At 41.3% G+C, this 115,343-nt stretch carries 114 protein-coding genes, 2 tRNA genes, 1 other RNA gene, 3 pseudogenes and 3 other annotated features (2 of these 123 cut by a window edge); of the genes and pseudogenes, 15 read left to right on the top strand and 105 right to left on the bottom strand.

Going from position 1 to position 115,343, the window contains the following annotated elements:
* The 15 genes from udk to cymR form a co-directional block, all read right to left on the bottom strand.
* On the bottom strand, window positions 1-80 hold the 5' portion of the coding sequence (gene udk / locus MUN89_RS10530; RefSeq protein WP_244713399.1) for a uridine kinase. Its footprint begins 565 nt before the window's first position; the window shows 80 of its 645 coding nt (coding positions 1-80); the start codon lies at window positions 78-80; the stop codon falls past the left edge of the window.
* 38 nt (window positions 81-118) lie between these two features.
* A complete protein-coding gene (locus MUN89_RS10525; RefSeq protein WP_244713398.1) occupies window positions 119-757 on the bottom strand; it encodes an O-methyltransferase in 639 nt (212 codons plus the stop codon).
* Between the two features lie 97 nt (window positions 758-854).
* Window positions 855-1,976 carry an endolytic transglycosylase MltG gene (mltG, locus tag MUN89_RS10520; RefSeq protein ID WP_244713397.1) on the bottom strand — a complete coding sequence of 374 codons (1,122 nt, stop codon included), beginning with the start codon at window positions 1,974-1,976 and terminating at the stop codon, window positions 855-857.
* 200 nt (window positions 1,977-2,176) lie between these two features.
* On the bottom strand, window positions 2,177-2,461 hold the full coding sequence (locus MUN89_RS10515; RefSeq protein ID WP_244713396.1) for a DUF1292 domain-containing protein: 285 nt from the start codon (window positions 2,459-2,461) through the stop codon (window positions 2,177-2,179).
* Between the two features lie 13 nt (window positions 2,462-2,474).
* Window positions 2,475-2,891, bottom strand: a complete 417-nt coding sequence (gene ruvX, locus MUN89_RS10510; protein ID WP_244713395.1) for a Holliday junction resolvase RuvX — start codon at window positions 2,889-2,891, stop codon at window positions 2,475-2,477.
* On the bottom strand, window positions 2,888-3,160 hold the full coding sequence (locus tag MUN89_RS10505) for an IreB family regulatory phosphoprotein (RefSeq protein ID WP_244713394.1): 273 nt from the start codon (window positions 3,158-3,160) through the stop codon (window positions 2,888-2,890). The genes ruvX and MUN89_RS10505 overlap by 4 nt, the downstream gene beginning before the upstream one ends.
* A gap of 63 nt (window positions 3,161-3,223) precedes the next feature.
* Window positions 3,224-5,860 (bottom strand): alanine--tRNA ligase, encoded by a 2,637-nt coding sequence (gene alaS, locus MUN89_RS10500; protein WP_244713393.1) that lies wholly within the window; start codon window positions 5,858-5,860, stop codon window positions 3,224-3,226.
* A 325-nt stretch (window positions 5,861-6,185) separates the two neighbouring features.
* Entirely contained in the window at window positions 6,186-7,247 is a 1,062-nt protein-coding gene (locus MUN89_RS10495) for an AI-2E family transporter (protein WP_244713392.1), read from the bottom strand.
* A gap of 6 nt (window positions 7,248-7,253) precedes the next feature.
* Entirely contained in the window at window positions 7,254-7,430 is a 177-nt protein-coding gene (locus tag MUN89_RS10490; RefSeq protein ID WP_244713391.1) for a hypothetical protein, read from the bottom strand.
* Between the two features lie 55 nt (window positions 7,431-7,485).
* The gene (locus MUN89_RS10485) at window positions 7,486-8,301 is read right to left on the bottom strand and encodes a TIM barrel protein (RefSeq protein WP_244713390.1); all 816 of its coding nucleotides are present in this window, start codon (window positions 8,299-8,301) and stop codon (window positions 7,486-7,488) included.
* Window positions 8,302-8,318: 17 nt separating this feature from the next.
* Window positions 8,319-10,643, bottom strand: a complete 2,325-nt coding sequence (gene recD2 / locus MUN89_RS10480; RefSeq protein WP_244713389.1) for an SF1B family DNA helicase RecD2 — start codon at window positions 10,641-10,643, stop codon at window positions 8,319-8,321.
* Window positions 10,644-10,663: 20 nt separating this feature from the next.
* Window positions 10,664-11,326 (bottom strand): tetratricopeptide repeat protein, encoded by a 663-nt coding sequence (locus MUN89_RS10475; RefSeq protein ID WP_244713388.1) that lies wholly within the window; start codon window positions 11,324-11,326, stop codon window positions 10,664-10,666.
* A gap of 60 nt (window positions 11,327-11,386) precedes the next feature.
* The gene (gene mnmA, locus MUN89_RS10470; protein ID WP_244713387.1) at window positions 11,387-12,499 is read right to left on the bottom strand and encodes a tRNA 2-thiouridine(34) synthase MnmA; all 1,113 of its coding nucleotides are present in this window, start codon (window positions 12,497-12,499) and stop codon (window positions 11,387-11,389) included.
* Window positions 12,500-12,517: 18 nt separating this feature from the next.
* Window positions 12,518-13,660 carry a cysteine desulfurase family protein gene (locus MUN89_RS10465; RefSeq protein ID WP_244713386.1) on the bottom strand — a complete coding sequence of 381 codons (1,143 nt, stop codon included), beginning with the start codon at window positions 13,658-13,660 and terminating at the stop codon, window positions 12,518-12,520.
* Between the two features lie 18 nt (window positions 13,661-13,678).
* On the bottom strand, window positions 13,679-14,098 hold the full coding sequence (gene cymR / locus MUN89_RS10460) for a cysteine metabolism transcriptional regulator CymR (RefSeq protein ID WP_244713384.1): 420 nt from the start codon (window positions 14,096-14,098) through the stop codon (window positions 13,679-13,681).
* 244 nt (window positions 14,099-14,342) lie between these two features.
* Here cymR and MUN89_RS10455 point away from each other — a divergent pair, with 244 nt between their 5' ends.
* Window positions 14,343-15,620 carry a replication-associated recombination protein A gene (locus MUN89_RS10455; RefSeq protein ID WP_244713383.1) on the top strand — a complete coding sequence of 426 codons (1,278 nt, stop codon included), beginning with the start codon at window positions 14,343-14,345 and terminating at the stop codon, window positions 15,618-15,620.
* An 86-nt stretch (window positions 15,621-15,706) separates the two neighbouring features.
* Complete coding sequence (locus tag MUN89_RS10450; protein WP_244713382.1) at window positions 15,707-16,357, top strand: RsfA family transcriptional regulator; 651 nt, start codon at window positions 15,707-15,709, stop codon at window positions 16,355-16,357.
* Between the two features lie 61 nt (window positions 16,358-16,418).
* On the opposite strand, the gene ssrS is transcribed toward MUN89_RS10450, so the two are convergent.
* The 3 genes and pseudogenes from ssrS to hisS form a co-directional block, all read right to left on the bottom strand.
* Window positions 16,419-16,611: non-coding RNA, 6S RNA (gene ssrS, locus MUN89_RS10445), on the bottom strand.
* 76 nt (window positions 16,612-16,687) lie between these two features.
* Window positions 16,688-18,457, bottom strand: coding sequence for an aspartate--tRNA ligase (gene aspS, locus MUN89_RS10440; RefSeq protein ID WP_244713381.1), 1,770 nt, complete (start codon window positions 18,455-18,457; stop codon window positions 16,688-16,690).
* Window position 18,458: 1 nt separating this feature from the next.
* Window positions 18,459-19,738: pseudogene (gene hisS / locus MUN89_RS10435) on the bottom strand (histidine--tRNA ligase).
* 77 nt (window positions 19,739-19,815) lie between these two features.
* Window positions 19,816-20,039, bottom strand: a binding site (T-box leader).
* A 159-nt stretch (window positions 20,040-20,198) separates the two neighbouring features.
* Between hisS and MUN89_RS10430 the strand changes: the two are divergent.
* Window positions 20,199-21,665: an N-acetylmuramoyl-L-alanine amidase family protein gene (locus MUN89_RS10430; protein ID WP_244713380.1), complete on the top strand. Its 1,467-nt coding sequence runs from the start codon at window positions 20,199-20,201 to the stop codon at window positions 21,663-21,665.
* A gap of 42 nt (window positions 21,666-21,707) precedes the next feature.
* On the opposite strand, the gene dtd is transcribed toward MUN89_RS10430, so the two are convergent.
* From dtd to MUN89_RS10395, 7 genes are all read right to left on the bottom strand, one after another.
* Window positions 21,708-22,154 carry a D-aminoacyl-tRNA deacylase gene (gene dtd, locus MUN89_RS10425; protein ID WP_244713379.1) on the bottom strand — a complete coding sequence of 149 codons (447 nt, stop codon included), beginning with the start codon at window positions 22,152-22,154 and terminating at the stop codon, window positions 21,708-21,710.
* 21 nt (window positions 22,155-22,175) lie between these two features.
* Entirely contained in the window at window positions 22,176-24,377 is a 2,202-nt protein-coding gene (locus MUN89_RS10420; RefSeq protein WP_244713378.1) for a RelA/SpoT family protein, read from the bottom strand.
* A 150-nt stretch (window positions 24,378-24,527) separates the two neighbouring features.
* Window positions 24,528-25,040, bottom strand: coding sequence for an adenine phosphoribosyltransferase (locus MUN89_RS10415; RefSeq protein WP_244713377.1), 513 nt, complete (start codon window positions 25,038-25,040; stop codon window positions 24,528-24,530).
* A complete protein-coding gene (recJ, locus tag MUN89_RS10410) occupies window positions 25,030-27,342 on the bottom strand; it encodes a single-stranded-DNA-specific exonuclease RecJ (protein ID WP_244713376.1) in 2,313 nt (770 codons plus the stop codon). Before recJ ends, MUN89_RS10415 begins: the two co-directional genes overlap by 11 nt.
* 57 nt (window positions 27,343-27,399) lie before the next feature.
* Complete coding sequence (locus tag MUN89_RS10405) at window positions 27,400-27,735, bottom strand: LapA family protein (protein WP_244713374.1); 336 nt, start codon at window positions 27,733-27,735, stop codon at window positions 27,400-27,402.
* Window positions 27,736-27,860: 125 nt separating this feature from the next.
* On the bottom strand, window positions 27,861-30,137 hold the full coding sequence (gene secDF, locus MUN89_RS10400; protein WP_244713373.1) for a protein translocase subunit SecDF: 2,277 nt from the start codon (window positions 30,135-30,137) through the stop codon (window positions 27,861-27,863).
* Between the two features lie 166 nt (window positions 30,138-30,303).
* On the bottom strand, window positions 30,304-30,597 hold the full coding sequence (locus tag MUN89_RS10395; protein ID WP_244713372.1) for a post-transcriptional regulator: 294 nt from the start codon (window positions 30,595-30,597) through the stop codon (window positions 30,304-30,306).
* A gap of 124 nt (window positions 30,598-30,721) precedes the next feature.
* Here MUN89_RS10395 and spoVB point away from each other — a divergent pair, with 124 nt between their 5' ends.
* Window positions 30,722-32,278, top strand: coding sequence for a stage V sporulation protein B (gene spoVB / locus MUN89_RS10390; RefSeq protein ID WP_244713371.1), 1,557 nt, complete (start codon window positions 30,722-30,724; stop codon window positions 32,276-32,278).
* Between the two features lie 24 nt (window positions 32,279-32,302).
* Here the strand turns inward: spoVB and MUN89_RS10385 are convergent, their stop codons facing one another.
* Both MUN89_RS10385 and MUN89_RS10380 read right to left on the bottom strand, forming a co-directional pair.
* Window positions 32,303-32,953, bottom strand: coding sequence for a DUF421 domain-containing protein (locus tag MUN89_RS10385; RefSeq protein ID WP_244713370.1), 651 nt, complete (start codon window positions 32,951-32,953; stop codon window positions 32,303-32,305).
* A 61-nt stretch (window positions 32,954-33,014) separates the two neighbouring features.
* A pseudogene (locus MUN89_RS10380) lies at window positions 33,015-34,303 on the bottom strand (ArsB/NhaD family transporter).
* Between the two features lie 127 nt (window positions 34,304-34,430).
* Here MUN89_RS10380 and MUN89_RS10375 point away from each other — a divergent pair.
* Window positions 34,431-34,814 carry a TIGR04086 family membrane protein gene (locus MUN89_RS10375; protein WP_244713369.1) on the top strand — a complete coding sequence of 128 codons (384 nt, stop codon included), beginning with the start codon at window positions 34,431-34,433 and terminating at the stop codon, window positions 34,812-34,814.
* Between the two features lie 48 nt (window positions 34,815-34,862).
* On the opposite strand, the gene yajC is transcribed toward MUN89_RS10375, so the two are convergent.
* The 31 genes from yajC to MUN89_RS10220 all read right to left on the bottom strand — a co-directional run bounded on the left by yajC (window position 34,863) and on the right by MUN89_RS10220 (window position 59,486).
* Window positions 34,863-35,126 carry a preprotein translocase subunit YajC gene (yajC, locus tag MUN89_RS10370; protein WP_244713368.1) on the bottom strand — a complete coding sequence of 88 codons (264 nt, stop codon included), beginning with the start codon at window positions 35,124-35,126 and terminating at the stop codon, window positions 34,863-34,865.
* A gap of 15 nt (window positions 35,127-35,141) precedes the next feature.
* Window positions 35,142-36,278 carry a tRNA guanosine(34) transglycosylase Tgt gene (gene tgt, locus MUN89_RS10365; protein WP_244713367.1) on the bottom strand — a complete coding sequence of 379 codons (1,137 nt, stop codon included), beginning with the start codon at window positions 36,276-36,278 and terminating at the stop codon, window positions 35,142-35,144.
* 30 nt (window positions 36,279-36,308) lie between these two features.
* Window positions 36,309-37,334 carry a tRNA preQ1(34) S-adenosylmethionine ribosyltransferase-isomerase QueA gene (queA, locus tag MUN89_RS10360; protein WP_244713365.1) on the bottom strand — a complete coding sequence of 342 codons (1,026 nt, stop codon included), beginning with the start codon at window positions 37,332-37,334 and terminating at the stop codon, window positions 36,309-36,311.
* A gap of 20 nt (window positions 37,335-37,354) precedes the next feature.
* On the bottom strand, window positions 37,355-37,555 hold the full coding sequence (locus tag MUN89_RS10355; protein ID WP_244713363.1) for a DUF2905 domain-containing protein: 201 nt from the start codon (window positions 37,553-37,555) through the stop codon (window positions 37,355-37,357).
* Window positions 37,552-38,553, bottom strand: a complete 1,002-nt coding sequence (gene ruvB, locus MUN89_RS10350; RefSeq protein WP_244713362.1) for a Holliday junction branch migration DNA helicase RuvB — start codon at window positions 38,551-38,553, stop codon at window positions 37,552-37,554. The genes MUN89_RS10355 and ruvB overlap by 4 nt, the downstream gene beginning before the upstream one ends.
* Before the next feature lie 18 nt (window positions 38,554-38,571).
* Complete coding sequence (gene ruvA / locus MUN89_RS10345; RefSeq protein ID WP_244713361.1) at window positions 38,572-39,189, bottom strand: Holliday junction branch migration protein RuvA; 618 nt, start codon at window positions 39,187-39,189, stop codon at window positions 38,572-38,574.
* Between the two features lie 130 nt (window positions 39,190-39,319).
* Window positions 39,320-39,883, bottom strand: a complete 564-nt coding sequence (locus MUN89_RS10340) for a BofC C-terminal domain-containing protein (protein WP_244713360.1) — start codon at window positions 39,881-39,883, stop codon at window positions 39,320-39,322.
* A 77-nt stretch (window positions 39,884-39,960) separates the two neighbouring features.
* Window positions 39,961-40,713 carry a YebC/PmpR family DNA-binding transcriptional regulator gene (locus tag MUN89_RS10335; protein WP_244713358.1) on the bottom strand — a complete coding sequence of 251 codons (753 nt, stop codon included), beginning with the start codon at window positions 40,711-40,713 and terminating at the stop codon, window positions 39,961-39,963.
* A 73-nt stretch (window positions 40,714-40,786) separates the two neighbouring features.
* Window positions 40,787-41,353 carry a YhcN/YlaJ family sporulation lipoprotein gene (locus tag MUN89_RS10330; RefSeq protein ID WP_244713356.1) on the bottom strand — a complete coding sequence of 189 codons (567 nt, stop codon included), beginning with the start codon at window positions 41,351-41,353 and terminating at the stop codon, window positions 40,787-40,789.
* 70 nt (window positions 41,354-41,423) lie between these two features.
* On the bottom strand, window positions 41,424-42,161 hold the full coding sequence (gene nadE, locus MUN89_RS10325) for an NAD(+) synthase (protein WP_244713722.1): 738 nt from the start codon (window positions 42,159-42,161) through the stop codon (window positions 41,424-41,426).
* Window positions 42,162-42,192: 31 nt separating this feature from the next.
* The gene (locus tag MUN89_RS10320; protein WP_244713354.1) at window positions 42,193-43,155 is read right to left on the bottom strand and encodes an aminoglycoside phosphotransferase family protein; all 963 of its coding nucleotides are present in this window, start codon (window positions 43,153-43,155) and stop codon (window positions 42,193-42,195) included.
* Window positions 43,145-44,146 carry a SafA/ExsA family spore coat assembly protein gene (gene safA, locus MUN89_RS10315; protein WP_244713353.1) on the bottom strand — a complete coding sequence of 334 codons (1,002 nt, stop codon included), beginning with the start codon at window positions 44,144-44,146 and terminating at the stop codon, window positions 43,145-43,147. The genes MUN89_RS10320 and safA overlap by 11 nt, the downstream gene beginning before the upstream one ends.
* Window positions 44,147-44,315: 169 nt before the next feature.
* The gene (pheA, locus tag MUN89_RS10310) at window positions 44,316-45,188 is read right to left on the bottom strand and encodes a prephenate dehydratase (protein ID WP_244713351.1); all 873 of its coding nucleotides are present in this window, start codon (window positions 45,186-45,188) and stop codon (window positions 44,316-44,318) included.
* A 19-nt stretch (window positions 45,189-45,207) separates the two neighbouring features.
* Window positions 45,208-45,657, bottom strand: a complete 450-nt coding sequence (locus MUN89_RS10305; RefSeq protein WP_244713349.1) for an ACT domain-containing protein — start codon at window positions 45,655-45,657, stop codon at window positions 45,208-45,210.
* A 12-nt stretch (window positions 45,658-45,669) separates the two neighbouring features.
* Window positions 45,670-46,950 carry a GTPase ObgE gene (obgE, locus tag MUN89_RS10300; RefSeq protein WP_244713719.1) on the bottom strand — a complete coding sequence of 427 codons (1,281 nt, stop codon included), beginning with the start codon at window positions 46,948-46,950 and terminating at the stop codon, window positions 45,670-45,672.
* A gap of 13 nt (window positions 46,951-46,963) precedes the next feature.
* Window positions 46,964-47,482 (bottom strand): Spo0B domain-containing protein, encoded by a 519-nt coding sequence (locus MUN89_RS10295; RefSeq protein ID WP_244713348.1) that lies wholly within the window; start codon window positions 47,480-47,482, stop codon window positions 46,964-46,966.
* A 137-nt stretch (window positions 47,483-47,619) separates the two neighbouring features.
* Window positions 47,620-47,910 (bottom strand): 50S ribosomal protein L27, encoded by a 291-nt coding sequence (gene rpmA, locus MUN89_RS10290; RefSeq protein ID WP_244713347.1) that lies wholly within the window; start codon window positions 47,908-47,910, stop codon window positions 47,620-47,622.
* Between the two features lie 14 nt (window positions 47,911-47,924).
* On the bottom strand, window positions 47,925-48,254 hold the full coding sequence (locus MUN89_RS10285) for a ribosomal-processing cysteine protease Prp (protein ID WP_244713346.1): 330 nt from the start codon (window positions 48,252-48,254) through the stop codon (window positions 47,925-47,927).
* 12 nt (window positions 48,255-48,266) lie between these two features.
* A complete protein-coding gene (gene rplU, locus MUN89_RS10280; RefSeq protein WP_244713345.1) occupies window positions 48,267-48,575 on the bottom strand; it encodes a 50S ribosomal protein L21 in 309 nt (102 codons plus the stop codon).
* Window positions 48,576-48,588: 13 nt separating this feature from the next.
* Window positions 48,589-48,658 (bottom strand) — a sequence feature (ribosomal protein L21 leader region).
* A 36-nt stretch (window positions 48,659-48,694) separates the two neighbouring features.
* A complete protein-coding gene (locus MUN89_RS10275) occupies window positions 48,695-50,113 on the bottom strand; it encodes a ribonuclease E/G (RefSeq protein WP_244713344.1) in 1,419 nt (472 codons plus the stop codon).
* 20 nt (window positions 50,114-50,133) lie between these two features.
* Window positions 50,134-50,982 (bottom strand): site-2 protease family protein, encoded by an 849-nt coding sequence (locus tag MUN89_RS10270; RefSeq protein WP_244713343.1) that lies wholly within the window; start codon window positions 50,980-50,982, stop codon window positions 50,134-50,136.
* Window positions 50,969-51,733, bottom strand: a complete 765-nt coding sequence (locus MUN89_RS10265) for a M23 family metallopeptidase (protein WP_244713342.1) — start codon at window positions 51,731-51,733, stop codon at window positions 50,969-50,971. Before MUN89_RS10265 ends, MUN89_RS10270 begins: the two co-directional genes overlap by 14 nt.
* A 121-nt stretch (window positions 51,734-51,854) precedes the next feature.
* Window positions 51,855-52,652: a septum site-determining protein MinD gene (minD, locus tag MUN89_RS10260; RefSeq protein WP_244713340.1), complete on the bottom strand. Its 798-nt coding sequence runs from the start codon at window positions 52,650-52,652 to the stop codon at window positions 51,855-51,857.
* Window positions 52,645-53,328 (bottom strand): septum site-determining protein MinC, encoded by a 684-nt coding sequence (gene minC / locus MUN89_RS10255; RefSeq protein WP_244713338.1) that lies wholly within the window; start codon window positions 53,326-53,328, stop codon window positions 52,645-52,647. The genes minD and minC overlap by 8 nt, the downstream gene beginning before the upstream one ends.
* A 35-nt stretch (window positions 53,329-53,363) precedes the next feature.
* On the bottom strand, window positions 53,364-53,891 hold the full coding sequence (gene mreD, locus MUN89_RS10250; protein ID WP_244713337.1) for a rod shape-determining protein MreD: 528 nt from the start codon (window positions 53,889-53,891) through the stop codon (window positions 53,364-53,366).
* On the bottom strand, window positions 53,888-54,760 hold the full coding sequence (gene mreC, locus MUN89_RS10245; protein WP_244713336.1) for a rod shape-determining protein MreC: 873 nt from the start codon (window positions 54,758-54,760) through the stop codon (window positions 53,888-53,890). The genes mreD and mreC overlap by 4 nt, the downstream gene beginning before the upstream one ends.
* A 12-nt stretch (window positions 54,761-54,772) precedes the next feature.
* Window positions 54,773-55,813 carry a rod shape-determining protein gene (locus MUN89_RS10240; RefSeq protein WP_244713335.1) on the bottom strand — a complete coding sequence of 347 codons (1,041 nt, stop codon included), beginning with the start codon at window positions 55,811-55,813 and terminating at the stop codon, window positions 54,773-54,775.
* Between the two features lie 156 nt (window positions 55,814-55,969).
* Window positions 55,970-56,641 carry a RadC family protein gene (gene radC, locus MUN89_RS10235; RefSeq protein WP_244713716.1) on the bottom strand — a complete coding sequence of 224 codons (672 nt, stop codon included), beginning with the start codon at window positions 56,639-56,641 and terminating at the stop codon, window positions 55,970-55,972.
* Window positions 56,642-56,696: 55 nt separating this feature from the next.
* Complete coding sequence (locus MUN89_RS10230) at window positions 56,697-57,257, bottom strand: Maf family protein (protein ID WP_244713334.1); 561 nt, start codon at window positions 57,255-57,257, stop codon at window positions 56,697-56,699.
* Between the two features lie 166 nt (window positions 57,258-57,423).
* Entirely contained in the window at window positions 57,424-58,260 is an 837-nt protein-coding gene (locus tag MUN89_RS10225) for an SPOR domain-containing protein (RefSeq protein WP_244713332.1), read from the bottom strand.
* Between the two features lie 470 nt (window positions 58,261-58,730).
* Window positions 58,731-59,486 (bottom strand): prepilin peptidase, encoded by a 756-nt coding sequence (locus tag MUN89_RS10220; protein ID WP_256464024.1) that lies wholly within the window; start codon window positions 59,484-59,486, stop codon window positions 58,731-58,733.
* A 96-nt stretch (window positions 59,487-59,582) separates the two neighbouring features.
* Between MUN89_RS10220 and MUN89_RS10210 the strand changes: the two genes are divergently transcribed.
* Complete coding sequence (locus tag MUN89_RS10210; protein WP_244713331.1) at window positions 59,583-59,768, top strand: hypothetical protein; 186 nt, start codon at window positions 59,583-59,585, stop codon at window positions 59,766-59,768.
* 422 nt (window positions 59,769-60,190) lie between these two features.
* On the opposite strand, the gene MUN89_RS10205 is transcribed toward MUN89_RS10210, so the two are convergent.
* Window positions 60,191-61,477: a bifunctional folylpolyglutamate synthase/dihydrofolate synthase gene (locus tag MUN89_RS10205; protein WP_244713329.1), complete on the bottom strand. Its 1,287-nt coding sequence runs from the start codon at window positions 61,475-61,477 to the stop codon at window positions 60,191-60,193.
* Window positions 61,478-61,537: 60 nt separating this feature from the next.
* Complete coding sequence (locus tag MUN89_RS10200; RefSeq protein ID WP_244713327.1) at window positions 61,538-64,180, bottom strand: valine--tRNA ligase; 2,643 nt, start codon at window positions 64,178-64,180, stop codon at window positions 61,538-61,540.
* 48 nt (window positions 64,181-64,228) lie between these two features.
* Window positions 64,229-64,457, bottom strand: a binding site (T-box leader).
* A 98-nt stretch (window positions 64,458-64,555) separates the two neighbouring features.
* On the opposite strand from MUN89_RS10200, the gene MUN89_RS10195 reads away from it, so the two are divergent.
* Complete coding sequence (locus MUN89_RS10195) at window positions 64,556-64,744, top strand: hypothetical protein (protein WP_244713326.1); 189 nt, start codon at window positions 64,556-64,558, stop codon at window positions 64,742-64,744.
* Here MUN89_RS10195 and spoVID read toward each other — a convergent pair.
* The 7 genes from spoVID to hemA form a co-directional block, all read right to left on the bottom strand.
* Entirely contained in the window at window positions 64,741-65,733 is a 993-nt protein-coding gene (spoVID, locus tag MUN89_RS10190; RefSeq protein ID WP_244713325.1) for a stage VI sporulation protein D, read from the bottom strand. The genes MUN89_RS10195 and spoVID overlap by 4 nt on opposite strands.
* A 268-nt stretch (window positions 65,734-66,001) precedes the next feature.
* Window positions 66,002-67,294, bottom strand: coding sequence for a glutamate-1-semialdehyde 2,1-aminomutase (gene hemL / locus MUN89_RS10185; RefSeq protein ID WP_244713324.1), 1,293 nt, complete (start codon window positions 67,292-67,294; stop codon window positions 66,002-66,004).
* Window positions 67,295-67,334: 40 nt separating this feature from the next.
* A complete protein-coding gene (gene hemB / locus MUN89_RS10180) occupies window positions 67,335-68,312 on the bottom strand; it encodes a porphobilinogen synthase (RefSeq protein WP_244713323.1) in 978 nt (325 codons plus the stop codon).
* A gap of 1 nt (window position 68,313) precedes the next feature.
* The gene (locus tag MUN89_RS10175) at window positions 68,314-69,087 is read right to left on the bottom strand and encodes a uroporphyrinogen-III synthase (RefSeq protein ID WP_244713321.1); all 774 of its coding nucleotides are present in this window, start codon (window positions 69,085-69,087) and stop codon (window positions 68,314-68,316) included.
* Window positions 69,087-70,016: a hydroxymethylbilane synthase gene (gene hemC / locus MUN89_RS10170; protein WP_244713320.1), complete on the bottom strand. Its 930-nt coding sequence runs from the start codon at window positions 70,014-70,016 to the stop codon at window positions 69,087-69,089. The genes MUN89_RS10175 and hemC overlap by 1 nt, the downstream gene beginning before the upstream one ends.
* A 19-nt stretch (window positions 70,017-70,035) precedes the next feature.
* Window positions 70,036-70,854 (bottom strand): cytochrome c biogenesis protein, encoded by an 819-nt coding sequence (locus MUN89_RS10165; RefSeq protein ID WP_244713319.1) that lies wholly within the window; start codon window positions 70,852-70,854, stop codon window positions 70,036-70,038.
* Between the two features lie 15 nt (window positions 70,855-70,869).
* Complete coding sequence (gene hemA / locus MUN89_RS10160) at window positions 70,870-72,249, bottom strand: glutamyl-tRNA reductase (RefSeq protein WP_244713318.1); 1,380 nt, start codon at window positions 72,247-72,249, stop codon at window positions 70,870-70,872.
* Window positions 72,250-72,498: 249 nt separating this feature from the next.
* Here hemA and MUN89_RS10155 point away from each other — a divergent pair, with 249 nt between their 5' ends.
* The gene (locus MUN89_RS10155; RefSeq protein ID WP_244713317.1) at window positions 72,499-72,975 is read left to right on the top strand and encodes a LiaF transmembrane domain-containing protein; all 477 of its coding nucleotides are present in this window, start codon (window positions 72,499-72,501) and stop codon (window positions 72,973-72,975) included.
* 24 nt (window positions 72,976-72,999) lie between these two features.
* Here the strand turns inward: MUN89_RS10155 and MUN89_RS10150 are convergent, their stop codons facing one another.
* From MUN89_RS10150 to MUN89_RS10115, 8 genes are all read right to left on the bottom strand, one after another.
* On the bottom strand, window positions 73,000-73,722 hold the full coding sequence (locus tag MUN89_RS10150) for an amino acid ABC transporter ATP-binding protein (protein ID WP_244713711.1): 723 nt from the start codon (window positions 73,720-73,722) through the stop codon (window positions 73,000-73,002).
* A gap of 36 nt (window positions 73,723-73,758) precedes the next feature.
* Complete coding sequence (locus MUN89_RS10145; RefSeq protein ID WP_396266087.1) at window positions 73,759-74,439, bottom strand: amino acid ABC transporter permease; 681 nt, start codon at window positions 74,437-74,439, stop codon at window positions 73,759-73,761.
* Between the two features lie 54 nt (window positions 74,440-74,493).
* On the bottom strand, window positions 74,494-75,327 hold the full coding sequence (locus MUN89_RS10140) for a transporter substrate-binding domain-containing protein (RefSeq protein WP_244713316.1): 834 nt from the start codon (window positions 75,325-75,327) through the stop codon (window positions 74,494-74,496).
* 330 nt (window positions 75,328-75,657) lie between these two features.
* Window positions 75,658-76,242: a ribosome biogenesis GTP-binding protein YihA/YsxC gene (yihA, locus tag MUN89_RS10135; protein ID WP_244713315.1), complete on the bottom strand. Its 585-nt coding sequence runs from the start codon at window positions 76,240-76,242 to the stop codon at window positions 75,658-75,660.
* Entirely contained in the window at window positions 76,232-78,562 is a 2,331-nt protein-coding gene (gene lon / locus MUN89_RS10130) for an endopeptidase La (RefSeq protein ID WP_244713314.1), read from the bottom strand. The genes yihA and lon overlap by 11 nt, the downstream gene beginning before the upstream one ends.
* A 239-nt stretch (window positions 78,563-78,801) precedes the next feature.
* Window positions 78,802-80,079: an ATP-dependent protease ATP-binding subunit ClpX gene (clpX, locus tag MUN89_RS10125; RefSeq protein ID WP_244713313.1), complete on the bottom strand. Its 1,278-nt coding sequence runs from the start codon at window positions 80,077-80,079 to the stop codon at window positions 78,802-78,804.
* Between the two features lie 302 nt (window positions 80,080-80,381).
* Window positions 80,382-81,668: a trigger factor gene (gene tig / locus MUN89_RS10120; RefSeq protein WP_244713312.1), complete on the bottom strand. Its 1,287-nt coding sequence runs from the start codon at window positions 81,666-81,668 to the stop codon at window positions 80,382-80,384.
* 167 nt (window positions 81,669-81,835) lie between these two features.
* Window positions 81,836-82,816 (bottom strand): tetratricopeptide repeat protein, encoded by a 981-nt coding sequence (locus MUN89_RS10115; RefSeq protein WP_244713311.1) that lies wholly within the window; start codon window positions 82,814-82,816, stop codon window positions 81,836-81,838.
* Between the two features lie 430 nt (window positions 82,817-83,246).
* Between MUN89_RS10115 and sda the strand changes: the two genes are divergently transcribed.
* Both sda and MUN89_RS10105 read left to right on the top strand, forming a co-directional pair.
* Complete coding sequence (gene sda, locus MUN89_RS10110) at window positions 83,247-83,369, top strand: sporulation histidine kinase inhibitor Sda (RefSeq protein ID WP_244713310.1); 123 nt, start codon at window positions 83,247-83,249, stop codon at window positions 83,367-83,369.
* A 403-nt stretch (window positions 83,370-83,772) separates the two neighbouring features.
* Window positions 83,773-83,919, top strand: a complete 147-nt coding sequence (locus tag MUN89_RS10105) for a hypothetical protein (protein WP_244713309.1) — start codon at window positions 83,773-83,775, stop codon at window positions 83,917-83,919.
* Window positions 83,920-83,976: 57 nt separating this feature from the next.
* On the opposite strand, the gene MUN89_RS10100 is transcribed toward MUN89_RS10105, so the two are convergent.
* From MUN89_RS10100 to MUN89_RS10090, 3 genes are all read right to left on the bottom strand, one after another.
* Complete coding sequence (locus tag MUN89_RS10100; RefSeq protein WP_244713308.1) at window positions 83,977-84,471, bottom strand: DNA-deoxyinosine glycosylase; 495 nt, start codon at window positions 84,469-84,471, stop codon at window positions 83,977-83,979.
* A 26-nt stretch (window positions 84,472-84,497) separates the two neighbouring features.
* Window positions 84,498-84,689: a hypothetical protein gene (locus MUN89_RS10095; protein ID WP_244713307.1), complete on the bottom strand. Its 192-nt coding sequence runs from the start codon at window positions 84,687-84,689 to the stop codon at window positions 84,498-84,500.
* Between the two features lie 614 nt (window positions 84,690-85,303).
* Window positions 85,304-86,065, bottom strand: coding sequence for an SDR family oxidoreductase (locus tag MUN89_RS10090; protein ID WP_244713305.1), 762 nt, complete (start codon window positions 86,063-86,065; stop codon window positions 85,304-85,306).
* A 610-nt stretch (window positions 86,066-86,675) separates the two neighbouring features.
* On the opposite strand from MUN89_RS10090, the gene MUN89_RS10085 reads away from it, so the two are divergent.
* From MUN89_RS10085 to MUN89_RS10075, 3 genes are all read left to right on the top strand, one after another.
* Window positions 86,676-86,759, top strand: coding sequence for a YjcZ family sporulation protein (locus MUN89_RS10085; RefSeq protein ID WP_244713705.1), 84 nt, complete (start codon window positions 86,676-86,678; stop codon window positions 86,757-86,759).
* A 156-nt stretch (window positions 86,760-86,915) separates the two neighbouring features.
* Window positions 86,916-87,023 (top strand): YjcZ family sporulation protein, encoded by a 108-nt coding sequence (locus MUN89_RS10080; RefSeq protein ID WP_244713702.1) that lies wholly within the window; start codon window positions 86,916-86,918, stop codon window positions 87,021-87,023.
* A gap of 204 nt (window positions 87,024-87,227) precedes the next feature.
* Window positions 87,228-87,425, top strand: a complete 198-nt coding sequence (locus MUN89_RS10075; RefSeq protein WP_244713304.1) for a hypothetical protein — start codon at window positions 87,228-87,230, stop codon at window positions 87,423-87,425.
* A 194-nt stretch (window positions 87,426-87,619) separates the two neighbouring features.
* Here the strand turns inward: MUN89_RS10075 and MUN89_RS10070 are convergent, their stop codons facing one another.
* The 15 genes from MUN89_RS10070 to MUN89_RS10000 form a co-directional block, all read right to left on the bottom strand.
* A complete protein-coding gene (locus MUN89_RS10070) occupies window positions 87,620-88,498 on the bottom strand; it encodes an HD-GYP domain-containing protein (protein WP_244713303.1) in 879 nt (292 codons plus the stop codon).
* Window positions 88,499-88,835: 337 nt separating this feature from the next.
* A tRNA-Arg gene (locus MUN89_RS10065) sits at window positions 88,836-88,909 on the bottom strand.
* Between the two features lie 19 nt (window positions 88,910-88,928).
* A tRNA-Gly gene (locus MUN89_RS10060) sits at window positions 88,929-89,002 on the bottom strand.
* A gap of 80 nt (window positions 89,003-89,082) precedes the next feature.
* Entirely contained in the window at window positions 89,083-89,610 is a 528-nt protein-coding gene (locus MUN89_RS10055) for a metallophosphoesterase (RefSeq protein ID WP_244713301.1), read from the bottom strand.
* Window positions 89,611-89,625: 15 nt separating this feature from the next.
* Window positions 89,626-90,222 (bottom strand): XTP/dITP diphosphatase, encoded by a 597-nt coding sequence (locus MUN89_RS10050; RefSeq protein ID WP_244713699.1) that lies wholly within the window; start codon window positions 90,220-90,222, stop codon window positions 89,626-89,628.
* A complete protein-coding gene (gene rph / locus MUN89_RS10045) occupies window positions 90,222-90,986 on the bottom strand; it encodes a ribonuclease PH (protein ID WP_244713299.1) in 765 nt (254 codons plus the stop codon). The genes MUN89_RS10050 and rph overlap by 1 nt, the downstream gene beginning before the upstream one ends.
* A gap of 160 nt (window positions 90,987-91,146) precedes the next feature.
* On the bottom strand, window positions 91,147-92,214 hold the full coding sequence (locus tag MUN89_RS10040; RefSeq protein ID WP_244713297.1) for a GerMN domain-containing protein: 1,068 nt from the start codon (window positions 92,212-92,214) through the stop codon (window positions 91,147-91,149).
* 181 nt (window positions 92,215-92,395) lie between these two features.
* Window positions 92,396-93,217 carry a glutamate racemase gene (racE, locus tag MUN89_RS10035; RefSeq protein ID WP_256464023.1) on the bottom strand — a complete coding sequence of 274 codons (822 nt, stop codon included), beginning with the start codon at window positions 93,215-93,217 and terminating at the stop codon, window positions 92,396-92,398.
* 18 nt (window positions 93,218-93,235) lie between these two features.
* Window positions 93,236-93,679 (bottom strand): MarR family winged helix-turn-helix transcriptional regulator, encoded by a 444-nt coding sequence (locus MUN89_RS10030; RefSeq protein WP_244713296.1) that lies wholly within the window; start codon window positions 93,677-93,679, stop codon window positions 93,236-93,238.
* A 176-nt stretch (window positions 93,680-93,855) separates the two neighbouring features.
* The gene (locus MUN89_RS10025; protein ID WP_008635211.1) at window positions 93,856-94,080 is read right to left on the bottom strand and encodes a helix-turn-helix domain-containing protein; all 225 of its coding nucleotides are present in this window, start codon (window positions 94,078-94,080) and stop codon (window positions 93,856-93,858) included.
* A 93-nt stretch (window positions 94,081-94,173) separates the two neighbouring features.
* Window positions 94,174-94,824 (bottom strand): response regulator transcription factor, encoded by a 651-nt coding sequence (locus tag MUN89_RS10020; protein ID WP_244713295.1) that lies wholly within the window; start codon window positions 94,822-94,824, stop codon window positions 94,174-94,176.
* Window positions 94,824-97,148 carry a sensor histidine kinase gene (locus MUN89_RS10015; protein WP_244713294.1) on the bottom strand — a complete coding sequence of 775 codons (2,325 nt, stop codon included), beginning with the start codon at window positions 97,146-97,148 and terminating at the stop codon, window positions 94,824-94,826. The genes MUN89_RS10020 and MUN89_RS10015 overlap by 1 nt, the downstream gene beginning before the upstream one ends.
* Window positions 97,149-97,280: 132 nt before the next feature.
* Complete coding sequence (gene sdhB, locus MUN89_RS10010; RefSeq protein WP_244713293.1) at window positions 97,281-98,045, bottom strand: succinate dehydrogenase iron-sulfur subunit; 765 nt, start codon at window positions 98,043-98,045, stop codon at window positions 97,281-97,283.
* Window positions 98,046-98,059: 14 nt separating this feature from the next.
* A complete protein-coding gene (sdhA, locus tag MUN89_RS10005; RefSeq protein ID WP_244713291.1) occupies window positions 98,060-99,811 on the bottom strand; it encodes a succinate dehydrogenase flavoprotein subunit in 1,752 nt (583 codons plus the stop codon).
* Window positions 99,812-99,861: 50 nt separating this feature from the next.
* Window positions 99,862-100,482: a succinate dehydrogenase cytochrome b558 subunit gene (locus MUN89_RS10000; protein WP_244713289.1), complete on the bottom strand. Its 621-nt coding sequence runs from the start codon at window positions 100,480-100,482 to the stop codon at window positions 99,862-99,864.
* Window positions 100,483-100,771: 289 nt separating this feature from the next.
* On the opposite strand from MUN89_RS10000, the gene MUN89_RS09995 reads away from it, so the two are divergent.
* Complete coding sequence (locus MUN89_RS09995; protein ID WP_244713287.1) at window positions 100,772-101,215, top strand: YslB family protein; 444 nt, start codon at window positions 100,772-100,774, stop codon at window positions 101,213-101,215.
* Window positions 101,216-101,233: 18 nt separating this feature from the next.
* On the opposite strand, the gene uvrC is transcribed toward MUN89_RS09995, so the two are convergent.
* The 12 genes and pseudogenes from uvrC to zapA all read right to left on the bottom strand — a co-directional run bounded on the left by uvrC (window position 101,234) and on the right by zapA (window position 114,583).
* Window positions 101,234-103,030: an excinuclease ABC subunit UvrC gene (uvrC, locus tag MUN89_RS09990; protein ID WP_244713285.1), complete on the bottom strand. Its 1,797-nt coding sequence runs from the start codon at window positions 103,028-103,030 to the stop codon at window positions 101,234-101,236.
* Window positions 103,031-103,149: 119 nt separating this feature from the next.
* A complete protein-coding gene (gene trxA, locus MUN89_RS09985) occupies window positions 103,150-103,464 on the bottom strand; it encodes a thioredoxin (protein WP_244713284.1) in 315 nt (104 codons plus the stop codon).
* Between the two features lie 160 nt (window positions 103,465-103,624).
* Window positions 103,625-104,605: an electron transfer flavoprotein subunit alpha/FixB family protein gene (locus tag MUN89_RS09980; protein WP_244713283.1), complete on the bottom strand. Its 981-nt coding sequence runs from the start codon at window positions 104,603-104,605 to the stop codon at window positions 103,625-103,627.
* Between the two features lie 25 nt (window positions 104,606-104,630).
* Window positions 104,631-105,403 (bottom strand): annotated as a pseudogene (locus tag MUN89_RS09975) (electron transfer flavoprotein subunit beta/FixA family protein).
* A gap of 16 nt (window positions 105,404-105,419) precedes the next feature.
* Window positions 105,420-106,193 (bottom strand): enoyl-CoA hydratase, encoded by a 774-nt coding sequence (locus tag MUN89_RS09970; RefSeq protein WP_396266106.1) that lies wholly within the window; start codon window positions 106,191-106,193, stop codon window positions 105,420-105,422.
* A 22-nt stretch (window positions 106,194-106,215) separates the two neighbouring features.
* The gene (locus tag MUN89_RS09965) at window positions 106,216-106,797 is read right to left on the bottom strand and encodes a fatty acid metabolism transcriptional regulator FadR (RefSeq protein WP_244713281.1); all 582 of its coding nucleotides are present in this window, start codon (window positions 106,795-106,797) and stop codon (window positions 106,216-106,218) included.
* Window positions 106,798-106,906: 109 nt separating this feature from the next.
* Window positions 106,907-108,610 carry an AMP-binding protein gene (locus MUN89_RS09960; RefSeq protein ID WP_244713279.1) on the bottom strand — a complete coding sequence of 568 codons (1,704 nt, stop codon included), beginning with the start codon at window positions 108,608-108,610 and terminating at the stop codon, window positions 106,907-106,909.
* 516 nt (window positions 108,611-109,126) lie between these two features.
* On the bottom strand, window positions 109,127-109,534 hold the full coding sequence (locus MUN89_RS09955) for a DUF350 domain-containing protein (RefSeq protein WP_244713277.1): 408 nt from the start codon (window positions 109,532-109,534) through the stop codon (window positions 109,127-109,129).
* 18 nt (window positions 109,535-109,552) lie between these two features.
* A complete protein-coding gene (locus tag MUN89_RS09950) occupies window positions 109,553-111,904 on the bottom strand; it encodes an endonuclease MutS2 (RefSeq protein ID WP_244713275.1) in 2,352 nt (783 codons plus the stop codon).
* A gap of 16 nt (window positions 111,905-111,920) precedes the next feature.
* Complete coding sequence (polX, locus tag MUN89_RS09945) at window positions 111,921-113,639, bottom strand: DNA polymerase/3'-5' exonuclease PolX (protein WP_244713273.1); 1,719 nt, start codon at window positions 113,637-113,639, stop codon at window positions 111,921-111,923.
* 108 nt (window positions 113,640-113,747) lie between these two features.
* Window positions 113,748-114,296 carry a CvpA family protein gene (locus MUN89_RS09940; RefSeq protein ID WP_244713271.1) on the bottom strand — a complete coding sequence of 183 codons (549 nt, stop codon included), beginning with the start codon at window positions 114,294-114,296 and terminating at the stop codon, window positions 113,748-113,750.
* Between the two features lie 2 nt (window positions 114,297-114,298).
* Window positions 114,299-114,583 carry a cell division protein ZapA gene (gene zapA / locus MUN89_RS09935; RefSeq protein WP_244713270.1) on the bottom strand — a complete coding sequence of 95 codons (285 nt, stop codon included), beginning with the start codon at window positions 114,581-114,583 and terminating at the stop codon, window positions 114,299-114,301.
* A gap of 147 nt (window positions 114,584-114,730) precedes the next feature.
* Here zapA and rnhC point away from each other — a divergent pair, with 147 nt between their 5' ends.
* Window positions 114,731-115,343: the 5' portion of a ribonuclease HIII gene (rnhC, locus tag MUN89_RS09930; RefSeq protein WP_244713269.1), read on the top strand. It continues 317 nt past the right edge of the window; only the first 613 of its 930 coding nucleotides appear in the window; the start codon lies at window positions 114,731-114,733; its stop codon lies beyond the right edge, outside the window.

The following is a 115,343-nucleotide window of genomic DNA, read 5'->3' as shown; positions in this document are numbered from 1 at the left end:
TGGATAATAGAACGGGTAACACTTGTTTTACCGGAGCCAGTACCTCCAGCTACTCCTATTACTACGGGTTTATCAGTCATGCTATGGACTGCTCCTTTCATCCTTAGAGGTTCTCTCTTTATGATTTCTTATTTTTTATCGTTACGGCAACTCCGTCTCCGACAGGAACAATCGTCGTATTATAATCAGGATGGCGGATTAGCCGCTGATTAAATTCATCAATCTTAGCTGCTATTTTTCCTAATCGCTCCGGCGCTTGTTCACGGTTTGCGACATATCCTTTAAATAGTACATTGTCAGATAGGATCATCCCATCATCTGATACAAACGGGGCATATAAATGAAAGAATTCTTCATACTTTCCTTTGGCTGCATCAATAAAGAGCAGATCAAAAGGGCCCTTTTCTTCTACTTCAGGAACTACATCCAGTGCGTCTCCTTGAATTAGATGAATGTTAGGTTCAGCTCCAAGCTTAGCTATGTTAGCTTGAGCTTCTTTAAACCTGACTGAATCTCTTTCTACACTTACGATTTGGCTCTTTGGATACGCTTCGAGCATACGCAAAGCTGAATAGCCAATCGCCGTACCAATTTCAAGTATTCTTTCCGGCTGTTTCAACCGCACCATCTGCATCAGGAAATCAATACCTAGAGGTTCCATAATAGGAATACGGTTCTCCTCAGCATATTCTTCCATTCGTTTTACTTCTATTGAAGGTTCTGAGATCATTGCCTGTAAGTAAGCAGTATTGTCCATCAATAAATCGACCTTTCCCACATCGATAGTTACAACCATAATATTTTAACATATAAAAAAGCAGGAATGCGAGAATTCTCGCATTCCTAATTGAAAATTATTTAATATACTTCTTCTTAAATTCATTATGTTTTTTTAAAGTCTTGGCATAATGGACATTTCCATCACTGTCAGCAAGAAAGTAAAGAAAATCGTTATCGTCAGGATTAGCCACAGCTTCTAAAGAATTCGTGTGGAAATTCGAAATCGGGCCGGCCGGGAGTCCCTTAATTTGATAGGTATTATAAGGAGAATCTACTTTTAAATCCTTAGACAATACTTTTTCTTTCCATTTCCCCATTGCATAGAGAACTGTTGGATCTGTTTGAAGACGCATGTCTTCATCCATTCGGTTATAAAATACTTCAGCAATCTTCTTACGTTCTTTGGCTGTGGTAGCTTCATTTTCTACTAAAGAAGCCATCGTCACCCCTTCGTGAATGGAAAGGTCTTGCTTAGCAAACCCTTTCTTATAAGGAAGAATAACAGTTTCGCTTTTCTTCAGCATGGATTCAATGATTTGATCGATGCTCGGATCACTCACATAGAAAGGATAAGTAGCGGCAAACAGATACCCTTCCAACGGCACTTTAATGTTCTTATTTAATATTTTGTCACTTAACAATTCGGGATGGGCTTTTATCAATTGCTGGACGTATTTTTTGTCTGTCACTTTATCCATGAATTGTTTTTTTGTAATGTTATTAAACTCGTCTGCATAAATTTCAGCGATCTGTTCCACAGTTTTCCCTTCAGGAATGGTTACTTTAGCAACAGCCTTCTTCATAAGCTGTCCCTCCTGCAGGGAGGAAATGATTTCATCCAGGGTCATGGAAGATGTAAATTGGTAATCCCCTGCCTGGAACCCTGATTCATTATTAAATTTAGTATAAAACCTAAATATAAGGTCATTTTTAATAATTTCATTTTTCTCCAGAATGCTGGCAATTTGGGACGTTGAAGAACCTAACGGGATTTTCACATGTTTTTGGCTGTTATCATCCGAGTCTACTGGTTTCAGAGCGGATTTAACATATAAAAAGCCTGAAAGACCTCCGACAACGATGATTACTATGAGCGTAGTCAATACGATCGCGACAATCTTTCTAACCGTATTGGCTTCAGATGAACGCTTTCGGACACGCTCTTTATACTTCTTCTTAAAATTCGAATCAGACAACAAACTTCCTCCTTCCATCCGGTTTATTATACTATAAAAAGTTCACTGCTTTCTACGGATTTCAACAATTTCCTACATAACTTTCCTTATTTTTACACACCTTAGAAATTATCAAAGAATCTCCTCTAACAATGTGTGCGGGACGATCAGAAAAAAAACCTGCAGCTGTAGCTGCAGGTTTTTTGTTCCATGGAATTTAATTAGGCTAAATCCTCATCCGTTAATGTATTGAGCATTTCTTCCACCATATCCCACTCTTCTTCAGATTCAATTTGAAAGAGTGCCAGATCGTCTTCTTCGTTCCCTTTTTCCTCATAACGAAAAGCAAACACTTCTACTTCATCGCCTTCCTTTTGTTCTGCGGGAACGACTGCGATGTAAGACTGGCCAGTCTGATCTACATCAAAAGTGAACAGCACTTCAAATAAATGTTCTTCCCCATTTTCATCAGGTATAACAATGCGTTCCTCTTTTTCTAAAGCCATTGATAAGCCTCCTTTATTTGTTTGCATCTAAATAACTTTGCAGGATCATGACAGCCGCCATTTTATCAATGACTTTCTTTCTTTTTTTACGGCTGACATCTGCGTCGATTAATACGCGTTCTGCAGCCATTGTGGTCAGCCGCTCGTCCCATAATTGGACCGGCATGTTAAATTCTTTTTCAAGCCATGCAGCGAAATCCTGACTCGCCTCTCCCCTTGGGCCAATCGTGCCGTTCATATTCTTAGGAAAACCAACTACAGCTTCCGTGACCTCATTTGCCTGAATAATTTCCCGCAATGGCTGCTCCGCAGTACCATAATCAGGTTCTTCCCAATAGAGAGTCTTTATCCCTTGGGCAGTCCATCCAAGGGCATCAGATATGGCGATGCCGATTGTCTTTTCGCCTACATCCAGGCCTATCTTTTTCATTCAACGCCCTCTTTATTCTCTTCTAGATAAAATTTCACTAATTCCTCAATCAATTCGTCCCGTTCCAGCTTGCGAATTAAATTCCTGGCATCTTGATGACGTGGAATATAAGCAGGATCTCCGGAAAGCAAGTAACCGACAATCTGGTTAATAGGATTGTATCCTTTTTCTTGCAGAGCGCTGTGTACAGACAATAGCACAGAGCGGACGTCTTGTTCAAAAGGTTCGTCTGAGAAGTTAAATCTCATTGTTTTGTCCATTGAGCTCATTACAGTCACCTCGCATCTCTTAGTCTTTACTTCATTATATACCTAATTGGGCCTGAGGAAAAACTAGGAGTTTTCGCTGACGTATTCTTTTGCATAATTTAATGCCTCCGGTATCTTTGCAGCATCCTTTCCTCCAGCCTGGGCCATGTCCGGACGGCCGCCTCCTCCGCCTCCACAGCGGGTAGCAGCTTCTTTAATCAGATTTCCAGCATGGTAACCCTTTTCTACTAAATCCTTGGAAACACCTGCAATAAGCTGGACTTTTTCCCCTGATGGGGCAGCTAGCAGGATAATCCCTGAACCGATGCTCTGTTTTAAATCATCAATCATTGTTCTTAAGGCCTGTTTATCTTTCACATCGACTTGTTTGGCAAGAACTTTAACACCATTGACCGTTTCTACTTCATCTAGAATGGAAGAAGCCTCCAGATTGGAAAGCTTTGCTGTTAATGATTCTTTTTCGCGCTGCAAATCTTTTAATTCTTTATACAAGCCTTCTATGCGTTCAGGGACCCGGTCCGGTCTCGTTTTCAACAGGTGTCCTGCCTGTTTCAGCAGTCCTTCTTTGTTGTTCATATACGTATATGCAGATTTAGCTGTTACAGCTTCTATTCTTCTTGTGCCGGCCCCAATTCCTGTCTCTGAAGTGATTTTCAAAAGTCCGATTTCTGCTGTATTCACTACGTGGCAGCCTCCACAAAGTTCTAAACTGTAATCACCAACTTCGACGACCCGGACGACATCCCCATATTTTTCTCCAAATAAAGCCATTGCCCCTCGTTTTTTTGCTTCTTCAATCGAGTTATATTCAATGACCACTGGTATGGACTTCCAAACTTTTTCATTAACTATGCGCTCGATCCGTTCCATTTCTTCTTCACTCACAGCTCCGAAATGTGAAAAGTCAAACCGAAGGCGGTCCGCCGTTACAAGGGAGCCAGCCTGGTTGACATGCTCACCTAAAACGTCTTTCAAAGCTTGATGAAGCAAATGCGTAGCTGTATGGTTTTTAACAATAAAGGAGCGAGAACCATGATCCACTTTCGCCTTTGCTTTGGAGCCTTTAAAAATTTCACCGCTTTGCACAATTCCTTCATGCATGTGCTGTCCATTAGGTGCTTTTTGTACATTTGTCACTTCTATGGTGCCTTGAGCCGTTTCGATTAAGCCTTTGTCTGCTATTTGTCCTCCGCTCTCTGCATAAAAAGGCGTCTTGTCTAAAAAGAAATAAACATGTTCTCCTTCCTGAGCTTGATCTGTAACTTCTTTATTTTTAATAAGCTCCACAATTTCTGACTCAGTTTGAAGCTGATCATATCCGATAAATTCGCTCTCTACATGTACTTCGCCAAGAACGCCTTCCTGGATCTGCATGGAATCTGTTTTCTGTCTTGCCTGGCGGGCTCTCTCCCTCTGTTTCTCCATTTCCCGCTGAAATCCTTCTTCATCAATTGTAAATCCGGCCTCCGAAACATATTCATCCGTTAATTCTTTAGGGAATCCATAAGTATCATACAGTCTGAAAACTTCCGAGCCAGGGAAAACATTACTCCCCTTTTCTGTTTCCTGCTTCATAATCGTCGATAAAATCGCAAGTCCTTCATTTAATGTCTCGTGAAAGCGTTCTTCTTCTGTTTTAATAACATTTTGAATAAAGGATTCTTTCTCACTCACTTCACTGTAGAACGCATCCATAATTTTTGAAACTTCCGGCACAAGCTTATGCATAAACGGTTCCTCGATACCGATTTGTTTCGCATATCTTACCGCACGTCTCAGCAGGCGGCGCAGCACGTATCCTCGACCTTCATTAGATGGAAGAGCTCCATCTCCTACGGCAAAGGTAACGGTTCTCATATGGTCTGCAATTACTTTAAAAGCCACATCTTTCTTGTCATCGTCCATATATTGAACATTTGCCATTCTTTCTGTCGCTTTAATAATAGGCATAAACAAATCTGTTTCAAAATTTGTTCTTTTTTCCTGTATAACACTTACAATCCTTTCAAGTCCCATACCTGTATCAATATTTTTTTTCGGAAGCGGAGTGTAAGTATCATCAGGATTATGGTTGAACTGTGAAAAAACGAGGTTCCAAATTTCTAAATAACGCTCGTTTTCTCCGCCTGGGTAAAGTTCAGGATCAGACGGATCATTCCCGAAGCTTTCTCCGCGGTCATAAAAGATTTCGGTATTCGGACCACTCGGCCCCTCGCCAATATCCCAGAAATTTTCCTCCAGGCGGATAATTCGTTCTTCTGGAATACCAACCGTATCTCTCCACAGTGTGTAAGCTTCATCGTCTTCCGGGTGGACGGTGACAGACAATTTCTCAGAGTCAAATCCAATCCATTTGCTGCTGGTTAGAAACTCCCAGCCCCATTCAATTGCTTCTTTTTTAAAATAATCTCCGATGGAAAAATTGCCGAGCATTTCGAAAAAAGTGTGGTGTCTCGCAGTAAATCCAACGTTTTCTATATCATTTGTCCGAATAGACTTTTGGACATTTACGAGCCTTGGATTATCGGGAATGACTCTTCCATCAAAGTATTTTTTCAATGTAGCAACACCGCTGTTAATCCATAATAATGAAGGATCTTCATGAGGAACAAGAGATGCACTCGGCTCTACACGGTGCCCCTTTTCTTTGAAAAAGTCTAAAAACATTTGTCGTACATCCGCAGACGTTAATTCTTTCATTTTCCAAACCTCCTTAAATAATAGCTATATAAACGTAGAAAAGCCCCCATTCCTGCCAACGGCAGGGACGGGAGCTTAATCCGCGGTACCACCCTGATTACAGACGTAAACGTCCATCACCTCATAACGCCGGTAACGTGGCGCCACTCCGGCGGGGGTTAACCGCACTCAGGACCAGCTTTCAACAGGTGAACTCATAGGGTTTCTTTCAGCCTGATGAAAACCCCTCTCTATACAAGCCTGCCTGCTTACTTTTTCCTTCTTCGTGTTTAATCGTTCATACAGTTCATGATATGGGTAATTATAGAGAATTGCCAGTACGATGTCAATGTTCCAGCTGGCCCCGTCTAACTTCAAGAATAATCGCCTTTAAACAAGTCAGCGCGGGAACAGCTAAGATCATTCCAGGAATCCCGGCAAGCTCCCCACCTGCTATCAGTGCAAATATAATTAATAAAGGGTGGATATGAATGCTCTTTCCCATGATATAGGGAGACAAGAGATTCCCTTCTAATACCTGGATGACAGTAATAGCGATCAGCGCAAAGAAAAACGTTTTCACAGAAACTGTCAGAGCAACGATAGAGGCTGGTACAGCACCGAGCAAAGGGCCGAAATAAGGAATAATATTTGTGATACCAGCTACTATGCCTAATACCAGCGGATAAGGCACTCCAGCCAGCCAAAAACCAATGGAAGCAAGAACTCCCACAAATAAACTTATTAAAAGCTGGCCGCGTATATACCCTCCCAGCGAATGACTTAGTTCACCACCCAGCCTGTGTGCTTCATCATGCCATTTCTTTGGCAGAATCTGAATACACGCTCGAAAAATAACTTTATCATCCTTTAAGAAATAGAAGGTCATCACCGGAATGACCGCTACCAACAGAATAAAATCAAAAATTCCGCTCATTCCAGTAACTACAGACATAACCCGGGCGCTCAGCCAGCCTTCAAACTTTGTAAAACTGCCATCCAGCCGGTGATGGATACCATCAGGAAAACGCTCCGTTTGTTCATAAAATTCCTGTGTCCACCCTTGATAAGCCTGCATTAATTGCGGGAGCTGCTCGCTCAGCAATTTCAGCTGTTCGATTAACTTCGGGTATCCGCGATAAATCCCAAAGCCAGCGAGTGTGAAAAACACAGCAAACAGTAACAGGATCGCAAAGCTGCGCTTCATCCCTGCATCTTCAAGCAAGCGAACCAACGGATGGAGCAATAATGAAAGTACAATGGCAATCAGAAAAGGCAGTAATATTTTACAGATCATGACCAGGATATGATCATAGTACGGAAACAGCCAGGCAAGCAGTAAAAGAAACAGCAGTACGATAAAGGAAATGGTCAGCCTTTTCGTCCAGAGGTTTTTTTGGTGTTCCATACTAATCTAGGATCCTTGCTGATAAAAAATATCATTTAAAGAACTTAAGCTGCCATCCTCTTCAATCTGGTGAATATTCATTTTGCCATTTTCTATTGAAAGTTCCAGGCAGCAATTCCAGCAATAATAATGATCATTACCAATTTTGCCAAGATTTTTATTGTTGCAATTCGGGCATCGCATCGAACATACTCCTTTTTTATTATCAAGTATGTTCGAATATCTAGCGATTCATACATTATTCGATCAGCTTCCGTACCCACTCGACTCCTTCAGTAACGAGAGATTTACTAGGATTGGAATGAGGGGTGTGTTCCAAAACAAAATATTTTGGGTTTCCTTCTCCAAGTATTTCTATCATCGGTTCCATTTCGAAATGGCTGTTTTTATTTTCAAACTGAGGATGAACAGGAATCCATATATACCCATCCTCTATGTAACTGACATTATGTAAATGAACGACTTTCACAAACGGAAGAAGCGGTTCAACATAGGCTTTCCATTTATCCCCTGCAGCCATTCGATAATCTCCGAGATCTATGCAAATGGATAAATGATAGTGGTTCCAGATTTCCATATCAAAAGCTGCCAGGTCCTCGATGCCGGCTGGAGACTGATTCTGTCCTAGTTTAGGCTCGCATACGATAGGCAGTCCATATTTCATTTGAAGACTGTTCAAATACTGAAGCCCCTCATTAATCAACGTTTCATGACCTAAAGGGTCTGCAGTTTTGAAATAAGGAAAATGAACGAGAAGGTATTCCGCACCATGTTCTGAAAGGTATACGACCTCCTCTTCGAAGTGCTTTCGCGCTTGTACGATGTCCATCGAAACGGATTCCACCAAGTCATATTTGCTATTCCCTCTAATAAGCGGAGAGTGAACCCCAAATGTCACGTTGTGAGCTTTTGCTAGTGCTAAAAATTCTTGAAACGCATTTAAATCAGGAAATTCTCCAATCTCAATATGGCTTACCCCATATGCAAATAATTCATCAAACTGGTCCGGATTGGACATAATGGTACTGCCGGACACGGCTAGTGTATTCTTCAATACATACTACCTCCTCGCTACATGAAATCATACGGAGAAAGCTCCTCATCTTCTTCCTCTGTTTCTTCCGGTACTTCTTCATTTTGCAGTTTCTCTGTCAACTGCGTGTAACGCAAATTAGTTTCTGTCGTTTGGATTCCCTCCAGGAAAGCATGAGGATCCCCACATAAAATCAAGGAGTCTTTAGCACGGGTAATGGCCGTGTACAGTAAGTTTTTCCTTAACATTCTTCTGTAGCTTCTAACTACCGGCAGGATAACGATGGAAAATTCACTTCCCTGCGATTTATGAATTGAAGTACAATAGGCGAGCATAAGATTGGATACATCCTTTTTTGGATAAACGACTTCTTTATTATCAAACTCCACTACAACCTGCTCTACTCCATCGATATTTTCTTCTTCTCTAAAAATGGCAGCCACTTCACCGATATCTCCATTATAAACACCGTCTTCAGGCTGGTTGACAAGCTGAATGACTTTGTCCCCTTTACGAAATGTGTTGTCTTTAAAGGTAAGATCACGTTTTTGTTTTTTACTTGGGTTCACAACTTTCTGGATCTCCTTATTCAGTTGATGTATACCTACATCAGTTCGATACATCGGGGCAAGCACTTGAACTTCTCGTAATTCTATGCCTTTATCTAAAGCTTTTTTCATAATTTGAATAACCAAATCAATCAGCTGCTGTTCTCCAGCCTGGATAAAATTAAAATCATCACCTTTAAGCAGGGATTGGAGTGTACATTGATCATTCTTAATTTCATGGGCAAGCTGTATAATTTTTGAGCCTTCCTTCTGTCTATACACTTCTGTAAGATTTACAGCTGGAAGTTGTCTTGAAGCAAGTAAATCGGCGAGTACCTGGCCGGGACCCACTGAAGGAAGCTGATCTTCATCCCCTACCAGCAGAATTTGCATTTCCGAAGGCACAGCTCTGAATAGCTGATTGGCCAGCCATACGTCAACCATGGAAAATTCATCAACAATTAAAAATTTTCCTTCTAACTGGTTATTTTGATTTTTTTCGAAGCTGGTATGACCATCCCACCCTAGCAGCCTGTGAATGGTACTTGCCGGAAGACCTGTCGATTCTGTAATTCTTTTCGCGGCTCTCCCGGTAGGAGCGGCTAATACAAAAGGGAATGGATCACCCTGCCCGTAATCCTCGGGATGTATAGAATGCTGGTTTAATTTTGAAAAGGCATGAATTATCCCTTTAATGACCGTTGTCTTGCCTGTTCCAGGTCCGCCTGTTAAGATCATCATCTTAGAATGAAGAGCCTTTTCTATCGCATTGAATTGGTCCTCGCCATAACTCATCGCTTCTTCTTCTTCGATTTCTCCAATCATCTTCATCAATTCAGCTTGTGTATATTCGGTTGCCAATTCGCCACCTAGAATTCTTCCCAGCTGCCTGACTACCCCGTTTTCAGCAAAGTAAAGCGAAGGAAGATAGACCCTTTCTTCTTCCACATAAACATGTTTATCTTCCCCAAGCTGAATAAGCTGTTCGGACAGCTGTTGAAACGTAATTTCCGGATTGCTTCCATTATTTAATAATCGCTCTACCTGGAGTAAACACTCTTCTGTTGGAAGGTATACGTGACCTTCGGACAGGCTTTGCTGCATAATAAACAAACACGCCGCACGGATTCTTGTAGGATGGTCGTGAGACAACTTCTGCATGTTAGCTATTTCATCTGCCCTATGAAACCCAAATCCTTCTACTTTAAAGACGAGCTGATAGGGGTCCTCTTGAAGGATTCCCAATGTCTGGTCTTTAAATGCTTCATAAATTTTTTGAGACAGCTTCAAGCCGACTCCGTACTGGGAGAGCTGAATCATTACATGTTCAAACCCCTGATGCTCTTTTAAATCCTGATAGAGCTTGTCAGCTTTCGCTTCAGGCAACTTGGGCACGGAATCAAGAGCGTTCCGGTCTTTGAGGATTGTAGATATTGCACTTTCCCCTAAATGATCTACAATCCTCTCGGCAGTTTTTTGGCCGATCCCTTGAAAAAGCTCACTGGAAAGGTACATAATCAGCCCGTCTCGCGTTTCGGGAAGAAGACGTTGATAAGAACTTACTTCATATTGGAGACCGAATTTTTGATGAGTCTGGAAGGTTCCATGGAACAAATACGTTTCTCCTTCCTGTAAGGGAGAAAAGTGGCCTTTAATGACAAGACTTTTCTCATTAAAGGCCTCATTCGTATCTCGTACGAATATGGAAGCTATTGAAAAATGCTCCACATCATTATGGAAGATCATACGGTTGAGATCCCCTTTAACGTAAGGCTTCTCCTCCTCAAGTTCTGATAGTAATGACTGTTGTTCCATGGAAATCGTTCTCCTTCTAATTATTCGTGATTTAATGCAGCTTCGACCTGTGTTTTGGCATGGGCAGCCAGCCTATGTTCAGGCTGTATCGACACGGCTTTATTAAAATATTGGAGAGCTCGCTCTGCTTCTTCATGATGAAGAGCAATCACACCCAGGTTATAAAAAGCATCACTATGTTCTTCTTCCAATTGTAGCACATGCTTCATCGCTTGTTCAGCTGCTTGAAGCTGGCCATTTTGAGCAAGACACAATCCATATTGAAATTGGATATCTGCATCTTCCGTATTCAATTCTGCCGCACGTAACAAATATGGCAGAGCAAGCTTTTGATAATCTTGATGAATAAATGTCATTCCAAGCATAAAATGGACATCAGCTTCATCTAAACCCGCTTCGATCGCCCTTAAAAAATGCTCTTGTGCTTTTGTGAATTTCTCTTGTTCATAATACACATTCCCGGCCCCGTAATGAGCTGTTCCTGCTTGTTCATCCAGTTCTAAGGCTCGGTTGTAAAAACGAAGAGCACGCTCATAATCCTGTAAATGCAGCAGCAAATTGCCAAAATTAATATAGCCCACTGGTTCGTTTGGATTTTCATCAATAGCTTTTGTAAATAAGCGCGCTGCTTCTTCAAAGTTCTGTTGTTTCATCTCTTCTATAGCTTTTGCTAAAGTATCCATACTCTAGTACCCCTTTCTAATAAAAAAACCATGTCCATATTTCTTTGGACATGGCCTTTTTTATCCTACATAATCTAACGCTTGATCAGCTTTCAACACTTCATCAATGGTAGCTCCTCCAAGACAAACATCTCCATCATAAAGGACGACAGCCTGACCAGGAGTTACGGCACGTTCAGGTTCGTGGAACTTGACTTTTAGTTTACCATCCGCAAGCGGCTCGACATCCACCTTGCTGTCCTCTTGACGATAGCGAAATTTAGCTGAGCAGCTGAATGGTGTTTGTGGAGTCTCTCCACTCGTCCAGTTTATATCTGAAGCTATTAACCCATCTGAATAAAGAGCCTTATGATGATAACCTTGGCCTACATAAAGAATATTTTCTTCTATATTTTTTCCTACTACAAACCACGGTTCGCCTGCTCCGCCAATTCCGAGACCTTGACGCTGTCCAAGCGTATAATACATCAATCCGTCATGGGACCCCTTGACTTCCCCATCCAGCGTTTCCATTTTCCCAGGCTGTGCTGGCAGGTATTCACTTAAGAATTCCTTGAAGTTCCGCTCACCGATAAAACAAATGCCCGTGGAATCTTTCTTGTTAGCAGTTGCTAAATCATGTTCTTCGGCGATTTGGCGAACACGTTTCTTTTCTATACCGCCGATAGGAAACATCACTTGACTCAGCACTTCCTGAGGTAATTGATTTAAGAAGTAGGTTTGGTCTTTATTAGAATCTACTCCGCGCAGTAATTCAAACCTCCCATTATGCTCCTCGACACGAGCGTAATGGCCGGTAGCCAAATAATCAGCCCCAAGAGCCATGGCATGATCAAGAAATGCTTTAAACTTAATTTCCTTGTTGCACATGACATCAGGATTAGGAGTTCGGCCGGCTTTATATTCATCGAGAAAGTAGGTGAATACTTTATCCCAGTATTGTTTTTCGAAATTCACAGCGTAATAAGGAATGTCCAGCTGATTACACACTCTAATTACATCTTCGTAATCCTCAGTCGCTGTACAAAACCCGTTTTCATCTGTGTCATCCCAGTTTTTCATAAAGATCCCGACAACATCGTAACCCTGTTCCTTCAATAATAAAGCTGCTACAGAAGAATCAACTCCGCCGCTCATTCCAACTACTACCCGGGTATCTTTTGGATCTTTCATTACTTTCACCTTCCTATATTAGCGCTTTAAGCGCTTCACAATCTTACTTATTCTGTGTGCTGCATCGATTACGTTCTCTTTATCATTTGCCGTCCCAAAGCTGAAACGTATCGAGCTGGTGGTACGGTCTGAATCACTTCCAAACATTTCAGACAGCACGTGGGAAGGCTCTACAGAACCCGCAGTACAAGCACTTCCGCTGGAAGCTGCAATCCCCGATAAATCAAAATTCGTCAATAGCTGTTCAACGTTTAAACCGGGAAAGCTGAGATTGACAATCGTATCTACCGTATGTTCCACGTCTCCATTCACTTCAAATTCAACTTCGTTGTTTTGAAGAGTCTCAAGAAATGTTTGTTTTAATAAACGGTATTTATTTTTGTTGTGCTCCCGTTCTTCAACCATTAGCTGAATAGCACGCTCGATTCCTTTAACCGCAGGGACATTTTCGGTACCCGCCCTGCGCTTACGTTCCTGCTCTCCACCATGTTGAAGATTGGCGATTTTCGTTCCTTCACGAATATACAAAAAACCTATTCCTTTTGGACCGTTAATTTTATGACCTGACACGGCTGCTAAGTCCACCTGCAGCTCTTCTACATCGATTTCAATCAGTCCGAAAGCCTGGACGATATCTGAATGAAAATAAGCTTGATGATTTTTAACAGCTTCTGCAAGCTCCTTAATGGGCTGAATCACACCCGTCTCATTGTTTACCATCATAATTGATACGAGAATGGTATCTTCCCTGAGCGCCTGCTTTAATTCGTCCGGACGTACGAGACCATCTTCATTTACTGGGAGATAAGTCACATCAAACCCGAGTGTTTCCAAATATTCAGCTGCATGTAATGTAGCATGATGCTCGATAGATGTGGTAATTATATGCCTGCCGTTTTCCTGATTACCAAGAGCTGTTCCGATTACAGCCAGATTGTCCGCTTCTGTTCCTCCACTGGTAAACACGATTTCTGTATCTTTGGCATGAACGCTTTTGGCTGCTGTTCTTCTTGCCTCATCTAAAATTTGTCTCGCTTTTCTTCCAAATTGGTGAACGCTCGATGGATTTCCAAATACATCCTGATAGACGGAGCTGATTGCTTTTACAACCTTCGAGTGAACAGGAGTTGTCGCTGCATGATCTAAATAAATAGAATCCATAAGTTTCACCTCTCTTCATTAAATATAAAACATATAAGCATCCTGAGTTTGATCGTGCACATGATCTTTTAAGTCTTCAAGAGTGGTTGTATCCAGTACGTCCTTCACCGCATCTCTCACTCTCATCCATAAAGCCTGCTTTGCAGGTTCCTCATCTTCTATTCCTTCAACAGGAGTAATCGGCCCTTCAAGGATACGGATGACATCTCCTGCTGTAATTTCATGAGGCATGCGCGTCAGCATGTACCCCCCGTAGGCTCCCCTGACACTTTTTACGAGTCTGGCATTTCTCAAGGGAGCGATTAATTGCTCCAAATAATGCTCAGAGAGTCCGTTGTGCCGGGCAATTTGTTTTAATGATATTGGCCCGTCACCATATCTTCGTGCAAGCTCAATCATGATTGTTAAGCCATAACGTCCTTTAGTCGAGATTTTCATGTCCATCATCCTTTTTTATGAAAATGCTACAGCATTCTGTCATATCGCTTATCTTTTCCCTAAATAAAAAGAAATGGATAAACACCGGACTAATTCAACAATCCAGCCTATTAACCAATTCCCTTATTCGAATGGTTTACTTCTATTATACCAAACGCTATTATAGCACGAATGGCAAGTCCCTTGCATTTTTAATAAAATCATCCTACGCTTAATTCCATAATCAACAAAGGAGTTAATGTCCATGAGCCAAAAACCTCTCGCCTTCCGCATGCGTCCAGCAAATATAGAAGAAATCATCGGCCAGCAGCACTTAGTTGGAGAGGGCAGGACTGTCAATCGAATGGTCAAAGCGAACCGCCTCGCCTCCATGATCCTTTTCGGCCCGCCAGGTACTGGGAAAACTTCACTGGCAAGTGCACTTGCTAAGCACTTAAACCTTCCTTTTAAAGTGCTTAATGCCGTAACAGATAAGAAAAAAGATATGGAAATTGCCGTGGAGGAAGCGAAAATGCACGGACAACTCGTTCTCATTCTTGATGAGGTTCATCGCTTAGATAAAGCAAAGCAGGATTTCCTTCTCCCTCATTTAGAAAGCAATACATTAACGCTGATAGGCTGTACAACGAGTAATCCTTATCACTCCATTAACCCAGCAATCCGAAGCCGTTGTCACCTTTTTGAGCTTTACAAATTAACGGAGAATGAAGTCAAAACTGCGTTGGAGCGGGCACTTAAAGACGAGGAGAAAGGGCTCGGCTCTATGGCTGTTCAGCTCACCGAAGAAGCACTTGACCATTTTTCCCTGGCAGCCAATGGAGATTTACGCGCAGCATTAAATGGTCTTGAACTCGCAGCTTATTCGACACCGTCATCAAAGGATGGGGTGATCCATCTGGACCTTGACACTGCAGAAGAATGCATGCAGAAAAAGAGCTTTTCTCACGATAAAGGCGGAGACGCCCATTATGATGTCCTTTCCGCTTTTCAAAAATCCATCCGGGGTAGTGATGTGAATGCAGCCCTTCATTATTTAGGCAGGCTCATTGAAGCGGGAGACTTAGACAGTATTGGAAGAAGGCTTGTCGTGATCGCCTATGAAGATATTGGTCTTGCAAACCCTCAAGCTGGCCCGAGAGCCCTTTCTGCCATTGAAGCTGCGGAACGTCTTGGTTTTCCTGAGGCTAGAATACCACTTGCAGTTGCTGTAACCGAACTAGCTTTATCGCCAAAATCCAACAGCGCTTATAAAGCACTCGATGCAGCTCTGTCTGATATACAGAAAGGAAAAAGCGGGGACGTCCCGGTCCATTTAAAAGATGCGAGCTATAAAGGAGCAGCATCTCTCGGAAGAGGAATAGAATATAAATACCCTCACAATTATGAAAACAGCTGGGTGGAACAGCAATATCTGCCTGATACGATTAAAAACCAAAAGTATTATGAACCTAAATCTACAGGTAAATTTGAACAAGCCCTGAAACAAGTATATGAAAAAATAATGAAACAGAAAAAAAGCTAAAGTATATTTCAACTTCATGTTGGCCACACTACTATTAAATCTGACAAACTACTTTTCTAAAAATACGATTTACAGGAGTGGTGAACATGCCAAAAGTTAGACAGGATGCCTGGTCTCATGAAGATGATTTATTATTAGCTGAAACAGTGCTGCGTCATATTAGAGAAGGCAGCACTCAATTAAAAGCTTTCGATGAAGTCGGAGATATTTTAAATCGAACCTCGGCAGCTTGTGGTTTCCGCTGGAACGCAGAAGTTCGGCAAAAATATGAGCAAGCTGTAGAATTAGCTAAAAAGCAGAGGAAAGAGAAAAAACGGAAAGAGGCAAGCATGCAGGCAGCCGTCGAGCCTTCCCGAGTGCAAACCTACCATTATCAAGAAAACCACGAAGAAGCGGATGATGAAATCCCTGTTTTCAAGCAGCCGGTTAAAGCTGATACAGAGCCTGAACTGCAATTGTCGCAGGTCATTCGTTATCTCAAAGGCTTGCAGAAAGATTCCGCGGGCACAGATTCTGTGAAAAATAAACTTCAAGAGCTCGAAACTGAGAATTCCAAGCTGAAAGAAATGAATGCAAAATTAAACAGACAGCTGGAAGCGATGAGCGAAGACTATCAAGCTTTAATACAAATCATGGATCGAGCTAGAAAAATGGTTATGTTTGATGACCAGGATTTTACGGCAAAGCCTCATTTCAAAATGGAAAAGAACGGAAATCTTGAGCATATGGCAAGATAATAATAAAAGTGCGTATGGCGGATACCATACGCACTTTATTATGTAGATAAAAATAAAAACAACCAATCCCAATCGTGCCGTTGCATCATGAGTTTTGAACCCGCTCCAGGCAGGTGGGTGCCCTGCTTCGCATTTCTTGCGTCCTCCCATCAATGATGGTTAAGAGGCTTGCATTCCATGCGAAAACGCCGGGCTCCCGTTTCATAAATGTTCGGTCAAAACGTACATTCGAACAACGAACACATCAGGATTGGTTCAATTTTTGTATCCAAATTATAGCATATTTACATAAGCTTATCAAGAACTATATACTTTGTTAACATTCCGTTTTCAGTCCTGTTTTTTTGGTTTCAGCTGCAAATGAAGTTCATCCAGCTGGGCCTTATCCACTGCTCCAGGTGCCTGTGTTAAAGGATCTTGAGCAGAAGCCGTTTTCGGAAACAGAATTGTGTCACGCAGATTTGAACGGCCAGCCAACAGCATGATAAAGCGGTCAAATCCGAGAGCAATACCCCCATGTGGCGGAGTTCCGAATTCCAGAGCCTCCAAAAGAAAACCGAACTGCTCTTGTGCTTCTTCACGGCTGAAGCCTAGAACTTCAAACATTTGGTTTTGGAGCTCTTTTTGATGGATACGGAGTGATCCACCGCCCAGTTCATACCCATTTAATACAATATCATAGGCTTCGGCATGGACATTTTCCGGTTCGGTGGCCAGCTTATCCAGCTCTGAGTCTACAGGCATAGTGAATGGGTGGTGAGCTGCAAAATAACGGCCTTCCTCTTGATCGTATTCCAGAAGCGGCCAGTCCGTCACCCATAAGAAATTATATTTGGATTCATCGATTAATTCCAATTGTTTCCCCAGTTTTGATCTTAGTGCGCCTAAGCTGTCCTGAACTATCGTAGTCTCATCAGCGACAAACAGCAGCAAATCACCTTCTTCTGCATGTAAAGCCTCTTTAATAGCTCCTGCTTCTTCTTCACTAAAGAACTTTGCTATCGGACCATTTATTTCCTCTTCCTTAACTTTTAGCCAGGCCAATCCTTTTGCACCATAAACTTTCACGTCTTCGGTTAATTTATCAATATCTTTTCGGGAAAACTGGTCAGCTTGACCTTTTACATTGATCGCACTTACTTGCCCGCCAGCTTCAATAGCAGAATAGAATACTTTAAAACCAGAATTCTTCACTACAGATGAAAGATTCACAAGTTCCAGCCCAAAACGAGTGTCCGGCTTGTCCGAACCAAAACGTTCCATAGCTTCTTCGTAGGATATTCTAGGAAAAGGAAGCGTGATGTCCATGCCTTTGACTTCTTTCATTACTTTTTCCATCATCCGTTCCGTCATCGCCATAATTTCCTCTTTAGACATAAAGGAAGTCTCGATATCCACCTGGGTAAATTCAGGCTGACGGTCAGCGCGTAAATCTTCATCTCTGAAACATCGCGCGATTTGATAATACTTTTCAAATCCGGACATCATTAACATCTGTTTGAAAAGCTGAGGAGACTGCGGCAGCGCATAAAATTCTCCTTCATGAACCCGGCTTGGTACAAGATAATCACGTGCACCTTCGGGCGTGCTTTTCGTTAACATCGGCGTCTCCATTTCAAGGTAACCTTCTTCGTTTAGAAAATTACGAATCGATTGTGTAGCCTGGTGACGCAATATAAATGTTTCCTGCATTTCTTTTCTACGCAAATCCAGGTAACGATACTTTAAACGTAAATCTTCCGAAACTTCTGTTTGGTCTTCTATCATAAACGGCGGGGTTTTGGACTTGCTTATGATCTCAGTTTTAGAAGCGAGAACTTCTACTGCTCCTGTCGCCATATTTGGATTGATGGTGTTCGGATCACGCCCTACTATCCTGCCCTTTACCTCAAGCACATACTCTGTGCGGACATTCTCTGCTACATGTAAAGCATCCTTTGAAACTTCCGGATTAAAAACGACTTGAACAACTCCAGAACGATCCCTTAGGTCAATGAAAATTAATCCTCCGAGATCACGGCGTTTCTGCACCCAGCCCTTAAGTAAGACTTCCTGTTCCAATTGCTCTTCACTTAAGGATCCACAAGCTACTCGTTCCATGTTATTTACCTCCCGCTAACTGCTGTTTTACATACTCTACAGTTTCCGATAAAGCTATTTCTTTTTGTTCTCCTGTCCGCATATCCTTTACAGTCGCTACCTGCGCTTCTACTTCTCTTTCTCCAAGCACGAGAACGTAATTTGCTTTCAGCCGGTCCGCTGATTTAAATTGAGCTTTCATCTTTCTTTTCAGATAGTCTTTATCTACCTGGACACCTTCATTTCTCAACTGATACATCAACTGGACAGCTTTTCTTTCTGCTTCATCTCCAAGAGCAGCGATGTAACAATCCAGTCCTTCATTAACTGGCAGTTCGATACCTTCAGCTTCCAGAGCCATTAGAAGTCGTTCAATGCTCATGGCAAATCCAATTCCTGATGTTTCTGGTCCGCCTATTTCCTGGACTAAGCCTGTATATCGTCCCCCGCCACTTAAAGTCGTAATAGCACCAAACCCCTCAGCATCACTCATGATTTCAAATGCAGTGTGGTTATAATAATCCAGCCCGCGGACAAGGTTGGGATCGATCACATATTCAATTTCCATAGCGTCTAGATATTCTTTTACCTGTTCAAAATAGGAGGTGGAATAATCATTTAGATAGTCTAGAATAGATGGAGCAGATTCCATGGCCGGATGGTCACGGTCTTTTTTACAATCAAGGACGCGTAATGGATTTTGTTCCAGACGTACTTGACAGTCAGCGCATAGCTCTTCTTTATGAGGAAGAAAATGCTCGACTAAGGCTTTGCGGTGTGCTTCACGGCTTTCTGCATCGCCTAAGCTGTTTACGACCAGTTTTAAAGATTTCAGCCCTAATTCTTCATAGGATCTCATCGCCAGTGCCAAAACTTCAGCATCAATCGCAGGGTCGTCACTTCCTAAGGCTTCGATGCCAAATTGCACAAATTGTCTTAACCGGCCCTGCTGGGGTCTTTCATATCTAAACATTGGTCCGATATAAAAATATTTTACAGGCTGGTTAGGAAGGCCGTACCCTTTATTTTGGACAAATGACCGCACAACAGAAGCGGTGCCCTCCGGCCTCAAAGTAATGCTTCTTCCTCCCCGGTCATCGAAGGTGTACATTTCCTTCTGTACAATATCGGTGCTGCCCCAACGCCTCGCTGAAACAACTCCGTATGTTCGAATATCGGCGTACGGATTTCTTGATAATGATAACGCCGGCAAAGGTCCATTAACGTGCTTTCTACATATTGCCATTGCTCAGAATTTCCAGGCAGTATATCCTGAGTTCCTCTAGGAGCATTCATACTCATTGCATTTCCTCCTTTAAATTAAGGGACGGGGAAACACTGGGAAAATAAAAAAATCCCGTCCCTTTTCCTATTTCTAGAAAAGGGACGGGGTTATACCCGCGTTGCCACCCTGATTGAAGCCTGTAACAGCTTCCGCTTTAAACAGTTAACGCCTTGTTTACGTCCACACCTACTTTAGTGTTCGGTGTGAAACCTAAGAAATGTCTTTCACCTGACCATCATCATTGAAATGCTTCCAGCCAAAGGCATTTCTTCTCTGTAAATGCGGGATTCAGGCTACTCTTTTCCTCACTGGTTTTAACGATTCAGTTAGAATTGATTACTATCATATAGGTTGAGATGTTCCTATGTCAAGCACTTTTAAAATTAATTACAAAGAATTATTTATTTTACCTTTGGAAGGTTTTACAATTCATTTGTCGAATAGTCATAGAATAAGAGAAATTCAGGAGGTGTATGCATGGCAAAAAAAGGAATCGCAGCCCTGTTTATCATTATTTTAGGGCTTACAACTATGATTTCTAATCCAGCTTATGCTGATAAAGCAGTAGTAAGCGTCGACCATTTGCATGTAAGAAATGGTCCAGGGACTGATTATAAAAGCCTAGGCATGGTTAATAGTAATGAGTCCTATACGGTAGTAAAAGAACAAGGAAAATGGGTTAAAATTAAGTGGAACCATCAAACCGGCTGGGTTGCTAAATGGCACGTTTCAGTGAAGAGATCGGAAAAATCTTTTTCTTCCAAAGTTGACTATTTAAGAATCCGCGCTCAACCAGGTTTGGACAGCAAAGTCCTTGGTTATTTAATGAAAGGCGATGAAGCCGTCCAAAAGGACCAGCAGGGAAAGTGGATTAAAGTGAATCATTCAGGAACGAGCGGATGGGTTCATCGTGATTATTTGACAGACTCCGGCGGTTCTTCCTCTAATGGAGAAGAAGAAAGTAATAAAACGCTCGGTTCGCTGACCATAACCACTTCGATCTTAAATGTCCGAAGCAAAAGTTCGACAGATTCATCGATTGTTGATCAGGTCTATAAGAATGAAAACTATGATTACATAAGTGAGCAGCAAGGATGGTATAAAATTAAATTGCACAATGGCCAAACCGGCTGGGTTGCTGGATGGTTTACTAGCAAAAACGCCTCCTCCAGTTCAAACAAGTCTTATGTGACACTTCAATACAATGGCACGAATCTGCGCAGCGGACCATCGACTGAAAACAAAATTGTCGGCAGAGCCGGCAAAGGCGACCAATTTAATGTCATTGAAAAACAAGGAAAATGGTATAAAATCAGCTATAAAAGCGGGGAAGCTTTTGTAGCAGGCTGGATTGTTGAAGAACATAGCGGCACCACGTCTTCCAGTCCTCATTCAAATGGAAACTTAAGCGGCAGAACAATCATGATTGACCCGGGACATGGAGGCAAGGACACGGGCGCCTTGGGCTACTCTGGAAGTCATGAGAAATCCATAACCCTTCAAACAGCATTTCAATTAAAGCAACAATTGGAAAGCTCGGGAGCAAACGTTATTTTAACGAGAAGCAATGATGAATATGTCGCCTTATCTATCAGAGCGCTGAAATCCAGAACTTCTAAGGCTGATGTCTTTTTAAGCCTACATTTTAACAGTGTTCCTTCTGGGATTAATGCAAGAGGAATCGGGACTTATTATTACCATGATAAAGATCGTTCTCTAGCAGAAAACCTACAGAAAGAAATGGTGCAAACAACTGGATTCAACGATCGAGGCGTTCGATTTGGCGACTTCCACGTCATCCGGGAAAACAATAAGCCCGCTCTCCTATTGGAACTGGGCTTTATCTCAAATTCAAGTGAAGAAGCTGCCGTAAAAGGTGTTCAGTATCAAAAGCAGGTATCACAGGGAATTACAAATGGCCTGATCCGTTATTTTAATGAATAATGTTTCAAAAAAAATCCTATGACGTGGACGTCATAGGATTTTTTATTTCTCTTTACTGTCAAGAATCAAGGTGACCGGCCCGCTGTTTGTCAGCTGAACTTCCATCATTTCCCCGAAAGCCCCTGTTTCTACAGACACCCCTTCATCCTCTAAATACTGATTGAATAATTGATAAAGCTCTTCTGCAGTCTCCGGTTTAGCCGCTTGCATAAAGTTCGGTCTCCGGCCCTTGCGGCAGTCTCCATAAAGGGTGAATTGAGAAATAGAAAGCAATTTTCCCTGCACATCAATAAGAGAACGATTCATTTTTTCATTTTCATCCTCGAAAATTCGAAGATGAGGTATTTTTTTTGCTAAATATTTGACATCATCTTCAGAATCATCATGAGTTACACCGATTAAAACTACCAAACCCGTGTCGATTTGACCGGTGACCCCCTTTTCAATTCTTACAGAAGCTGCGGATGCACGTTGAATAACTGCTTTCATAATTACCACTCCACTACTCGTTTATTGCATAACCCGCCTTACAGTATACACGTCAGCAATTTGTTTGATCCGTTCTACGATTTTACGCAAATGACTAATATTTTGGATAAGGATTGTAATATTTATGGTAGCCATCTTATTTCGGTCAGATTTCCCTGAGACAGCGGTAATATTAGTCTTCGTTTCATTCACAGCTTGCAACACTTCATTCAAGAGACCTCGGCGGTCATAGCCCCAGATTTCAAGATCCACGTGATATTGTTTTGTATCCGTAATGGAATTCTCCCAGTATACAGGAAGTAATCTCGACTGGGCTTCTTCGGCTTTGACATTCGGGCAATCCGTTCGGTGGACGGATACACCTCTACCTTTCGTAATATAGCCGATAATATCATCTCCAGGCACAGGGTTACAGCATTTGGCCAAGCGGACAAGAAGATTATCAACACCCTCCACTCTGACTCCTGAATCTTTTTTCCCCGATGACGAAGAAGTTTTTATCTCTGTTGTATTTACATCAGCTAACGTCTGCTGAAGATCCTGTTCCTGCTCTTTCTGCCTGCGAATCTTTTCAGTTAATCTAGTTGCAATTTGAGCAGCAGTAATCCCCTGATAACCAACAGCCGCAAACATATCATCCTCATTAGCGAAGTTGAATTTCTCTGCTACCCGTTTTAAATTCTCTGCTGTAAATACTTCTTTCGGCTGAATTTCCGAATTTCGAATTTCATCCTCAACGAGTTCTTTTCCTTTTGCAATGTTTTCATCTTTCCGCTGCTTTTTGAAAAATTGCCGGATTTTATTTTTTGCCTGGGAGGTTTGAGCAAGCTTAATCCAATCCTTGGATGGGCCGTACGAATGTTTGGAAGTCATCATTTCTACGATGTCTCCCGTTTTCAAGACGTAATCGAGCGGCTCCATTTTACCATTCACTTTCGATCCTATCGTTTGATTTCCCACTTCGGTATGAATTCGATAAGCAAAATCAATCGGGACTGAACCGGAAGGAAGCTCGATAACATCTCCTTTAGGTGTAAATACATACACCATGTCAGAAAATAAATCTACTTTTAACGATTCCATAAATTCTTCCGCATCATGCGTCTCGCTCTGCCAATCTAATATTTCTCTAAACCATGTCAGTTTCTCCTCAAAAGACTGTTCCGCTGTTTGCTTCCCTTCTTTATAAGCCCAGTGGGCAGCAATTCCATACTCAGCAATTTCATGCATTTCATGCGTTCTGATTTGTACTTCCAGCGGATCGCCTTTTGGGCCGATCACAGTCGTATGGAGAGACTGATAGAGGTTTGGCTTCGGCATGGCAATGTAATCCTTAAACCTTCCTGGCATAGGCTTCCAGCAAGTATGAATAATACCAAGCACAGCATAGCAGTCTTTAATGCTGTTAACGAGAATACGGACAGCAAGCAAATCGTAAATCTCATTAAATTGTTTGTTTTGAAGAACCATCTTTCTATAAATACTATAGAGGTGTTTCGGCCTGCCATTTAAATCTGCGTCAATATTAACCTCTTTGAGCTGATCACGAATCTCATCCATGACTTCCTCAATATAGGATTCCCGTTCGTTCCGCTTTTGCTTCATTAAATGAACGATACGGTAATATTGCTGTGGATTTAAATAACGCAGTGCAGTATCCTCTAACTCCCATTTAATGGTAGAAATTCCCAGTCGATGAGCTAAAGGCGCAAAAATTTCCAATGTCTCATTGGAAATTCTTCTTTGTTTCTCAGGAGGAAGGTGCTTTAACGTCCGCATGTTATGCAAGCGGTCGGCCAGTTTGATTAATATCACTCGTATATCCTTAGCCATGGCTACGAACATTTTGCGGTGATTTTCTGCCTGCTGGGCTTCCTTCGATTTATATTTAATTTTCCCTAGTTTTGTCACTCCATCGACGAGCATACAAACCTCGGTATTAAACTCTTCTTCAATATCCTTTAGGGAAACGTTTGTATCCTCTACAACATCATGCAAAAAACCGCCAGCCACCGTTTCAGGATCCATTTCCAGGTTTACTAATATACCTGCTACTTGAATAGGATGAATAATATAAGGCTCCCCGGATTTACGATACTGGTCGCTATGGGCTTTTTCAGCAAACTGAAAAGCCCTGCGGATAAATGCAAGGTCCGATTCATTCAAATAGGTACCCGCCTGTTCAATGACTTCTTCGGCGGTTAAAACAGTATCTTTAGCCATACAATCACCCTAGTCTCTTTAAACTACTTCCACAAATACTATGGTTTGCTTATCATTATCGAAAAAAGCCGACAAAATGTAAAGAAAAATCGTTTAGATTTACTCAATTGTAAAATAAAGAGCGCCCTGACCGAAAGGGCACTCTCCGAATTAATATTGCATTAAGGTACAAACGTCATAACCATCCAGTTTCCTACGTCCATCTAAATAAGTCAATTCGATAAGGAACGCGCAACCGGCTACTACCCCGCCCAGCTGCTCTACAAGATTAATGGTCGCTTCAATTGTACCGCCCGTAGCTAATAAGTCGTCTATAATTAACACTCGTTGTCCTGGTTTAATGGCATCTTTATGGATCGTGAGCACATCACTCCCATATTCAAGACCGTAATCCACTTGGATCGTCTCACGAGGAAGCTTTCCTTCCTTACGCACAGGAGCAAAGCCGATTTCCAGTGCATAAGATACGGGGCAGCCTACGATAAACCCTCTTGCTTCCGGACCTACGACTATATCAATTTCTTTATCCTGTGCATACTCTACAATTTCATCTACTGCAGCTTTAAAAGCTTTTCCATTGTCCATTAATGGAGTTATATCTTTAAATTGGATGCCTTTCTTAGGCCAATCCTCCACAATTGCAATATGTTCTTTAAGATCCATTTACTACTTCCTCCTCGACTGATTCCATATAAGCATTGAACCAGTCCTTCAATTCTCTAAATGTAGAAAAGTATAATTTCTGTTCCACTTTCATCTGGTACTGTTTTTCACGGTACAAAACTGATTCCTGTAAATCCTTTTGTGAAGGTTTAGCGTTAATCGTTAGTAAACCATCTTCCATTTTAACAAATTCAAGTTCAAAAAACACCTGGGAGATAAAGTCAACCATTGACTTATCCCAGCCTCTCCGAGCAGCGAGCTGTTCGCCTTCAGTTCGTACGTTAAAAGACTTGCGCTTCATAAGCATACCATAGAAAAATTTAAAATGGTCACGAGTCGGCCAAGTTTTAAGAAATGCACTATCTTCTATGCGGTAGCATGCAAATATTTTCCCCGGCTTGCAAGCGTTGACCACCTCTCCCAGCTCCTCTAACCGGTTTGGCAGATCCAATACGACTATCCCGTCCAATCGTTCAGCTTCCATCATCTCTGTCGGGCTCAACACCGGGATATTATGAGGGGCATGCTCCATCTGGTGAAAGGAAAGTGCAGCATATTTTTCATTTTCCGGCAATGGAATTTGCTTGTCTAATTGCTTAGAACCGCGAAAATCGAAGAGCTGCCATTCGCTGACTTTAAGGTCTTTTATCATGACTTGGACATTTTTCCGCCCATTCCATTCATTAATTCCAAGTTCCCCCACGACTTCCATATTAGCTTGAGGAGATAACTTCTGATAGAGTTCCCCCATTCCAAAAGCAATGCCGTCCAAACGAGACTTAGCTTTTTGGAATTGGAGTTTTAGATGGTTTTTCCGACTGCCAATCAATCTGATTTCCTTCGGAGACTGCTGCACGCGAAACAATGGTTTAGGATTTCCTACACCAAACGGTTGAAGCTGATTTACTTCTTCAATTTGCTTGAGAGTAATATCGTCAATTTCAATTGTCATTGCTATATCCAGTACCTGCTGGTAATCTTCTGCCGAAAGTTTTTCAGCTGCGAGACGGTTTAAATCTTCCTGTAAGCCCGCAATCTCCTCTACCGGCAAAGTCATTCCTGCTGCTTGCGCATGTCCGCCGAAATGTGTAAACCGCTCTCTTACCTCCATGCAATTTTGAAAAAGGTCAAAAGCGTCTATGCTTCTTGCTGACCCTTTTGCTGCTTGAGTCTCAGAATCAATCCCAAGCACGATCGCCGGACGGTCAAATTTACGAACAAGCTTCGAGGCTACAATTCCCAGAACCCCTGGATTCCAGCCTTCCTTAGCTGCTATGATGACTCGATTCATACCATTCTGGCTGAGCACCATTTCTTCAGCCTCTTTAGCAATGTCAGCTACGATTTTTTGACGTTCCTGATTCAGCTGATTAATAAATTCTGCCAGCTGCATGGCTTCGTGCTTATCGTTAGATATCAACAATTCTACAGCCGGCCCTGCATCCTGTAATCGTCCTACTGCATTCAACCGGGGACCTATGGTGAACCCTATGGTTTCTTCATTGATTTCCCCGTCTACACCACAAATTTCCTTCAAAGCTCTTAGTCCTGGGCGCTCGGTTCGGGAAAGTGCCTTCAGACCAAAATAAGCCAGCAACCGATTCTCATCCCTCAAAGGAACAAGATCAGCAATAGTACCGATCGCTGTTAGCTCCAGCAGCTCCTCAGGAAGCCGGCCCAGCAATGCCTCAGCTACTTTAAATGCCACCCCAACCCCAGCAAGCTCCTGGAATGGATAATTAGGGGAAGTCTTTGGATGGATAATGGCAAACGCATCCGGCAGAGTTTCCTGAACTTCGTGATGGTCAGTAATAATGAGATCCATTCCTAGACGCTTAGCGACTTCTGCCTCGTGTACCGCAGCAATCCCTGTATCCACTGTGATGATGACGGAAAATCCAGAGTCTTTCGCAAAAATAAACGCGTCTTCATTAGGTCCATAACCTTCAGAAAAACGGTTTGGAATATAGAAATCACAATCTGCCCCCATCGCCTTCAAGGCTTCAAGCATGACCGTTGTTGAACTAACTCCATCCGCATCATAGTCCCCGTAAACAAGGATAGATTCACCCTGCTGAACGGCCAGCTTTACTCGATCTACCGTTTCCTGCATTCCACCCATTAAAAATGGATCGTGTAAATCTTCTAGAGAAGGATGCAGAAATTTATCAATATGGGCAGGATCAATAATCCCACGATTTTTTAATAGTTGTTGAGTTAGCGGTTTCAGCCCATTGACAGGCTTTACCTCTTCCAGACTATCTTCATATGTAAAATTCCATCTCATCTTGCTTTGCAGCATAAATTCACCCCTGACCCATCTATTATACAAGAGGGGAGCAGGGGGAGCAAACAGGATTTAGGTTGCATTTCTACGATGCTTCTCCTTATGGTCATCTTCCTCCTGAGTAGTGGCTGTCTCAGCTTTTTCTTCCTTAGGTGCAGTCTCCTCCAGATTGGCTAACTGATTTCTTAAGGAACGGTTTTGCCTTTTTAATTTAAAATAACGGACGGCTCCAACGGAAGCTGTAACGAGACCACCCATCAACACAGAAATGATGATAACCAGTATTAACGGTGCCTCTCCAGATCCAAACAGGTAATTCACTTGTACAGGGTCTACGTTAATGACCGCAAAAATTGCAATTAATAATGCAAAAATGAGAGCGGAAATGATATAAGTCTGCCCCTTCATTCTTCGCTTCCTCCTTTATCATACTTCGAAATCGTATGAATCCTTTAATGTAGTTATACCCTGATGAACTTTCACCCAATCCAAAAAAAGCAGCCCCAATAGGTCAGGGGCTGCTTTATCACGCATCAGACTTGTGGTCCGCCGCTCTTTGGTTTCTTTTTAGTAAATTCTAAAGGATTTTCTTTCACGCTTCTTCCGCGCCAGATCAGCCACAGCTGAGCCGCGATAAATAAGGAAGAATAGGTACCGGCAATTAAGCCAACGACTAGCGCAAAGGAGAAGTTCGTAATCGAAGATGCTCCGAAAATAAGCAGCATCAATGCTGCAAAGATTACAGTTAGCACTGTATTAATACTACGTGTTAATGTCTGCAGCAGGCTGTCGTTTACAACTTTGGCAAGTTCCTTAAAGGACTTAACCTTGCGCCTCTTTCTAAGGTTTTCCCTAATTCGGTCAAACGTTACGATGGTGTCGTTCACCGAATATCCTACGATGGTCAAGATTGCGGCGATAATTGTAATATCAAACTCCAGCCTGGTAATGCTGAAGAGCGCAATGATAAAGAACGCATCGTGCAATAAAGCAATGATCGCCGTAATCGCAAAGAAAAACTCAAAGCGGATCGTGACGTAGATAATAATCCCAATCGATGCGTAGAGTACTGATAGTGCCGCATTCTTGGCAAGTTCCTGGCCAACGACCGGCGAAACAGTACTTACGTTTGGTGTGTTGCCATATTTATCTTCATAATAACTTTGGATCTCGCCAATTTTCTTTTTGCCGAGCTCACTTTCAAACCTGGCTACAGCAATTTCATCATTTTCCCCAGATAATACTACTTTTTTCGGCTTAACACCAAACTTATCTTCCAGGGTTTGCTCCACTTCCTCGGTCTTGATGTTTCCATCAGAAAGAATGGATAGTCTAGAACCGCTCGTAAAATCGATTCCCAGATTCAAACGGAAAACCGCCAGTATAATAATCCCTGTGACGACCAGTACGATCGACAATGCAAAGAATCGTTTACGGATACCAACTAAGTCAAATTTCCGTCTCATAAAGGTTGGTTCAACTTCTTTCCCCTTTTCAATGGACAGAATATCTTTTGGATTGACACCAAACCACTTCGGACGTTTGTTCAAGTAACGGCTTTTCACCCATAATCCCATGAGCAGACGCGTACCGTAAACTGCTGTGATAAAACTTACTAAAATACTTACGATCAGCATAGTGGCAAACCCTTTGACCGAGCTTGTACCAAAGATAAAGAGAACAGTAGCTGCGATTAACGTCGTAATATTGGCATCGAGAATCGTGGAAAGTGACTGCTTGTTACCTGCTTTGAAAGCGGACATCACCGATTTCCCTGCTTTCAGCTCCTCTTTAATCCTTTCATAGGTAATGATATTGGCATCTACTGCCATACCGACCCCAAGAACCAACGCGGCAATACCAGGCAGTGTCAGTACACCCTGCATGAAGTCAAAGACTACCAGGATTAAGTAAATATAAGCTGTCAAGGTAATGGCAGCAATTACTCCAGGAAAACGATAGAAAGCCATCATAAACAAGAAAATGATCGCAATTCCAATGATTCCTGCATAAATCGTCTTATTCATCGCCTGCTCGCCGAATTGAGCTCCTACAGAAGTTGAATACGTTTCTTCAAGATTCACAGGCAGCGACCCGGCATTTAAAATATTGGCTAATTTCTTAGCTGAGTCTACTGTGAAGTTTCCTTCTATTTGAACCGACTTACTTCTAATTGGCTTGCTGATGCGAGGGGCAGAAATGTACTTATGATCATCCTTGCCGTACTCTTTAGCAAACGAAGTATCTTCATCATAATCAAGCCAAATGACTAATAAATTTTCTAAGTATGGAGTATCAGGATCCTGCTCACGGGCAGAGACCTCTTTGGTAACATCGTAAAATTTCGAAGGATCCTTCATATCGAGTGTTACAATCGGATTGTTATTTCGATCGTAGGACTGCTGAGCACTTCCTTCTACGAGATCCGAGCCGTTCAAATATTCTTTGTCATTGACGTCTCGAAAAGACAAGTTCGCTGTAGTGGAAAGCAGCTTCCTTGCCTCCTGTTGATCCTTCACACCTGCAAGCTGAACACGGATACGATTGCCATTCTCTATAGCAATGTTAGTCTCACTGATCCCCAGGGCGTTCACCCGCTGGTTCAAAGATTCGACTGTGGCTTCCATGACCTGCTGATTAATTTCCTGTCCTTCATGAAGCGGTTTGACATCATAAAGGATTTCAAACCCGCCTTGAAGATCAAGACCTAACTTAATATTTTTAGTTATGTTCGTAGTAGTCGACGCAATCAAAGTTCCTAATAAAACAAGAACTAGAAAAAAGGCGACGATGCGACCGCGTTTCACCATAACATTCTTTGCCTCCTTTGTTCCTGAAAAGACAGGTATGCCCCGTTATCAATATGTATTTACGGACCAGGGTACAAGCTTATCTAAAATTGTCGTTAAGCTCGCTGATGAGCTTCCCGTACCAATTTTACTACTAAATTTTTTTTTGACAACTAAAGATTTACTTTTAGTCTTCCATTTCTCCAGAAACAGCCTTGATTGAAGCCAGCAAATCTTCATCTTTATAAGCTTCCACAGTTAAATAGCTGACATAAAGCTGACTGCTGAGGTGAAAGATATCCTGAACGACTTCATAGAGCCGCATGCTTGGCTCGCCTTTCCAAACTTTTTTTCTTAAGCAGCTCCACACATCTTCCTTCGTTGCCCTGCTATACCCCAATATTTTAAACTCTTCCACCTTACTTTGCAAAACCGGCACAACAAATGTCTTCCATTGGCTTATCGGCCGCCGCTGTTCCATACGTCCACCTCTCCCTAAAAAGTTTCCTGTTTCAATTAACGAAGGATTGTCATGCCTTGTCCCTATTCGCGCATATACTTCATTGTAGCTGAATTTCAAAATTTTGAGAAGGCGGATAAAATCTATGGCTAAACAAACCTTTTTACATGGAGCATTGATTCTTGTAGCTGCCGGACTAATTACAAGGATGCTTGGTTTCATTAACCGGATAGTCGTTGCAAGAGTAATGGGACCTGAAGGAGTGGGCTTGTATATGATGGCCCTGCCTACTCTGATTCTCGCCATTACTTTAACTCAATTCGGTTTACCCGTGGCCATTTCCAAACGGGTATCTGAAGCTGAAGCGACAGGAAATGAACGAAAAATAAAACGAATATTATTAGTCTCAATTTCATTGACCGCTAGCTTAAGCGTGGTATTTACCGTTGGACTATTTCTACTTTCCCCAATAGTGGCTAAATATTTCCTAACCGATGCCCGAGCCTTGTATCCTTTACTAGCCGTGACTCCAATTATTCCTATAACTGCTGTTTCGGCCGTTTTGAGAGGTTATTTTCAAGGCCGGCAGAATATGAAGCCGCAGGCCACGGCACAAGTAATTGAGCAGATTGTACGGATAGCTGCTGTCGTGATCCTTACGAAGCTCTGTTACCCTTATGGTGTTCAATATGCAGCTGCCGGTGCGATGGTGGCAGTTGTCATCGGGGAATTTGTAGCTCTTTTTTATATGGTGCGTCAATTCAATCTACACAAACGATTCAAGCTGAGAAGCACTTGGAAAAAACAGATCATTGAGGGAAAACAAACCTTTCAGGAATTAATGACAATTGCATTGCCGACCACCGGCAGCCGGTTTATCGGGTCACTGACTTACTTCTTTGAACCCATTTTGGTCGCCCAAAGCTTAGCATTCGCCGGGTTGACGGCTGTTGAATCAACGAAACAGTACGGAGAACTAACCGGATATGTCCTTCCACTCTTGTTTCTCCCTACATTTTTAACTCATGCACTTTCTGTAGCACTTGTCCCCTCTATTAGCGAAGCTGCTGCTAAAAATGCTAAGGAGACGATTCAGTATCGGATTCTTCAATCCATCCGCTTGTCTCTCGCTTCTGGCGGTGTCATTACGATCATCTTTATGATTTTCCCGGCAGTGATTTTACTTGCCGTATATGGGACGAGCAATACTGCTTTTTTATTACAATTTATGGCCCCCTTTTTCTTGCTTCACTATATCCAGACTCCGCTGCAGGCAAGTTTACAGGCTCTTGACCTCGCTCAGTCTGCGATGTGGAATACATTGATTGGTTCAGTCATTAAATTTATCGTATTAGTCGGCCTGAGTTCCCAGCCTGAATTCGGTATCAATGGTGTAGCCATTGCTATGGTCGTGGGCGTCGTAGTTGTCACTATATTACACTTAGGCGTTCTCATCAGATCAGCTTCTTTTAAACCGCCAGTCAAAATGTTTGCCAATTTTGGTCTCATTGTAGGGATTACAGGATGGGCTGGTTTTGAAATGAAGGCGCACTGGCTGCTGGAAACCAAGCCTCTCTCGCAGCTTCTTACGATGGGGTTCATGCTTACACTGCTTTACATCACTCTGTTATTTTTATTAAAAATGGTACGGATTGATGAAATCAAATTGATTCCTTGGGCAAAACTGCTTCATAAAAAATAACCGTAACCCTGTTACGGTTATTTTTTATGAAAACTCGTTATTTCGATCAAAATGGATCTCTCCTGAATCATTGATCGTACATAAAGAAATGTCTTCCACAGATTGAAATCCTTGTTTTTTCACTTCATTCAATAACCACGATTTATTTTTTCGAATCGTCTTCAGACCATTGTATTGGATTTGGCCATCAGCTATTAAAATGACCGCATAATCGGAGCTCCCATCATCTTCTTTTTCAAAAACCGAAAGCTTTCCAGAAGGTTCCAGAATAGCAAATGCTACATCATTTACTTGTTGGATCCCATGTTCTCTTAACTGCAGCAATAGATCATTAAAATTGTAACGCTGCTTTTTCATTTCCTTCTCATCAATTTTCCCGTGTCTAATGATCAGTGAAGGTTTGCCGTCAAACCAATCTCGAAAGGTCTGACTTTTTAAGGAGGCATAAGCACTGATCCATTGAATAATAAGAAGGATGGCCATGGGGATGAGAGCTTCCCAAATGGATGACTTAGGTTTCTCAATTAAAAATACTGCGATTTCTGCCAGCATTACAAATACAACTAAGTCCATGACGCTTAATTCGCCAATTTCCCGTTTGCCCATAATCCGAAAAATAACTAGAATAAGCAGATAAGAAAGGATGGTTCGGAATATGATTGCGCTTAGAAGCATAGTACGATCAGCTGCCCTTCTTCGAACTCTACACTTCTTAACATGACCTAATCCATCTTTTTTATGTTAAAAACGGAATTAAATACCTTAGAAAAATATAAATAGTGCTGATTAGTAAAGATAAAATTAACACCGGAAGTCCATACAGAGTGAATTTCACAAAAGATATCGGCTGATTATGGCTGGCTGCCAAACCAGCAACGACGACATTGGCGGAAGCTCCCACTAATGTCCCATTCCCTCCTAAACATGCTCCCAAAGCCAGGGACCACCAAATCGGATCCACATTCATCATGCCGTAGCCCTTCAGCTCCTGAACTACAGGAATCATCGCAGCTACGAAAGGAATGTTATCAACGATCCCTGAAAGGATACCTGAACTCCAAAGCATCACCATGGAGGTAATCGGAAGATCCCCCCTGAAATCCACACCATTCCCCTGGCAATCTCATCAATAATTCCGACCGTTTGCAGCCCTCCGACCAGCATAAACAAGCCAATAAAGAAAAATAAGGTCACCCATTCTACTTCCTGAAAGACTTTCTCCACGTCCAGCTCCCTATCTGTCATAAACAAAAGAAGAAGGGCTCCGCTTACTGCAATCGTGGTAATATCCAAGTGGAAAAACGGATGGAGCATAAATCCTGCAATCGTTAAAAACAGTACGGACACAGACTGAACGAGCAATTTTGAAACTTGAAGGTACTGGGAAGCGTCGATCTTCAACAATTTCTCTGCGAGCTCCTGGTTGTATGTAAGAGAGGAACGAAAACGAACCATTAACAGGGTAATCGTAATTAAAAAGATAACGAGAACCACAGGGCCTAAATGAATAAGAAAAGAAAGAAAGCTGAAATGCTCAACGGCTTGTCCAATCATTATATTCGGCGGATCACCAATCAATGTAGATGTACCGCCGATATTAGAGCAGAAGATCGTAGCCAATAAATATGGAAAAGCTGGAAGCTGTAATCTTTCAGTCAGTGATAGTAATACAGGGACAAATAAAAGCACGGTAGTTACGTTATCAAGAAAGGCTGATCCGACAGCCGTAAAGATTCCTGTAACAGCCAGCAATGGAACCGGTCTTCCTTTAACCATTTGAGCTAAACGAATTGCCAGATAAGTAAAAATTCCGGTTTTTTTCGTAATGGAAACTAATACCATCATGGAAAACAACAGTGCGATGGTTTCCCAATCAATAAAACCAAAAGCCTGCTCCCATTCATAGACTTTTGTCATCAACAATAGGATGCCTCCAGTTAATGCTACGAGTGCCCTATTAAATTTTTCGGTCATGATTAAAAGATAACTCACGACAAAAATGAGTAATGCAAGCATTGTAGTCATTGAACTTCCCCTTTATTACGGTCTTTATCTATCCTATTCACGAACCTTGAAAAATATCTGCTTCTATCTTACAAGCTTCTATGCATATATTGATAAAGACAAGCACATAAAGGGAGGGAGGATTTCAATGAAAAAAATGATGCAGGGCGTACTGGGATATGGGGTAGGTTCTATCTTTGCAGGCATGCTGCTATTCGCAGCCATATTGGCACTATTATTAAGGTTTACATCCATGGAATACGAAACGCTTAATCAATTAGCCCTGGTAGCTGGTATTTCTATTTTGGCGATCGGCGGAATATTATCTGCTTACAAAACGGAACAAAAAGGGTGGCTTTCCGGCGGACTGACGGGCTTCATTTTTGTAACCATGATGATACTTTTCCAAATTATTTTTGAAAATAAATGGATTTCTCTGCCCCAGTTAAGCTACTTCGGAGGGTTATTAGCAGCCGCTTGGCTTGGTGGTATGATCGGAGTAAATCTGCCGAAAAAATCGGGGAAACGATAAAAAATCGGTCACAAAAAGCCCGTTAACAGACGTAACGGGCTTTTCTACTTAGTCTTTATTAAGCTTTTCGCGGACTGAAGAACGGTCAAATTTCATTTGGGTTCCATCCTGCACGGAAATGACCAGCGAGTTGTCTTCAATAGCGTGGATGGTTCCATGCATTCCCCCGATAGTTATGATTCTATCTCCTTTTTCAAGTTCCGTCTGCATCTGCTGCACTTGCTTCTGTTTCTTTTGCTGTGGACGAATAAGCAAGAAATAGAAAATAACAAACATAAGAATAATTGGCAGTAATCCCATTAATGTTTGCATTAATATTCCCCCTTTCTAAAAGTTCTTTGCGTTTGGTTTATTGAAACCATACTGATCAAAGAATTCTTCTCTAAAGTCACCGAGTCGATCTTCTCTAATAGCTTCACGCACTTGCCTCATTAATTTTAACAGAAAATAAAGGTTATGATAAGTCGTTAACCTAAACCCAAACGTCTCATTTGCTTTTACTAGATGGCGAATGTAAGCCCGGCTATAGTTTCTGCAAGTATAACAATCACATTCATGATCGATCGGAGTAAAATCACGGGCATATTTAGCATTTCTGACAACCAGTCTTCCTTGTGACGTCATACACGTCCCATTTCGCGCAATTCTCGTTGGCAGTACACAATCAAACATATCTACACCTCGGATTGAACCATCAATCAAAGAATCCGGGGAGCCTACACCCATTAAATATCTCGGCTTTTGATCGGGAAGTAGTGGAGTTGTGAATTCCAGAACCTTATTCATGACGTCCTTTGGTTCACCAACTGAGAGGCCGCCTATAGCATATCCTGGAAAATCCAAAGAGACTAAATCACTGGCACTCTGCTTTCGAAGCTCCTCATATTCTCCTCCTTGGACAATTCCAAACAAACCTTGCTTGTCAGGTTTCTGATGTCCTCTGAGACATCTTTCCGCCCATCTGCTCGTCCTTTCTACTGATTTCTTCATGTAATCATATTCAGCCGGATATGGAGGGCATTCATCGAAAGCCATCATAATATCTGCCCCGAGCGAGTTTTGAATGTGCATCGCTCTCTCTGGAGACAGAAACAGCTTTTCACCACTAATATGGTTTCGAAAATGGACGCCTTCTTCTTCAATCTGTCGCAAATCGCTCAAGCTGAAGACTTGGAACCCACCGGAATCTGTGAGAATCGAACCTTTCCAATTCATAAAAGAATGAAGACCCCCGGCTTCTTCTACGATATCCTCCCCCGGCCTGAGCCAGAGATGATACGTATTAGACAAAATGATGCTGGCACCCATTTGCTCCAGTTCTTCAGGACTCATCGTTTTCACAGTCGCTAAAGTACCTACAGGCATAAACATCGGTGTATCAAACGAACCATGAGGGGTATGGACTTTTCCTAAACGGGCGCCGGTCTGCTTACAGGTTTTTATTAATTCATAGCGTATGGCCATTCTCATAAATCCTTTCTTTGTACCTTACTTTTATACAATCAGCATAGCATCGCCGAAGCTGAAAAAGCGGTACCTTTCTTCTACTGCCTCATGATAGGCTTTTAAAATAAATTCCCTCCCTGCAAATGCACTCACCAGCATAATGAGTGTAGATTTAGGGAGATGAAAGTTTGTAATCAAGCCATCGATCGCCTGCAGCTTTTGTGGTGGATAGATGAATATATCTGTCCAGCCTCTGGCTTCCGTAAATTCACCGTGATCACGAATAATGGTCTCAAGCGTACGGGTAGAAGTCGTCCCTACTGAAATGATTCTTCCGCCTTCATTTTTTATTCGGTTCAGCTGATCAGCAGTTTCCTTTGACATTTGGTAAAATTCCGCATGCATTTCATGTTCCTCAACTTTATCAACACTGACCGGTCTAAAGGTTCCGAGGCCGACATGAAGAGTTAAGTAAGCAAGTTCAACGCCGCTAGCTTGAATCTCTTCTAACAACTCATTTGTAAAATGCAATCCTGCCGTGGGCGCAGCTGCTGATCCTTCCTCCTTAGCATAAACCGTTTGATAACGTTCCCGATCAGAAAGCTGCTCCTTGATATACGGCGGAAGCGGCATTTCACCGAGGGATTCCAGTACTTCAAGAAAGATCCCTTCATAAGTAAACCGGACTTTACGGCCGCCATGCTCTTGGATATCTGTACATTCAGCCGTCAGTCTACCATTACCAAATTCAATAATTGTCCCTTTTTTTACTTTCTTTGCAGGTTTAACTAAAACTTCCCATTCATCCTCTTGTTCCTGATGCAGCAGCAGCACTTCCACTTTGCCGCCTGTGTCTTTTTTTGCACCGTATAGACGGGCAGGGAGCACCCGGGTATCATTTAATACTAAACAGTCTCCTCGTTTTAAAAAAGATCGTATGTCAGAAAAGTGATGATGATCCATACTTTCTTCCTTACGATTTAATACCATCAGCCTTGAAGAAGCCCTCTCCTGCAAAGGGACCTGGGCAATCAATTCTTCAGGAAGTTCAAAATCGTATTCCTTAATATTCATGTGAATCTCCTATTCCTTCGTTAGCGTATTTTTCCGATAAAATAAAAAATGAGTGATAAGATGATGCTTACTACAATAGAAGTCATAATAGGAAAATAAAAGGTGACTGACCCTTTCTTGAAAGAGAGGTCTCCAGGAAGCTTTCCAAAAATACTCCAAAGTAAGCCGATAATAATGAAAACAATCCCTATTACAATAAAGATTTTACCGAAGCCCGTCAAGTCCCCGGCACCTCCCTTTGAAAATGGTCGTATGCCTTAGGTGTCACCACCCGCCCTCTTGGCGTCCGTTGAAGTAATCCAATTTGCAAGAGAAACGGCTCGTACACATCTTCAATCGTTTGTGATTCTTCCCCTATGGTAGCAGCGATCGTATCAAGTCCCACAGGTCCTCCATTAAACCCATCTATTATTCCTAATAACAGTTTATGATCAATGAAATCGAGTCCTTTATCATCCACTTGAAGCATTTCAAGGGCTTTATTTGTCATTTCTTTACTAATTGTTTCCTCCCCTTCGACCTGCGCGATATCCCGGACGCGTTTAAGCAGACGATTAGCAATTCTGGGAGTTCCTCTGGACCTGCGGGCAACCTCAACAGCAGCGTCTTTTTTAATCGCTACATGAAAAATCTCAGCTGTCCTCTCGACGATCGAACAAAGTGCCGCCGTGTCATAAAAGTCGAGGCGGCTGTGGACTCCAAACCGGTCTCTTAGTGGCGCTGATAACAGCCCTGCTCGTGTCGTTGCTCCTACTAGGGTAAATGGGGGAAGATCCAGTCTTACCGATCTTGCGCTGGAGCCATTACCAACAACAATGTCCAGACAAAAATCTTCCATTGCAGGATAGAGGACTTCCTCAACCGAACGAGGAAGCCGGTGAATTTCGTCGATAAACAGAACATCCCCCGGCTCAAGGGAGGATAGAATTGCTGCCAGGTCCCCTGCTCTTTCGATGGCAGGCCCGGAAGTCGTCCGAAACTGAACCTCCATTTCATTCGCTATGATGGAAGCGAGCGTCGTCTTTCCCAATCCAGGAGGACCATAAAGCAGGGTATGATCAAGGGGTTCATTTCTCATTTTCGCCGCTTCGATAAAAATGGACAGATTTCTCTTCGTTTTTTCCTGTCCAATGTATTGATTAAGTCGTTCAGGACGAAGACTTTGGTCGATTTCCTGATCTGACAGCTGGTATTCTCCAGAAATCATCCGTTCTTCCACAATATTCCCTCCTTTACGTTAGGCTTTCATTAACAATTGAAGACCTTGGCGTACATAATCATCTACGTTTACAGCTTTTGAGTTGTTTAGCTCTACATGGACGAATTTCAATTCTTTTTCGGTGTAACCTAAAGCTTTTAAGGCCTCCAGAGCTTCATTCACCCGGGCACGTTTTTCACTTGATGTTACTTCTTCCTGATTAAAGAGCGTTTGTTCATGATCTTCATCCGGAAGCCAGACAATGAGTTTTCCTTTTAAATCAAGAATCATCTGCCGGGCGGTTTTCTTTCCTACTCCAGGAAAGCGGGTTAAATATTTTTCATCTTCCTGCTCAACAGCAGCGGCAAATTCCGGCACACTGACGGTTCCGAGGATCGCCAGAGCTCCTTTAGGTCCAATCCCAGAGACATTCAGCAATTGTGCAAATAACTGTTTGTCCTCTTTTTTGCGAAATCCAAACAGCAGCTGGTTGTCTTCACGAATATAATGGTATGTATGAATCTTGACTTCTTTATTTAGATGCTGCTGAAAATGAAAAGGATTGGCACAAAGAACTTCGTAGCCAATACCACTTGTCTCTATCATAATAGAATCATCTTCTATCGTCGTTAAAATACCTTTCACATATGCGATCATGGGCGTTATTTCCTCTCTTGCTTAAGTTCTATAGCACTCTCTATTGTAACATACAAGCACATGTTCGCCTAAGTTTTTCTAGTGACAAGAACACCAAAAAACCGCCTGTTACCGGCGGTTTTTAACAAAGTTAAAGACTTTGTTTATCCGTATATTGGTTTAATACCTGCTTAAAATGCTTTAAGTTATTAATTTTAATACCATCCTGAAGTTCTGTCTTGCGCTTTGTTTCGAGAGGCTTGATTGGAATTGGTTTAAAAGATTCAATCACTTTTCCATCCTCCGGACTGCCATAGAAAACCGCTAGTTCTCCCTTGTCATTGAGCCCAAAGTAACCTTCCCGTTTTGTTAGAGGAGAAATGTCGTTCACCTGCCGTTTAAATACTACTTGATCTAAAGTCTGGTCAACGACTGTCCATCCTCCATAAGAGGACCAGAAATCCATCATGGACCAGATGGTCTCATTCTTAGTAGTCGTTTCTATAACTCCGTCTTTGTAATGTTCTTTCAGGACAACTTTAATATGAAGTGGTTCCTGCTGAACTAATGTTTCTACTGCTTCTTCATGGGATTTTACTACAACCGGTCTTTGTTTTGAAACATCCTTACCTGAAAGTGTGTCTTCATGATTTCCCAGCAGCTGCCACCCTGCAAAGAAAACAATTAACAAGAACCCCGTAATCCAGCGATTCATCGTATTTCCCCCTAACTAAAATAACCTCTGTTTCTAGTATCACCAGAAACAGAAGTTATTATGAGCTGCTGGGAAATTTAAGATAATTTTTCAAGTACCTGCTCATCTGCGTCAAGGTTGTGGTAAATATCCTGTACATCATCATTATCCTCAAGCATATCGATCAGCTTAAGCATTTTTTCTACGCCTTGTTCAGCTAGAGGGGTGTAAGAATCAGGAATCATGGTCACTTCAGCAGATTCCAGTGGATATCCACTTTCTTCAAGAGTCTGCTTCACCACACTATAATGGTCAGGGTCTGTATAAATCTCAAAATGATCATCCGTAGTCTCCATGTCTTCCGCCCCTGCCTCAATGGCTTCAAGCATAAATTCGTCTTCGTCAGCGTCTACGGCATTTCGATCCACTAACAAATAACCTCTCCGATGAAACATAAAGGCCACACAACCGTTTTCCCCCAAATTCCCATCGTTTTTATTAAAGGCATGGCGCACATCAGCTGCAGTACGATTCTTATTATCAGTTAAAACTTTAACCATTACAGCGACTCCTCCCGGCCCGTATCCCTCATAAGTAATTTCCTCATAGTTTACTCCTTCAAGGTCACCGGTGGCTTTTTTGATGGCACGTTCAATATTATCATTCGGCATATTACTGGATTTCGCTTTATCAACAGCGAGCCGCAGGTTTGGGTTCATGTCAGGATCTCCACCACCTTGTTTGGCTGCCATAAAAATCTCTCTGGCCAGCTTCATGAAGACCTTTCCACGTTTAGCATCCTGCGCTCCTTTACGGCGCTTTATATTATTCCACTTTGAATGACCAGCCATGGACATTCTCCTCTCCCATTGCAAAACTTTTCCTTTTAAATATATCATATCCGTTGGCTGGGATTAAAGAACACTACTTTGCACCTTTATTCATTTTGAAAAAATCCTGTACTTGTTTTTTAAGTTTATTTGGAGCTTGTGAAGCTTTCAACCGTGCATTTAAATCCTTCATTTGGTCCCAGTTGCTTGTATTTGTATAAACAGTAACCGGCTTTTCTGTCATTCCTTCTACTTTCCGCCTGATTTTATTAGCTATTTTCCGATCTCTGTAATCCCTTGGATTCAGCATAACGGCAACATACACATGATCATCTGTTGCAAAAGCCTGGGTCATTGTTACTTCATCAAATGTATTCACTGCTTTCGTGATGGCTACTGATTCTTCGTTATAAAAATCATTGTTATGGGATTTGTTCGTTTCTCCATATTGAGCATGATTAAATTCTTTCTCAGCCGAACGTTTAAAATAACTGTCTTGTCCAATCGGTATCTGCTTTTTCTTTTCTGGTTTATCATCACCCCGGTATTCCAGGGGCTGGTATAGTGTTTCATTATGATCTGACTCTGCATTAGGCTCTTTTGCCTGACAGGCAGATAATAAAACAGAAGCACATAGGAAAATCAATGTTCGTTTCCACATAAAAAACATTCTCCTTTTTCCCTTACTATGGGTAAAGAAGAATGTTTTAGTCTGTTAATATTAACCATACTTATTCTGGCGGAGAAGGGGGAAGCTGTCGCTTGTGAGCCGATCGGTTATGCATGTCTTCAATAATTTTTCGGTCTTCCTCAGGAACCTCTTCTCCTTTGAGGTACTTATCAATCATATCATAGCTCGTTCCCATTTCATTTTCATCGGTCTGACCTTCCCAAAGACCGGCGCTTGGCTTTTTATGGATGATTTCGTCAGGGACATTTAAAACTTTCGCCATTTCCCTGACTTCTCCTTTAGTCAAATGAACCAGCGGAACGAGGTCTACGCCTCCATCACCAAATTTAGTAAAATAGCCGGTGTGCCATTCGGCAGCATTATCTGTTCCTACAACTAAGTATTTGTGATTAGCCGCAATTGTATAGAGGGTACTCATTCTCAAACGTGCCCGTAAATTTGCATCGGCAAGCTTCAATTGTTTCTCATCGGTTATACCCTGATCATCAAGCTGCTGTTTAATCGTACCAAACATGACATCATGGGTTTCTGTTAAATCGACTGTAATTGAATCAAGCTTACAAGCTTCCGTGACGAGCTTAGCATGCTCCTGGTCACTGGAATGGCTTTTACAAGGCATGATTACTCCTAGAGAGTTCTCCGGAAATGCTCGCTTAATTAAATTCGCTACGACCGCTGAATCAATTCCTCCACTGACCCCTACAAGGAGTCCTTCAACATGGGCTTCTTCCACTTGTTTTCGCAGCCAAGCCACTAATTCCTCTACTTTTCGTTGCACTGGATTGTTCATCCTTTCACACTATAATATACTATTTTAGCATATTCTCAGCATATCGGACAAACATCTTACGCTGCTCCCAGGCGATCTCAAGTTTATTAATGTGGACGGCAAGCGATCCCTCACCTGCACGACAGCGTTTATAACCATACAGCCATTCTCTCAGTAAATCAGCCGGGACTAAGACACCCTCAAGCCATAGATTGTTGTTTTCGGAATGACGGAAATAATTCAATAAAGTTCGACGCTGGTCTTCTAAATAAGGCAGGAATCGATGAGCAAGCTGAATTTCATCATATAACCGTGGACCATTATGGAGAAGGTCAAAATCAATCAATTTCATATGATTATTTTCATCAACAATAAAATTATGATGTGCTAAATCCCCATGAAGCCAATCGTGATTCTCCCATGCTCTTTCTTCAATTTCTCCCCAATTATGGTCCGCAAAATAGTTCAGCTGTTTATCTGTGACAGTTACTATTTCATGAAAGATATTGCTTTTTTGATAATGGCTGAATGCACTTTTTGTTTCTTTAAATTGTTCTAGCCTTCTTTCCCACTTTACATACAAGGGATCTCTTGGAATGGACAATGCCGTAATCCCTTCCGTCGTTCGGTGAAATAGCTTTACTAAACGGCCTGCCTGTTTACGATCCGAGTGGCTTCTAAAATCGGCATGTCTCCCTTCAAGCCATTCAAATAATCCCCATTCACATCCCAATTTACTTTTTGTAAAAGTATGATCTGGGAAAGGAATGGGGCATGAAGCCATCTGGGAAGCATTTGTCCATTCTTTAAAAAAATCAAGCTGCTGTTGAAGGATTGGGGCACGCCTATATCCTTTTAACAGTAATTTCCGGCCATTCATGTTCACTTGAAAAACCTTAGGTTTAATAACTGTTTCTATGGTGATGGGAATATCGTGTTTGTACTGAAGCCAATGGAAAAGGCGATCCGTGTATGAATCGCCTTCTCTATGGTCAGTCTTCATCTACATCATCGCCTCGCCAAGGCTGCTGCGGATTCCAGTTCCCCATAGGAGGCTGCTGTTGGTTCCAATTCCCCATCGATTGCGGCATGTTCCAATTTCCCATCGGCGCCTGCTGTCCGTAACCACCCATCGGCCATTGCTGACCATATCCTCCCGCCATCGGCCCTTGTTGGCCTTGAGGCATTGCTCCATGCATCCCCGGATAAAATTGTGGTCCATATCCCATCATTCCAGGATTTTGCTGACCGTCATCTCCACACCCGCAATTAGGCGGCATTTGTGCATGCATATAAGCGGAAGATGGCGACTCCCAATCCTCGCCTTGCCAAGGCATCTGTCCTTGCGGATGCATCGGCATATGAGCTGGCATCATAACCGGGTATGGAGGACAGCAGTAAAAATCACTGTGAACCAATTGCGGCTGGGCAGGAGGGTAATACTGCATTGGCTGGTAATATTCTTGTGGAGCTGTGTTGGCTGCTTCTACTGGAGCCTCTTTTTTTGGTTCTTCTTTCTTTTCTTTTTTCGCTTCTTTGGCTTTTGGTTCAGGAGCTTTAGGCATTGGAGGCAGGTTGAAGGTCGTATAATAATTTTGTAGCTGCTGCTCCATCATTGGCATTTGGACCGGAATATTGAATTGCGGCATAATTGGCTGCATCGGCTGCATTGGCTGCATTGGCTTTTCTTTAACTGGCTGCATCGGTTTTTCTTTGACAGGCTGCATTGGCTTTTCTTTTACCTTTTCATCCTCTTTGATAACTGGGATCGGTTTAGGTGATGTATCCTTATAAGGATGCTGTGTAGGCATTTTTTTGGGAGCCTCTTTCTTCACCTGTTTTGTCCCTTGAGGAACTTTAATTTTCATTCCTGGCATAATCATATCTGGATTGGACAACTGCGTGTTAACTGCTTTTAACTCTTCAAAATTAACCCCGTACTTCTTAGCAATGTTCCAGAGTGTATCCCCTTTTTGCACAATGTGAATTCTCACAGTTGCAACTCCCTTCCTGTGATTCTAAAAACAAAAAGACAATAATAGCTTCATAACACTCTATGCAGCACAAGCCAAAAGATTGATGATTTTGCCTATAAATCTTTTTCTAAAAATAGAAAAACCTCTAAAAACCGAGATAAAACAAGGTTTAAAGAGGTTAAGAAAATCATGCTTTCTTTACGGGGGTGTGCAGGCTTATTTGATAACTTGGATAAGTACCAAGAAGCTTCATTTGGCACCCAAGAGCTTCCAGTTCTGCTTTCACACCTGGGAACATAATTTGATCGTATGCTTGCTCAACGTCTATGATGAAGTAATAGTTGCCGAGCCCCGTTTTTAATGGTCTGGATTCAATTTTAGATAAGTTCATTTTTCTCCAGGCAAATGCGGCCAGCACTTGATGAAGTGCACCTACATAATCCTGAGGCAGCGTAATCATGACTGTTGTTTTCTGCTTATGTGGATGATCTTTTACCTTTAACGTTTTTGGATTTTTTTGTACAACGGCAAAGCGTGTATGATTATTATCATAATCGTGGATATTGTCCTCCAATATTTTCAGCTGGTTCCGTTCCGCTGCCAAATGGTTTCCAATGGCTGCAACCTTTGGCCCTGAAGAAGCAGCAATTTCAGCTGCTTTCGCAGTCGAAGTCGTATACTCTATTTTGATTCCCGGGAAATTTTTATGCAAATATTGATGGCACTGGGCAATAGCTTGGCTATGAGAATAAATGCGCTCTATTTTTTCCCCATTATATTGAGAATGTACGAGCAGATGCTGTTTAATAGGTACAGTCATCTCGGCAATAATGGATTGATTAACATAGTGGACTAAATAATCAATGGTTAGATGTACAGAACCCTCAATAGCATTCTCTAGAGGAACAACCCCCGTAGTTATTTCTCCTTCTTCCACTGCATCCAGGCAGGCAGGAATGCTCTCATAGCTGATGAAGTTTCCTCCATCAAAAAGGGCATCCACAGCCATTTTGGTAAACGTGCCTTTAGGTCCCAAATATCCGATTGTTTGCTCTTCCATCTGCTGTTCCCTCCATGCATTATGCTCCTGAACTAAGGATCTCCACTCGATCCACGAAGTCGAGCTTGTGTAATTTTTGTAATAATTTTTCTATTGAAAATACCATACCTGTCGTATTTAATGAAAGCGTAACGTTTGCTTTTCCTTGTAACGGAATCGTCTGGTGGATGGTGAGCACATTGCAACCTGACTCTGCTACGGTCAGCAGCAGATTTGACAAAGTACCCGTGCGATCCTCTAAATGAAAGAATAACGTAATCATTTGTTCTTTAACCATAGCCTGAAAAGGAAATACAGCATCTCTGTATTTATAAAAGGCACTTCTTGAGAGTCCCACTTCTTGAACCGCTTCGAAGATGGACTCTACCTTTCCTCTTTCCAGAAGCGCTTTAGCATCGATGGTTTTCTTCATGGCTTCAGGAAGGATATCACTACGGACTAAATAAAATTTTTCGTTATAATCCGCCATAAGGCACCCTCCTTAATCGACAAATTCAAATTCATAATCTAACAATCTTACGGTATCACCATCTTTTGCTCCACGTTTTCTAAGTTCCTCATCCACTCCCATGCTGCGCATCTGCCTCGCAAACCGGTTAATTGATTGGTCTCTTGTGAAGTCTGTTCTTCTAAACAACGATTCGATTTTTTCACCATATAGAACATACGCTCCATCATCATCCCGGGTAACCTTGAATGAAGCTTCCTCTTTTTCATATTTGTAAACGACCCGTTCTTCCATTTCCTCCACAGGCTTTTCCTGTTTCGGAATGTCATCAAGCTTATCGGCAGCCGCATAAAGAAGTTCATCAATTCCATCACGGGTAATTGTAGAGACAGGGAAAACTTGAACGCCCTCACCTAGTTGTTTTTTAAATTCTTCAAGTTTTTCCGGAGCTTCCGGCATATCCATTTTATTCGCCACCACGATTTGCGGGCGTGTTTGCAGTCTGGAATCATAAGAGGACAATTCATGGTTTATGGTTAAATAATCCTCATAAGGGTCTCTTCCTTCTGTTCCCGACATGTCAACGACGTGAAGGAGGAGCCTTGTCCGTTCCACGTGACGGAGAAATTGATGGCCTAAACCCACCCCCTCATGGGCGCCTTCAATTAATCCCGGCAGGTCTGCCATTACGAAACTGCGCTGATCTTTTGTTTCCACTACACCCAAATTTGGAGATAAAGTTGTAAAATGGTAGTCGGCTATCTTAGGTCTTGCTGCAGTAACAACCGAAAGGAATGTAGATTTACCTACACTCGGAAAACCTACGAGTCCTACGTCGGCTAACAACTTTAATTCTACCTGTACCTCCAACTCATGGCCCGGCTCCCCGTTTTCTGCAATTTCTGGAGCAGGATTTCTCGCCGTCGCAAAACGTGCGTTTCCTCTGCCGCCACGGCCGCCTTTAGCAATAACCGCTCGCTGTTTGTGTTCGGTTAAATCGGCGATGACTCTTCCCGTATCCAAGTCTTTTACCGTTGTGCCCGGAGGAACACTAACGACTAAAGGTGCAGCATTTTTCCCATGCTGCTTTTGATTCATTCCGTTTTCTCCGCGCTTAGCTTTAAAGTGGTGCTGATAACGAAAATCCATCAGCGTGTTTAAACCCTCATCCACTTCGAAAATGACATCCCCGCCATCTCCTCCATCTCCGCCTGATGGACCACCTTTAGGAACATACTTTTCACGCCGATAAGCGACCAGCCCATTCCCGCCGTCGCCGCCTTTTACAAATACTTTCACCTGATCGACAAACATCTCGTTCACCTCTTCAATCTATCATCATTTCAACAGAAAGCTCCCTACCTTCAAAAATAGATACGATAAAGCCTTCTTTGCTTAATTTTTTCTGCAGCTCTGGAAGATCTCGAAAGGCACCCTCCCATTCCCAGCTTAAACCAGGAGCTTCATTGTTTCCGCTATTATAAATATGAAGCGTTCCTTCATAGAGCTCTCCTTCCACATTATGCTCTTCCATAAGTTCAATCATTCGCCTGCTATAAGCCGTGATAGTTAAATCATGACGGGATAAATCAACTTCATCTTTTATATAAAAAACAAGCCGATACTGGGAGTGTGAAGAATTAAAGGACAGCAGCCACAATGAAAACGTGTCTGCTTTGCTGTTTAATAAACGATGCTCCTGTTCTGCTTCTGCTTTCAATTCATCAATTTGCTCCAGTAATTTGTCCTGTTTACCAAGAGTGGCATATCCTTGAAGCAGCTGGATTTGATTCATCCAGTCATGACGCTTATGCCTTAACAGCGAGATAAAGTTATGATTCTCCATATTCAGCTCCCTCTCCCCTTCGATAATAAGAAAAGTATAGCAAAAATATGCGGGAAACTGAAATCTGTGAAAATAAAAAAAGCCGCGCTTATGCATAGCACAGCGCAGCTTTTTTACGTATACACGCACAAGAGAATTTACGCTTCCTGAGCAACAGGATAAACGCTCACTTTCTTGCGATTACGTCCGTAACGCTCAAATTTAACAACACCGTCCACTTTTGCGAACAAAGTGTCATCTCCTCCACGGCCAACGTTTGCTCCTGGATAAATCTTCGTACCGCGTTGACGGTAAAGGATAGACCCACCAGTAACTTGTTGTCCATCTGCACGTTTGGCTCCAAGGCGTTTAGACTCAGAGTCACGTCCGTTTTTCGTACTACCTTGCCCTTTTTTCTGGGAAAAGAATTGCAAATCAAGACGTAGCATGGGTTCCCACCTCCTTAATAGAGAGTAACTTTAATATGATTACTATACTCATGTTCAATGGTCTCCAGCGACACCTGCATGCCTTGAAGAAGAACTTGTGTCTTCCCTTCCTGTTCAGATGTCAAACCTTCCGGCAAAGTTACTTTTAAGTATCCGCCTTCGCCGCCCTGCTCCACATGAGGTTCAAACTCGCCAAGATGTTCAATCGCGTTGACCGTCCCGAAGGAAATGGCAGATACAGCTGCACATACGAGATCATGTCCATAAGGTCCGCTTTCTGCATGACCGGCTATTTCAAACCCTTCGATGAAACCTTGCGAGCGGTAAATGTTTACATGAATCATCAGCTGTGTACCTTAGGCGTTGATTTTCTCAACAACAAGCTTCGTGTACGGCTGACGGTGACCTTGTTTACGTTTGTAGTTCTTTTTTGGCTTGTATTTGAAGACAGTGATCTTTTTTTGACGTCCGTGTTTTTCCACTTTCGCCGTAACTGTTGCACCATCAACATATGGAGCGCCGACTTTGGCACTATCTCCACCTACAAAAAGAACTTTGTCAAAAGTAATGGAATCGCCATCCTCGACGTTTACTTTTTCTACGTAAATTTCCTGGCCTTCTTCAACTTTGACCTGTTTTCCACCAGTTTCAATAATTGCGTACATACTTGCACCTCCTCGATTTACTCAGACTCGCCATTCAGGTACCTTACGGGTTTAAAACCTGTTCTGTGCGGTTGTAGCATCGGAGTGCTACTTGAATAACAAAATAATGTTACCACAATTCAAAACAAGTTGTCAACATTGTACGACCTGTGTTTAATCGCACTGTTAACCAACTCCTGAGACCCTTCAAGCTCTATTTGATAGGTAGAAACAGAAGCATCTTCTCTAACAAATAGGTCCTGTGAAATTTTACTAGAAAAAGGCTCCGAAATCAATTGTTTTTTCTCATTTAAAAGGTCTGGGTGGACAGCTACTAAGACAGCCTCCGATCCATTCCCGGATTTTGCAAGTAATTCCCGCTCCATTTGAAAGATGACGGAAGGGAAGTTTAGCTTAGGCTTTCTATTTGCTCTCAGAAGCTTTGGTGGACACATCCATTGTCTCTTGCGGCTGATTTCCATAATTCCGAGCTTTGTCATCCCATAAATAGTAGCAGGAACAGCATCTTCAGCTAGATGCTTTTTCATATAGTGGATCAATTTTTGTTCCAATTTTTTTGACTTCATTGAAATAAAATCAATCATAATAATTCCAGACAGGTTTCTTAATTTAATCTGTCTTGCTGCTTCTTCAGCTGCAGCTGCATTTACTTCGAATGCTTGAGAATTTGCCATTGCTCTCTTTACATGGCTGGAGCTGTTGACATCAATGACAACCATGGCTTCCGTTTCCTCAATAATAAGCTGGGCACCCCCGGCAACAGGGACCTCATTCTGAAGAATACGAGCTTGCAATTCGTTAATTGAAAGAGGAAGTTGTTCTTCCGCTTTTTTATCCCAGCGTATTCTCTCTGCTAAAGCAGGATAACGCCGTTTCACATATTGAACGACGTCGATATCATCGATGATAATTTCATGAATATCCGTGAAAGGATATTTTCGAATGAACTGATCCGGAAGCATCGGATCTTGCAAAATCGGATTGTTCTTCTTGTCAATGGTTTGCCACGTTTCCTTGAGCATCGAAAGCTCACTAAGCAGTTCCTCATGAACTGCCTTCTCAGCAGCCGTACGAATAATAACTCCTTCATCCCCGGTTCTTGATGCTTCCACGGCTAATTTTAAATCTGAACGACGAGGTTCCTGAATATTTTTGGAAATGGATATTGTTCTGCCAAAAGGCTGATAGACTAAATACAAACCAGGTACCGTAATATCTGCTGTAAGCTGTGCCCCTTTCTCCCCTGAAGTCTCCTTAATAACTTGAACGGCAAGCATTTGGCCTTCTGTAATGGCTTGTTCAATTTTCCCGGTACTCCATGGAATTTGAGACTCCTTAAGGAAGCCGTTTTTTGCAGAGCCAAAATCGATAAACGCTGCTCCAAGCTCTTTCATTATTTTCTGTACCTGTCCTAAAAAAATGGAGCCCGAAAGGAAGGTATCTCTCGGGCGTTCAAACATATATTCCGTAATTTGTCTATTTTCCAATACAACCCCGCTTTTCTCTGCGGGCTTTGTATGTAAGACCAGTGTTTTCATTCGTTTCCTCCCCTTATATCTTAATTCACAATGTCTCTCAAGCGGAGGTTAGGGGACTTTCTTTGAAAATAAGCTTGAAGACACTCTTGTTCATTAACTATATACAAAGGATTAGTTTGTTTCAATACATAGTAATGCATTCGATTGGCTCGTATATTCTTCAATGCATCCCTTACTTTCACATTTTCATCGATGGTTACATACCTAGCTTGTAACCGGGTCGAATCCCGCTTTCGACAATACATTAAATACCGGATAAATGTATAGCCTCTACGTTTCCATTCCAGAAGATTCTCTACAATTAAGAAAGAAGCGAGCAGTATACTGGCAAGTGTCCATTTATCAGCAAAGATCAACCAGCTCATCGTCACAGATAAAATAACACTGGATAGGAGGAGAGCCATTGTAAGGCTGTTTCTAAAGGAAAGGAATTGATTACAGCAATAAAAAACGAGTTTACCGCCGTCAAGCGGCCAAATAGGAAGTAAGTTACATAAAAGAATCAGACCATTAAACTCAAGAGCCTGTTCTAGTAAATGATGAGGGCCTGCATATATTTGAAGACCAAAGACTAAGATAAATATCCATACATGCTGCAAGGGGCCAGCAATGACTACTAAAACTTGTTCATGAAAAGGCCGTGTATTGTGTTCTTCACTTACAACGGCTCCTCCAAATAACCAAAACTCGATACATTCAACACGCCACCCAAAATAACGAGCCGTAAAAAAATGCCCAAGCTCATGGATAGCTACAATACTAAATAGGATGATAAATTCGTAGATTGCCCCTGTCAATAAAGCGGAAAAGGCAAGAAAAAAGAACAAAGGATGAACATGAATCTGCCTGGACAGCTTAAGAGTTTTCATCTACTTTGATCACCTGGACAGGATCCAAGTATTGTTTATCCTTTTGCACGGCAAAGAAAAACTGCGCCGCTTGTCCTTCCGTTGATTTTACCGAACCTAGCTCGGACTGGGCATCTACGAATTCGTATAAATGCACATTGATGGAAGATAGGTATCCATAAATTGTATTTGTCCCATCTGCGTGCTGAATGATAACAGTCTTATCGGATTCTGGGTCATTCCCAGCGAATATTACCGTTCCAGCTTTTACTGCTTTTACATTTGAACCATCGGTGGCGGACATAACGATCCCTTTTCCATCACTTTGAAAGGATTTAGTCACTGTTCCATTTACAGGCAGCGCTAAATCGGTGGCTTTTTTTGGTTCTTCTTTTTGGACAAGCTGAAGAGGATTGCCAAAACGATCACTGTACCACGCCATTACTTTTGCAAAAGGAAACTCCTGCTGTAATTGATTCGATACCCACTGCTCAGGCTTGTCCACCAATGGAATGTTTGTTCTTTCTCCCGCTGCTACCGTAACAAAAAGAAGGGCAGAAAAGACCAGCTGTAAAATAAGCTGATTTGAGCGGATTTTGCCCGTTTCCCTTTTTACACGTTCTGTATAACCAGTTACAATGGGTGGAAATCCATGAAGTTCCTCATCTTGAGGAGGCTGCATCGTCGTCATTGACTTAGAGTGAGAAGTATGAACTTTTTTCTTCTTTCGGCTTGCAATATTACGTCGCACATCCTCAATATCCCTTTTCATACCGAACCCCTTCTCTCTTTCCAACGTTTCTACCAGTCTATGGGGAAAGGGAATAGAATATGTCTTATTGGAAATAAAAGAAAAAAGCTGCAATGAAAGATTTCATTGCAGCAATTGTTAATCATGTTCGCAGCCCGAAAAACCGTTTTACTTTTGCGATCATTCCCGGCTCTTCTTCAAGATTCATAAGCGGAACAGATTCTCCAAGTATTCTTCTGGCAATATTTCTATACGCAATAGAAGCTTTTGTATTGGGTTCTAATGCGACTGGTTCACCGCTGTTTGCCGCTTTTAATACCGCATCGTCATCAATGACGATCCCTAATAAATCAATCGATAAAACCGACACAATTTCATCGACATCCAGCATATCACCGCTTTTCATCATATGAGTGCGGATACGGTTGATAACAAGCTTAGGTGCTTCAATTTCTTCCTGCTCCAGTAACCCGATAATTCGGTCTGCATCTCTCACACTGGACTTTTCCGGTGTAGTTACGACTATGGCTTTATCAGCTCCCGCCACTGCATTTTTATAGCCTTGTTCAATCCCAGCAGGACAATCAATGACGATATAATCATAGTCTTGTTTTAATTCCTCGACGATCGCTTTTATTCCTTCTGGTGTAACCTCAGACTTGTCTGAAGTTTGAGCAGCAGGCAGTAGGTGCAGACAATCAAACCGTTTGTCGGTAATCAGCGCTTGCTTCGTTTTACAACGATCCTGTACCACATCTACGATATCATAGATGATCCGGTTCTCAAGGCCCATCACTACGTCAAGGTTTCTTAGACCGATATCGGTGTCAACTAAACAAACTTTTTTATTCTGCAAGGCTAAAGCAGTACCCAGATTGGCAGTTGTGGTTGTCTTACCAACCCCTCCTTTTCCGGAGGTTATAACAATTGCCTCACCCATTAAGCATTCTCCTTTCAAAACTAGCTAGATCCGGACGCTTCTTAATGATTTCCTGTAAGGGTTCTATACGGATCTTACCTGTTTCATCAATACATCCACATTCCATATATACACCTTCGGATTCATAATCTGGTGCACGGCTCATTTGATCAGCGATTCTAAGCTGGTTCGGCTGCATATAGGAAGCTATTATGACTGCACCTTGATCCCCTTGCACTCCTGCATGGGCGATCCCTCGTAAACTTCCTAAGACGTAAATATTTCCGGTAGCACTCACTTTACCTCCCGGGTTTACATCTCCGATCAGTAATAAATCCCCGCGAATATCAATGACTTGTCCTGATCTGACCGTCTTTACAAGTGGATTAATATCAGTATTCTCTTTCCACTCTAAAGCTTCCTGCTTGGAGATTACCTCCGATTCAATATTTTCAACGACTAAGTTCTGTTTCTCACGGATTAAGCTTTTAAGTGTTTCCTTTTGCTCGTGGTCTAAATAACGCCTTCCTAAGTGAATCGTGAGTCTTATTAAGGGCTGTTCTTCATTAAGTCCGTTGAAGGCGAGCTTCTTTTTCAATTCCCCCAAAATTGCTTCAAACGTGCATTCATCATCCAAATGGAGTGTAAGACCATCCCGTGTCCCTTTTATGGATACAATTTGATTTTTGCCATTCACTGACTGTCACCTCAACCCTTATACAATTCCGTGTGCTATGCATTGTGAATATCTTCGGACCACTGTACAATCCGATTTTTCATTATCGGGTAGATGATAACGAAAAAGATCATGTTGGCAGCAAGCGTAGGAAGCAGCCTTTGAAGCGCATATGTACTCCAGGCCATAGAGGCTACCTGCACGAAAGAATAAATGATAAATAATAAAGTATCCGCAAGTGCTACACCAAGAATGATTAATAGCGAAGCAGATAAAAAGTTTGCATGAAGCAATTTTGTTAATCCATGGATCGTATAAGCAACAAATCCGTACGTGACCATATAGACTCCTAGTACTCCTGTATAGGCAACATCTATAAGTAACCCAAACAAAAGGCCGAACCAAAGAGAATGATATGTACGGTCATTATCATAAAATATAGCCAGCAGGAGAATGAAGCATAACGCCCAATGAGGAGTAATAAGTAAATTAGTATAGACAAGACTGGAGGGGAGTAAATTCATAGCCATTCCCTGCAAAGCCACAAGTATAAGCAAAATAAGCGCGATTAAATATCGACTCATTGCTCTTCTCCATTATTATTTTCTACTGTTTCCTCAGCACGATCTACAACGATCACTTGATTGATATCAAATAGATCAGCATAGGTTTTGATATAAGCAGTTTTGGTCAAACCAAATTGGTCATTGACCACTTCATCAACTTTTCCTATGCGTAAATTCTCAGGAAATACTCCGCCCATTCCAGAGGATACAACGGCATCCCCCTTCTTTAACTCCTCATCCAGTTTGATCCCGTTTAGAATCAGTCGGCCGCTTTCGTCATCATATCCTTCGATTAATCCAAAGACGCGATTACCTTTCTTCTTTTCTACCCAGGCAGAAATCTTATTGGAACGGTCGAATCCACTTAACAGCTGAACTGTAGAATGGAAGGCACCGGCAGATTTAATTTTTCCAACCATACCCTCACTAGTCATGACGGCCATGTCTTTCTTCACACCGTTTTCTTCACCTTTATTAATGGTCATTTGCTCAAACCAGCGGTCAGAGCTTCTAGCTATTACAGAGGCTTGGATGGGAGAATAATCGCTTAGAGCTTTGGATTTATCCATAGTAGCTCTCAGCTCCTCATTCTCTTTTTTTAATGCCTGGTTTTCCTGAATAGACCCTTTGTATTCGGCAAGCCTTGCTTTCAGCACTTTATTTTGTTCATAAACATGGAGCATATCCTTTGTGTGGGTATAAATACCATCTACCAAACGAATCGGCTGGTGAAAAATGGTTTGAACCCAGCCCACTGTATCCTGTAAAAACTTTTCTGGAATGGATATTGAACTGCGATCTCGAATTGAAAAGCCAATGAGCCCCACTAGAACGATGAATACGATTAATACAGTCATAAGTCTTTTTCTGCGAAAAAATGAAGGCATAGCTTTTCCACCCTATTCCATTGTTGAACGACTCGCAACATTCGGCTGAGCACGAAAATGTTGAATATATTCAAGAGATTTACCAGTTCCGATGGCCACACAATCAAGTGGTTCATCTGCAATAAAAACCGGCATGTTAGTTTCTTCACTAATAACCGTATCAAGGTTTTTCAAAAGAGCTCCTCCACCAGTTAATACGATTCCCCGCTCCATAATATCTGCAGCTAATTCCGGAGGGGTTTTTTCGAGAGTGTTTTTCACAGTTTCAATAATTGAATCTACCGTATCCTTTAGAGCTTGGACAATTTCAGCAGATTGGATTGTAATCGTCTTCGGAAGACCTGTCAATAAATCGCGCCCACGGATTTCCATCTCTTCGTTCTCCCGGACTTCTCCAGCACCGCCAAGTTCCATTTTTATCTCTTCAGCCGTGCGTTCCCCTATCATTAAATTGTACTTCTTTCTTACATGCTGAACGATAGAATCGTCCATCTCATCACCTGCAACTCGTATAGATTGGCTGGTCACGATTCCCCCAAGGGAAATAATCGCTACTTCTGTTGTACCTCCGCCAATATCAACGACCATGCTTCCTGTTGGTTCCCATACCGGCAGCCCAGCTCCGATAGCTGCCGCAAAAGGCTCCGCAATAGGAAAGGCATCCTTTGCTCCAGCTTGCTTTGTGGCATCTATGACTGCCCTTTCTTCCACCATAGTAATACCTGATGGTACACACACCATAACATTCGGTTTACTTGCAAAAGAAGAACGGGTTTTCAGCGCTTTTTTTATATAATATTTCATCATTTGAGCAGTTGTATCATAGTCGGCAATCACCCCATCCTTCATCGGACGGATTACAGAAATGTATCCAGGGGTCCGGCCTATCATGTTCCTTGCATCATTTCCAACCGCTTCTATTGTGTCTGTCTTTGTATTCTTCGCTACTACAGAAGGTTCGCGAACAATGACTCCTTTATTTTTCAGAAATACAAGGGTATTTGCTGTTCCTAAATCAATCCCCAAGTCCTGAGAAAATCCAAATAAACCCAATTCTTATCTTCCTTTCTACCCGCTTTAGTCCGAGCGGGGCGAAACTTTCAGTTAGTTTTATGAGAAGAAGCGCCGATTTATAAGGAAGATCTTATAAATGGCGCTTTAAATTTCCATCTATTCAATTATACGAAAAATATCTAAAAATAGATAGTGTTACAAGTATCCTTTTTCTTTCAATGAGATAAATTTCCTATCACCTATCACAAGATGATCAAGGAGTTCGATCCCAATCATCTTTCCACATTCCTGTAATCTTCTAGTCACGTGAATATCTTCCTGAGAAGGGGTGGGGTCTCCTGAGGGGTGGTTGTGGGCACAAATAATAGAGGCAGCAGATCGTTTAACAGCTTCTTTAAACACTTCGCGCGGATGAACTATTGAAGCATTCAGGCTGCCAATAAAAATGGTCTGTCGATGCAATACCTGGTTTTTTGTATTTAAAAATAAACAAATAAAATGCTCCTGTTTTAGATCCCGCATTTCTTCCATTACAAAATCTGCCCCATCTTCAGGGCTTCGTATCATATATCGTTCTACCGGCTTCATCTGCTGCATTCTTTTCCCAAGTTCAATCGCAGCTATCAGCAATACTGCTTTTGCAAGCCCAATTCCTCGAATGGCCCTGAGCTCCTCCACAGAAGCATCTTTTAACAAAAGGAGTCCTTCAAAATGGACTAACAGCCGCTTCGACAAATCCACTACAGATTCGAACTTGGTCCCGCTTCCTAATAGAATGGCCAGCAGTTCCTGATTAGATAAGTGAGAAGGGCCCAATTCAATTAACCGTTCTCTTGGGCGCTCCTCTTTTGGAACATCCTTAATCATGATACTCGTCTGAGACAAACTGCTTCTTCCCTTCCTGCTTATTCCTCGTAAAGAATTAAAGAAGAACCCCGAACTTTCTCAGTTCTCTCACAACACGAGATAAAGGAAGACCAACTACACTGTAATAATCTCCTTCTATGCTTTCAACAAAAAGCCCGCCTTTTCCTTGAATCCCATAGCTTCCAGCCTTATCCCATGCTTCTTTGCATTCTAAATAAGACTGGATTTCACTTTCTGTTAACGAAAAAAACTTCACTAAAGTGCTGACAGCTAAAGTGCTCTGCTCTTCCGAATTACGAATGGTTACAGCTGTAAGGACTTCATGTACGCTTCCGCTTAATTCCTCAAGCGTATTGTAAGCTTCTTCATAATCACCAGGCTTTCCTAGAATGCGTTGACCGTGAACTACAACCGTATCTGCAGTAAGGAGTACTTCATTGTTTCTGATAGAGATTGCCCGGCTTTTCTCTTCGGCCAATCGCCGCACCACTTCTTCTGGAGACCCGCCTATAATTTTTTCTTCTATCCCTGCCGATCTTACTGTAAAATTGTAACCTGCCATTTCCAAAAGCTCTTTTCTGCGAGGAGATGAAGAACCAAGAACAAGGGTTAGCATCGTAAGTCCTCCTTTCTCTTTATGAGGTGTATTTATCTTACATGAAAAGTGAAGATTTTTGGATTGGCAAATTTGTTGTCTCATTTCTAAAGGAAAGGGAGAAAATTAAATAAGTACCAGGAATTATTCCATTTTTACTAAATTATAGTTCGAACGAAAAAATGATTTACTCTTTTTCCAACGAGTGCACAATTTCGAGCCAAGCCATTTGATTCTGTCCGCTGTCTGCCTCCCACGATTCTACTGCTCCTAATAGTTTACTGTCCTTCGAGCCTTGTAAATCCTTCACTATTTGTTCCTTGCCATTCTGAGAAACTGAAGCTAAAGAACCTTCTTTGAGATAGCCTAATAAACTCTCTACTGCCCGCGCTTCCTTGCCAGAATAACTTTTTGTCGTAACCTGCCATGGTTTTACATAAGTATCTACGCTCTTACTTATAAGTGCTTTTGCAACCTGGTCTGCTTCTTCCCTTGTATCTCCTCTTCCTGCAAATAAAAAGTATTTTCCTTCTCTTTCCCAAATCATAGAGGCTATCGAAGCATTGGTCAGCTTATCTTTCCACTCTTTTGCCTTATCTTCCGTAGAAAAAACCCCCGCCTGCACAATATAAGAGTCAATGGTTTCAGAAGCAAGACTTGCTGCACTTGTGTCGTCCTGGCTGACCGCTGCTGCGTTGGCTTCCTCTGCCGACGGACTACTTTCTGCTGAGCTTGCGCTGTCACTAATGGAAACAAACATTCTTAAGAGCAGAAAACCCAATCCAAGACTAATTAGCAGGGCGGTTAACGTAGACATGATGATTGGTTTTAAAGAAGAGTTAGTTAATGTCTTCCTTTTGAAAGGCAGCTCATAAATAGAAGGACGATCCCGTGACTCCTGAAAGGAATCATTTTCTCTGTGATCAGCAGAAGCCGCATGTTCTTCCTTAGCTTGTACCATTTCATTTTGGAACTCACGGGCTTTTGTACCAAAAGTGATGGAGATCTTCTTCTTTGAATTCATTTTTTATCACTCCTGCAAGGTTTGTATTAACCCTATCACAGCAGTTATAAGAACCACGCTGAAATTTGTCACTCTTCTTTCGACAACTTCTTCTTTTCCTTCTACTTTTCGAGTGTTTTTTATGTTTCCGAAAAAAGGTTCCTCCTTCAGTCTGACTGCCTCGTGCTATTCGTTTCACCATACAGGAAAGGGCTCATATTGCCTACCTTTTCCTCGGAATTATACTTAGGTAATTCTGCTTCAAGAGCATGTAATTCTGGATAATAATAGGAAGAAAGAGTAATAAAATATACCAGTGCATCTTTTCCAGCTACTTGCTCTTCCTCCCTGTTAAAATTGAGAGAGTCCGCGGAAATAATTTATGACGGATCATTCACTTCATATAAAACATAATTGAGAAAGTGGTCTTTATTAACCATATGTAATCGCATTTGTTTTTTTTTATTAAATTGTACACCTCTCTCTTCTTTTTAAAAGAAACTAGTCACATACCAGTCAATGAGCAGCGGCCCTGAAAAAACGACAATCAACGCGCTAACCGCGATAAAAGGTCCAAAAGGAATGGGTTTGGCTCTTGAAATGGTTCCTGTGGCAAGTAACACTCCTCCAAGTATGGCTCCTAACAGCGTTGCAAGAAAAAAAGTAACAAGCAGCATTTTAACTCCCATCGCAAAACCAATGAGACCGAAGAGTTTCATATCTCCTCCGCCCATACCTGACCGGCTTATAAGAATGATCAAAGCAATACCTGCAAGACCAATTAACCCTCCTGCAATCGAAGCCCAATAGGGCATTAATGGATGAAATGACCGATACAATAAAAGGATGAAGAAGAAAAATAATAACACGCGATCGGGAATAATCATATAGGCTAAATCACTGACAATGATGATATGAAAAAGGGCTACTAAAATTAATGCATATAGAAACCCCCAACCCCAGTCAAATACAATGTAGGAATAGGAAAACAAAAGACCACTAAACAATTCCATAAAGGGGTAGATAAGCGAAATCTTTTGTCGGCAATGACGGCAGCGCCCCTTCTGGATAATAAAAGAAAGTACAGGTATCATTTCTGCCCAGCTGAGCTTATGATTACATCCAGGACAATGAGAGCCACCCTTTATAATTGACTCCTTCTTTGGGATGCGAAGGCCGGCAACATTAAAGAAAGAACCGAAAACAACTCCATAAATGAAGATGAGACTGGTAAAACATATATGCATGTGCAATTCTCCCATATAAGAAAATACCTCACGTAAGGGATTTTCGTTTAACTAGTCAGTGACGCAAATTTTCCTTTATACCATTCCTATCTAAATATGAAAAGGCAATCGGCTTATCCTTACTTTGCTTTAACCGAAATCATTGCCATACTGGCATCCAGCATGCTCTGCCAATTTGTGCATTCAAGTAAAGTGGTCAGCAATCTTGTCCTTAAACAAGAAACAAACCTGCTTATCTCTTCTTTTAGATCCGAATTTAAAGAAAAAAATCCAGTCAGCTGATATGAAATGCCAAAAAAATTAATGTTGAATAATGAAAATGTGATTAGTTCTAAAGATGTGGTAATAAATCAATTATACATAGAAAACGGGCATAGTTCATTATAAAATGCCGAAAATCGTATAAATTTTCACAACCAAATGCCTACATCCATGAATCTTACTCTGTCCTTCCCTACTCCTCATTCCTCACAAAGCTATCATGCGGACATCATCATTCCTGCGAAAACAATGACGAGTCTGGAATTCATAAACAGAGCAGGAAAAGAATAGAGATACTTCATAAAGTACATAACTTCAACCGTAAAAAAGCGACTCAAAAAAAGCGCAGGGCTGCAAGTCATTTTTGCAATCCAGCGCATTATCTTTTAAATGTAAAGCCTTAATCTTTCTTACTTCTTCTGCCGCAAAGGATGGAAGCTGTTTTATTGCTTAAAGTATTGTCTTATTTGAGAGATGTAATAAAGAGATCCAGTAATTAAAAAGAGATCCTCGTCTTTCATTTTATTCAAAATCCTGTTCACAGCCTCATAACCATTTTCACAGGCAAACGAAGCTTGAATGGGAGAAATAGCCATTAACTCTTCAGCAGACAGAGCTCGGGGAAAATCAAAGGTAGTAAACCATGCTTCGTCAATAACCTGTCCCAATTCCGTCAACATTTGATGGACTGGTTTATCTTCTAAAGCTGCATATAACAAGTATACTTTTTTATCCTTATAGTGGTGTTTGATTGTTTCTACCAGCGCACGAGTTCCTTCTAGATTATGGGCACCATCGAGGATCACTTCTGGTTCATCTTTTACCTTTTCGAAGCGAGCCGGCCATGAAGTCTTTTCCACCCCGCTTCTATAACAGGAACGGTCAATCTTTTCTCCACGTGCTCTCAGCACTTCTAAAGTCTCAATAGCCAAAGAAGCATTTTCAATTTGATGAGCTCCTTTCAACCTGGAAACTATACGATCGCAGCGGTAAGAAGAATGGACAAAATTGAATGTTTCCCCATCTGCCGCAGCTTCCAGGTGCTCTCCAAAGAAATCTTCAGCCAGTTGGAATAAAGGGGCCTGAAGTTCTCTTGCCTGTTCTTGAATTACGGCTTGTGCATCAGGCTGCCTCACACCGGAAATAACAGGGACATTTGGTTTAATGATGCCCGCTTTTTCCATAGCAATTTCTTCATAGGTGTTCCCAAGTATATTCATATGGTCCATTCCCACGTTGGTAATCACCGAAGCTGCCGGGGTAATAATATTCGTGGAATCATATCTTCCACCCAATCCCGTTTCAAAAAGCACGTAATCAGGCTGAGATTCTGAAAAGTAGATCATGGCCATAGCAGTAATAATTTCAAATTCCGTTGGTTCTCCAAGAGGCATGAAGCTCAGCTTCTCAGCAAGCGGTTTGATTTTTCCAACTAACTGTGCCAATCTATTATTTTCAACAGGAGTGCCATTGATACTGATTCTTTCGTTGAAACTGATAATGTACGGAGAAGTAAACGTCCCAACTTTATATCCCTGTTCTTGAAGGATGTGCCTCAGAAAAGCAACGGTTGAACCCTTCCCATTCGTTCCAGCAATATGAACCCCTTTCACCTGTTTTTCAGGATTCCCGAGTTCTTTCATCATCCATTCCATACGCTTTATGCCTGGCTTCACTTTAAATTTTTCTCTAGCATGTATCCAGTTTGTCGCCTCTTCATAATTCAGCACTGATGTCCCCTCATTTCAAAAAGAGGAGAGTATTCTAATTGAATACCCTCCCCCCTCCATTTAGGCATTAAGTTCTTTAATTCTTGCTTCAACCTTAGCCCTTTTATCAAGATAATCGGTTTCTTTCTTCCGTTCTTCCTCAACAACTTTCTCCGGGGCTTTCTTAATAAACCCTTCATTAGACAGTTTTTTCTTTACTCGCTCCACCTCTTTATCCCACTTATCCAATTCTTTCTCAAGTCGTTTGATTTCATCTTTAATGTTAATTAATCCAGCAAGCGGCAAGAATAATTCTGCCCCTGTAATTACTGCAGACATTGCCTTTTCTGGCACCTGTATATCTGTGGAAATCTTGAGCTCACTTGGATTACAGAATCTTTCAAGATAATCTCTGTTTTTCTCCAGTTCTTCAGCCACAGCTTCATCTTTAGTCTGAATGAGTAGCTGGATTTGCTTAGACATCGGAGTATCCACTTCAGATCTGATATTACGAACAGATCGAATAATAGAAACGAGACGTTCCATTTCCTGAACTGCCTGTTCATTGTGATACTCTTTTACAGCTTTTGGCCAGGAAGCTTGTGTGATCGATTCTCCTTCATGAGGTAGATGCTGCCATATTTCTTCAGTAAGAAAAGGCATGAATGGATGAAGCATACGCATCGTTTGATCAAGCGTATAAGCAAGGATCGAACGTGTTGTATGAATACGTGTCTCGTCTTCTCCGTATAAAGGCAGTTTAGCCATCTCGATATACCAATCACAGAACTCATCCCATATGAAATTATACAGATGTCGTCCAGCTTCCCCAAAATCATATTTCTCAATGTTTTTGGTTACTTGATCTATCGTTTGGTTTAATCGAGTGAGAATCCACTCATCGGCAACAGACTTGCTGCCGCTTAAATCGATGTCTTTAAATGAGAGATTGCCCATATTCATAAGAGCAAACCGGGAAGCATTCCAGATTTTATTAGCAAAATTCCATGTTGATTCAACTTTCTCCCAATGGAATCTTAAATCCTGACCAGGTGAAGAACCTGTTGCTAAGAAATACCTCAATGAATCTGCGCCATATTTATCGATAACATCCATAGGATCGACGCCGTTCCCAAGAGACTTACTCATTTTTCTTCCTTCAGCGTCACGGACAAGCCCGTGTATAAGAACATCTTTAAACGGTCGCTCACCAGTAAATTCTACGGATTGAAAAATCATCCGGCTTACCCAGAAGAAAATAATGTCATACCCTGTAACGAGTACATTGGTCGGGAAAAACTTTTTAAAATCCGCATTTTCCTTATCCGGCCAGCCTAAGGTTGAGAATGGCCATAAAGCCGAAGAAAACCAAGTATCCAGCACATCCTCATCTTGTTCCCAATTTTCTATGTCCGCCGGCGCTTCCTTGCCTACATATAGTTCACCTGTTTCTTTATGATACCATGCCGGGATTCGATGGCCCCACCACAGCTGCCGGGAAATACACCAATCACGAATATTTTCCATCCAGGTTAAAAATGTTTTTTCAAAACGTTCAGGTACAAAGCTTACTTTGCCATTTTCTTTTTGAAGGTCAATGGCCGCTTTTGCTAAAGGCTCCATATTGACAAACCATTGGGTGGACAAATAAGGCTCAACAACCGCACCGCTTCTTTCGGAATGTCCTACAGAATGGTGGTGATCTTCAATGTCGAACAATGTTCCATCTTCCTGCAGATCTCTGATGATTTGTTTACGGCATTCAAAGCGGTCCAACCCTTTATACTTACCAGCATTTTCATTCATCGTTCCATCTTCATTCATAACTAAAATCCGCTTAAGATTGTGACGATTTCCAATTTCGAAATCATTAGGGTCATGAGCAGGAGTTATTTTTACTGCCCCGGAACCAAATTCCATATCAACGTAATCATCCGCCACAATTTCTATTTCTCTTCCTATGATTGGCAATACAGCTGTTTTGCCAATTAAATGCTGATAGCGTTCATCTTGGGGATGAACGGCAATCGCCGTATCCCCAAGCATGGTTTCAGGACGAGTTGTGGCAATTTCAATACTGCCTTCTTCATCCTTTAACGGATACCGCATATGATAAAACGCACCTTGTACGTCCTGATATTCTACCTCGATATCCGACAAAGCGGTCTGTGTTGCCGGATCCCAATTGATAATATATTCTCCACGGTAGATCAGCCCTTTCTCATAAAGGGTTACAAACACTTCCTTAACGGCATCGGATAGCCCGGTGTCTAATGTGAAGCGTTCTCGAGAATAATCCAGGCCCAGCCCAAGCTTTTCCCACTGAGTGCGAATAAACTGAGCATATTCTTTTTTCCACTCCCACGATTTTTCAAGAAACTTTTCCCTGCCTAATTCGTGGCGGGACGTGCCTTGCTCCCGCAGTTTCCCTTCAACTTTTGCCTGCGTAGCGATTCCAGCATGATCCATTCCGGGAAGCCATAAAACATCATAGCCCTGCATCCGTTTCACTCTTGTAAGAATATCCTGGAGAGTCGTATCCCAAGCATGCCCTAAATGAAGCTTTCCCGTTACATTAGGAGGCGGGATCACTACAGTATAGGGTTCCTTGTCTGCGTCTCCACTTGCTTCAAAAAATCTACCGTCCAGCCAGTACTGGTAGCGATCCTTCTCAACGGCAGCAGGATCATATTTTGTCGGCATTGAAAGATCTGTTTCCTTCATTTGATCTTCCTCCTTTAACATTTATAAAAACAAAAATCCCCTTCATCCAACAAGGACGAAAGGGATTGATTCCGTGGTACCACCTTAATTCACAGACTGACAATAAGTCTGAGCACTCAAAATAAAATAACGGTTTTTACCGGCTTCATCTACTTAAGTTCAAAGAAGCTGCACTTCCGGAGCGACCTTCCTTATACAAGGGACCTGGAAAACTTTCACCTATGTGTTTTCCTCTCTGCTGGTGTTGTCAAGTACTCTTCTCCATCAAGGCATTTCACGTATAAAGGTTCTAATACATATTGTATATAAAACTTGTTATTTTAGTCAACGTTTAATTAAAAAATAGGCATTTAAAACAGAAAGGAGGAAAGATCCATGAGCAGATTTTACAGATATCGACTGCCTCCATGGTGCAGAGCGTGGCTTTTTGCGATTGAAACCGCAATTTTACCGGTCATGATCTTCCAGCTGTTCCGCACCATCATCTTTCCAACCACATTAGATGTATTCCTGTCAGGGATAATCATTGGTATCTTTTTTGCTTTTCGACTGAAATGGATTTAACTGGGAATGTAAACGATTTGTCCAGGGGATACATCCTCTTTGTCTTCATTCACTTTCTCTAACTGTTTTAACGGAACTTGGTAGCGTTCAGCAATGGTCGCTAAGGTTTCATCTTCCTGGACAATATACATTTTCATTTGAGTATAAGAATCTTCTCTGTTTGGAAATAAATGCTTGAATATATGCTTAATTCCATGGACACTTTCCGTTGATTCATTCTCAGCTTCATAAGCATCTTCATGAGCCATCGTACTGGATTCCATGATTGTAGTCAGTTCCCATTCACTGCTCTCATTGACCAGTTCTTCGACTTGCGTTTCCTGGGCAGCAGGCTCCTCTTTCCCGAAAAACTCATTAAAGCTTTGAGTTTTTTTATACGTCCATCTACCGTCACTCTCTGTTTCTTCCCCATTAGGGGCTTCATATCCCGGAAAAGGAACCACGGGCTCTTCCCTTTCAAAAGGCGGCGGGAAGATTTTTTGCTCGTCTGGTCGAGTCTGGTAGTTAATAGGACCAATAGTAGTCGATTCACCTAACCTTGTTTCGTCTGCAGGATAAGCTGCATCTTCTTGATTTATTCCATTAATGATCATTTGAGCTTGTAATCGCAGTTGATTTTGAGCAGGAAGCTCATAATCAAAGTTTTCAATGTCTACTAACACCGCATTAATATTGCTGACTCTTTCATTAGGTACTGTAATCTCAACAGGGAATGAATGAGAAAAATAATGGACCCCTTCTTCTCCTCGCTCGACTTCATGAATAACACGTACCGATTGTATTTCTGAAGAACTGTCATAGGCTTCTTTTTCATCCGCTAAGATATATTCCCCGGTTAATTCAATGGTACCGTTCAACCTGACTTCCTGATCCAATTGTTTAATGGTTATCTCAGGCTCTAAGGAAATTCCGAGCAGTTCACGGACACCCTGTCCCTCTTTGAACCAAAGAGCTTCATCTAATTGAAAAGAAAATACATTCTCTTTCAATGTTACGACCCCTCCCTTATATAGTAAACACAACGATCTAATACAACTTATGCAGAAAGAATTGTTATATACATAAAAAACCACTTCACTTTGCTGCATCGGTTACTCTGTTATGATAAATAAGAAATATTTTTAGAAAAAAATTCTCTTCATTCAGCACACAACTCTATGTACAACTTATCCCTGTTTTGCAGGTAATAAAAAACTTGCAGAAAAACCAAGAGGTTTCTCTGCAAGTTGATTTCGTATAGTTGCAAACTTTTTTGTTTTACTGTCTTGCTAATTTTGAAAATACTTTTCTCGCTGCATCAATCGTTGCTTCGATATCTTCATCGGAATGTGCTGCGGAAAGGAACATGCCTTCAAATTGTGAAGGAGGAAGGAAGATTCCTTCTTCAATCATACCGCGGTAATATCGGGCAAATAAATCTAAATCTGATTGGTTTGCTGTTTCAAAGTCCGTGACGTGTTCACGGTTAAAGAAAAAGCCAACCATTGATCCTGCCCGGTTTACAGTGAATGGGATATCATATTCAGCCGCTGCTTCCTGAAATCCTTCAACAAGACGATCGACTTTTTTATTTAGCTTTTCATATTCAGATCTCGTCATAGCAGAAAGGGTTTCAAAACCTGCTGTCATGGCCAGTGGATTTCCTGAAAGAGTACCAGCTTGATAAATATCTCCTACAGGGGCTACTCGTTCCATGATTTCCCGTTTACCACCATAAGCACCCACAGGAAGTCCTCCGCCAATCACTTTCCCTAAGCAGGTCATATCCGGAGTCACTTCAAAATGTCCCTGGGCACAATGATAACCGACTCTGAAGCCCGTCATCACTTCATCAAAGATCAATACAGTTCCATTATCCTGAGTAAGTTTGCGTAGTTCCTGAAGGAAGTTTTCTTCAGGCGGGACAACTCCCATGTTTCCTGATACAGGTTCAATAATTACTGCAGCCAAGTCTTTTCCATACTTGCTAAACACGTACTGAACGCTCTCCAAATCGTTATATGGAACCGTAATGGTATTCTGTGCTATTGATTCAGGCACCCCTGGAGAATCCGGTAATCCTAGAGTCGCTACACCCGATCCCGCTTTAATTAAGAGAGAATCTCCATGTCCATGATAATTCCCTTCGAATTTTAATATTTTATCGCGTCCTGTATAGCCCCTGGCTGCACGCAGCGCACTCATCGTCGCTTCCGTTCCGGAATTTACCATTCTTAACATTTCCATAGAAGGGACTCGTTCAATAACTAGCTGAGCGAGTTTGTTTTCAATTTGAGTAGGCGTACCAAAGCTGGTTCCGAGTTCTGTCGTTTTCTTTAGAGCTTCAACTACCCGGTCATCAGCATGTCCTAAAATCAAAGGTCCCCAGCTGAGAACATAGTCAATGTATTCCTGTCCATCAATATCATAGATCTTTGAACCTTTTCCTCGTTCCATAAATATAGGATCCATATTCACAGAATTAAATGCCCTGACTGGAGAGTTAACTCCCCCTGGCATTAATTCCACGGCCTGTTGATAAGCTTCAATTGATCGATCAAAATTTTTCATTCACCCAACATCCCTTCAACCTGAATAATTTCGGCTCTGCTTATTCACTGATCCATTTCGCAGCATCTTTAGCAAAATAAGTAATTATTAAATCTGCACCTGCACGCTTCATCGAAGTCAATTTCTCAAGCACTATTTCCCGTTCATTGACCCATCCATTGGCTGAGGCTGCTTTAATCATCGAGTATTCCCCGCTTACATTATATGCAACCAGAGGTAGAGGAAAGCGGTCTTTTACTTCCCGCATGATATCCAAGTAAGCAAGCGCTGGTTTTACTATTAAAAAGTCGGCTCCTTCCTCTACATCAGATTCTGCCTCCCTGATTGCCTCAAGTCTGTTAGCAGGGTCCATTTGATAAGCTTTTCGATCCCCAAACTGTGGAGAACTGTGAGCCGCATCTCTAAATGGTCCATAAAAAGCAGATGCGTATTTGACAGCATAACTCATAACCGGAATCTGACTATATCCTGCTTCATCCAGTCCAGCACGAATCGCTGCCACAAAGCCATCCATCATATTAGAAGGAGCAATAATGTCCGCCCCCGCCTCTGCCTGAGTGACAGCTGTTTTCGTAATCAGCTCCAAAGATTCATCGTTTGCGATATCTCCATCTCTTACAATTCCGCAGTGTCCATGATCGGTATATTGGCAGAGACACGTGTCTGCAATAACCGTCAGTTCCGGCACTTCTTTTTTTATCTGACGAATCGCCTGCTGCACGATGCCTTCGCGATTATAAGCTTCACTTCCTAGTTCATCCTTTTCTGACGGTACACCAAACACAATAACAGAACGGATACCAAGTGAGGTGAGCTCGTTCATTTCCTCTGTTAAATAGTTCAGGGAAACCTGGTGAACTCCCGGCATGGAAGGGACCTCGTTTTTCATATCCTCTTGTTCGAGTACAAAAATGGGGTAGATTAAATCATCTTTATGCAAATGAGTTTCTCTGACTAATGCCCTCATATTATCTGTTCTACGTAATCTGCGATGCCTTTTAAATTGTAGGTGATTCATACTATCGTTTCCCTTCTTCAGAAAAGTAGTCAATAATTTTATCCATCATGTCCTTTATTGAAAAGTTAGAAGGCTCTATGACTTGGCTGAACCCTCTCTCTTCTGCCCTTGCTCCTGTAGTAGGTCCAATGCAGAAACATGGAAGATGAAGCGCTTTGGCATTGGTATTTTGAATCGCATCCATAAATGCATCGATTGTGGAAGGACTTGTAAAGGTCAAACCATCAATCTCTTGCAGACGCAGTTTCTCTTGAATGATTTCATAGCTGTGTTCTACGGGAATCGTATCATAGACTGTCATTGTTTGAAAAAAGACCTGCTCTTGTTTCATCGCTTGTATGAATTCATCTCTTGAACGATTTCCACGAACGAATAATAGCCGGCCAGGTTCGTCATATTTCTGAAAAAAACTCCGGGATAAACTGCGGGCGTTAAATTTTTCAGGAACAAAGTCTGCTTTGACCCCGTATTTATTCAAAGCATCCTCTGTTCTTGTTCCAACCACAGCCCATTTCAAGCTTTGAGGCAAGTCTGCATTGTAAAAAGACAGCAATTCAAAAAAAAACTTCACTCCATTCGCACTGGTAACAAAAATCCAGGAAAATTCGTGAAGCTTAGCAAGCAGCCGATCGTGCTCTTTGGAATCGTGGAGCTGAAATGAGAGAAGGGGAGTTTCGACTGCTACTCCCCCATGTGTTTCTATTAGCGCTGATAATGGCCTTGCTTGGGATTTTGCTCTTGTTACAAGAATGTGTTTCCCTGCAAGTGTTCTCATTACTCTTCAAACTCCTCAATAGCGTCCGCGATTATCTCTTCTGCTCCCTTGGCTTTCAGACGGGCTGCTGCTTCTCTTCCCACTTCTACAGGATCTTTCCCACTTACGATATCATGTAAGATTGTCTGGCCATCCGGAGTACCAACAAGAGCTGTTAATACGATTTCGTCACCTTTGCGATACGCATAACCTCCAATTGGAACTTGGCAGCCGCCGTTTAAATCATGGAGGAACTTTCTTTCTGCCCTTACAGTCGTATCTGTGTACTCATGGTTGATTTGTTGGAGAAGTTTAATTAATTCCTGATCCTCTTCACGGCATTGAATGGCTAGAGCCCCTTGGCCAACCGCAGGCACACAGACGTCAGGTTCCAAATATTCAGTCACCAGATTATCGTCCCAGCCCATCCGTTTGAGACCAGCTGCAGCTAAGACAATAGCATCATAGTCTTCATCCTTCAGCTTCGCAAGCCGCGTATCGATATTTCCACGGATCCACTTTATCTCCACGTCTGGACGCACCGACTTAATTTGAGAACCACGCCGTAAACTGCTGGTCCCTACAACCGCTCCCTCTGGCAGATCCTTTAAAGTTACATTGCCGTTTGACACAAATGCATCACGATGATCTTCTCTTAAAGGTACAGAGGCTACTACTAGCCCTTCTGAAACGACGGAAGGCATATCCTTCATGCTGTGTACCGCCATGTCAATTTCTTTTTCGTACATGGCTTTTTCAATTTCTTTAATGAACAGTCCTTTTCCGCCTACTTTATTTAAAGTGACATTGAGAACCTGGTCCCCTTTAGTTGAAATCCTTTTTATTTCAAACTCATAGGACGGATCCGCTTTTTTTAATTGATCAATCACCCATTCCGTCTGGGTGATTGCTAATTTACTTTTTCTTGAGCCAATGACGATTTTTCGCAAAAGAGTTCCTCCTTCAATGTTAAAAATGAAAGTTAGAGAGTGAGCCGAAAAGCAAGAAATTAATCAATAAAAATAAGAATGCCGCTGAATTAAAGATGGAAATACTCCTGCCTTGGTACCCTTTCACCACTCTTAAAAATAAATAAATAATATAAACGATTAGTACAAGAAAAGAACCTAGCGTTTTAGAATCATACCAATAAAACACATCCGGAGATACATACCCCCATGTCACTCCTAAAATAATGGCAATCACAAGCAGAGGAACGGCAAGAATGATTGCGATATAGGAAAAGTGGTCTAGTTTTGTTAAATCTCCAAGTCTAAATAACTTTGTATTCCATTTTTTTCTTTTCAGGAGCCTGTATTGCAGGAGGTACATCAGAGAAAAAATAAAAGAAAGTGTAAAAAAAGCATAGGAGATCAATGCAAGACTAATGTGCACCACAAGCATCTCATTTACTAGATTTACGCCGCGGTCTTCTAAGTTGCTCTGCGCTCTAGTGGAAATATGGAGAAGCATGACTAGAAAGCCAAGTACATTCGTAAAGAACACAAGAAAATCCACGCGAAATAAACGATTTATTAATAACGAAAAAGTAACTAAAATCCACGCGTAAAAATACAGACCATCGTAGATTGTCATAACCGGGAAGTTTTCCTTCACAAATACCTGAGTCAATAAAAAAAAGGTTTGCATGAACCAAACCATACTAAGTAACCAGAAGGCGATTCGATTCACCTTCCGGTTCGTTTGAATAAAATCTATAAAATAACCGACTAGGCTGAGGCCGTAAAGTGCAAGTATCAATTCATAAACCCATTTAAAGTCAAACATAGCAAGTACCCACCCTTAAGGATGTGCAATTTGGGTGATGGAAGAAAAGGAATCGTCCTGCTTTTCCTGAGCTTCCTTTTGCAAAGCCTGGTTGTTTTTCTTTTCTTGTTCCTCTCGCTCTAATTCTACAGCTTCAGCAATACCAAAGATTTGTGTGAACAAATGGAGCGACTCATCTGCATCCGGTTGAGCTGCCAATTCTTTTGCCTGTAGAATCGGCTCTTTCAGCATTTGATTAATGATACTCTTCGTATGTTTACGAAGTACTTTCTTTTCCCGTTCGGTAAGTTCAGGCATTTTCCTTTCAATGCTCTTCATCGTTTCCGCTTGGATATTAAGTGCTTTAGAACGAAGAGCGGAGATGACAGGAACTACACCAATCGTTTGCAGCCATTCTTTAAACGTAACGATCTCTGCCTCCATCATGACTTCAATCTGCTCTGCCGCTTGTTTTCTTCTAGCTAAGTTGGCGTCCACAATTCCTTGTAAGTCATCAATGTCATACAAGAAAACGCTCTCCAAATCCTCCATAGATGGATCAAGGTCACGTGGAACTGCGATATCCACCAGGAATAAAGGCTTCCCTTTACGTTGACGGTGGATAGGCTCGAGCCGCTCTTTAGAAATGACATATCCTTCAGCTCCAGTGGAACTAATGACAATATCCGCATCCTTAAGCGAGTCTTCCAACTGCTCCATAGTACGAGCCTCACCATTAAATTGATCTGCTACTACTTGTGCTTTCGCAAGTGTCCGGTTAATAACGGTTACTTGCTTAACTCCTGATCCATGCAGGTTTTTAGCGGCGAGTTCACCCATTTTACCAGCACCTAAGATCACGATGTGTTTATGAACAAGGTCACCAAAAATTTTGCGCGCCAATTCTACAGCTGCGTAGCTGACCGAAACAGCATTTTCACTGATTTCAGTGTCTTTGTGGGCTTTTTTCGCCATCGTGATGGATTGTTTAAATAATTGATTTAAAATGGTTCCAGTAGCCTCCGCCTCCTGAGCCTGCATAAATGCGTGCTTCATTTGGCCAAGGATCTGAGTTTCTCCAAGAATCATGGAATCAAGCCCCGTAGTCACACGAAAAAGATGCTCCATCGCTCCATCTTCTTCATATATGGAAAGGTAGCGTGAGAATTCATCCTTGTCCACATTAAACCACTCAGACAAAAATTGCTTGATATAATAACGGCCCGTATGGAGCTGATCGACAACAGCATATATTTCTGTACGGTTGCAAGTAGAAATAATCACGTTCTCAAGCACACTCTTTTGTGTGTTCAAACGCTGCATTGCCTCTTTCACACGCTCTTCCTTAAATGTTAATTTTTCTCGAATTTCGACAGGGGCTGTTTTATAATTAACTCCAACAGCTAGAATATGCATGAAATCTACCCCCATTAAACGTCCTTACTTCTTCACTAATGTTTATTATAACATGAAATTTGGATAAGCATTCTGTTAAAATTTGAACAGAATTTGAAAGTCTGAGCACTAACAAGTAATAATTTATTCATTCATATAAATTCTTACATTATAAATACTCTAAAAAGTAATTCGTCTGTAATAGTACCAGACGACGCGCCATAACTCAAGAAATCAAATTATGTACATTTTCTCACTTGGAGGTTTCTCATGAAAAAACAAAATTGGTTCACCGGTTTTTTACTCGTAGGGTTCGGTATTTTCTTTTTTCTTCGTCAACTTAACATTCCCTTATTTGAGCCCTATTACTCATGGCCGACGTTTCTTATTATCATCGGCCTTGCCTTTCTATTACATAGTTATTTCGCTAAAGAGTATCAAACTGTTTTTGCAGGAATAATTCTTCTGCTGTTTGGTATTCATTTTCATGGGCTCGCTCATTACTCATTTTGGATTGACCATTGGGCTGTATATCCGTTTATTATCGGAATTGGACTTATCGTTAAGTCTCAGAAGTCTCAGGGAGGTCTTCTGCCGGGGCTGTTATTGGTTCTCATCGCAATGATTGCCTTGTTTATAAGCCCTGGATGGCTCAATTGGCTCTCTGTTTTCTTTCAATGGTTAGAAAGATTTTGGCCGGTCACGCTAATTCTATTCGGTTCCTACATGTTAATAAGAAAAAAATAAAAAGCCGCCTGAGCGGCTTTCTTTTTATAGAATTGAACTTAAAAAGGCTTTAGTCCGTTCTTCCTTAGGATGGTCGAACAGCTCCGCAGGCGGTCCAGTTTCAACAATTTTTCCATCATGCATGTAAACAACACGATCTGCAACTTCTCTGGCAAAACCCATTTCGTGAGTGACTACAATCATGGTCATGCCTTCCTGGGCAAGCTGCTTCATCGTTTGCAGCACTTCCCCTACAAGTTCAGGGTCTAGTGCAGAAGTGGGTTCATCAAACAACATAATTTCCGGCTTCATCGCTAATGCCCTTGCAATCGCAACACGCTGCTTCTGCCCGCCGGAAAGTCTTGAAGGATAATCATTGGCTTTATCTGCCAGTCCTACTTTTTCTAACAGTGCTTTTCCTGCTTTTTCAGCTTCTGCCCTGCTCAGACCTTTTACCTGCATAGGAGCTTCTAGCACATTCCCTATGACAGTTTTATGAGGAAATAAGTTAAAATGTTGAAAAACCATTCCGACTTTCTGCCTGACTTTATTTAAATCTTCTTTCCTTGGATCGATTTCTTTGTCTTGAATGAGTACATCGCCGCTATTTTTCATTTCAAGGAAATTAAGACACCGTAGCAGTGTACTTTTCCCGGAACCACTAGCCCCGATTAAGACAACCACTTCACTTTCAGATACGTGAAAGTCAATGTCCTTTAAGACGTGTAGTTCGCCGAACGATTTATTTAGTTTTCTCACTTGAATCATTTTGCTTTTGCTTTCCAACGCAAACAGCCTCCTCTACTAATCACTCACTGACAGTTTTTTCTCAATTAAGCTAACCACAACGGTAAGCAGGAACACAAGAATTAAGTAATAAATGGCACTCACTAACAGCCAGGTCATATAATCAAATGTATTCGCTCCTTTTGTAGTGGCCACTGCAAAAATTTCTGATACTCCGATAAAGGCAGCTAAAGAAGAGTCTTTAAGGCCAATGATAAACTGATTTCCTAAAGGAGGAAGTGCTCTACGGAGTGCCTGCGGAAGCACAATTCGCCTCATTGTTAAGGAGCGGCTCATTCCAAGGGAACGCCCTGCTTCGGTCTGTCCTTTTCCAATTGACTGAATAGAACCTCTAAAAATTTCAGCAATGTACGCCCCATTATGGAATGCAAGACCTAAAGAGACGGACCAGAACCCACTGATCATCCAAATGTTTGTAAGTCCATAGTAAAATACAAAAATTTGTACGATTAAAGGCGTTCCTCTAACGATATAAATATAAACATTGGCAATCCACTCAAGAATTTTGATATGAGATATTTTAAGCAGGGCAAAGAATAACCCAATAAAGATGGCTATGAAAATAGAAACGGCTGTTAAAGCTAAGGTCATTTTTGAAGCCTCAAGAAATATCCCCCGGCTGTCGATAAGCGCCTCCCAAAATCCAGTTGACAAGTACAAAACATTCATCCCCTTCATTAAAGTTAAAAAGAGTACGCATGCGCGCACTCTTTTTAGAACCTATTACTAAAGTTACTCAGGTTTTTTAGTAATATCTTCGCCAAAGTATTTATCACTAATTTCAGCAAGTGTTCCGTCTTCGCGAAGTGTCTTCAAAGCTGCGTTGATATCTTCCAGTAACTTGTCATTGCCTTTGGCAACGGCAATGGCTTGTTCACTTCTTTCAATCATTTTCTTTGCCTCTATATCGAGTCCTTGCCCTTTGGCTTCTTTACCAGTAAGAAAGTCCGTAATTACTGCATCATGGCGGCCTTTAGATAAAGATTGCAAAGCAACAACGTCACTGTCATAGGTTTTGATTTTGTCAGTCACTTCTTGAGCATACTTTGCATAAGTGGAGCCCTTCGAAACAGCTACTTCCTTCCCTTTAAGATCATCTAAAGTTTTAATGTCACTATCGGGACGTGTAAAAATCTGTGCGCCCGAGTAGTAATAAGGTGTTGAAAAATCAACTTCTTTTTGACGTTCCGGTGTGATCGTATGGCTCGCTACTGCCGCATCAAACCGTCCAGTTTTTACACCTTCCACAATCGCAGCAAATTTGAATTTTTGCTGAGCAGGTTCTAAGCCTAATTGATCTGCCACAGCATTGGCGACATCGATGTCAAACCCTGTCATTTCCCCTCCTGAAGTCATACTGAAAGGACGGAACTCGCCTGAAGCAGCGAATGTGAATTTCCCATCTTTCACCAGCTTATATTCAGAGGCAGCTTCACCAGTATCCCCTGAGGTATCTGAAGATTCGCTATTGTTTTCAGAAGTGCCGCCTTCATCACTTGTCCCGCAAGCTGCTAAAGAAAGCATAATTATGGCACTTAAAGTAAATAAAAGTAAAAGTTTTTTCATCGTTACTACATCTCTCCTTCATCTTTGTAACGTCTTTGTAATAAACCAATACATAAAATTATACATAGTAATCAGATTTTTCCCAAAATTAACTACCTTTGATATTTTGTTAAATAAGATAAGATACAGCTTAATCCTTTACTAAGCTTGGGTTTCCTTATTATTTCCGGGAAATCCTCTAATTGTTCGAGCATATATGCTCATTATCCCAAAAAAAGCCGCTTCTATGCGCAGAAGCGGCCAGTCTATGAGGTTTATATCATGAAATAAACAAAAAAGCCTGCAAGCGAATACCTTTGTTGTTCGCTTGCAGGCTTATAGAAAAGGAAGTTAACGAATAAATTCCAATATAGTACGCCACGCCGCTTCTTTTCCCTCACCTGTTTCTGCAGAGAAAGGGATAAAAGGATCCTCTTCATCCATCTGCAGTGTTTCTTTGATCAATCGAATTTGTTTTTGCTGCTGACTTTTTTTTATTTTATCCAATTTTGTAGCTACAATCATGACTGGTAATTCATAGTGCTTTAAAAAATCGTACATCATACAATCTTCGTCGGTCGGTTCATGACGAATATCTACAATTAAAGCCGTCGCACGCAGCTGCTCCCGCTCTGAGAAATATTCATCCATCATCTCTCCCCATTTGGCCCGTTCTGTTTTAGAAACTTTTGCATAACCATAGCCGGGTACATCTACAAAATGAAACTGATCATTAATAATATAAAAATTTAATGTTTGTGTCTTACCCGGTCTGGAAGAAGTTCGCGCAAGGTTTTTTCTTTGAATCAATTTATTAATAAACGATGATTTCCCCACATTTGACCGCCCAGCCAAGGCAATTTCAGGAATCAGGGCGCTCGGGTATTGTTTTTTACTTGCAGCACTTATGACAATCTCTGCAGTATTAACTTTCATAATTTTCCGCCGCCAATGCTTGATCTAATACTTCATCTAAGTGTTTCACTGGGACAAATGTAAGTTCCGAACGGACGCTATCAGGAATGTCTTCTAAATCTTTCTCATTATCTGCAGGAATGATGACTGTCGTTAAGCCAGCCCTATGTGCACTTAGAGATTTTTGTTTCAAGCCTCCAATAGGCAGGACACGTCCCCGAAGTGTGATTTCCCCTGTCATCCCGACTTCTTTTTTCACTGCCCTTCCTGTTAGAGCAGATACGAGAGCCGTAGCCATTGTAATTCCAGCAGAAGGGCCGTCTTTAGGGGTAGCCCCTTCCGGCACGTGAATATGGATATCGTTCTTTTCTACAAAGTCCGCATCAATTTTAAGTTCTTCTGCTCGGGAACGAATATAACTAAATGCCGCCTGAGCAGACTCTTTCATTACATCTCCCAGCTTTCCAGTAAGAGTAAGGTTTCCTTTCCCTGGGTATATGGAAACTTCTATGGAGAGTGTATCTCCCCCAGCTGACGTATAAGCTAACCCCGTAGCCGCCCCTACTTGATCCTCTAATTCGGCTTGTCCATAACGAAATTTTGGCCGCCCAATCAGTTCTTCCAGCTGTTTCATTGTTACAACTACGCGCTGTTTTTCACCAGAAACAAGAATCTTAGCTGCTTTTCGGCATATATTCGCCAATTCACGTTCCAATCCACGTACTCCCGCTTCTCTCGTATATCTTCTTATAAGTTTTAACAGAGCGTCTTCTCTTATTTGCAGCTGTGATTTAGTTAGTCCGTTTTCCTTAATTTGTTTAGGAAGCAAATGCTCTTTTGCAATGTGAAGCTTCTCAACCTCTGTATAACCTGCAATAGAAATGACTTCCATTCTATCCATCAGTGGACCAGGGATAGAACTCATCGTATTAGCGGTTGCAATAAACATTACTTTAGACAAATCATAATGTTCCTCTATAAAGTGATCGCTGAAGGTGCTATTCTGTTCAGGGTCTAACACTTCCAGCATAGCTGAGGAAGGATCTCCTCTAAAATCACTGGCCATTTTATCGATTTCATCCAATAGGAAAACCGGATTGACGGTTTCTGCCCGCTTCATCCCTTGAATGATTCGTCCCGGCATGGCTCCAATATAAGTTCTTCTATGGCCACGAATCTCTGCTTCATCTCTGATTCCCCCAAGAGAAATACGAACAAATTTCCGGTTAATGGCCCGGCCAATTGATTTTGCCAATGACGTTTTCCCGACACCTGGAGGTCCTACGAGGCAGAGGATCGGTCCTTTTATGGACTGGGTCAGCTTTTGGACCGCTAAATATTCCAGAACCCGTTCCTTTACTTTTTCTAAGCCATAATGATCCTCATCCAGGATTTTTTCGGCATGTCTTACATCCAGGTTATCTTCTGTTTCCACCGTCCATGGCAAGGAAACAAGCCACTCGATGTAATTTCTAATAACTGAGCTCTCGGCAGAACTTTGAGGGACTTTTTCATATCTGCCGAGTTCTTTCTCCGCCACAGCCTGAACTCTTTCAGGCATATTAGCTTCTTCTATTTTTTCCCTTAAACTCGCCACCTCTCCAGACTTACCGTCTCTATCACCTAATTCGTTCTGGATCGCTTTCATTTGTTCCCGCAAATAATATTCTTTTTGCGTTTTTTCCATAGACTTTTTAACGCGCTGCCCGATTTTTTGTTCGATTTGTAAGACTTCTCTTTCATTGCCTATCATTTCGATTAGTTTACGCAGACGCTTCTTTACGTTTTTCGTTTCAAGAATCGTCTGCTTATCCTTAATTTTTATTGGAAGATGAGAAGTAATCATATCGGCTAAGTGACTTGGTTCATCAATATCGGACACGGTATTAAACGTTTCCTGACTCACCTTTTTTGATACTTTAACATATTGTTCAAACTGGCTGACGAGCGTCCGCATCAATGCTTCTTCTTCATTTTGCTCTTCGTGCTCATCCTCAAGTTTGAGAATATTAGCATGGTAATACTGCTCGCCTTCTTCCATGTCGTGGATGCTTGCACGGTATAACCCTTCAACAAGCACTCTATTCGTGCCATTCGGAAGCTTTACCATTTGTTTAATTCGGACTACAGTTCCGACGTTATACAAATCATCCTGTGTAGGTTCATCAATATTCACTTCTTTTTGGGATACTAAGAAAATTTCATTATCATCCATCATCGCTTTTTCTAAAGCGTGTACAGATTTTTCACGTCCAACATCTAGATGGAGGACCATTGATGGGTAAACTAAAAGCCCCCTGAGGGGGAGGAGGGGAATTTGTGTACTTTGTTTATCTGCCATTGCTTGCACCTCCGAATAATCCGTTTTTGTATTTTCATCATATAGAAATAAACTTGGAAAGTAAACTGATGGATAGCCTAATCCCATAGCACTTTAACCCCTTAGCAATAAGTCCAAGGGGGAGATATATGTATTATGAGCAACCATTTTCTCTTTCATGCCCCACATCAAGTTAACTAATTAAAAAGAACCGCGCTACAGATCGGCGTAGCGCGGTTCCAAGTTAATAAGAAATCCAATTAAGCACTTTCTTTAGGAGTTTCTTTATTATCGTCCTCAACCGTTCCGTCCGTTAAAATCAGTTTAGGACGACCGTTTTCCGAAGTGACTGTTTCCTTTGTAATAATGCACTTCTCAATATCATCACGTGAAGGAAGCTCATACATGACATCAAGCATAATACCTTCGATGATAGAACGTAATCCACGTGCTCCTGTTTTGCGCTCAATGGCTAAGTGGGCAATTTCACGAAGGGCTTCATCATCGATTTCAAGTTCCACATGATCGATTTGGAAAAGCTTTTGATATTGCTTAACGAGCGCATTTTTAGGCTTCGTCAAAATTTCTACAAGCGCATCTTCATCTAAATGCTCAAGGCTGCCAATAACCGGCAGACGTCCGATAAACTCAGGAATCAGCCCATAACTTAACAGATCTTCAGGAAGAACCTTGGTCAATAGTTCTTTCTTTTCAGAATCGCTTGTCGTTTGCTCGGATCCAAAACCAATGACTTTACGTCCTAAGCGACGTTTAATAATCTGGTCAATCCCGTCAAAAGCTCCACCTACAATAAAGAGTACATTGGTTGTGTCAATTTGAATAAATTCTTGATGAGGATGCTTACGTCCTCCTTGAGGCGGTACACTTGCCTGGGTACCTTCAAGAATTTTAAGAAGCGCCTGCTGTACCCCTTCACCGGAAACATCACGAGTGATTGAAGGGTTTTCGGATTTGCGAGCCACTTTATCAATTTCATCAATATAAATGATCCCTTTTTCCGCTTTTTCTACGTCATAATCTGCAGCTTGAATCAGTTTAAGAAGAATGTTTTCCACATCTTCTCCAACATAACCAGCTTCTGTTAATGATGTAGCATCCGCTATAGCAAAAGGTACATTCAAAATTCTTGCCAGCGTTTGCGCCAGTAATGTTTTACCGCTTCCTGTCGGTCCAAGCATTAAAATATTACTTTTTGCTAATTCAACATCATCATTTTTAACTCCAGCATTAATCCGCTTATAATGATTGTAAACAGCGACCGATAAATTCTTTTTTGCCTGGTCCTGGCCGATGACGTAATCATTAAGAATCTCACGAATTTCCTGAGGCTTTGGAACCTCTTTAAATTCCACTTCTTCTTCATTTCCGAGCTCTTCTTCTACAATTTCTGTACAAAGTTCAATGCACTCGTCACATATATATACGCCAGGCCCTGCTACTAATTTGCGAACTTGATCCTGACTCTTACCGCAGAAAGAACATTTTAATTGTCCTTTTTCTTCGTTAAATTTAAACATATATTTCACCCCTTAATAAAATGACGCATAAAATGCGACTGAAGTCTAAGATATAACTCTTTCGATTCAGCTTCTTTTGCTCATCATACCAAATAAACCACAAACAAAAAAGTAATACCCATTAATTTAGAGGAGATTGTACCATCCTCATTATGTAGATATGTTTTACATAAGTCAAACAAAAGCCTATCTTTATTATTGTATGTAAAAATTGGGTGGTTTCATACACAAACCCTGAAATTACTTAAGATAAATATGAGAAAACAAGGAGCAAAATTATCGCTCCTTGTCTTTTCCATTCATTATTTAGTTTGGCTGTTGGCCACTAAAACATCAATAGCTTTGCGGATCTTCAAGTCTTCTTTAATCATGTCTGTGTTTCCGCCAAGCATTTGCGTCAGCTGTTCCACATCTGTCTGATACGTAGAAGCCATGTTTTCAAGCTCAGCATTCACATCTTCCTCAGAAGCTGCAACTTCTTCGGCTTCAGAAATGGCTTCAAGCGTCAAGTTTGTTTTTACACGTTTAGCTGCGTCTTCTTTCATTTGTTCACGGAGTGCGTCTTCGTCCTGACCCGTAAATTGGAAGTACATATCTTTCGTCATTCCCTGCATTTGCAGGCGCTGTTCAAATTCATTGACCATGCGATCAAGCTCTGTATCTACCATTGCATCCGGTACATCGACCTCAGCATTTTCAGCAGCTTTCTGGACCAAGGTGTCGCGCTTATGATTTTCAGCTTCTGTCTTTTTCTGTTCTTCCAGACGCTCGCGGGTTTTTGTCGTTAGTTCCTCAAGAGATTCGACTTCCTCATCGACATCTTTTGCGAATTCATCGTCAAGCTCAGGAAGTTCTTTTCCTTTAATTTCATGAATTTTCACTTTAAAGAGGGCTTCTTTACCAGCAAGCTCTTCTGCATGGTATTCTTCCGGAAACGTGACGTTAACATCCACTTCTTCTCCAGTTTTTTTACCAACCAGCTGCTCTTCAAAACCTGGAATAAAAGAGCCTGAACCGATTTCAAGTGAATAATTATCTGCCTGGCCGCCTTCGAAAGCTTCACCATCTACAAAGCCTTCAAAATCCATCACTACCGTGTCGCCATCTTCTACTTCTCCGTCTTCTTTGACGACCAGTTCAGCTTGACGCTCTTGAAGCTGTTTCAATTCGTTTTGCACGTCCTCTTCAGTTACCTCCGTGCTGAGCTCTTCTACTTCAAGACCTTTATATTCACCAAGTTTCACTTCCGGTTTAACCGTAACATCCGCAGTAAATACTAGATCCTTACCTTTTTCAATTTCCTTTACGTCTACTTCAGGACGATCAACTGGTTCAATTCCAGTTTCTTCGACAGCTTTTGAATAAGCTTCCGGAAGAACGATATCCAAAGCATCCTGGTATAAAGATTCCACACCAAAACGCTGTTCAAAAAGCTTACGAGGTACTTTCCCTTTACGGAAGCCTGGCACCTGAACTTGTTGAACTACTTTCTTAAAGGCTTTGTCAAGTGCCTGATCGAACTCACTTGCCGGAACTTCTACAGTAAGAGTCCCTTGATTGCCTTCTTGTTTTTCCCATTTTGCTGACATAAAAATTCCCTCCAACATCTATCATTCATTTTCGTCAAGTGACGAGTGATGGCTGATTCTATGAGTCTTTTACATACGAATCTAATTTGCAACCATTACATTATAACATAAAGATATGTGCTTTCAACAAGTGATCCGCAGCTTCATAAATAACTGCGGATGATTTTTTATTGCTCAACGATGGCTAAGTAATGTTGTTCACAAGTTTCTATCTCTTCCTTATATATAGATACGTTGTTTAAATCATTATTGTAATTGTATGGCAGCTGAAGATATTCATGACCGATCTGTTTCAAGGCTTCCACAATAACGGGAACTTCATGTTCGTCAGGAAATATCGGATACCTTACATAGCAATAATGGTAGAGCAGCTGATTCAGCATGTCGAACATGGTAGGATTACTCTGTTCAATACTCCCTAAACGCATTTGCACTTGTTTTAGAATATAGTCCGAGTGAAGCTGATTTAGTTCAGAAGGAGTCACTTCAATGTACTGACCAAACTTCTTTACTTTTATGTGATCTGAGAAACCACTGTCTCTAAACCATTCGATTATCGCTGTTTTAATAATCGGATGTACTGATTCTTTCATTAATAATGGTTTGTACATCTCAGCATAATGCTGAGCAGGTTGTTTTAGGAGACGTGATAACATTTGCCACTGATTATGTACGTCGTTATTTTCAAGAGCTTCAAAAAAGTGATGGCTGTATTTCTCACCTTCTGATTTATGCGTTTCCTCAAGCAGCTTTTTACTTACTTCGTACATTTGCCAAAGCTGCGTACGATTTTGATGCGGTACTTCTTCCGTATGAAAAACCTCATCAAGTAAATCGATAAGCTCCTGATAGCGGCTGTCTTGAAAAAGAATGGTTATGTAAATATGTAAATATTCATAGTAATTCTCTTCATCGACTTTCATTTGCTGGCGGCACAATTCTTCCGCTTCTTCAAGCTGTCCCAGTTCGATCCAGCTCATTAACAACCCTGTAATGACGTCATGATTGGCTACTTTATAGTCAAGCAGTGGACGTAAAGCCTGGGCAGCATCCTGATATCTTTTGTCTTTTACAGCTTGCAGCCCCTCTTGTTCCAGTCGTTTCCTCCATTTTGGGAACATGACAATGTTCCCTTTCTGATTTTCCATAAGCCACCCTTCCTAATTTACCTGTAAAATAATTTTTTCTTTCTCTATTCTTTCCTAAAAGCTGTCGCCCCAAACATAACCTGTCAGGCGATTTAAAGTAAAGATTTCCTGCGTTTTTTATGGACCTTATCTTTACCCCTCACTGCTTAGAGCTATGTTAAACCACTTTTACTGCAAACACAACTAATAATAAGGAAGGTTTACGAAGGATGTCGAATAAGTAGGTCTAATGTAAAAGAAGGCAATAAAATTGAGCTCAAAATTACCATAACGACTCGGAAAAACTCCCTCAAGAAAATTGGCAGCGCTTCCATCGGAAAAACAGGTCTATTTTCCCATGTAATATTTTTGCTTTTTGTTAAAATAAGTAAATGTGTATCAGTTCTAATAATTTCATGTAAAAATCAAGGGGTTGTATAAGTTGTCTCTGTTGGATGATCAAACTTTACTTGAAGCTTATCTTGAGTCTTTGAAACTTCAGTTAGATAAAGATTTTGTACATTTGCTAGCTGAAGAAATGGATAGACGCTCCATTGAATTGCCAGCTAACTAAAGATACATCCATTCTCTTATAGATAGGTCGGATACCATTGAGCATATGCTCAATGGTATTTTAATGTGTTAAAATCCCTTTTCTCGAAAAAATTTTTCAATTTTTTCAACATATTTGCATTAATCTACGATTTTTTTGTAAAAATTCAAAAAATTTCTCCACATTTGTCTTATTTTGTATATAATAACAATATAAGAGGTTAAGGTGCATAACAGATACAGCAATTATTGTTTTCATTTCACCAGCCGGTGGTTCTTCCTTCATCTCTTATCATTCATACATAGAGGGGTGGTTTACAAAGCTAATCTGGGAAATAGAATGGCTTAAAATAGGACAGGTATTGGTTAGCCTTCAGTTTTTCTCATGCTTTTAAAAAACCATTAATCATTTAGGAGGATGAAGGATGAAAAGATTAATAATATACCTTCTGCTAGTCATGTTGTTTTCTATTGGAACAGCTTCTTCTATTGAATTTGCAGCAGATCCAGGTGATCCAGGAATGGGGATTGTTTCTCCCAATTATGACCCAGGCGATCCGGGAATGGGATAATATTAACAATTTGATTTACGAAAAAAAGCAGGCAATCCTATTGCCTGCTTTTTTCGTTTATAAATAGTTTTGCAAGATCTTCCACTGTTCTATTTTTTCAAGTCGGTTTTTATTATATTTTCCTGGAATGGGACTTGTCGAAGGCAAACGGTGAGTAGGGATTGTTAGATGGGAAAAATATTTAGTATATACTTGAAATGATTTTTGGCCATTAAAAAAAAGTGCTTTGATATTCGGATATTCTCTTAACAGTTCATCAATCGGGTTGGGATACCCGTTTTTTATTTGGACATCAAGGCTGCCTTTTCTTTCACAGAATTTCAATACATCCCACAAAGCAATATGGTGCTCTTTAATAAAAGCAATCCTCGAATCATAACTTTCAATAGGTTCCGTATCAAATATAGAAAATAGGATCGACCAGAAATGATTTCTGTTATTGCCATAATACTCTTGTTTCCGTAAAGATTCTCTGCTTGGCATAGATCCTAAAATCATAACAGCAGAATTCTGGTCAATTACAGGGTTAAAGCTGGTAATTTTCTCTCCCATTCTTTATCTCTGACATTCCTCTCTATTTAAGCTCTTAATTGAGATTGTTGTGCGGTTATTTTAAGTTTATCCGCTTTGGAAGGGTGCAGATTTTCTTCAATCGTTTTCTCTAATAGCGCTACTTTACGTTTTTCTTCAGCTACTTCTTCTTTAAGTTTTTTATTTTCTTTAACTAAGAAATCACGCTGATCGAAAATTCTCTCCATATCTTCTCTCATTCTATTAACCTCCTCTTGTGTTTATCATTATACCAATTTCGACAAAACTTGGCATAACTTAACACAAACTTAAAATAACAAATTTAGAGCTGGATGTCTTTCAAAAAGCCTCCTGGAACACATTACTTCGATTTATAAACAAAAAAAGCAATAACAACCATTCCAATGACACTAGCTACAAATACTGTAATAATCAAGACTGATTCCCAGGAAAACATCGGGATCACCACTTTTTATCTCCATCTTGTACAATATTCCATTTTCTTATTCAGTTACTCCTTTTTTAACTCATTCACTTTTTTCATTGTTTCATGGAGAATCGTAAAAGATGAGCAAATGAGTGGAGAAACTCATCAGAGGAAATTGGATTGTCATGAAGAAAAAAGCGTGAAGCTTAATAAGATGGACACCATTCTACTGAACTAATATGTAATTTATCTGAGTCGTTTTTTGTTTTTGCAAATATCACGAGATAAATCAAAAACTCCCTTACTCAGGGAGTTTTCTTTCTTCCATCTTTAAGAGACATATGGTAACGATTGAGAGAAGATGGACCACCATTATATTACCATAACAATGCAAACAGTTAAAAGATTCAGCTTACACTTAAAAAACTAAAAACCAGGGTTGTTTTGTTTGAATTTTTCCCATGCTTGTTTTGAGCCTGCTTTTAAAGATTCTCTATCCGCTTTTAAGCGATGGACTGAATCTCCATACCCAATCTCTGTCTCTCCTTCTTCAATTTCAGCAAAAACTGAATCGGCAAATTCTTGAAGATTGGCACCGAACGTATGCATCCCCGGTCCTCCAAGATCGGTATTAACAGCCGGAGGAAATATTTCAATAACCTCTATATTCGTGTTTTCTAATTGTAATCGCAACGTTTGTGTGAAAGAATGCAACGCAGCTTTCGTGGCACTGTAAACAGGCACCCACGCTCCAGGAGACAGGGCTAACCCAGAGGAAACGTTAATAATCGCCGCTTCCTCTTTCTCTTTGAAAAAGGGGGCAAACAGCATCGTTAAATGGACCGGCCCATCCACATTTATTTTCAATTCGTTTTTTGCCCTCTTCCAGTCGTCCGTGTCTTTAAGTAATTGGAATCGTTCTTGTATGCCTGCATTATTAATAAGGATATTCACTTCAGGAAAATGAGTGGTGATCCAAGTAAACAATTCAATCCTGTCTTCTTCTTTTGCCACATCACACGTTTTAATATGAAGGCCAGGGTGTTGATGCCGGGCTTCCTCCAATTTATCTTTTGTACGCCCTGCGATAATGACTTCGTTTCCAGCTGCCAAATAACGTTCAGCTAAGGCAAGTCCTATCCCGGACCCTCCACCAGTGATTAATATGGTATGACCTGAAAAATTCATAGTCCCCATCCTTTCTTCATTCATAAGCTGATCCTGAATTTATTGTATAATAATTCTGCCTGAGTCTTCCCCTCTTCTACACCCTTTCCCAAGAACCTATTTTCTGAATTATGTCCGATACTTTAATTGTGTAGCTGCTTACAGCAAGTCCCTTTACCACAATACCCCGATCTGTTATGACTTATGTGTTCCAATTCCGCCTCATGTTCTTTCAATATCCTGGCTAGCATTTTTCAACCATCAGAAAACTTACAGTCAGCCCCATTGGTGGCATATAGTTTTTCAGTACAGACAAAATAACAACCTTCCCACAAAAATATTCCTCTCCAATCCTTTATATTTTATTACCAGGTGGAATTTGAGCTTAAACCATTGTATGTAATCGTATGATCAAGTACACGGTCCAAATTTTCTGTGAGATGAGTATCCGTATCTAAAATCGGATTGTTGGGAGATAATCCCTTATTTAGTCATTGGATAAGATTCATAACTCATTCTCTACCGTACTAGCTTTTAAGACAACTACAATCGGAAAATTTGGGTTTTACCCTTTCCATTCAGCCTTAATTCTTCATACACTATTCTATTCCCCGGTTTAGGAGGTGAAAGGATGAGTTACGGTTATGGAAGTGGTTTCGCGCTAATTGTAGTGTTGTTTATCCTGCTTATCATCGTTGGTGCCGCTTGGTTATAAAATTTTTTAGAACCCCATAAATATTTTGTCAGGGCTCTTGCCCTGGCATAAAATTCCAACGACTGATCCATAGTTAATCTCGGAATGGGCATACGCCTTCCCGTTGTCATTCACTAGGCATATGATACAGACAGAGAGGAAAAGGTGGTGAATGTTATGAGTTGTGGCTGTGGTTGTGGCGGATATGGATACGCAGGTGGATTTGTATTAATATTAGTGTTATTTATTCTTTTGATTATTATAGGTGCAGCAGTTTATTACTAAGTACAGAGCAAAGCCTTTTTTAAACGACAGGAACTCCCTGTCGTTTTGTTATTTTAGGAACTTATCGTAAGATCACTCTTAGAATACAAACAGTCAACACTGCCCCCTTCATTAAAAAGAGAATGGTCATATAGAAAAAATTCTAGGTATGTTATTTTTTAAATAAAGGAGAATTAGATGTACTTATGCCTTTACTTACAACTTATGATAATGCTGACTACTTTTATAGGCTATGAACAGTTCTTTAAAGAAACAGCTATCAGCAATTTTATTTTAATTATGCTGCTTACGATTGAAGTATTAGTGATTCATCATTTGACTACCCACCTCACTTATAAAATTCATTGGGGCATCGTCCTCTTGTCCCTTTTAGCCACACATATCACCACCCTTTTTATTTGAACCTGCTACTGAGCTTTTCCAAGTCTTCTGCTCAATGCGGAAGAAAGCCTATCTGGACAAGTTCATGTGTTTTCCCTAACAATTAAACTAAACGATGGTATTATACGCTGTATAATACCATCGTTTAGTTTATAGAAGACCATATCCAAATGGATCAGTTCTCTATTCGTAATGAGTGGAAGTGATATAGATGGTTAAATTTCTTTCAACATATACTCTGGAATGGTGATTTCGTCCATGATATCCATAAATATTGAAACTAAATTCCCATCAAATTGAGTCCAGGAATGTTTCTTTAACTCTCTGAATGCTTCCTCTTGAGTCAACGTGTTTTTCTTATAATTCCGCTGGTCAATCGTCATTGTATCATAAGTATCACAAATGCCAATTATCCGCCCCTGGAGGGAGATCTCATCTCCCAATAATCGCCGGGGATATCCCGTTCCATCCCATCTTTCGTGATGATCACGGACAAATCTAGCGGCTCTCGTTAACCCTAAGTGTTTTCTAACGATAGTATTCCCTATATGGGCATGACTTTGGATAATGGTGTACTCCAAATCACTTAATTTAGTCGATTTTAATAAAATATTTTTTGAAAGCCCCATCTTGCCTATGTCATGTAAAAGAGCAGCAATACGCAAATCTTCATCATAGCAGCCCGTTCTTCTTGCCAGAGCACTGGATAAAAACATTACGCGAAGTGAATGATATTTAAATATTTGTATTATTTCATTGTCCTGGGCAATTTCGTAAAATAAACTTTCTGGGTCACGCCCCCATTCAGTTAACGAATTCTCTTCTTCATTTGACATCTCTTTTTTTAAAGCAGATCTAGGCTTAAAGTGTTTCTCCAAATACTTAAAAATTGACTCAAAAGTCTCCCTCTCTTCTCTCTTTCTTGAAATACAGTAAATAATCTCTAAATCTTTCTCAAAATACTGTGCTTCGCCTTTATCATTAATTATAATATTGTGGTTTAACCTTTCCTCAAGTTCTTCAAACCACTTTTCAATTATAGCTGGACTTTTCTCTACACGGGCTGAAAGTTCTTCTAAGGTATAGGTTTTCATTTGCTTACCACTCCTTCTATAAAATTAATAGACAAAGGAAAGCTTTTCGTTTGAAAATACTGCCTTAATCACCCTTTCCATTATTCGACTAATCTTTTCACCATTTTACATTTTTAATATAGTAAAGTAAAACGTTATCAAGAAATAAGTTCCATTTAATTGTGATATTTTTCATATTTACCCCCTCTTTATGCTCAACTAATGCTTATTAGATAACAATTAATAAGGAGAAACACCGAATAAATGGAAGAATATTAATATACTACCGAAATCTTCTTAAGCAAAGAAAAACGCTGAATTTCTTGATATACAAGAAATTCAGCGTTTGTTAGGTTAGCGTCCCAGGAGAGATTCGAACTCCCGACCCACAGCTTAGAAGGCTGTTGCTCTATCCTGCTGAGCTACTGGGACAATAAATACTAAATATGTATGGAGCGGGTGAAGGGAATCGAACCCTCGTCATCAGCTTGGAAGGCTGAGGTTTTACCATTAAACTACACCCGCAGGTAAGAACTCTCTTTTAGCGGACAAGATTCATTATAGTAAGTTCTTCCTCATTTGTCAACAGGACTTACAGCAAAGTTTTAAAACTTTGCTGTAAGTGAAGTTTCCATCTTAAGTTCAGGGATAGGTTCACCAGTAACATGATAAAATTGAACCTCAACATGAGCAAGCGACTCCCATTCCAGTATAGCGTAAGTTGGTTCCTTCCGGTCTCTTGGCAGATGACAACTTCCCGGGTTTATAAACAGCTTGTCTTTTACTTTCTCTGCTGCCGCCATATGGGAATGTCCAAAACATGCTACCTGTGCCCCTGCTTCTTCGGCTCTGTACGAAAGCGGCATTAAAGTGGATTTGATTTGGAACAGATGGCCGTGTGTAGCAAAAATCGTCAATTCCCCTACTCGCACTACCTGCTCATCCTTCATTTCTGGATCGAAATCACAATTACCTTTCGCATAATAAAAACCTTCCAGGTGGTTGTCATCACTTTCCAATTCTGAATCACCACAATGGATCATTGCTGCTGTCTCTTTTTCATGACGTTTTTTAATACTGTCCAGCTCGGCAGTAAGTCCATGACTGTCACTGATGATTAATACCTTTGGCATATGGGATCACCTCGTTTAAGATTGAGCTTTTAACCAGCCTTCTACTTGTAGAATAGCATTTTTCCTATGACTGATGGAATTCTTTTCTTCTGGAGTATGTTCCGCTAACGTCCTGTTTGATCCGTTAGGTATAAAAATTGGATCGTAACCAAATCCATGATTTCCTCGTTCCTCTAATGCGATGCTTCCCTCGCATTTTCCTACTTTAATAAAAGTTTCTTTATCAGGACGGGAAACGGCAATCGCACATATAAACCTGGCAGTACGATCATTCTCAGGTACATCCTTAAGCTTTGCCATAACCTTTTCAATATTTTTTTGGTCATCCTTTTCTTCTCCAGCATAACGGGCAGAATAAACTCCAGGTTCCCCGTTAAGTGCGTCAATTACAAGGCCAGAATCATCTGCTAAAACTGGAACGTTAAACTTTGAGCATATAGCTTCAGATTTAATAGCGGCATTTTCTTCAAAAGATGTTCCTGTTTCTTCGATATCATTAACGGGGTCATCAAAATCCAGCAAAGATTTCACCTCAATAGTGTATTTAGAAAACATCTCCCTGAATTCGGCTGCTTTTCCGCTGTTTTTAGTCGCCACAATCAACTCTTTCATCATTCTTCAGCAACTCCTGCCGTCTGTCTTTTCTCAATAACTTCGGCCCATTTGCCAATCGCTTCTTTTTGAAGTTTCACAAGATCATTTACCCCTTCTTGCGCTAAAGAAAGCATCGTTTGAAGCTGAGTCATACTGAAGGTTGCTTCCTCACCTGTGCCTTGAAGTTCTACAAATTCACCTGCTCCGGTCATGACCACATTCATATCTACATGGGCCTGACTATCTTCTTCATAGCATAAATCCAGAATTTCCTTTCCATCAGGAAGGACCCCTACAGAAATAGCGGTCAAAAAATCTTCTACAGGAAGTTCTTTAATCGTTTTATTATCTACCAGCTTCCCTAGCGCTATAACGACGGCCACGAAGGCTCCTGTTATGGAAGCAGTACGTGTGCCCCCATCTGCCTGAATAACATCACAATCGATCCAAAGTGTACGCTCGCCGATTTTGTCTAGATCCACAACCGCACGGAGAGCACGCCCGATCAATCGTTGTATTTCCATTGTCCGTCCTGATACTTTGCCTTTGGAAGATTCTCTAATATTTCTTTGTTCCGTAGCACGTGGAAGCATGGCATATTCAGCAGTTATCCACCCTTTTCCCTGATTGCGCAAAAATGGCGGCACCCGGTCTTCAATACTGGCATTACAAATTACTTTCGTATCACCAAAGCTTATAAGCACGGATCCCTCCGGATGCTTTACATAGTTTGTTTCTATTTTTACTGTTCTTAATTCATTTACTTTACGGTCTTTTCGCAATGAGTTCATCCTCCTTGTACTTCACCTTATCCTTGCTCATCTTAACATACATTAATTGTGCAGAGTAGTCAGTATTCCTACTCCAAGTTCGACTTCATGGCATACAAATAAAGCCGCTATACACTCATAGCGGCCTCATTTATTATGGTGCTGTTTATGATCAGACGCTTTTTTCTTCACTGAGATCTGCTCTTGTTACAGGTTTATCCAACGTTTCACCGGCTTCATTAAATACTTCATCAACCCCGTCTACTTTTACTTGAACAGCTTCTACGTCTTCCATATCCGTGAGTGTCAGCACTAGACTGGATAATGCCTCTTCACCTATGGCCTGGGGCTCCTGGCCATTCAGAATTCCTTTGTTAAATGTTAAGGTTAGGACACCTTCTTTTAAGTCCGCTCCAAGTAATTCTGCCTCCTCATTAAAAGGCTGGAGCAGCGAAGTGCCCAATTCTGGTCCATCCAGCAGGGCATTAACTACCGATTGGTAAACATTGTCGCTTTTATTTACACGAGTCGTTACAGGCACTTCGTAAACCTGCTGATCATTTTGGGATGGAAAATATACGGTAACAGCCTTGCTGTTTACTACATCTGTCTGCTCTCCCACTTGAATGTTAATTCCATTCGTCCGGGACACACCTTCTGAAATAGGAGTTCCGTTTACCGGCATAGTCGCTTGCTCATGCCCGTTGATCCACAACTTAATCCGGTCCACATTGTCAAATTGAGTCAGTGTAAACGTCATTGCTTGGAGAATTTTTTCTTCGTTTTCCGCAGTATAGCCTTCAAACTCTTTAGACACATCTACAACAAGTGTGCCATCTTCTTTAAGATTTACTCCTTTAATTTCTGTACCCGCTGGCAGAACGGCTTGAAAACCTTGTGGAAGAAGTTCTGTTACCGGTCCATCCTGCACCATATATTCCAATGCTTGAGCTGCTACTTCTTTAGATTGAGGAAGCTGCAGCGTCTGCGGGACAACCATGCCGTTGGAGTCGAATAAATAAATGTCGCGGGCTGTTGTTTTATCAGCCGATTCTCCTTCTGCATTTTCATTGTCTTTTACAGTAGAGCTATCAGAATCAGATTTACTATCAACTGAAGTATTCTCCGGTGGAGTATCCATTTTTTCTAAGCTCTGCTCACCTTCAAAAAAACAGCCAGATAGTAAGCCTGTACTTAGTAAGACCGCAATTGATAAGGGCTTTATACCGAGCGATTTCATACTATTCCCTCCTGTGATGGTTTGTACTACCATATATACGAGCTCTCGAAAGGAATAGACCAGAGAATTTTAAAAGCACTCAATTTGTATCAAGAGCAGAAGAGAGTACTAGCAGTTTGTTCAGCTAAGTCTGTGATAACCATTGATTTTATTAACAGCTGCCATATAAAAAGCCCCGCCTTTAATAAGCAGAGCTTTTTACGTGTTCCAATTCGGCTAATTTTAATACTAGAACCGGCTCATCGAACCAGCTGTTTGCCACCGTTCTAAACTTGTCAACATCACCGGTCGTATAAAATTCGTGAACGGAGTGTCCGCCTCCGCTTTCCAGCGACCCATGATAAGCAAGTATTAGACTAGCTTCTCTTGCGGTTTCTTCACCTGAACTGATGACCTGGATATGGCTGCCCATCTCGTTTTGAATGAGATTTTTAATCAAAGGATAATGGGTACAGCCTAATATCAATGTATCAATATGATTCATCGCCTTTAATGGAGCGAGTGTACGAGCAACGATATCCTCAGCTGCCTCTCCCTCCAACAGCCCATTTTCCACCATCGGAACAAGAAGCGGACAAGCCAGAGCATTTACTCGGATTGTTTGGTCAATTGACTTTAACACGTGTGGATAAGCATTACTATCAATCGTTCCTTCTGTTCCAATTACTCCGATACGCTTATTTTGGCTGACTTTAATTGCGGCTCTTGCACCAGGCTGGATGACACCGATGACCGGAATAGACAAGTTCTCCTGAAGTTCTTCCAGCGTATAAGCCGTAGCGGTGTTACATGCTACGATCAGCATTTTAATATTGTGTTCCAGTAAGTGATTCACCATCTGCCACGTAAATCGTCTGACTTCTTCTTCAGATCTCGGTCCATATGGACATCTTCTCGTATCTCCCAAATATATTAATTTCTCTTTTGGGAGCTGGCGCATTAGTTCTCTAGCTACGGTTAATCCGCCAACCCCCGAATCAATGACTCCTATGGGCTTTTGCAAAAAACATCCCTCTTTCCCCTAATCCTCAGTACTCAGCATTTTACTATGGAGTAATGACAGCAGACGGTTCAGCGTCTCCACTTCCTCTTCAGGTACATCCTTAAGTACTTCTGAAAGGTAATGCTGTCTTTTATCAATCACTTCATGTATAATCTGTTCTCCTTTGTCCAATACGTGAATCCTTACCACGCGTCTATCATTAGGGTCGCGAACACGTTCGACAAGCAGATTTTTTTCCATACGATCGACCAGATCTGTGGTCGTACTGCAAGCTAAATGAATATAGTTAGACAATTCACCGATTGTCATATCGCCTTTTTCCAACAGCCACTGTAAAGCAACGAACTGAGGAGCAGTAATAGGATAATGATTAAGGATTTCCCTTCCTCTCTGCTTAATTATCCCTGCTATGTATCTTAATTCTTTCTCAACTTCTGCAATCTTAGAAACAGTGTTCGTCACTTTCAGCACTCCTTACGATTACAATCTTAAGTTCCATTCTCACGTCTTCAAACTAAAATATCAAGAAAAAAATATACCTTCCAGAAAAAACCCTCCCAGGTACCGGATTTTCCGTTACCTGAAAGGACTCCCATTGCCGTTCACAAACTTGTTTTCTAATCTCATGTACATGCTGACTAAAGCTCCAGTTCACCCATCCGAAGCAGTTCTACTACTGCTTGCGAGCGCCCTTTAACACCCAGCTTCTGCATGGCATTAGAAATGTGATTTCTTACTGTTTTCTCGGAAATAAACAGTTCTTTGGCAATTTCTCTTGTCGTTTTATCCTGCACTAGAAGCTCGAAAACTTCTCGCTCTCGCTTGGTAAGAATTTGTGTTGGCCGATAGCCGTCCTCCTTCACAAGCGTCCCCCTCCTTGTTGTCCTGAGCCTTTTCGAGGGGAATTATTTAGTCAAAATATCGTATGACCAGAACGCACTCCCTGTGCCGATTAATCACGATTTAGACACAAGCCCGAGTTCCTGGGCCCGAAATAAAGCTTCTGTTCGGGAGCGGACATTCAATTTATTAAAGATCCCGGTTAATGTGTACTCCACGCTTCTTTGTGACATATGAAGTGCTTGTGCAATTTCCCTATTCGTATATCCAGATGCTACTTCCTTTAAAATGGACTGCTCTTTTTCATTTAAAGAAAAACTAAGTCCTTCTTCGGAAGCTTCCTGAGGCATACTGACACTGGCTTCCGAGCGACGCAGCTGTCTAAATAAGTGTAAAGGAATAACGACTTCATCGCGAAGTGCACAACGAATGGCTGTGAGCAGCTGCTCTCTTGTGGCCGTTTTACTTACAAAGCCATTGATATCAGCTTCAACCAGCATATTGAAGTGGGTACTTAAATCAAAACCGGTATAAATTAAAATAATTAAATCCGGATAACTTTTTCGAATGCTTTTGGCAAGCTCTATTCCATTCATCCCCGGCATATACAAATCAAGAAGCAGAATATCGTAATGCTTCTCATTTAGTATAGAATTCGTTTCATCACTATGATTTATGACGTCAACCTTCAAATCTGGTTCCTGTTCCAGCATCGTTTTAGTTCCTGCTCCCACTGCGGGGTGGTCATCAACAATGAGTATACGCATTACACTTCTACCTCCTTGCTTACTGAATAAGGGAATTCGATCGTCATCGTAAATCCATCACCAGGCGCAGTATTAATTTTTAAATTTCCGTTTAGTCCGTTTACACGCTGCTCAATCCCGGATAATCCAATATGGGAAAAAATGTCTCTGTGAAAGGATAAGTCCATGCCAATCCCATTATCCGAATAAACGAGCTGAACGTTGTTTTCATCATTCGAAAGGCTTAAATTCACAATTTTTGCGTTTGAATGCTTCATGGCATTTGCGAGCAGTTCCTGTACCACCCGGTAGATTGCAAGAATCCTTTCTTGATCCAGATCTGCGTCAAAATTCATATTAGTGAAATAGACCGTAAAGTTCGAACGAAGCTGATATTGTTGAATAAGGTTCTTTAAAGATTGGACCAATCCTAACTCCTCAATAAACGCCGGACGTAATTCATTACATGTTTCTCTTATTAGATGAATGCTATCGAGCAGAGATTCTTTATAAATCATCAATTCAGAAATAATCGGTTCAGACAAGCTCTGATGTCTATTAATCAGCTCATCCATCCTGCGGTATAAATAAAGCTGTTCCTGCAGCACAGTATCATGTAAATCAATCGATAGCTGCTTCCGTTGATTTTCTGCAATGGTAAAGAGAAGTCTGGAAAGCCACGTCGGGTATTTTTGCGTTTGATCATTGCGCAGCCGCTTAAGCTCTTTCACCAGATCTTCGATTAAGTTCATATTTTCTATCGCAATATTTGCATTATGAGAGATCGTCTGCAAATACGTTTTTTCATCACGGTTTAAATTAGTAAAATCTTTCTTACCCCTGCACCAAAGCATCGTCAGTTTTTCTAGAGAGAAGCCAACCACTACTCCGAAACCTTCCTCAGTTTCTACGATCGTTCCTATGTCAAAGGAATAAGGATCAATTTGTTCTTCCAAATGGTCGAGAATATGATTAGGAATTCGGTCATACACACAATACATATTCCGCTTGTTGTGCTTAGAATAGATATAGATATCTTTAACATCGAGCACGTTTCTAATTTCATCTCTTAAAGCCTTCATAAGATCAACAGCATTGGATTGATCTTTCATATTCTTTGATATTCGGTGCATGCTTTCCTGGTAGCTGTACCGCGCTGCAAAAAGAAACCGTTGAAGCTTGAAATCGAGCACTTCTTTCACAGACAGAAAGGCAATGAGAAGCAGATGAACGATTAAATAGATTTGCAAGCAAGTAATGATGCTTAAAGAATAAGGAGCAAACAACGTAAATAAAACGGTTATGATGACGCTTGGCACAATAGAAAGAAAAAAATAGTACCTGAGTCTGCTCATCACAAAGTTAATATCAATTAAACGCTCTCTAGTAATTAAATACATAAAGGTAATCGGCAACGCGATAAGAAAGACAGCCGCAACTTCAAGCGGAATAATTTTTTTATGAATGATAAGTGCCGGAAGCAGATAAAGAACAATGTAAGGGAAAAAAGCCACTGTCATTCCTACACTCATGTACTTGAATACAGTGCCGTTTTCATTAGAAAAATGAATATAAAGTCCTCTGTAGACAACATAAAACAAGATGATATAGAGGCCAAGCAGCAGCCAGCCAGGAACAGGGTTAAAATAATCCGGGTAAGTATGAGTGATAAGAAAATAGCTTTCTAACACTGAAACGAATATGGAGATAAAATAAAGCACGTAGTAAAGGCTTTTTGAAAACCACGAAACACTTAATTCCTTAAAATAATTATATAAAAAATGGATTAAAATTACAGGAGCAATTAAAAACAACGCGGTGTTTAAAAAGATTCCGTACAAATCATCTCTAATTGCTCCGCTATTACTTATATAACCCGTAGCAATCGTTAAAAAGTACAAAATAAGCTGATGAGCCGAGAAACGTCTAGGTACCCGTTGATGGACTAAATAGGAAATGGCCAGTATTGCTAAGAAAAAAACGCTAGGTAAAATAATATATAATGCCCAGTGAAGCGGACTGGAAGATTCAATATTCTGATAGGATATCGTTTTCCCAGCTCTTTCAATCGTAAAAGAATCCGCCATTTCCAGTTCGTTAAACATAGCAACTGTAAAATGTTTATCCGGAGACTGTCCTTCTACAGAAATTAGTCTGGCCGGAAACGGAATATTGTTTTGAGCCGCCCATCCATCTTTGTTTAAGCCTGCCACAGTATATCCTTGTGCATTCTCTTCCAAGTCAATCCCTAAATAAGGATTGGATGCGGCAACCATAATTAAATAACCGGAAGAAACAATAAAAAATGATAAAATGATAAGCTGCTGAATTTTGATCTTCTTCATGAAATCGTTCCACCTTATAAACGCAATCATTCCTATTATACAATGCTTGGCAAACTTAACAACCCTCCTAGATTCATAGAAAAAACCACTGCACAATTCCGTTAATTGTACAGTGGTTTCAGGGTCGTGAACTTAAACCTGTTTGTCACTTCCAAAGAAACTCTTGAAAGATTCAATTGCTGTGTCACGGTATAGAGATGCAATGGAAGTAGTCAACGGTATTCCCTTCGGACAGGATTGCACGCAGTTCTGAGCGTTACCGCATCCCATTAATCCTTCTGCATCCATTATTGTCTGCAACCGTTCACTTTTATTCATTTCTCCAGTTGGGTGCGAATTAAACAGCCTTACTTGAGAAAGAGGGGCCGGCCCAATAAAATCAGATTTGCTGTTAACGTTTGGACAGGCTTCCAAACAGACACCACATGTCATACATTTTGACAATTCATATGCCCACTGTCGTTTGCTTTCAGGCATTTTCGGTCCAGGTCCTAAATCATACGTCCCGTCAATAGGAATCCAAGCTTTAACCTTCTTCAGGGAATCAAACATGCGGCTGCGGTCTACAGCTAAATCTCTCGTTACTGGGAATGTTGTCATCGGTGCTAAACGAATCGGCTGCTCCAATTGGTCAACAAGAGCCGTACAGGATTGCCGAGGTGTTCCGTTAATGACCATCGAGCATGCACCGCATACTTCTTCCAAGCAGTTCATATCCCAGTAGACAGGAGTTGTTGCTTCACCATTAGCATTCACCGGGTTACGGCGAATTTCCATGAGTGCAGAAATGACGTTCATATTTTCCCGGTAAGGTATTTCAAATGTTTCATCATAAGGAGCTTGTTCCGGCTCATCCTGCCGGGTAATGATAAACGTAATCGTCTTCTTTTCGCTCATGAGTCTCCCTCCTTTTATTTACTTTTAGAATAATCGCGCTTCCGCGGTTCGATCAGTGATGTATCTACAGCTTCATAAGATAATACGGGCTTATTATTTTCTTTGTCGTAGGAAGCGATAGTTGTTTTCAAGAACTCTTCATCATTCCGTTCAGGGAATTCGGGTTTAAAGTGTGCTCCTCGACTCTCGTTACGATTGTAAGCCCCAAGGGTAATGACACGGGCTAACTGGAGCATGTTCCACAACTGGCGGGTAAACATCGCTCCCTGATTACTCCAACGAGACGTATCATTAATGTTAATGCGTTTATATCTTTCCATTAATTCAAGAATCTTTTCATCCGTTTGTAATAATTTCTCGTTCTCGCGGACAACCGTCACGTTATCGGTCATCCATTCACCGAGTTCTTTATGAATCTGATAGGCATTTTCGTCTCCATCCATATTCATGATGGCATCGAATTTCTCCTGCTCTTCTTTAACTCTTCTGTCAAATAGAGCGGCAGTCATGTCATCAGCAATTGTCTCCAGGGATTCGGTATATTTTACCGCGTTAGGACCGGCGACCATTCCACCATAAATGGATGACAAGAGGGAGTTCGCCCCTAGACGGTTGGCACCATGCTGCGTATAATCACATTCCCCTGCAGCAAAAATACCTGGAATATTCGTCATTTGGTCATAATCAACCCACATGCCGCCCATAGAATAGTGTACGGCAGGGAAGATCTTCATCGGAACTTTTTTAGGATCTTCACCGACGAATTTTTCGTAGATCTCAATGATACCACCGAGCTTTACATCCAGCTCTTTAGGGTCTTTATGAGAAAGGTCCAAATACACCATATTCTCGCCATTAATTCCAAGCTTCTGGTTTACGCAGACGTCAAAAATCTCACGAGTTGCAATATCCCGAGGTACAAGGTTCCCATAAGCAGGATATTTTTCTTCTAGGAAATACCAAGGCTCACCATCTTTGTAAGTCCAAACTCGTCCACCTTCTCCACGTGCTGACTCGCTCATCAGACGTAGTTTATCGTCGCCAGGGATAGCCGTAGGGTGAATTTGAATAAACTCGCCGTTCGCATATTTCACTCCCTGCTGATAAAGAGCACCAGCAGCAGAACCTGTGTTGATGACTGAGTTTGTGGATTTACCAAAGATGATTCCAGGTCCTCCTGTTGCCATAATTACAGCGTCAGCAGGAAAAGCTTTAATCTCATGGGTGTTAAGGTTTTGACCCATTACACCACGGCCAACACCGTCATCATCAACTATTGCAGAGATAAATTCCCAGCTTTCATATTTGGTTACCAGACCATTTACCTCATGACGCCGAACTTGTTCGTCTAATGCGTAAAGCAACTGCTGGCCAGTCGTTGCTCCCGCAAAGGCTGTACGGTGATGCTGAGTTCCACCAAAACGGCGGAAATCAAGAAAGCCTTCAGGAGTACGGTTAAACATGACACCCATACGGTCCAGCAGGTGAATGATTCCAGGAGCAGCCTCACACATAGCTTTAACCGGAGGCTGGTTGGCCAGGAAATCCCCGCCATAAACAGTATCATCAAAGTGTTCCCACGGTGAATCACCTTCACCTTTCGTGTTAACGGCGCCGTTTATTCCGCCTTGTGCACAAACAGAGTGAGAACGTTTTACAGGTACTATGGACAGCAGATCCACGTGAACCCCTTGTTCTGCTGCTTTAATTGTTGCCATCAGACCGGCAAGACCGCCGCCGACAACAATGATGTTACGATTTGACATATAAACTCACTCCCTCAAAACATACATGAATTCATCGATGTACTCATCTATTACATTCCGTAAGCAAATTGAATAAGTGTACGCACACCAACATAAGAGATGGCTACGAACACTACGATGCTTGCATAAGTCATAATCAGCTGTGAACGCGGAGATACCGTAATTCCCCAGCTCACACAGAAAGACCACAAACCGTTAGCGAAGTGGAATGTTGTGGAGATAACTCCCACTATGTAAAACCAGAAAAAGAATGGCTCAGTCAAGATACCTTCCATCAGCTGATAATTTAATTCAGCCCAGCCAAACATCATCGCAATCCGGGTCTCCCATACGTGCCAAGCTATGAAAATCAATGTAATGATTCCAGTTATCCGCTGCAGCATAAACATCCAGTTCCTAAAATAGCCGAAACTTGATAAGTTGCTCTTGGCTGTGAATGCTATATATACCCCGTAAATTGCGTGGAATAGCAATGGTAAATAAATTATGAAAACTTCCATTACAAACAAGTATGGTAAGCTTTCCATAAATTCCGAAGCCGAGTTAAAAGCTTCCGGACCCCGAACTGCAAAGTAGTTCACAGTCAAGTGTACAAGTAAGAAGATCCCGATTGGGAGAACTCCTAATAGTGAATGTAGTCTTCGATTAACATATCCGCGTGTTCCCGCCATGTTTACCCCCTCAAGATGATAACAGTAGATTTAATTGTGCACATTTTTCAGATAGTAAAGCGCTTTAAAAACGCATCAATAACAAACAGGAAATTCCCCTTATTTCCGTATATTATCTGCAAAATGTACAATTTGTAACACGTTTATTGTACTTCTATCCCGTGATAGCGTCAAGAAAGGCGATTACAAAAAATGCTCAAAAATACACATTTATTTCAAATGGTTTCTATGGAAGAATTAGTCTTGCACCTTACTTCATTTCACGCGATAATATGAAGAGAAGAAAGGAATGAGCGTCTTGAAAGAATCAGCTAATCTCGATAACCACAACATTTCATCGCTAGTAGCAACCGGGGCTGGGTTTGACTTATTACGATATTATACATTGCCCGATTTTCTTGGTAAGGATGCCCCGTACCTCCTATATTACATGGGGAAAAATGTGGCTCGCCAAACTTCCCTACATACTTTTGAGGAGTTATATGAATTTTTTCAATATATGGGTTGGGGAGACCTTTCCCTCGTTAAAGAAAAAAAGAAAGAAATGGTTTTTCACCTTAACGGCCACATAATAGAGAAGCGGCTTCACCAGAATCTCTACCCTGTAGACTTTCGATTAGAATGTGGATTTTTAGCAGAAATGATACATATCCTAACAAAGGTTACATACGAATGCCTCGAAGAAATACATGAAAAAGAAAATTTTGTCGAAATTACGGCAACTCAAGCCTGATAAAAGAAGGGCCGGCGTTCAATCTTCAGCCGGCTCTTCCTCTTCTTGGTTCAGATGAACTAAAATTGTATTTGCAACAGGCTCGGGAATGCCAAGCCGGGTAATTTCTACGATTTCTGCCTGTTTAATTTCCTGAACAGACTTGAAATGTTTAAGCAGTAAGCGGCGCCTTTTCTGTCCAACGCCGGGTATTTTGTCCAGTTCAGACTGAATTGCACCTTTGCCTCGAAGCTGTCTATGAAACGAAATAGCAAACCGGTGGACTTCATCCTGAATTCGCTGGACCAAATAAAATTCCTGTGATTGTCGATCAAGGTCAACTGGAGTAATAGGGTCTCCATACAAAAGCTCACTTGTTTTGTGTTTGTTGTCTTTGGCAAGCCCGCACAGCGGGATATCGAGTCCAAGTTCATTTTCCAAAACATCCAGTGCTGCGCTCATTTGCCCCTTGCCTCCATCAATTACGATCAAATCCGGTAAAGGAAGGTCCTCCTTTAACACGCGTTTGTATCTCCTCCTGATAACCTCTCTCATTGTTTCATAATCGTCAGGTCCCTTTACATCTCTTACCTTATACTTTCGATATTCTTTCTTGTTCGGCCGTCCATCAATAAAAACAATCATCGCTGAAACAGGATCTGCCCCTTGAATATTTGAGTTGTCAAAGGCTTCAATTCGATGCGGCGTTTCGATGTTAAGATGGTCTCCTAATTTTTCAACGGCATTGATCGTCCGCTCTTCGTCCCGCTCAATGAGTGCAAACTTTTCATCAAGCGCTATTTCGGCATTCTTCATAGCCAGTTCAACGAGCTCTTTCTTCCTCCCTCTCATTGGGATGATGACTTTAGTATCCAGCACTCCTTCCAGTACGGTTACATTTGTCGCGACAGGGACGAGCACCTGCTTCGGATAAGGATGGTTTTGGTGGAGATAGAATCTGCCGATATAGCTGAGAAAAGTGTCTTCAGGATCATCAAAAAATGGAAATAAAGCAACATCCCGTTCGATCAGCTTTCCTCTTCTAACAAAAAAGACTTGTACACACATCCAGCCTTTATCGTAAGAATAACCGAAGATATCACGATCGACCTGATCATTCATCGTCATTTTCTGCTGTTCCATCACCGATTCGATGTTTTCAATCTGGTCCCTGAGTTCTTTCGCTCGTTCAAAATCTAAATCTTCTGAAGCCTTATACATCTTCTGCTTTAAATCTTGTTTGATTTTCTTGTGACCACCGCTTAAGAAAGCAGTAATATTCTGCACGATTTCCTGGTTGGTTTCTTTTGATACCGGAAATTCACACGGCCCTAAGCATTGATGCATGTGGTAATAAAGACACACGCGATCAGGCATAGTATTGCATTTTCTTAAAGGATAGAGACGATCTAACAGCTTCTTCGTTTCACGCGCTGCCATCACGTTTGGATAAGGTCCAAAGTATTTGCCGCTGTCCTTTTTCACCTGTCTAGTGACGATTAGGCGGGGATGGCGTTCAGCTGTGACTTTTAAATAGGGATACGTCTTATCATCTTTAAGAAGGACATTATATTTAGGATCGTATTTTTTAATCAAATTCATTTCCAAAATAAGAGCTTCAATTTCTGAAGTCGTTACAATATACTCAAAATCGACGATTTCCCGGACAAGTCGTTGAGTTTTACCATCGTGGGCTCCTGTAAAATAAGAACGGACACGATTGCGCAATACTTTTGATTTTCCTACGTAAATGATGGTGCCTTGCCTATCTTTCATTAAATAGCATCCTGGCTGATCAGGCAGGACTGCTAACTTTTCTTTTATTTGCTGATTCAATAGTATCTCACTCCAACATTTATACTTAGAGGTTTATTAAAAACGTACCACATTCAGGAAATTTAATACAGCAAAAAAGCCGTGCTGATAGGCACGGCTTTCCATATAAGTGTAAAGGCTTAGGAATGCTTGGAAATTAATTCAGCAAGTGCTTCTTTTGGCTGAAATCCAATCACTTGATCTACTACTTTTCCATCTTTGAATAGAAGAAGTGTAGGGATGCTCATTACACCAAATTTCCCTGCGGTTTCCTGGTTTTCATCAACATCAAGCTTTACGATTTTCACTTGATCGCTCATTTCATCATCCAGTTCCTCGAGTACTGGAGCAATCATTTTGCATGGACCGCACCATGGAGCCCAGAAATCTGCAAGGACTAAACCGTCATTTGTTTCTTCTGTAAAGTTTTGATCAGTTGCTTTTACAATTGCCATTTCAAATTCCTCCTCGACCATTAGTCTGTATAGAGTATATCATCTTATATTTTTAGTGACTAACATTTTGTTTATACCTGAATCGTTGGCACTTAGAAAACAATCATTTCTATACAGCTAGCAAAAAAGCCGAAGCACAAAGGCTTCGACTTTATTCTATTCAAACATTTACATTTAATTGTTTCAATTCTTCAATTAACTTTGGCACAACTTCAAATAAATCCCCAACAATTCCATAATCGGCCACATTAAATATGTTTGCTTCAGGATCTTTATTAATCGCGACAATTACTTTCGAGTTGGACATCCCTGCTAAGTGTTGAATAGCTCCGGAAATTCCGCAGGCGATATACAAATCGGGGGTTACCACTTTACCAGTCTGGCCAATTTGGAGCGCATAATCACAATACCCTGCATCACAAGCTCCTCGAGAAGCACCAACTGTTCCACCAAGCACTTCCGCTAATTCCTCCAGAGGCTTAAATCCTTCTGAACTTTTTACTCCACGGCCTCCTGCCACAATCACTTTCGCTTCAGAAAGGTCTACTCCTTCCGAGGATTTTCGAATGACATCTTTAATAATTGTACGAATATTTTTTATTTCCACGCCTTTTTCAGTCACTTCACCTTGAAGAGAATCATTACGGTCAAGGGATGGAATGTTATTTGGGCGAATTGTAGCAAAGGTAATTCCATCTGTGATTGCTTTTTTTTCAAATGCTTTTCCTGAATAGATAGGGCGTGTAAATACAACGCTGTTCCCTTCGTTCACAACTTCAGTGGCATCTGAAATCAACCCGGACTGCAGACGGCTTGCAAGCTTCGGTGTCAGCTCTTTTCCAATAGAAGTGTGCCCCATCACGATACCTTCAGGAGATTCATCTTCTATAACTGCATGGACCGCTTGTACATACCCTTCAGATGTATACGTTTTCAATTCTTCGTGTGAAACAGTCACTACTCGGTCGGCCCCGTAATAAACCATTTCTCTGCCAGACTCCTGAAGATCTCCCGCTCCGCAAAGTACTCCAACTACTTCTCCGCCATCGCTGATAATTTTTGCTGCGGCTATTGCTTCAAACGTCACATTACGTAAAGAACCTTCACGTGCTTCCCCAATGACTACTACTTTTTTACTCATACGAATTCTCCTTTCCCCTCACCGATTAAAGTACTTTTGCTTCCGTTTTTAGTAAAGACACCAGCTCTTTCACCTGATCATCCACTTCCCCTTCAAGCACTTTACCCGCTTGTTTTTCTGGGGGAAGGAAGATTTCCATAGTTTTCGTTTTAGGTTCTACGTCATCTTCATCTAGGTCAAGGTCGTCAATTTCCAATTCTTCTAACGGCTTTTTCTTAGCTTTCATAATTCCTGGAAGTGAAGGATAACGAGGCTCATTTAATCCTTGCTGACAAGTAACGAGCAGAGGTGTCGAAGTCTCCACTTTCTCGACATCACCTTCTACATCCCTTTCAATGTTCACTTGTTCTCCTTCAATTTCGATCTTCGTGATCGTTGTTACACAAGGTATGTTCAACCTTTCAGCCAGTCTCGGCCCTACTTGGCCGCTCGCCTCATCAATGGCGACATTTCCCCAAGAATGATGTCGGCTTCACGTCCCTCAAAAAATGCTTCAAGAATTTTTACAGTAGTAAACTGGTCCCCATCTTCCAAATCATCTTCCGTATTGATTAATACTGCTTTATCCGCTCCCATAGCAAGAGCCGTTCTTAGCTGTTTTTCTGATTCTTCTTCACCAATTGTGACAACGGTAACTTCCCCACCATGCGCATCTCGAAGGTTAATCGCTTCTTCTACTGCGTACTCATCATACGGATTAATAATGTATTCTGCACCTTCATCTTCAATTTTCCCATTACTTATTGCAATTTTTTCTTCTGTATCAAAAGTTCTTTTTAGTAATACATAAATGTTCATTTCCTAACCTCCTAAACTATTGATCTTTGAATTGGGGTTTACGTTTTTCAATAAATGCTTGTATTCCTTCTTTCGCATCTTCTGTCTTAAAAACTTTGCCAAATGCCTCGGATTCTGCTTGAATCCCTTCTCCAAATTGGGAGGTATGGGCATAGGGAACAAGATTCATCACATGCTGGATCGTTGGAGCACTTTTACTAGCGATTTGAGCGGCCAGTCTGTCGACTTCAGAAAATAATTCATCCTGAGAAAAGCTTTTATTAGCTAAGCCTGCTGCTTCCGCTTCTTTTCCGCTAATAGGAGTACCAGTAAGTATCATTTCATATGCTTTTGCTGTTCCCACATGGCGCGGAAGGCGCTGCGTACCCGCAAAACCTGGAATTATGCCCAGGTTCAGTTCAGGAAGACCAAGTTTCGCTTCTTCATCAACGTAACGAATGTGACAAGACATAGCTAATTCAAGACCTCCGCCAAGTGCAGCGCCATGAATAGCAGCAATAATCGGAATATGAAAATTTTCTATGCGGTTAAATAATTGTTGACCTTTCCCCGCAAGACCTTCAGAATCTGAGGAATCCTGGAAGGAAGTAAATTCTTTAATATCTGCTCCTGCAGAAAAAAAACGCCCCTCCCCTTTTATGATAACGGCCTTAATAGAATGATCCTTCTCAATGCGGTCCAAATTCTCAGAAAGGTCCATGAGAATAGTACTTGATAAGGCATTTGCCGGTGGGCTTTGAATGGTTAAGGTTGCTACGTGCTTTTCAGAATGGTACTGAATCGTGGACAATTTCCTTTCCCCTTTCACTCTGTCAAGTTGATAATCCATGTACAATCATGCTGTGAACCTCTTTCGCCTGGGACGTCAGATTGTAACGCTGATCTTTCATAACCCAATTGGTAACTGTCTCATCCAACGTGCCAAATATCATCTGGCGTACCAGCCTCGCGTCCAATTGTTTGCGGAAAAGATTTTCTTCTACACCTTCGGCTACGATTTGATCAATAACTGCTAAATATCTTTTTAAGACGTCATTAATCTTCAAACGAAGCTCTTTGTTGGACTGCCGTAATTCAAGCTGGGTCACTATCGCGAGATGATGGTCAAGCGAAAGCTGCTCGAAGTGCGTTTCAATTAAGGTGAGCAGCTTTTCTTCAGCATTTTGCCGTGAAGTTGTTTCCTGCTCTATTTTTTCTATGAATTGTCCCATTTTATTCTGGAACAAAGAAACAAGGATATCCTCCTTGTTTTTAAAATAAAGATAAATCGTTCCATCAGCCACTCCCGCTTTTTTAGCGATTTTGGAAACTTGTGAGGAGTGATATCCATTTTCAGCAATCACCTCAACAGCGGCATCTATAATTTGTTTGTATTTTGGTTTGTTTTTTTTCAAAGGTATCCCCTGCCTTAATGAATGTCGAAAATGAATGAATAGTCATTCATCTATTATTCTACATACCGGAATTTAGATTGTCAACATTCTTTCAAAAGACAAGCGGTCTCTATTGAACCGCCTTGGATCCTTCCTGTTTACGCTTTTCTTCTTCAATGAGCGTCCGGCGCAATATTTTCCCAACTGCTGTTTTAGGCAGAGCTTTTCGGAATTCATAGATACGGGGAACCTTATAAGCAGCCATATTTTTCCGACAAAAAGCATCGAGTTCTTCATCAGAAATTTCGCTGCCTTGTTTTTTAACGATAAACGCTTTGACCGTCTCGCCCCTGTAGGGATCAGGAACGCCTACGACGACAGCTTCCTGGATCGCTTCATGTTCGTATAGTACTTCTTCTACTTCTCTGGGATAAATGTTAAATCCGCCGGCAATGATCATATCCTTCTTCCTGTCAACGATGAAAAAGTATCCTTCTTCATTCATGTAACCCATGTCGCCCGTTCTAAACCATCCATCTTCACTAAGCACCTGGGTTGTTTCCTCTGGTTTCTTCCAATAGCCTTTCATCACTTGAGGACCTTTCACAGCTATTTCTCCAATCTCCCCGATCTCCGCCTCTTCATTTTCATCGATTTTCATAATTTTTGCATCGGTATCAGGCCACGGAACTCCGATGCTTCCACTGACACGGTTGCCCCAAATAAAATTCGAATGGGTAACAGGAGAGGTTTCGGTCAATCCGTATCCTTCGACTAGTCTCCCGCCGGTCACCTCTTCAAAACGCTGCTGTACTTCCACAGGAAGGGGTGCAGAACCGCTCAGGCATGCTTCAATGGAAGAGAGGTCATATTTTTTTAAATGAGGATGGTTGAGCAAGGCGATATAGATGGTAGGTGCTCCTGGAAACAAGGTAGGGCGCTGTTTTTCAATAACACGCAAGACATCTTCAGGTTCAAACTTGGGCATCAGAATCATTTTCGTCCCCATCATGATGGACAGATTCATAACCGAAGTCATCCCGTAAACGTGGAAAAACGGCAGGATGGCCAGAACCGTTTCCCTCCCTTTTTCGCACTTATATAACCAGTTCACGGACATTTGAGTATTGACTACCAGATTATAATGGGTAAGCATGACCCCTTTAGGAAAACCGGTTGTGCCCCCTGTATATTGTAATAATGCCAAGTCATTCTCCGCATCAACTTCCACTGGGTGTACTTCCCCATCGCTTACATCCATAATATGGTTCCATAAATGAGTGTCTGCTCCCTGTTCAGCTTTAACTAGCAGCCTGGATTGTTTTTTCTTAAGGAAAGGATAAATGATATTTTTAGGGAATGGGAGATAATCCTTTACTTCAGTAACGATGATATGTTCCAGCTCTGTTTTTCCCTTTACAGCCGCTGCTCTCGGGAAAAAATCGTCCAGGCAGATAATCATCTTTGCTTCTGAATCAGAAATCTGATATTCAAGCTCTCTTTGCATATACAAAGGATTCGTCTGTACAACCACGCCTCCAGCCATGAGGACACTGTAATAAGCAATAACGGATTGAGGGGAATTAGGAAGCATGATTGAAACCCGGTCTCCTTTCTCAAGACCAAGGTCCTGTAAATAAGCTGACAGTTTCCTCGTTTGATTTAACACTTCTTTAAATGACAGCTCTTTCCCCATAAAATAAAGCGCTTTCTTTTCGCCGTAAAGAACAGCACTCTCTTCTAGAAATTCGTGCAATGGTCTTTTGTCGTATTCCGTCGATGTGAAAATTTCTGGAGGATAAAGTTTATGCCATGGTCGTTCTGAAATGGTCATACATAACGCCTCCTTGATGATCTTTTATTACTATTATAACGGTTTATTGCATGATTTGAAATATAATTTAAAATTTTGGAAATTTTTCTGAGATTTAGTAATAATTAAGAAAAACCGGGTTATTATTTACAGCATCTGTTCTTAAAAAGAACAATTTGAGGACAAGAAAATTTCAAAGTAAGCTTGCTCTGAAGAACCGGTTCAGAAATCCATTCTGCCTTTAAAGAAGCCTGAGAAAACAGATCCGGGCAAAATGAAGCATTTTATCATCCTTTCAACTTCAGAAGAAAGCTCCTTAAATTAGACGAAATTGTGAATCATTAATCAAAAAAGCCGAATGGTGGAGAAATCTTGTCATAAAAATTTCCCCATCATCCGGCTTTTTGAAAGGCTGAAACACTTGATCCTTAACCCCTCAATGACTGAATTAACGAATAAAAAAGATAATACCTACAATGAAAAAAACTGCAGCAACTACAATCAATACTTTAGCTAAAGTTTCCATTCCTGCACCCCTTAAATGATGTTCGCTCCGACTACATAAGATAAACCAACCGAAATGACGAGTGATATAAACCCTACGGCACGGTTATCTTTTGTGATTTCTTCATCAATTCGGAACGATGGGGTTAAAAATTCATAAATAAAATAACCGAAAAGCAGTAAGATAAAGCCGAAAAGACCCCACCCCATCGTCTGAAGAAGAGAGTCATTATGCTGAATGGAAAACCGAAATATATTGGCAATGCCGAATATTTTCCCACCTGTTGCCATCGCAACAGCCATATTGCCTGCTTTAATTTCTTTCCAATTGTTATAAGAGGTTACGATTTCGAACACGGTCATGAACACAATCAGGCATAGTATGACCACACTATATCTAGCAGCAGTTTCCACTAACGGATATTCCCAAAAACCGTCCATTACATACGCTCCTTTTTCTTAACTGAACTCTAAAACCGTTACCCCGCTTCCCCCCTCGTTCATTCCGCCTGCACGGTAGCTGGAAATGGAACGATGGCCTTTTGCAAAATTCTGCACCGCAGTCCGGAGGGCGCCGGTCCCTTTCCCATGGATAATCGAGACACGGGGATAACCAGCTAATAATGCGTCATCTACGTATTTTCCCAGCCGGTTCAGAGCATCTTCATAACGCTCCCCACGAAGATCCAATTCAGTTTTCACGTGATGGCCTTTCCCTTTTACTTGAGCCATGGGCTTCGTCTTATAAGACTGTTCTGTCTGCATGAACTGCAAATCTTTCCTCTTGGCTTTTACCTTCATTACTCCAACTTGCACCTGGTATTCGTTGCTTCCAACTTGGTCCACAATGGTGCCTTGTTGATTTAATTGCAATAACTTTACTTCATCGCCTACTTTTAGTTCCCTTGTTTCCTTAGAAGCAGGCTTGGCTTTCTGCTTGTCCGACTTGTGGGCCGCCAAGTCGGGCTTCGCCTCATCGAGCATTTTTCTCGCTTCTATCCATTCATGTTCCTTCATGTGGGCCTGGTCTTTCATGCTTCGAATCTCTCTAACAATATCTTCGGCTTCACTTTTTGCTTTATCAATCGCTCTTTCTGCTTTCTCTTCAGCTTTTTGATAAAGTTTTTCTCTCTTTTCCTCAAATTGATTCCATTGATTTTGTAAATCTTCGTAGAGAACTTGAGCTTGCTGGAGAATTTCTTCAGCTTGTTGATAATCCTCTTCAGCACCGCGTTTTGATTCCTCTAAGGAAGCAATCATATTTTCCACACTTTGAGACTCTACACCAATGTGCTGCTTCGCCATATCAATGACCCTTGAATCGAGACCCAGCCTGCGGGAAATCTCAAATGCATTGCTTCGGCCAGGTACACCAATCAGTAAACGGTAAGTAGGTTTCAACGTTTGGATATCAAATTCTACAGAGGCATTGATCACTCCATCTCGATTATAACCATATGCTTTCAGTTCTGGATAGTGGGTAGTTGCAATAACGCGTGCATCCCGATTAACGACTTCATCTAAAATGGACATGGCAAGTGCGGCTCCTTCTTGAGGATCCGTCCCTGCCCCTAATTCATCAAATAATACTAAGGAACGATGATTAACACGCTTTAGAATATCTACAATATTCGTCATATGGGAAGAAAAAGTAGACAAGCTCTGCTCAATAGACTGCTCATCCCCAATGTCCGCATAGACTTCTTCAAAGACAGCAAGTTCACAGCCATCCATTGCAGGAACTTGAAGTCCGGATTGAGCCATCAGCGTGCAAAGCCCGACAAGCTTTAGAGTGACTGTTTTTCCACCTGTATTCGGTCCTGTGATGACAATAGAGTGATAATCTTCTCCAATCTCAATATCATTAGGAACAACCTCTTCCGGTGAAATAAGCGGATGACGGGCTTGCCTCATCTTGATTCTTCCTTCGACATTCATTTTCGGCATCGAAGCTTTCATTTCTTTAGCTAGTTTTGCTCTGGCAAACATGAAATCTATTTTACCTAGGGCCTCCACGTTTTGATACAGGGAACTCTCGTCAGCTGCAATCATTTCTGAAAGCTCTTTGAGGATTCTTTCTACTTCCTGTTTCTCCTGTACCCGTGCTTCCTGAAGCTGATTGTTAATATCCACTACCGATTGCGGCTCAATAAATAAAGTGGCTCCAGAAGAGGATTGGTCATGGACAATCCCAGCGATATCTCTTCGGTATTCCTGTTTAACCGGTAAAACATAGCGCTCATTTCTAATAGTTACTATGGCATCAGAGAGCATTTTCGCTTTGGATTTTGTAAAAGTGTCCATTTTATCCCGAACTCTGCTTTCAAAGGTCCGTATTCTAGAACGAATCGTCCTTAACTTATCGGAAGCCCCGTCCATCACTACTCCATGTTCATCTATACAACTCCGAATTTGCCGTTCTAATTCAGAAAGAGGCAGAATTTCGTCAGCCAGTTCACGTAAGATCGGCATTTCAGGATCTTCCATATTTTCAATAAACCGCTTGATCTGCCTGCCGCCATAAATTGTGCTGGCTACGTCCAGGCATTCGTTGGCACTAAGTACTCCTCCAATGATAGTCCGTTGAATACTCGGTTTTATGTTAAATATTCCTCCGAGCGGCACATTTCCTTTTAAACGAAGCACTTGAGCTGCTTCATCTGTTTCACTCTGCATTCGGGACACCGTTTCAAAATCATGCGATGGTTTCAAAGCAGAGGTTTTCTCTTGTCCGAGAGAAGACGAAGCGAGCTCTGTGAGCTGATCGATAATTTTTTTATATTCCAACACTTGCAGAATTCGTTGGTTCATGTCCAGTCCGGCTCCTTTATTTAGCAATTCCAAACTTTTTCATAAGCTGTTTTGTCGTCCACGTATTGATCACAGTTTCTTTTCTCAGCCATCCTCTGCGGGCAGTAGCTGCTCCAATGGTCATGTGATCAAGCATAGGATAGCTGTGAGCGTCCGTATTGATCGCTATATCCACCCCTTCTTCTTGTGCTTTCATCAACCATTCATAATTCAGATCCAGACGGTTGGGGTTAGCATTCAACTCTAATATCGTACCTGTTTCCTTTGCTTTAGTTATGAGTTTATTCACATCTACATCATAGCCCTTTCTTCTTCCGATCAGCCTGCCGGTAGGATGAGCAATCATGTGAACGTATGGACATTCAAGGGCTGTTTCTAATCGTTTCATTATTTTATCTTGCGATTGAGAGAAACTTGAATGAATCGATGCAATGACAAAATCCATTTCTTTTAAGAATTCTTCCTCAAAATCAAGGCTTGCATCAGGAAGAATGTCCATTTCAATGCCTGCAAAAATATGAAAGTCTTTCATCGAAGAATTGACTTTATCAATTTCTTCCCGCTGTTTTCGCAGCCTGTTTTCATTAAGTCCGTTTGCTACTCTAAGGTACTTAGAATGGTCGGTAATCGCAATATATTGATAACCCTTATCTTTACTTTGCTCTGCCATTTGCTTGATCGACTGCGCACCGTCACTCCAAGTAGAGTGCATATGCAGATCTCCTCTAATATCAGAGGTTTCCAGTAAACGAACGGGCTCTTTGAATTTATCTAATTCACCGTAATTCTCTCTTACTTCAGGTGGAATGTAATGCAAGCCGAAGTGTTCGTATATTTCTTTCTCACTCTCAAATGTTTGTACTTCCCCGGTTTCGTTATTCTCAATTCCATATTCACTGATTTTTTCATTTTTTTCCTTAGCCATTTGTCTCAATGTTACATTGTGGTCTTTAGAACCTGTAAAGTGTTGGAGAGTAGAAGCAAATTCATGCGGAGCTACGATACGAAAATCGACTCCAACTTCGTAGCCGGCATCTACAACGATCGAAACTTTGGTTTCTCCAGAAGCCACGATATCCTTTATTTCCGAATACTCCAGCAATTCATCTCTAGTTTTAGCAGGATCACTTGAGGCGATAATAAAATCCAAATCTTTAACGGTTTCTTTCATCCTTCTCATGCTTCCGGCAATAGAGTATCTGTCAAACGTTTGGCAGCTTTGTAAGTATTTCTCGATTTTCTCAGCCAGGGGAAGCATCATGGCTAAAGGAAGCCTTTCCGGACGTGAATCTGCATCTTCTAAAGCCTTCAGCATTTTTTCAGCCGATTTCTTCCCGAACCCTTCCAGCTTTTCTACTTCTCCACTTTCGAGTGCCTCTTTTAAAGTGGCAGCATCCGTCACCTTCAGCTCCTGATACAATTTTGATAACTTTTTACCTCCAAGTCCAGGCAGGTCAAGCAGCGGAACCAATCCTTGCGGGACTTCCTGCTGCAGCTGCTGAAGCGTCTCGGACTCGCTGTTCTCTAAATAGTCATCAATAATGGCAGCCGTTCGTTCACCGATCCCTTTTATTTTCGTGAAGTCGTCAATTTCATCAAGTGAGTGGTCATCCTGTTCTAGAGCTTGAGCTGCTCTCCTGTAGGCAGTAATACGATAAGGATTTTCCCCTTTTAATTCTAAATAGACAGCAATCTCTTCCAATAATTTAATGACATGCTTTTTATTGATTGTCATCCTTATCTACTCCTCTATCAAAAGTTATTTTTCAGAAGCATTCCCTGGAAAAATAAAAGCCGCCATGATCTAAATCATAGCGGCTTCAAAGTTATAAGTACTCGCTTTCTAAAACAAGCCAGCCACATGTTCAATCCACAGTGTTTTTATCTGCTCCGAAAACACAGGGGTATGTTCAATAATAAATTGGGCTAACACAGAATGATCAATGGCATTTTGGACGCTGGCCACTGGAACAAGTGCCGCTATATATAAGAGTACAAATAATAAAACATAGTTCTCTATAAATCCTAATATACCGCCCAATAAATTATTCAATGTGCTTAAAACTGGGAGATCTGCCACAAAATCCAGCATGGAAGCAATGATATGAAGAATAATTTTGACTGCAAAAAAGATAATGGCAAATGCGATGGCATTGTAGAATGCTTGTTCGAGGGGTAAACTGTCGAAGAAAATCGCCCAATCTGCAGTTTCAGGCAGCTCTGGATAAGGAACCCATAGAGTTAGCTTGGGAGCAAGCTCATCATAGTATAACGCAGCCACAATAAAAGCTGCTACAAAGCTTATTAGATGAAATAATTGAAGGATAAAACCTCTTCGTAGTCCAGTTATTACCCCGATGAATAGTATGAGTAATAGAAGTAAATCAATCATGGTTATTTGTCGTCCTCTTTCTCCATCTTATCGATGTAATTCATAAGTTCGGTACATTCTTCTTTCAGCTTTACGTACTCACTCATCGTATTAACCGCGGTAAGCACAGCAAGTTTCGCCGTATCCAGACTCCTGTTGGATTCATGGATTTCGCGCATTTTTTGATCGACTAAACTGGAGACCATGCGGATATGGTGGGGTTGTTCATAACCTACAATAGTGTACGAACGTTTATTGATCTCCACTGTGATTCTTTTTTTCTCCTGGTCTGACTGCGACACATCCATACCCCCCTGTTCTCAATCCTAAAGTTAATAGTAACACGAAGAATATCAATTGGGAAACTAAAATGGCTGTATTTAAAATAATGTTCTATTAGAATAAAGATTTTGCTATACTATGACTATCATTTTGGACAAGAAAGGATTTACTATATGTCTCAAGTCGTACTTAAGCTTCCGAAGTCGATCATCAGCCAGATGAAAAATCATTATAAACACCAGTTAACAAATCCACCTCAATATGCAGCATTTGCCGCAAAAACTCCCTATTGCAGCATCACTGGGTATAACTCCGGGAAAGTATTATTCCAAGGGAAATCACCGGAAAAAGAAGCGGAAAAATGGGGAGATGAAGAACAAAAGTCCTCCGCAGCAAAAAAATCATCTTCGCTAAATCACGCCTTTGCTCCTCCGGAATCTCTCTTTCTCAGTTCCCATATAGGTTCCGACGAGGCCGGGACGGGTGATTATTTTGGGCCTATTACTGTTGCAGCTGTATATGTGAAGGAGCATCAACTTTCCCAACTGAAAGCCATCGGGGTAAGAGACTCCAAACATTTGAAAGATCCTCAAATTAAGGAACTGGCCAAGCAGCTTGTAGAGCTTGACATTCCTTACAGTCTGTTACGACTTTCTAATAACAAATATAATCAATGGCAGACAAAAGGATTCAGTCAGGGAAAAATGAAGACACTCCTTCACTATCAAGCAATAAACAAGCTGCTTGAAAAAATTGCTCCCGAAATTCCTGCTGGAATGCTCGTGG

Origin of the sequence: Halobacillus salinarum (genome assembly GCF_022919095.1) — a bacterium.
Classification (GTDB): domain Bacteria; phylum Bacillota; class Bacilli; order Bacillales; family Halobacillaceae; genus Halobacillus_B; species Halobacillus_B salinarum.
This window is presented reverse-complemented; position numbering and strand designations above follow the sequence as displayed.

Coding starts and splice junctions, on each gene's coding strand:
- MUN89_RS09950 (WP_244713275.1), bottom strand. CDS start 111,904: ATGAACCAACGAATTCTGCAAGTGTTGGAATATAAAAAAATTATCGAT.
- zapA (WP_244713270.1), bottom strand. CDS start 114,583: ATGGATGTGTCGCAGTCAGACCAGGAGAAAAAAAGAATCACAGTGGAG.
- MUN89_RS10420 (WP_244713378.1), bottom strand. CDS start 24,377: ATGGCTAAAGATACTGTTTTAACCGCCGAAGAAGTCATTGAACAGGCG.
- MUN89_RS10505 (WP_244713394.1), bottom strand. CDS start 3,160: ATGAGCTCAATGGACAAAACAATGAGATTTAACTTCTCAGACGAACCT.
- mreC (WP_244713336.1), bottom strand. CDS start 54,760: ATGCCTTCATTTTTTCGCAGAAAAAGACTTATGACTGTATTAATCGTA.
- MUN89_RS10105 (WP_244713309.1), top strand. CDS start 83,773: ATGAAAAGATTAATAATATACCTTCTGCTAGTCATGTTGTTTTCTATT.
- mreD (WP_244713337.1), bottom strand. CDS start 53,891: ATGAGTCGATATTTAATCGCGCTTATTTTGCTTATACTTGTGGCTTTG.
- MUN89_RS10000 (WP_244713289.1), bottom strand. CDS start 100,482: ATGGCGGGAACACGCGGATATGTTAATCGAAGACTACATTCACTATTA.
- alaS (WP_244713393.1), bottom strand. CDS start 5,860: ATGAAAGAATTAACGTCTGCGGATGTACGACAAATGTTTTTAGACTTT.
- sdhB (WP_244713293.1), bottom strand. CDS start 98,045: ATGAGCGAAAAGAAGACGATTACGTTTATCATTACCCGGCAGGATGAG.
- rpmA (WP_244713347.1), bottom strand. CDS start 47,910: ATGCTACGTCTTGATTTGCAATTCTTTTCCCAGAAAAAAGGGCAAGGT.
- obgE (WP_244713719.1), bottom strand. CDS start 46,950: ATGTTTGTCGATCAGGTGAAAGTATTTGTAAAAGGCGGCGACGGCGGG.
- MUN89_RS10090 (WP_244713305.1), bottom strand. CDS start 86,065: ATGAATTTTTCAGGTCATACCATATTAATCACTGGTGGAGGGTCCGGG.
- queA (WP_244713365.1), bottom strand. CDS start 37,334: ATGAATATTAAGGAATACGATTTTGAACTTCCTGAAGAATTGATTGCC.
- MUN89_RS10285 (WP_244713346.1), bottom strand. CDS start 48,254: ATGATTCATGTAAACATTTACCGCTCGCAAGGTTTCATCGAAGGGTTT.
- MUN89_RS10195 (WP_244713326.1), top strand. CDS start 64,556: ATGAGCAGATTTTACAGATATCGACTGCCTCCATGGTGCAGAGCGTGG.
- MUN89_RS10015 (WP_244713294.1), bottom strand. CDS start 97,148: ATGAAGAAGATCAAAATTCAGCAGCTTATCATTTTATCATTTTTTATT.
- MUN89_RS10155 (WP_244713317.1), top strand. CDS start 72,499: ATGAAAAAACAAAATTGGTTCACCGGTTTTTTACTCGTAGGGTTCGGT.
- MUN89_RS09940 (WP_244713271.1), bottom strand. CDS start 114,296: ATGATTGATTTACTTCTATTACTCATACTATTCATCGGGGTAATAACT.
- MUN89_RS10275 (WP_244713344.1), bottom strand. CDS start 50,113: ATGAAAACACTGGTCTTACATACAAAGCCCGCAGAGAAAAGCGGGGTT.
- MUN89_RS10495 (WP_244713392.1), bottom strand. CDS start 7,247: ATGGAACACCAAAAAAACCTCTGGACGAAAAGGCTGACCATTTCCTTT.
- MUN89_RS10450 (WP_244713382.1), top strand. CDS start 15,707: ATGCCAAAAGTTAGACAGGATGCCTGGTCTCATGAAGATGATTTATTA.
- MUN89_RS09995 (WP_244713287.1), top strand. CDS start 100,772: ATGAGCGTCTTGAAAGAATCAGCTAATCTCGATAACCACAACATTTCA.
- MUN89_RS10070 (WP_244713303.1), bottom strand. CDS start 88,498: ATGAAAACCTATACCTTAGAAGAACTTTCAGCCCGTGTAGAGAAAAGT.
- MUN89_RS10340 (WP_244713360.1), bottom strand. CDS start 39,883: ATGAATCGCTGGATTACGGGGTTCTTGTTAATTGTTTTCTTTGCAGGG.
- MUN89_RS10055 (WP_244713301.1), bottom strand. CDS start 89,610: ATGCCAAAGGTATTAATCATCAGTGACAGTCATGGACTTACTGCCGAG.
- MUN89_RS10075 (WP_244713304.1), top strand. CDS start 87,228: ATGATAATGCTGACTACTTTTATAGGCTATGAACAGTTCTTTAAAGAA.
- MUN89_RS10145 (WP_396266087.1), bottom strand. CDS start 74,439: ATGAAGGGGATGAATGTTTTGTACTTGTCAACTGGATTTTGGGAGGCG.
- MUN89_RS09955 (WP_244713277.1), bottom strand. CDS start 109,534: ATGGACGGTTTTTGGGAATATCCGTTAGTGGAAACTGCTGCTAGATAT.
- MUN89_RS10050 (WP_244713699.1), bottom strand. CDS start 90,222: ATGAAAGAGTTGATTGTGGCGACTAAAAACAGCGGAAAAGCAGCCGAA.
- MUN89_RS10385 (WP_244713370.1), bottom strand. CDS start 32,953: ATGCTTCTAAGCGCAATCATATTCCGAACCATCCTTTCTTATCTGCTT.
- secDF (WP_244713373.1), bottom strand. CDS start 30,137: ATGGTGAAACGCGGTCGCATCGTCGCCTTTTTTCTAGTTCTTGTTTTA.
- minD (WP_244713340.1), bottom strand. CDS start 52,652: ATGGGTGAGGCAATTGTTATAACCTCCGGAAAAGGAGGGGTTGGTAAG.
- mnmA (WP_244713387.1), bottom strand. CDS start 12,499: ATGAAAGATCCAAAAGATACCCGGGTAGTAGTTGGAATGAGCGGCGGA.
- MUN89_RS10220 (WP_256464024.1), bottom strand. CDS start 59,486: ATGCATATATGTTTTACCAGTCTCATCTTCATTTATGGAGTTGTTTTC.
- MUN89_RS10100 (WP_244713308.1), bottom strand. CDS start 84,471: ATGGGAGAGAAAATTACCAGCTTTAACCCTGTAATTGACCAGAATTCT.
- MUN89_RS10525 (WP_244713398.1), bottom strand. CDS start 757: ATGGACAATACTGCTTACTTACAGGCAATGATCTCAGAACCTTCAATA.
- MUN89_RS10405 (WP_244713374.1), bottom strand. CDS start 27,735: ATGAAGGGGCAGACTTATATCATTTCCGCTCTCATTTTTGCATTATTA.
- MUN89_RS10085 (WP_244713705.1), top strand. CDS start 86,676: ATGAGTTACGGTTATGGAAGTGGTTTCGCGCTAATTGTAGTGTTGTTT.
- MUN89_RS10295 (WP_244713348.1), bottom strand. CDS start 47,482: ATGGAGAATCATAACTTTATCTCGCTGTTAAGGCATAAGCGTCATGAC.
- MUN89_RS10490 (WP_244713391.1), bottom strand. CDS start 7,430: ATGCGATGCCCGAATTGCAACAATAAAAATCTTGGCAAAATTGGTAAT.
- tig (WP_244713312.1), bottom strand. CDS start 81,668: ATGTCAGCAAAATGGGAAAAACAAGAAGGCAATCAAGGGACTCTTACT.
- spoVB (WP_244713371.1), top strand. CDS start 30,722: ATGGCTAAACAAACCTTTTTACATGGAGCATTGATTCTTGTAGCTGCC.
- lon (WP_244713314.1), bottom strand. CDS start 78,562: ATGGCAGATAAACAAAGTACACAAATTCCCCTCCTCCCCCTCAGGGGG.
- rplU (WP_244713345.1), bottom strand. CDS start 48,575: ATGTACGCAATTATTGAAACTGGTGGAAAACAGGTCAAAGTTGAAGAA.
- MUN89_RS10095 (WP_244713307.1), bottom strand. CDS start 84,689: ATGAGAGAAGATATGGAGAGAATTTTCGATCAGCGTGATTTCTTAGTT.
- sdhA (WP_244713291.1), bottom strand. CDS start 99,811: ATGTCAAATCGTAACATCATTGTTGTCGGCGGCGGTCTTGCCGGTCTG.
- MUN89_RS10455 (WP_244713383.1), top strand. CDS start 14,343: ATGAGCCAAAAACCTCTCGCCTTCCGCATGCGTCCAGCAAATATAGAA.
- yajC (WP_244713368.1), bottom strand. CDS start 35,126: ATGCAAACATTAATGGGATTACTGCCAATTATTCTTATGTTTGTTATT.
- MUN89_RS10165 (WP_244713319.1), bottom strand. CDS start 70,854: ATGTTTGACTTTAAATGGGTTTATGAATTGATACTTGCACTTTACGGC.
- MUN89_RS09980 (WP_244713283.1), bottom strand. CDS start 104,605: ATGAGTAAAAAAGTAGTAGTCATTGGGGAAGCACGTGAAGGTTCTTTA.
- radC (WP_244713716.1), bottom strand. CDS start 56,641: ATGATTAAGGATGTTCCAAAAGAGGAGCGCCCAAGAGAACGGTTAATT.
- dtd (WP_244713379.1), bottom strand. CDS start 22,154: ATGAAAGCAGTTATTCAACGTGCATCCGCAGCTTCTGTAAGAATTGAA.
- recD2 (WP_244713389.1), bottom strand. CDS start 10,643: ATGGAACAACAGTCATTACTATCAGAACTTGAGGAGGAGAAGCCTTAC.
- trxA (WP_244713284.1), bottom strand. CDS start 103,464: ATGGCAATTGTAAAAGCAACTGATCAAAACTTTACAGAAGAAACAAAT.
- MUN89_RS10430 (WP_244713380.1), top strand. CDS start 20,199: ATGGCAAAAAAAGGAATCGCAGCCCTGTTTATCATTATTTTAGGGCTT.
- tgt (WP_244713367.1), bottom strand. CDS start 36,278: ATGGCCATACGCTATGAATTAATAAAAACCTGTAAGCAGACCGGCGCC.
- ruvA (WP_244713361.1), bottom strand. CDS start 39,189: ATGATCGCATATGTGAAAGGTATTTTAACGACGATAGAAGATGATTCT.
- MUN89_RS10210 (WP_244713331.1), top strand. CDS start 59,583: ATGAAAAGGCAATCGGCTTATCCTTACTTTGCTTTAACCGAAATCATT.
- MUN89_RS09960 (WP_244713279.1), bottom strand. CDS start 108,610: ATGACCATTTCAGAACGACCATGGCATAAACTTTATCCTCCAGAAATT.
- MUN89_RS10230 (WP_244713334.1), bottom strand. CDS start 57,257: ATGCTAACCCTTGTTCTTGGTTCTTCATCTCCTCGCAGAAAAGAGCTT.
- MUN89_RS10465 (WP_244713386.1), bottom strand. CDS start 13,660: ATGGATTCTATTTATTTAGATCATGCAGCGACAACTCCTGTTCACTCG.
- MUN89_RS10330 (WP_244713356.1), bottom strand. CDS start 41,353: ATGTGGAAACGAACATTGATTTTCCTATGTGCTTCTGTTTTATTATCT.
- MUN89_RS10020 (WP_244713295.1), bottom strand. CDS start 94,824: ATGCGTATACTCATTGTTGATGACCACCCCGCAGTGGGAGCAGGAACT.
- hemA (WP_244713318.1), bottom strand. CDS start 72,249: ATGCATATTCTAGCTGTTGGAGTTAATTATAAAACAGCCCCTGTCGAA.
- MUN89_RS10080 (WP_244713702.1), top strand. CDS start 86,916: ATGAGTTGTGGCTGTGGTTGTGGCGGATATGGATACGCAGGTGGATTT.
- MUN89_RS10115 (WP_244713311.1), bottom strand. CDS start 82,816: ATGGAAAATCAGAAAGGGAACATTGTCATGTTCCCAAAATGGAGGAAA.
- MUN89_RS10375 (WP_244713369.1), top strand. CDS start 34,431: ATGAAAAAAATGATGCAGGGCGTACTGGGATATGGGGTAGGTTCTATC.
- hemL (WP_244713324.1), bottom strand. CDS start 67,294: ATGAAAAATTTTGATCGATCAATTGAAGCTTATCAACAGGCCGTGGAA.
- ruvX (WP_244713395.1), bottom strand. CDS start 2,891: ATGAAAAAGATAGGCCTGGATGTAGGCGAAAAGACAATCGGCATCGCC.
- MUN89_RS10320 (WP_244713354.1), bottom strand. CDS start 43,155: ATGAAGACTGACCATAGAGAAGGCGATTCATACACGGATCGCCTTTTC.
- MUN89_RS10200 (WP_244713327.1), bottom strand. CDS start 64,180: ATGAAGGAAACAGATCTTTCAATGCCGACAAAATATGATCCTGCTGCC.
- polX (WP_244713273.1), bottom strand. CDS start 113,639: ATGACAATCAATAAAAAGCATGTCATTAAATTATTGGAAGAGATTGCT.
- MUN89_RS10305 (WP_244713349.1), bottom strand. CDS start 45,657: ATGGCGGATTATAACGAAAAATTTTATTTAGTCCGTAGTGATATCCTT.
- cymR (WP_244713384.1), bottom strand. CDS start 14,098: ATGAAAATCTCGACTAAAGGACGTTATGGCTTAACAATCATGATTGAG.
- MUN89_RS10270 (WP_244713343.1), bottom strand. CDS start 50,982: ATGAAAACTCTTAAGCTGTCCAGGCAGATTCATGTTCATCCTTTGTTC.
- MUN89_RS10335 (WP_244713358.1), bottom strand. CDS start 40,713: ATGGCTGGTCATTCAAAGTGGAATAATATAAAGCGCCGTAAAGGAGCG.
- hemB (WP_244713323.1), bottom strand. CDS start 68,312: ATGAATCACCTACAATTTAAAAGGCATCGCAGATTACGTAGAACAGAT.
- yihA (WP_244713315.1), bottom strand. CDS start 76,242: ATGAAAGTTAATACTGCAGAGATTGTCATAAGTGCTGCAAGTAAAAAA.
- MUN89_RS10515 (WP_244713396.1), bottom strand. CDS start 2,461: ATGGCTTTAGAAAAAGAGGAACGCATTGTTATACCTGATGAAAATGGG.
- MUN89_RS10265 (WP_244713342.1), bottom strand. CDS start 51,733: ATGAAAAGGGATATTGAGGATGTGCGACGTAATATTGCAAGCCGAAAG.
- MUN89_RS10415 (WP_244713377.1), bottom strand. CDS start 25,040: ATGGATCTTAAAGAACATATTGCAATTGTGGAGGATTGGCCTAAGAAA.
- MUN89_RS10475 (WP_244713388.1), bottom strand. CDS start 11,326: ATGGATACTTTAGCAAAAGCTATAGAAGAGATGAAACAACAGAACTTT.
- MUN89_RS10395 (WP_244713372.1), bottom strand. CDS start 30,597: ATGGAACAGCGGCGGCCGATAAGCCAATGGAAGACATTTGTTGTGCCG.
- MUN89_RS10140 (WP_244713316.1), bottom strand. CDS start 75,327: ATGAAAAAACTTTTACTTTTATTTACTTTAAGTGCCATAATTATGCTT.
- aspS (WP_244713381.1), bottom strand. CDS start 18,457: ATGGAACGAGTAGCTTGTGGATCCTTAAGTGAAGAGCAATTGGAACAG.
- recJ (WP_244713376.1), bottom strand. CDS start 27,342: ATGCTGCAAAGCAAGATGAGATGGAATTTTACATATGAAGATAGTCTG.
- MUN89_RS10225 (WP_244713332.1), bottom strand. CDS start 58,260: ATGAATTCAAAGAAGAAGATCTCCATCACTTTTGGTACAAAAGCCCGT.
- pheA (WP_244713351.1), bottom strand. CDS start 45,188: ATGGAAGAGCAAACAATCGGATATTTGGGACCTAAAGGCACGTTTACC.
- MUN89_RS10040 (WP_244713297.1), bottom strand. CDS start 92,214: ATGAAATCGCTCGGTATAAAGCCCTTATCAATTGCGGTCTTACTAAGT.
- MUN89_RS10175 (WP_244713321.1), bottom strand. CDS start 69,087: ATGAGAACACTTGCAGGGAAACACATTCTTGTAACAAGAGCAAAATCC.
- MUN89_RS10150 (WP_244713711.1), bottom strand. CDS start 73,722: ATGATTCAAGTGAGAAAACTAAATAAATCGTTCGGCGAACTACACGTC.
- clpX (WP_244713313.1), bottom strand. CDS start 80,079: ATGTTTAAATTTAACGAAGAAAAAGGACAATTAAAATGTTCTTTCTGC.